A 115,343-nucleotide genomic window follows, 5' to 3' on the forward strand; every position below is an offset into this window, starting at 1 on the left:
CCCGCAACGCCTGGTCGGCCATCCTCAGCCGTCAGGGCACGCTGGCCGCAGCCGGAAAGGAGGGCGACCCCGCCGAGCCCGTCGCCACCCTCTCCCTCTCCGACGGCCACGCGCTCCAGTGGGCCGTGGCGCCCCTCGACCAGGACCGGAACGTCACCAACTGGAGCCATGAACTCCCGCTCGGCACCTGGTGGCACACCGCAGTCGTCAACGACGGCCGCCACACCACTCTGTACGTCGACGGCTGCCCGGTCGCCCGCAATCCCGCCACATCCGCGAACGGCCTGACCACGCTGGGACTTTCCTGGCTGCTCGGCGGATACGAGTACGACGGCGCCCTCGACCAGCTCTTTTGCGGCTGGATCGGAGACGTACGCATCGTCGGACGCGCCCTGCCCGTCGGCGCGTTCATGAACGCCCACTCCTGAGGAGACACCGTGCACCGCCCCCAACCCCTGCCGCGCTGGGCCGACCCCGACGTGCCCGCCGACGCCCTGGACGCGCAGAGCGTCAGCCGCCGCGGACTGCTGCGCCGCGCCGGTCTGTACGGGGCCGCGTTCGCGGGCGCCGCGTACACCGTGGGAGCCGCGTCCGCCCCCGCCGAAGCGCACGCGCACCCCCACGGCGGGAACGACCCGCACCTCGTCTACCTGGCCGGGGACCACCACATCCACTCGGTCTACAGCCACGACGCCAAGTACACGTTCTCCCAGCTCGCCACCGCCGCCGCGCGCTACGGCCTGGACTGGATGGTGCTGACCGAGCACAGCAACATCGGCCACCACAAGGCGGGCGGCGCCGAGGCCGAGCACCGGGAGATCCGCAGGGCCCGCGCGGAGAACCGCCGCATGCTGATCTTCCAGGGCCTGGAGTGGTACATCCCCGGCGCCGAACACGCCACCGTCTTCTCGGCCCCGGGCCGCCACGAGGTCGACCTGCTCACCCGCTTCGAGCAGGACTACGACGGAAAGCTCCTCGGCTACACCGACGGCGCCCCGGGCCACCCCGACACCCCGCGCAACGAGGCCCACGCCGTCAAGGCCCTGAAGTGGCTCGACCGGCAGCGGCGGCGCGGCTACGTCGACGACGTACTCGTCCTCGCCAACCACCCGCTGCGCCTCGGCATCAACTCCCCGCACGAGATGCGCGCCTGGCGGGACGCGGCCCCCGACATCATGATCGGCATGGAGGGCGCGCCGGGATCGCAGGGCGCGGCCCACCCCGGGCGCGGCGCGTCGAGCATCCGGGGCGAGTACGAGAACAGCCCCTCCGTGAACTCGTTCCCGGGCTATCCGCTCGACGCCTACGTCACGTACGGCGGCTTCGACTGGGCCACCGCGACCGTCGGCGGGCTCTGGGACGCCATGCTCGCCGAGGGCAAGCTCTTCTCGATCACGTCCAACTCGGACGTCCACCGGGTCGTGTTCGACACCTGGCGCAACGGGGACTGGCCGCCGGGCCGGAACTTCGACAACACCGGCCGCCTCCCCGACCCGGTCGACACCACCGAGCCGCAGCCCGGCAGCGACCTGTGGCCCGGCCAGTTCAGCCGCACCCACGTGGGCGTCACCCGCTACGGCTACCGGCACGTCATGGCCGGGCTGCGCGCGGGCCGCGTCTGGGTCGACCACGGGCAGCTCGTCGACGGCGTCGACGTACGCGTGAGCCGCGCGCACGGCGGGCACGGGCGCGGCGTCACACTCGGCGGGCGACTGCGCGTACGCCGCGGCGAGCAGGTGACGCTGACCGTCACCGTTACGACCGCGTCCCGCCCCAACCACCACGGCGAACTGCCGCGCCTCGCCCACCTCGACGTCATCCGCGGCGCGGTGAACGGCCCGGCGGCCGACCGCGACGCGTGGCGCGCGCCCGACACCCGGGTCGTGCACACCGCCGACGTATCCGGCCGCCGCGGCCGCTACACGCTGCGCGTCCCGCTCGGCAGGATCGAGGAGTCCTGCTACGTACGCCTGCGCGGCAGCGACGGCCGCCGCAACGGCCCCGGCCTCCTCGGCGCCACGATCGACCCGCACGGCCCGATCCGCCACGAGCCGGGGAACGGCGACCCGTGGGTGGACACGTGGCTCTACACGAACCCGGTGTTCGTGGACGTCGTGCCCCGGACCACGGACGAGTGACTCCCGCGACTCCAGGGGCTGCTTGCGGGGCTCCCGGGGCTACTTGCCGACCGGCGAGACCGCGATGCAGCCGGCCACGACGTTCTCGCCGGAGGCCTCCTTGATGACCTTGCCCTTGTAGATCACCTTGCAGGTGAGGTTCGAGCCGGTCGGGTCCGTCGAGATCGGGACGACGGTGGGCGGCATGATGCCCCGCAGCGTCACCGTCTTCTTCCACGGCAGCTTCGGCTTCGCCTCCTTCACGAGCTTCGGGTTCGCCGCGGAACCGCCGCCCGCGGCGAACTCGATCTCGTCGACGCTCTCGCCGGAGACCTCGTACGTCACCTGGTACTTCTCGTTGACGGCCTTGTCGACCGCGTCGACCGCCTCCTCGGCCTCGGAACAGGCGGAGAGGCTCAGCGCGAGACCGACGGCGGCGAGGGCGCACGCGGCGGTGCGGATGTGTCTGTGCATGTCGGCAGAGAACAGTAAAGGCATCGCAAAGTCAATTTGTTACCGCGCGATAACTCCAGCTCAGGGGCGGCCCGATACGGGTCGGCACAGTCGGCCTCCCGCCGCCGTGCCCGCCGGATCGGCGGCGGCATAGCCTGGCGGCATGGAAGCAGTCCTGGTCAGTGCGTGCCTGCGCGGAGTGCCCTGTCGGTACGACGGGCGTGACAAGGCGTCCTCCGAGGTCGACGAGGCGGTGGCCGGTCGTGCGGTCGTCTCCTTCTGCCCGGAGGTCGCGGGCGGGCTCGCGACGCCGCGTCGGCCCGCCGAGCTCGTCGGTGGCGACGGGCACGACGTGCTGGACGGGACGGCGCGGGTCGTCGAGGACACGGGGCGCGACGTGACGGCGGAGTTCGTGGCCGGGGCGCACCGCGCGCTCGCGGCCGCGCGGCACGGGGGCTGCGCGGAGGCGCTGTTGATGCCGCGCAGCCCTTCGTGCGGCCGGGGCGCGGTGTACGACGGTTCGTTCGCGGGGGAGACGGTGCCGGGGGACGGGGTGACGGCGGCGTTGCTGGAGCGGCACGGGATCACCGTGCGGGCCGCGCCCGGGGTCTGACGCCGCGCGGCTCCTCGACGGCCTTCGTGCGTACGGAAGTTGATGTGGAAAGCTGACCTCCACCGTCGGCGGGCGAGGGCGCCGTGGCGGTCGTGGAGAGGAGCGTGGTGTGAGGCAGGAGGGCGTCGGTGCCATGGAGATAGACACCACCAGACCGCACCCCGCGCGGATCTACGACTACCTGCTGGGCGGCAAGGACAACTACGAGGTGGACCGCCGGGCGGGCGAGGCGCTCGCCGCCGCGGCACCCGAGGCACGCATCGGCGTGCGGGCCAACCGCGCGTTCCTGCAGCGCGCCGTCCGCCACGTCGTCGGCAGCGGCGTCCGCCAGATCCTCGACATCGGTACGGGTCTTCCCACCTCGCCGAACGTGCACGAGACCGCGCAGGAGACGGCTCCGGACGTGCGCGTCGCGTACGTCGACAACGACCCGATCGTGCACGCGCACGCCAACGCCCTGCTCAGCAGCTCCGGCACCAGCAGCACCGTCCTTGCCGACCTGCGCGACCCGCAGGCCGTCGTGGACCACCCCGACGTACGCAAGGTCATCGACTTCGACGAGCCGGTCGCCCTGCTCCTCGTCGCCGTACTGCACTTCCTCACCGACGCCGAGCAGCCCCGGCGGATCGTCGCCGACCTGCGTGACGCGCTGCCCGCCGGCAGCTTCCTCGTGCTCTCGCACGCCACGGGCGACTTCGCGGACCGCAGCGCCGCCCAGGCCGTCTACAGCAAGGCGACCGCCACCCTGAACCTGCGCTCCCGCGCCGAGGTCGAGCCGTTCTTCGACGGCTTCGAACTGGTCGAACCCGGCTTGGCCCAGGTCCCGTTCTGGCGCCCGGACGCGCCGCCCCCGGCACGCTCCGGCGAGATCGGCTTCTACGGGGGCGTGGCGCGCAAGACGGGCTGAGGCCGTCGGCCTGTCGGGCGGGCCCGGTCAGCCCTTCGCCGCCGTCCGGTACGGACGGAAGAACGCCCGCAGCTCCTCCGCGTACAGCTCCGGCTCCTCGAACGGCGCGAAGTGCCCGCCCCGCGCGGGCTCGGTCACGCGAGCCACATTGGCCGTGCGCTCCAGCCACGCCCGTGGCGGGCGGACGACGTCGCCGGCGAAGAGGGAGAAGCCGGACGGCACTTCGACCCGGCGGGCGTACTGCGCGGGCGGGATCGCGGCGTTCGCGCGGTACATGCGCATCGACGAGCCGATGGTCCCCGTGAGCCAGTAGAGCGTCACGTTCGTGAGGATCTCGTCCTTCGTGTAGCTCCGCTCGATGTCGCCGTCGCAGTCGCTCCACGACCGGAGCTTCTCGACGATCCACGCGGCGAGCCCGGCCGGCGAGTCGGTGAGCCCGAACGCGGCGGTCTGGGGCTTCGTGCTGTGCATGGCGGCGTACGCGCCCTCGGCGCGGCCCCAGGCCGCGGCGCCCTCCATCCAGGCGCGCTCCTCCGGCGTCAGATCCGCGGGGTCGCCGCTGTAGCGGGGCAGCCCCGCGTCCGTGCGGTGCACCGCCACGACCCGGTCGGGGTGGTCGAGGGCGAGGAAGCGGCTCACGTGGCTGCCGAGGTCCCCGCCCGCCGCGCCGAACCGCTCGTATCCGAGTACGTCCATGAGTTCGGCCCACAGGCCCGCGACGGCGAGGGAGTCCAGCGGTGGTCCTGTCGGGCGGTCGGAGTACCCGAAGCCGGGGATGTCGGGCACGACCACGTCGAACGCGTCGGCGGGGTCGGCGCCGTGCGCGCCCGGATCGGTGAGGAGGGAGACGACCTTCGTGTACCGCCAGAACGAGTCCGGCCAGCCGTGGCTGAGGACCAGCGGAAGCACGGGCCCGGCCGGCGCGACGGCCCGCGCGTGCACGAAGTGGACCCCGAGGCCCCCGAAGCCCTCGAGGCCGACGCGGAAACGGGGGAGCCGGGCGAGCTCCGCCTCCTGCGCCGACCAGTCGAAGCCGTCCGCCCAGTAGGCGACGAGTTCGCGGAGGTAGGCGAGGTCGGTGCCGAGCGACCACCCGGCGTCCTCGGGCGAGTCCGGCCAGCGCGTCGCGCGCAGCCGCGCGCGAAGGTCCTCGATCGCCGCGGGGTCGGCCCGCGGGGTGAACGGCTCGGGGCGGGGCGATGCGTCGGGCATGGGACGCATGCTAGGCCACGTGCGCGGGGGCACGTGGTGGTGCGATTGAGGTGTGTGGTCAAGTAAGGGCGATCAGGGCCCTGGTGGGGCCGGTGGGGTGAGCGGGCGCGGGAGAGCATCGTGGGCAAGGACGGGTCCATACCGGACGAGGAGTGGGAGCGCTTCCTGCGAGAGTCCGAGGCCGGGACTCAGGGGGCACCGGAGGAACCGTCGGCGCGGGCCCGGATGGTGGCGCGCCGACTCCGGGACGAGCCCGCGGAACCGCAGGGCTGGCGTGCTCATCAGCCCGTGCGGGAGAGACGGGGCAGGAGGCTCTGGTACGCGGTCGGTCTGCTGGTCGCGGCGGGCCTGTTGGTGGTCGCGCTGGCGCCGGGACGGGTCGCGGGGTGGTTCGGGGGCGGAGACGGTGACGCAGACGGCGGGAGTGCGCCGCTCGCGGCCGAGTCGGAGCGTCCGACCGGGCCGCCGGCCTCCGCGGCTTCGCGTCAACTGCCCACGCTGAAGCAGCCGTTCAGAGGCTCACCCGCCGCCCGCTGGGGCGACGGGACGGCGGGCATCCACATGCCGTCGGCGCGGGCGACCGGCTGGATGAGCAAGGAGCAGGTGGCGCAGGCGCTCACCCGCAGCCGGGACTTCCTCGCCGCGTCCAGCCTCGACCCGGATGTGCTGCGCGGGGAGCGGCCGAGGAAGGCCATCGCGCTGATCAACCCGCGCCAACAGGACGTCAAGGACTACCTGGCGGTCACGTTCCGTGAGCCCAGCCGCGAGAACGATCCCCTGATGCTCTTCAGCCGCTTCGCGACGAAGGACGTGCGAGTGGTCGGCGACGTGGTCAAGACGCGAGGACGGGTCACGTTCCGGGAGGGGAAGCGGGGCGCGGTCGAGGTGACCACCGACGTCACGTACGTCTATCCGGTCGTACGCGCCGCCGGGGGCAGCGACGAGGTCGCGCGCACCATCGCGCGCCGCGAAGTGGTGATGAGCTGGGACAACCCGGCGAAGGTGGTCACTTCGCCGGGCACGTTCTCCCTGCTCTCCTACAAGACCGACACCACCAACGGCGGCTGTGACAACTTCAGCGGCTACTTCACCCCGGAGTTCCACGCCGAACGCGCCGCCACCGGCTCGGGCGACGGCCCCGAGGTCGACCCCTACGACCGGAGCACGTCCATCGACGCCCGCTTGCGGGACGCCGAGGGGACGGGGTGCGGGACCGCGACGCGCTGGTGAGGACGGGACACCGAGCCCGTTACTGACCGGCCCGTCGATGCAGGCCGATGTACTCGCCCATGGCGCCCGCGCCGTACTCGAAGACCGACACGGGATTCACCGCGACGGACGCGAGGTGGTTGTTGACCTCGAAGCCGACCATGCCGTGGAGCTGCGTCCACACCACGAACATGCGGGCGACCACGCCGCTGGGCAGCCCTTCCAGCGGGCCCGAGCTGAGCGCCGCGACGTTCTGGAGCATTCCGTCGCTCAACGGCGGCTCGTCGGGCCGGTCTTCGGTGAGCGCGCCCGCCTTCTGCGCGTCGCGCAGGACGGCCACCATCGTGCCCACGATGCGGCCGACCGCCTCGACGGTCTCCGGCGGGGCGGTGTACCCGGGAATCGGGCGGCCCCACAGCATGACGTACTCCTCCGGGTGGGCCACGGCCCACTCCCGTACGCCCTGCCAGATGGCGACCCAGCGTCGCAGCGGATCGGCTCCCGCCGCCACGGCCGCCGCGGCGGCGGCCTCCGCGCTGTCCGCCACGGCGTTGTACGCGCCCACGATCAGCGCGGACATCAGCGCCGTCTCGTCGGGGAAGTGCCGCGCCGCGTCCTGCGCGTCGATCCCGGCGTCCCGGGCCACCGCTGCGGGCGCCAGATCGACCGCGTGCCGCGCCTCGATCCGCTGTAACGCCGCCGCCTTCAACTGCCGTACCAGTGCGTCGCCTTCGTGGTGCTGTGCGTTCGTAGAAGTCATGATCTGGACCTTTCCAGACCCCGTTCACGGTGTCGATTACCTCGGAGGTAGGAACGGGGGCACGAACGGGGGTGACAGCCGGAATTCAGTGGTCCGAGGCCGGAATCGCGCGCCATACTCGGCCGGTGAGCGTGCTCCTTGGTGGGAACGGATCGGCTTTCGCGTACGGATCGGTCTTGCCGTCGTTGGCGGCCGAGGCGGCGACGCTGGAGGAGTTGGGCGCGGCCGTGTCGGCGGAGCTCGGCCGCCGCGTGCCGCACGACGGATATCACCTGATGGCCCTCGACCCGTTCAGCGGAGCGTGCTCGTTCCATGTGACGCGGCACGGATATGGGGCGGAGTCCCTGCGCGGCCTGGAGCGGGAGTTCGGGCGGCCCGAGGAGGCGTTCCCCTTCGCGTCGTTGTTCCAAGGGCCCACTCCTGTGGGCGTGTTGAGCAATGGCGTCCATGAACACCGGTACTGCGCGCGGCTGCACGACATCATGCGGGCCGAGGGGATGTGCAGCGAGATGCGTCTCGCGCTCAGCCTGGGCGGCCGGGCGTGGGGTGGGGTCGTACTGCTGCGGGAGAAGGGCAGCCGGCCGTTCTCCTTGGCCGAGATCGATCAGGCGGAGAAGCTGGCGGGGCCGCTCGCCGTGGCACTGCGGGCGTTCGTGGCGAGCAAGCCGCTGCGCATCGCCTCGCACGGCGGACCACCGGGCGTGATCATCGTGGATGGGCACGACGCGATTCGCGCGGTCACCCCGGGAGCACGCGAATGGCTGCGTGCGTACGTCCCCGACTCCTCCCAACCCGTCGACGACGACGCGCTGTTCACCGCCCTGTGCAACATCACGCACACCGCGCGCAGGTCACCGGACGGCTCGGCGGTGAGCCAGCTGTTCACCCCCTGCGGCTGGGCCACCGCACACGCGCAGCCGCTCGGCGTCGACGGGGAACAGGGCAACGTGATCACCATTCAGCCCGCGACGGCCGACGCGCTGCTGCCGGCCGTCGCGGAGTGGTACGGGATCACGCTCAGGGAGCGGGACGTGATCCGGCACGCGCTGCACGGGGTGCCGGTCAAGCACATCGCCCGCACGCTCGGCGTGTCGGTGCACACCGCCAACGACCATCTCAAGTCGGTCTACCGCAAGTTGGGCGTGGCGGGCCGGGACGAACTGTTCGCCGCGTGCCTGGTGCGGACGGGTGGCAGCTGACGCGGTCCCCGGCCCGCGAACAAGACAGCCCCGCGCGCCGTCCACGGCCACCCCCTGCCGGCCGTGGACAGCGCGTGGTGTCAGGGAGTCCGGCCCACGCACACGGCGTCGATCACGTCGTTGCGCGGGTCCCCGCCGCCGTTGACGGACCACTGTTCACCGATCTGGACGTCGGCCACCCACTTCCAGTAGGTGCCGGTCCAGTCGTACATGTGCACTTCGTGCCCGCCGCGGTTGAACACCGAGCTGATCCGGTCGTTGAACGGAGGGTTCCAGTGGCCCAGGTCGAAGCACCCGGGGTTCGGGGCCTTCCACAGGTCCCCGGTGCCGTTGGCGCCGGAGAAGTAGCAGGAGTAGCGGTCCGGGCAGCGTTCGTAGCCCGCGGCCGCGGCGGGCGCGGACGGGGCACCGGCGACGGACAGGCCGGCGGCGAGCGCCAGGGCGAGGAAAGCCCCGCCGGCTCTGTTTCTGAGGGCAGCGATCACTGAAGAGCCTCCGTTGAGCAGAAGGGTCGGGCATGGCGTGGCGCCCGGCGGGGATCGCGGAGTGCGAAGGTCGCCGGCGCCGCGCATTCAGCATGCGGCGCCCTCTGAAGAGCGGGTATCCCGAGAATTAGGGGTTGCCGCGGCGGCGTGCCTCGCGGCGGCCCGCGTAACGCTCCTTGCGATTGCTCGCCCTGACCATGTCCTGCCACTCCTTCACGCAGGAGCGCGCGTTGCACCCCGAGCAGCAGGTGCTGCCGAACAGCAGCATGCCGGGGTGTTCCCAGCGGCAGCGGGTGTCCGGCTCCTCGCGGGTCGGGCGCGGCGGCAGGTCACAGGGGCCGTGCCGGTGATCGTGGACCGGCCGGGGATCGTGCTCGGCGTGGCGCACCCACAGGGGCTTCGTCTTGTCCGTACGGGACATCTCGTTCCTTCCGGAACCGCCGCCCCTGCTCCCGGTACTTCCGGGCGGGCGGCCGGGTTCGCCACTTCACGGCGTCACGCTCCTTCCTTGGTCCGCGGACAGCCTTGCAGGCTATCGGCGGGCTTTCGCCGTACGCAAAGGGGTTTTCGGCCGCGCAGGAGAGGTGGATGGGGCCGGAGCGCGGGGTAGGACGCATGTGTCAGGGACATATCCGGGGGCGGCGCGACGCCATGACGCGAGGACGACCGTGAACACGACAGCCGAACTGGCGGAGAGATTCTGGGCCTGGCGGGACGAGACCCAGCCCGACTCGATGGACGATCTGCCGCGGGTGGAGCGCCCCTCGGGCTGGGTGGCCGACTGGTCCGCCGAGGCGGTACGGGAGCTGGGCCGCAGACTGGCGGAGTTCGAGGGGGAGTTGGGGAAGGGACGGCTCGGGGCGGGGGACGGCCTGGATGCTCCCAGTGCCCCTGCTGCCCCCGCCGACCCCGGTGCCGTGGACGCGCGGCTGCTCGGTTCGGCCCTTGCCCGCGTGCGCTGGGAGCTCGACCACCTGCGGGGCTGGCAGCGCAACCCCTGCTTCTACATCGACCAGGCGCTCGGCCCCCTCTACTGCGTCCTGCTCGACCGGCGGCCGTTCGCCGGGGAGCGGGCCGAGTCGGTGCTGCGCCACCTGCGCCGGGTGCCGGACACATTGCGGCACGCGCGCGAGAACCTCGCGGGGCACGCGGAGCGGCCGTTCGCGCGGTCGGCGGTCCGCAAGCTCGACGGGGTCGAGGAGCGGCTGACCGCGAGCATGCGGGCGCTCGCCCCGCACCTCCCCCCGGACGAGGCGCGTGCGCTGCCCGAAGCGACCGAGACCGCCACGCGCGCGTTGGCCGACTACCGGCACTGGCTCGCCGACCCCCGCACCGAGGCCGACTTCCAGGAGCGCGCGCCCGTCGGCGACCTGAGCCACTTCCTGCACCGGGTGGCGCTGCTCCCGCACCGTCCGGAACGCATCCGGGACATGGCGCGGCAGGAGTGGGACCGGGCCACGGCCCTGGAGCAGGTGCTCCGCGCCCGCCACCGCGCACTGCCCCCCGCCGTCCTGCCGGCCACCTCGGCCGAGCAGATCGCCCGGCAGGAGGCCGCCGAACGGGAGATACGCGCCTTCCGGACCGAACGCGGGCTGTTCCGCGACCCGCAGGACCTGCGCGGGTACAGGTTCGTCGACATGCCCGCCCACCTGGCGCCGTTGACGTGGCTCGGCGTGCCCGACGACCTCACGTCCGTCGATCGCGCCACCGAGGACGCGGTGCGCTACGTTCCGCAGCCGCACCCCGGCCTGCCCTTCTTCCCGTACGCCGACGCGCTCGACCCCCGGCTCGGCATCTGCCACGAGGGCGTGCACGCCCAGCAGCTCGCCTTCTCGTGGCAGCACCCGAACCCCGTACGCAGGCATTTCTACGACTCGACGCCCAACGAGGGCATCGCCTTCCACCAGGAGGAACTGCTGCTCTCGGCGGGGCTGTTCGACGACGCCCCGCACAGCGCGCTGACGATCGTCGGGTTCCTGAGGCTGCGGGCGCTGCGCGCGGAGGTCGACATCGGCCTGGCGAACGGCGACCTGACCATCGAGGAGGCCACGGACCGGCTCGACGTCGTGCTCGGCGACCGCGGGACCGCCTGGGAGGAGGCGGTGTTCTTCGCGGGCAACCCGGGGCAGGCGCTGAGCTACCAGGTCGGGAAGCTCCAGATCAACGAACTGATCGCGGAGCTGCCCGGTGACGTCGCCCTCGCCGACTTCCACCGCCGCCTGTGGCGGGAGGGCAACGTGCCGCTGGCGCTGCAGCGGTGGGAACTGCTCGGGCGCCGCGACCACCTCGACCGGGCGGACGCACTCGCCGGCGCCCGGCAGTCACCGACCGCCACTAAATAGAACGTTCATTCCATTGTGACTCGGTACTCCCGCATCCACCGGTCCACCTCGATCAGGGGCAGCAGCAGGTGCAGGGTGTCCGCGACGGCCATCATGGGGCCGCTGTGCGCGCCGAGCCGCCGGACGGCCTCCGCGTCGAGGAGACCGGCCAGGGGCGAGTCCGGGTCGGAAAGGAGTGCGTCGAGTTCGGCCCGGACCCGCGCGCCGTGCGCGGGCGCGAAGGTCGCCGGGTAGGCGCTCTTGCGGCGGTCGAGCACGGACGAGGGCAGCAGATCGGCGACGGCCGCGCGCAGCACGCTCTTCTCCCGGCCGTCGCCCGTCTTCATCTTCCACGGCACGTTCCACACGTACTCGAGAAGCCGGTGGTCGCAGAACGGAACCCGCACCTCCAGTCCCACGGCCATGCTCATCCGGTCCTTGCGGTCCAGGAGGTAGGCGAGGGGGCCCTGGAGACTCAGGTACAGCACCTCGCGCATCCGCGCCTCGAGGCCCGTCTCGCCGTCGAGGCGGGGGGTGCGGGCGAGGAGGGTGGCGTAGCGGTCGTGCTCGTCGTCGTCGGGCCGCACCCGGGCGCGGACGTCCGGGGCGAGACAGTCGGTGAGGCGGGGACCGTTGCCCAGCCAGGGGAAGGTGTCCCGGTCGACGGTGGCCCGGTCGAAGAACCACGGATAGCCGCCGAACACCTCGTCCGCCGCCTCCCCGGACAGCGCGACGGTGAAGCGCTCCCGGATCCGGGCGAAGAGGAGATACATGGAGGTGTCGAACTGGCCCAGGCTCGGCAGGTCGCGCGCGGCGAGCGCGGCCGGGACGGCGTCCGCGAGCCGGGACGGGTCGAGGAGCACCTCGATGTGCTCGGTGCCGATGTGGCGCGCGGCGGCATGCGCGTACGGCGCGTCGCGTTCCGGACGCAGGGGAGTGGGCCGGAAGTCGGTGTCGCCGTCCTCGAAGTCCATGGAGTACGAGGTGAGTTGGGGGTGTTCGGCGGCGGCGAGCGCGGTGACGGCGCTGGAGTCGAGGCCGCCGGACAGCAGGGTGCAGGTGGGCACGTCGGCGACCATCTGCTCCGAGACGATCCCGGAGAGCAGCTCACGGACGTGGGCCGCCGTCGTGGGCTCGTCGTCGGTGTGCTCACCGCTGACGAGCCGCCAGTACGGGGTGGTGTGGACGCCGGACCGGTCGACGCGCACGAGGTGGCCCGGCGGGACCTGGTGCAGATCGCTGAGCGGTGTCTCCCCCGGCATCAGCAGCCGGGGGTTGAACAGGACGGGCAGCGCGTCGAGTTGAATCCGCGGGCGGAACAGCGGATTGGCGAGGAGCGCCTTGGGCTCGGAGGCGAACAGCACGCCGCCGGGGCGCGGGTGGAAGTAGAGCGGCTTCACGCCGAGGCGGTCGCGGACGAGGAGCAGTTCCTCGCGCTCGGCGTCCCAGACGGCGAACGCGTACATGCCCGCCAGGTGGTCGACGAAGCCCGCGCCCCACTCCAGATAGGCGCGCAGCACCACCTCGGTGTCGGACTCGGTGGTGAACGTATGACCCCGTGAGGTCAACTGACCGCGCAGGGCGCGGTAGTTGTAGACCTCGCCGCTGTAGGTGAGGACGACGGGCGGCCGTCCGGGGGCGCGGGCCGCCTCCATCGGCTGCCTGCCGCCTTCGAGGTCGAGCACCGAGAGCCTGCGGTGACCGATCGCCGCGTGCGGGGACAGCCAGACGCCGGAGGCGTCCGGGCCGCGGCGGCTCAGGGTGGCCGTCATGGCCTCGACGGTCTGCCGCTCCGTCCTCAGGTCCCGGGTGAAGTCGATCCAGCCCGCGATTCCGCACATGGCAATCCTTTCAGGAACACATCGAGATCGACCTCGGTGGCGTCCACGACCCCGCCGGTCTCCCAGCGCAGGCCGGTCCGCGGCGGCCGGTAGGGGTCGTGGAAGTACGTCGCGAGCAGCCCGCCCCTCGTCTCGGCGAGTACGGGGTTGGCGACCAGGAAGTCCCGTACGGCAGGGGTGTCACGGCGCACGCACAGCCACAGCCGTTTGCCCGCGAAGTGCGTGGCGGGCGGCGCCACATGAGGGTGCAGCTTGCGCTTGAACTGGACGATGCCCTTGCTGAGGAACGGCTCGGCGCCCGACAGGTCGACGCGCGCGAGGCCTTCCCGCTCGGCCCACTCCAGGATGGACACGTACAGAGCCACGTACGTACCGGACCGGTAGCGGCTCTCCGCGCCGTCGAGGACCCCGGCGAGCCGCAGGACCAGCGCGTCGCGCTCAAGACGGCACAGCATCCCGGCGACCCGCTCGCCCCTCTCCCGCAGGAAGAACAGCACGCCGTGCCGGAACAGGCTGTGCCAGGCCGTCTTCTTGGGCACGGAACGGGTCGCCGCGCCGTGCCTGCGGTCCATGGTCGGGCGGTGCATCCGGTCGTAGAAGAAGGTGAAGTCCTCCTGGGTGGCGGCCACTTCGAGGGTGCGGTCGAGTGACCGCTGCTCGCGCTGGTACTGCTGCCGGGCCTTGCGGGACAGCCGGGCCGCGATGGCCGTGCCGTCGTGCTCCAGGGGCACCACCAGGCCGACGCGGAAGGGGGCGACGACCGTGGGCTGCCGGCCGGGCGGCCGGAAGGCGCGGCCCGGCGGGCAGCCCACGGCGAGCAGCTCCGCCTCCGGCACACCGCGGGCGGCGAGCCGCGCCCAGGTGGTGCGCCGGTGCTCGCGCCGCGCGGTGGGACCGCGCTGCTGTTCCAGGAACGGCAGCACATGGTCGAGCCCGGCGCCGAGACCGGCGTACGCGAGGGTGACCCCACCATCTTGCGGGTGGGAAACCGTCACCCCCGGGCGCAGCGCGGTGAGCCGGTCGACGGCGTGGTGCGCGCCCACGAGCCGCGGGTCGGCGCTGTTGTGCCAGCGGTAGCGCCACTCTTCGACGAGCGAGTCCAGCGAGTCCAGCGTCATGCACTGACCGCGGCGGAGAGGACCTTCGCCAACTCCGGTGCCGTGCGCACGGGTTCGGTGTGCTCGACGGGGAGCGGCGGGAGGGTCTCGTCGGTGTAGTAGCCGGAGGCGTGCGCGACGACCTCCGTGCCGGGGGCGATGAGACCGCGCTCACGGCCGACCAGGATGCCGGTGAGCATCTTGATCAGGGACCATTCGCGGATCCGCGAGGGATCGGCGTCGATGTCCACGCCCGCGCGGGCCGCGAGGTCCCGGACGCGGTCGAAGCGGTCGAGGCACTCGCGCCGGGACACCACGACGCCACCGCCGCCGTGCTTGCCGATCAGGGGGTCGATGGCGGCCGACGTGACCGGGTTCTTGGTGTAGAAGGTCGGGTCGAGGACCTCGGCCGGGTCGTCGGTGACGGCGGGGAACGCCGGGTCGCCACTCTGCCGCCACACCCCGGCCGCCGGGTCCTGGCTGTAGCGGGGGACGTCGCGGCCGAGGGCGCTGACGACCATGTCGGGCGTGGCGAGCTGCTGGACGAGGAAGAACCCGGGGTGCCGGGCGGGCGCGGCCAGCTTCGGGTACAGGCCGTCGGCGAGCACCTGGTGACCGAGGTGGTAGCCGAGCAGCCCGTACGCGCTGGACACGGCGTGCGCGTGCCATCGTGGCGGCGCGTCCGCGGTCAGCGGCAGGAGTTCGGCCTCGGCGAAGGCGCGTACGGAGTCGGCGACCCGGTAGTTGTCCAGGTCGAGGGTGTACCAGCAGCGGAACCCGGTGCCGGCCAGGGCCTCGTCGGCGTACGCGTCGACGACCTCTTTCGCGAGGTCCTTCACCCCGGCGGGGGTGTCGACGTCGGCCAGGGCCAGCGGGTTGGCGCCGCGCAGCGCGGAGTCATCCGACAGCGGGCCGCCGCGCAGCTTGGACGTCGACGCGGCGGGCGCGACCATCACCACGCGCAGCTCGTCGGGGCTCGCGAACCCGGTGGCGTAGGCGCGGGCGACGGCGTCGCGCAGGGCGCTGCCCTTGTTGCCGGAGGTCGGGGTGAGGAAGACGACGCGCTCGCCGGTGCGCCGGATGTGGTCCACGGCGCGCGCGACCATCGTCAGCGACGCGAACGCCTTGGTGGTCCGGGTGCCGGGGCTGCGCATCAGGTCGAGGAGGTACAACTCCTCGTCGAGCCGGGTGAGTACGAGATCGGTGACGTCCGTGAAGCGGGTGAACGCCTCGTCGGCCTCCGGCAGCGCAAGGGGCACCGGGAGCGGCCCCGCGGACCCTCGCCGGTCCATGAGGTACTTGGCGGCGGCCTGTACGCCCGAGTGGTAGTGGGCCAGCGCGTTGCGCACGGTGCCGATGTGCTCCGGGTGGGCATCCGATATGGCGGACATGGGACTTACCCTTCTGTTCGGTTCGCGCGCGCCTGCAGCGCGGGAAGCACGTCGGTGGCGATCCGTTCGAGGACGGCCGGGTCGGCCTGGTGCGGGGGTTCGGCTCGGGGGAAGGGAACGACGAGGTCCGTCACTCCCGACTCGGCGTAGCGGCCCGCCAGTTCGGCGAAGGCGTCGACGGACCGCAGCGCGGAGTGCGTGCGGTCGCCGTGGTAGACGAGCCGGGCGACCGCCGACGGGTCGCGGCCGGTCTCGGCGCACACCTCGTCGAACCGTTCCAACTGCTCGCGCACGATGTCCGTGTCCACGACGGCGGCGCGAAGGCCCGGCTTCGGCGAGGTGCCGTTGGTGATCCAGACGTCCGCGTGCCGGGCGGCGACGCGCATGGCGCGCGGCCCGGTGGCGGCGACGGCGAGCGGCAGCCGCGGGCGCTGCCGGCAGCCGGGGAACATCCGCGCCCCCTCGGCGACGTACCAGCTCCCGGCGAAGTCCGTGACGTCCTGGCGCAGCAGCCGGTCGGTGAGCTCGGTGAACTCGGCGAACCGGGCCATGCGCGCGCGGGTGTCCACGGCGGGCTCGCCGAGCACCCGGGCATCGGGACCGTCCACACCGGCGCCGATGCCGAGGATCATCCGCCCCTCGGAGATGTCGTCGAGGGCGACGGCCTCCTTGGCGAGCGTGACCGGGTGCCGGTAGTTCGGGGTGCACACCAGGGTGCCGAGCCGCACCCTCTCCGTCACCGCGGCGGCGGCGGTGAGGGTGGGCAGGGCCGCGAACCAGGGCTTGTCGAGCAGATCGCGCCAGGCGAGATGGTCGTGCGTCCAGGCGTGGTCGAAGCCCATCTCGTCGACGGCGCGCCAGTACGGGGCGGACTCACGCCAGGACTGGGCGGGGAGGATCACGACTCCTACGCGCATGGGGACCTCCGGTCGGTCGTGCGGTGTCGCGCGTGTCCCGGTTGCTCGTCCGCGCGGTGTCGCGCGTGCCGCTGCCGCCCCGTCATGCGTCGTTCTCCGGTGTCAGCAGCGCCTCGACCTCCGCCGCGCCGAGCCCCTCGATCTCCGCGAGGACGGCGTCCTCGACGGCCACGGCGAGCCCGCGCACGGTCGCCTCCCGGAAGACCAGGCTCACCGGCAGGCGGACGCCGAACTCGCCGAGGATGCGGGTGGCGACGCGGGCGGCGGACAGCGAGTTGCCGCCCAGCTCCATGAACTCGTCGTCGACACCGACCTGTTGTACGTCGAGGACCTCCGCGAACACGGCGCACAGGACGCGTTCCTGGTCGTTGCGGGGCGCGGTGTACGGCGTGTCGAGATGCCGGTCGCCGGGGGCGGGCAGGGCGGCCCGGTCGATCTTGCCGTTCGGGTTGAGCGGCAGCCGGTCGAGGGTCTGGACGGTCGCCGGGACCATGTGGTCGGGCAGCCGGTCCGCGAGGTACGCGCGCAGCGTCGCGGAGCTCGCGGGGCCGACCGCGTAGCCGTCGAGCCGCCACGCCCCCTCGGGGGTGCGGCGCGCCACCACGGCGGCCTCCTTCACCTCGGGGTGGGCGGCCAGGACCGCCTCGGCCTCGGCGGGCTCCACGCGGAATCCGCGCACCTTGATCTGGTCGTCGACCCGGCCGAGGAACGCCAGGCCGTCCGGAGTGCGGTGGGCGCGGTCGCCGGTGCGGTACATCAGCGCGCCGGGCACTGGGGCGAAGGGGTCGGGCACGAACCGCTCGGCGGTCAGGGCGGGTTGACCGACGTACCCACGGGCGACACCGCGCCCGCCGATGTACACCTCGCCCTCCGCCACGGGCCGCAGCCGGTCGTCGAGGAGGTGGATCGTCACGTCCGGGATCGGTGTGCCGAGGGCGGGATCGGTGGCCCAGTCCTGAGGCCCACCCGGCAGCGGGTTGGCCGTGGCCTGGTGGGTCTCCGAGGGCCCGTACTGGTTCTCGAGGGCCGCGCCCGCCTCGGTGAGGAAGCGCCGTACCTCGTCGGTGACCCGCAGCGGCTCGCCCGCAGCGATCACCTCGCGCAGGGCGAGCCGGGGGCGCTCCGGCCGGCTCAGGTGCGCGCCCGCGAGCTGGCGCAGGAAGCTCGGTGAGAGGTAGAGCCGTTCGACGTTCTCGCGTTCCAACAGGTCGAGGAGGAGGAAGGGGTCCTTGCGGGTCTCCTCCGGCACGGTGACGAGGCTGCCGCCCGCGAGCAGCGTGCCGAAGATCTCCTGGAGCGACATGTCGAAGCCCAGCGAACAGAACTGTGCGCAGACACGCGGGCCGGGCACGCGCATCGCCCAGTCGGCGACGTTCTCGATGGTGCGTGAGGGCAGGCCGATGCCTTTGGGGCGCCCGGTCGAGCCCGAGGTGAAGATGACGCAGAGGACGGCGTCGAGGGAGGAGAGGCGCTCGGGCGCCGCCACCTGCGCGGGCGCGGGGCCGGCGCCAGGCTCGCGTCCGGGTCCGGGCTCGGCGCTGGTGCCGGGCTCGGCTTCGGGCGGCAGCGCGGGCACGCCGAACCCGTCGGGGCCGAGCACGAGCCGCGCCCCCGAGACGGCCACCATGTGCGCGAGCCGGTCGTGCGGATACGACCCGTCGAGCGGCAGATAGACCCCGCCCGCCTTCATGATCGCCAGCAGCCCGGTGAGGGCCTGCCGGCCGCGCGGGAGCGCGGAGCCGACGACGTCCTCCGTGCCGATGCCGTGGTCCCGGAGCCGGTGGGCGAGCCGGTCCGCGTGGGCGTCCAGTTCGCGGTACGTGATCCGGTGGCCGTCGTCGACGAGGGCGACGGCGTCGGGGGTGCGGCCCACCTGCTGGTGGAACCGGTCAACGAGGTCCATCGGGGGCTCCCTGGGCCGGGGTGGTGTCGGGGCCGGCCTGCGCGGCCGTGTCGGGGCGGGCCTCCAAGGCCTCAGTGGCCTCCAAGGACGCCGAGGCCTCAGCGCGGGCCCGCGCCGCCTTCACCTCGTCCGCCAGCGCCCGCACCGTCTGGGACCGGAACAGGACACGCAGCGAAAGCGAGACGCCGAACTCGCGGTTGACCCGGAGCACGACCTGGGGCACGAGCAGCGAATGCCCGCCCAGGTCGAAGAAGTTGTCCCGGGTCCCGATGTCCGCGCGCCCCAGGACGTCCTGCCACACCGTGACGATCCGGCGGTCCGTCTCGTCCCGTGGCGGGGCGGGCCCGTCGGCCGTCTCGGCCTCGGGTTCCGGCAGGGCGTTGCGGTCGACCTTGCCGGTGGAGGTGGACGGCAGCCGGTCGAGGACGACGCAGGCGCGGGGCACCATGTGGGCGGGCAGCCGGGCGCGCAGGAAGTCCAGGAGGTCGGCGGAGTCCGGGGCGTCCTCGCCGGGCGGGGGCGCCGCGTAGGCGGTGAGCCGGACGCCGCTGTCCGAGGCGCGGGCCGTGACGGCGGCGCGGCCGACCGCGGGGTGGTCCCGCAGCGCACCCTCGATCTCGCCCGGTTCGACGCGGTAGCCATGAATCTTGATCTGGAAGTCGGCGCGGCCCAGGAACTCCAGCGTCCCGTCCGGCCGCCACCGCCCCCGGTCACCCGTCCGGTACATGCGCCCGCCCGGCCGGTCTGCGAACGGGTCCGGCAGGAACGAAGCGGCCGTCAGATCAGGGCGGCCGAGGTAGCCGCGCGCCAACTGCCCGCCGCCGACGTACAGATCACCCGGGACGTTGATCGGAACCCTGCGCAGCCGTTCGTCGAGTACGTGGATCTTCCCGCCGGAAACCGGGGAGCCGATGGACGGCGTGCCCGGCCAGTCGCCGGGCGGGCCGGACAGACGCAGCGCCGTCACCACGTTGACCTCGGTGGATCCCCACTGGTTGTCGAGGACGACGGCGGACGCGCCCGCCGCGTTCGTGGCCGGGGAGTCCTCCGGCTGCGCGCACACGGCCCGCAGGTGGTCGCTCACCGTAAGCCGGTCGCCGGTGGTGACGAACTGGCGGACGCTCGCGAGGTGTTGGGGCCTGCGCCGGGCGATCCGGGCCAGCTCCTCCAGGACGGCGCCGGGCAGCAGCAGGGTGTCCACGGCGTGCTGGCGGACGAGTTCGGCGAGGGCGGAGACGTCGAAGCGGTCGGACTCCTCGGCCATCACCGCGCAGCCGCCGGCCCACCAGGTGGACAGGAACTCGTAGCCGCACACGTCCGAAGTGATCGGGAAGTACTGGAGCACGAAGCCGTCGAGGCGGTAGCGGCGCTCCGTCCAGCGCATCAGCCGGGCGGTGGGGCCGTGGTCCATCACCACGGCCTTGGGGCGGCCGGTGGAGCCGGAGGTGTGGACCACGTAGAGGGCGTTGGCGGGTCCCGCGGCGAGGGGCGGATGGGAGCCGGTGTCAGGCCCGGCGCCGAGCGGCGGGTTCGTGTCCTCGCCCCCGGACAGTTCCTTGACGGTCAGGGCAGGCATCGCCCACCCCGTCGGCGCGCCCGGCTCCACGACGACGCACTCGGCCCCGGCGTCCTCGGCCAGGAGTGCCAGGCGACCGTGCGGCTGCTGCGGGTCCAACGCCACGTACGCCGCACCGGACTTGGCGATGCCGAGCAGCGCCACCGGCAGGTCCGCGGTGCGCTCCAGGCACAGGCCGACGCGGGACTCGGTGCGGACGCCGTGGGCCCGCAGGCCCGCGGCGACGCGGTCGGCGCGGGAGTCGAGCTCCGCGTACGTCAGCCGCTCGGCACCGCAGATCACGGCGGGCGCGTCGGGGTGCAGGCGGGCGCGGTCCTCGAACCGGGCGACGACGGTGGTCATGACGCCTCCCCGGGCGTGAAGGTGACCGGGATCGCCGCCGGCCCGCGCAGCATGGGCCCGAAGCTCCACACGATCTCCTCGACCGGCACGGCCGACCGCACGTCGCCGAGCGCCTCGAAGAGCGTGCGGAGCGCGATCTCCCCCTCGGCGCGGCCGAGATGAGCGCCCAGGCAGAAGTGGGTGCCGTGCCCGAAGGCGAGGTGGCCGTTCCTGGGCCGGTCCATGTCGAAGGCGTCCGGGTCGTCGAAGCGCGCCGGGTCGCGGTTGGCGGCGGCGAACGACATCAGGACCGTGCCGCCCTTGGGCACGGGCACGTCGCCGACGACGACGTCCTCCAGGGCGTAGCGGTTGGTGGACACCTGGATGACCGAGTCGTGGCGCAGCAACTCGTCGACCACGTCGGCCCAGCGTGCGGGCTCCGCCAGGGCCTTCGCCAACTGCTCGGGGTGCTCCAGCATCCGCACGACGCCTGCGGACACCAGCGGGACCGTGGTGATGTGCCCGGCGCCGAGCACGGCGGTGACCATGCCGCGCAGCTCGGACTCGTCGCGCAGCCCGCCTTCGTCGAGGGCGCGCAGGAGCGCGGTCGTGACGTCGTCGCCGGGGTGGGCGCGCTTGTAGTCGATGATGTGTGTCACGTACGCGTCGACGAACTCGACGGCCGCGGGCTCCGGTTCGCGGGCCGCGCCGGCCCACCAGAACCGGTCGAGGAACTCGGCCGCGTCGACGCGCTGCTCCGGGGGGACGCCGAGGATCTCGTGGATCACGGCGACGGGGACGACCAGGCCGTACTCGGCCATCAGGTCGGCGTGTCCGCGTCCGGCGAAGGCGGCGATCGCCTCCCGGCAGGCGCGGGCTATCCGGGGGCGCAGGGCGTCGACGGCGGAGAGGCTGAAGGCCGGGTTGACGATGCGTCGCATCCGGCCGTGGTCCGGCGGGTCGGTGTCGAGGACGCTGCGCTCGGCCTCCGCCGAGGGGTCCGCGCCCGCGGCGTTGCGCGGATCGGAGCTGAGCCGGGAGTCGAGCAGCCCCGTGCGCACCAGCTCGTAGGAGGTGACGAAGCAGGTGGAGTCCGCGTCCGTGTCGCCGCCCATCGGGCAGGCCGGGGCGTTCTCGCGCAGCCAGCGGTAGTTCGGGTACGGATCCGGGTCAGCGGGATAGCCCTTCAACGGACCCCTCCTCGTCGGTTCGGGTTCTGTGCGCATGCCGCGCCCTTTTTCGCGATTTCTGGGGCTGAACTGCCGCACCTTGCCCCACGCAAAAGCCGGGCCTTGTCAATAGGGCGGTGAAGCGGGATTCACCATTCCGGAACCGGTGGGCCGGATGTGTATGTTGATCACCGACCCACGGAAGCTTGGACCAGGCCGGGAAAGGCTGTCAAGCATGAGTCTTTCGGCATCCAGGACCCGCATCCCGCACTCGGCGCACGGGCGGACGACCATGCCATTCCTTCAATACGGAGGGACGGGCTCCGCTTTTGTTGAAGTGTTGACAGTGCCGATGGCAACTGCACAGAATGGCCGAGTCGTTACCCCCAGTCGTTAACTCACTGTTTCCTGTTCCAGCTGATTCCAGTACCCATCGATGACAGGTGCGTTCCGCCCCGATTCTGCCCCGGTCAAGGGGGCCGGGGCCTCCTTTGGCTGCCTTCCCGAGGGGTTCGTTTTCGTCTTCCTGGGAGTTTTCTACGTTGCGAAGGAAACAAAGCCCCGACCGAGAAGAACTGCTGCGCCGCCGCCTCGCCGGACGTGCGGGCAGAGCCGGTTCCCCGGCGAAAGTCCAACGGGCCGCGCACCCCGAACTCTCCTTCGGGCAGCGCCGTATCTGGTTCATCGACCGCCTTCAGCCCGGCAGCGCCGCGTACACGATCCCGCTGGCCCACCGCCTGCGCGGAGAAGTGGACCGTGCCGCCCTTGACGCCGCGCTCGCCGATGTCGTGCGCCGCCACGAGGCGCTGCGCACCCGCTACCCCGCGGACAAGGGGGAGCCGTACCAACTCGTCGAGGACACACCGCCGACCCTTCGGTTCGAAGACCTCAGTGCCCTGCCCGACCCCGAGGCGCGGGCCCAGGAGATCCTCGCCGCGGCCGCCGAGGGCACCTTCGACCTGGACGGGGGCCCGCTGCTGCGCGCGGAACTGCTGCGCCTGGCCCCGGCCGACCACGTCCTCGCCGTGACCGTCCATCACATCGCCTTCGACGGGTGGTCGCTCGGCGTGTTCACCCGCGAGCTGGCCGAGTGCTACGCGGCGCGGCGCGCGGGCCACAGCCCCGACCTGCCCGAACTGTCCCTGCAGTACGCCGACTTCGCCGCCTGGCAGCGCGCCCACCTCACCGCCGACCGGCTGAGCGGGCACCTCGACCACTGGCGCGCGGAGCTCGACGGCGCGCCGACCGTCCTCGAACTGCCCGGCGACCACCCGCGGCCCGAGGTGCCCTCGCACGCCGCGGGAGAAGTGCCGTTCGTGGTCCCCGCCGACACCGCGGACCGGCTGCGCGAGCTGGCCCGTGAGCAGTCGGCCAGCCTGTTCGTGGTGATGCTCGCCGCGTACCAGGCCGTACTCGCCCGGCACGCCGCGACGTCCGACCTGCTGGTCGGCGTGCCCGTGGCCGGGCGTGACCGCCGCGAACTGGAGCAGCTCATCGGCTTCTTCGCGCACACGCTGCCGCTGCGGGCCCGCCTCGACGACGACCCCGCCTTCACCGACCTGGTCGCCCGCGTCCGCGAGAGCGCCCTGGAGGGGATGACCCACCAGGAGCTGCCCTTCGAGCAGCTGGTCGAGCACCTCACGCCGGCCAGGGAACTGGGCCGCAACCCCCTGGTGCAGGTGCTGTTCAACCTGCTGACCCGGGAGACGGGGACCGAGCCCGGCGCGCTGCGGCTCGACGGCCTCGACGTCACCGAGTTCGCCGGTGAGACCGTCACCACCCGGTTCGACCTGGAGTGCCACGTCCACGACCACGGCTCGCGGCTCAGCGGCAGGATCGTCTACGCGACCGAATTGTTCGACCGCACGACCATGGTCTGGTTCGCGGAGCATCTCCTGCATTTCGTCACCGCGGTGGCAGCCGATCCGTCCGTCCCGATTTCGGACGTTTCCCTCGTCACGGACGACGAACTGGAACTGATCGCACGGTGGAACGCCGCGAGCGACATCATGTGAGGCGCCCACACACCACCGCGGAAGCCGGTGGGCCTTCCAAAATTGTCGCGGCCTGAGATTTCGCCGTGTTCCCCTTTTTCCGCGCGCCCACGCGGAAATTCGCCGCACAGGTGAATGGTTCTCTATTCGCGGAACTCTCTGTGCCTCGCGGATTTCACCGCGTGCGACGCCGGATCTGCCGGACCGCGGACCACGCCTTTCTCGTACGAAAAAGCATGGGAGAAGACATGAATCACCGTGTCGTCGTGAACCACGAGGAGCAGTATTCCCTCTGGCCCGTGGACCTGGAGGTTCCCCTCGGCTGGACCGAGACCGGATTCACGGGCTCCAGGGACGAATGCCTCGCGCACATCGGCGAGGTGTGGACCGACATCACCCCGCTCAGCGTGCGCCAGGCCCTCGGCCGCTGACCTGCCCCCCCCGCACCGCGCACACGAACGCCACGCACACGAACCTGGAGGCCGCATGACCGCCGAACGCCCCCGGCTCTCTCCGGGGCAGGCCGCGCTGCTCGCCCAGCGCCTGCGCGGCGGGCAGCGCGCCACCGCAGCCGGCGCCACCGGACCGGTCCTCGCGCCCCGCCCCCAAGGCGCGCCTGCCGAGCCGTCCTTCGCCCAGATGCGGCTCTGGTTCCTGGACCAGCTCCAGCCCGGCGCCATCGCCTACGTGATGCCCGACGCCACGTACCGGCTGCGCGGCCCCCTCGACGCCGACGCCCTCGCGACGGCCCTGCGTGCCGTCACCGCCCGGCACGCTGCGCTGCGCAGCCGCTTCGAGAACGCCGACGGGCAGCCGCGCATGGTGTTCGACGACGCCGACGAGACCCGGCTCGACGTCGTGGACGTCTCCGCCGCCCCCGATCCGTACGCGGCCGTGATGGCCTTCGTCCGCGAGGCCGCCCGCACGCCCATCGACCTCGACACCGGACCACTCCTGCGCACCACGCTGCTGCGGCTCGGCCCCGACGACCACGTGCTCCAGGTGACGGTGCACCACGTCGTCTTCGACGGCCTGTCCATCGGCGTGTTCGAGGCCGACCTCAGCACCGCCTACGACGCGGCCCGCACCGGCGCCACCCCGGCCTGGCCCGAACTGGCCGTGGACTACGCCGACTTCGCGGTGTGGCAGCGCGAGGCCCTCTCCGGCGAGGCGACCGCGGACGACGTCGCGTACTGGCGCGAGCGTCTCGCGGGCGCCCCGCCGGTGCTCGAACTGCCCGCCGACCGCCCCCGGCCGCCCGTGCCGTCCTACCGGGGCGGGACCGTGTCCTTCACCGTGCCGGCCGACGTCACCGACGCGCTGCGCGAGCTCTCCCGCAGCCGCCGCGCCACCCTGTTCATGACCACCCTCGCGGGCTACCAGGCGGTCCTCGGCCGCTACGCGCGCACCGACGACGTCGTGGTGGGCTGCCCCACCGCGGGCCGCAACAGGCCGGAGCTGGAGAACCTGATCGGGTTCTTCGTCAACTCGCTGCCGCTGCGCACCCGGATCGACCCGGACAAGTCCTTCGCCGACCTCGTCGACGCGGTGCGCGACACCACCCTGGACGCGTTCGCGCACGAGGAGCTGCCGTTCGACCGGATCGTGGAGGAGCTGGCCCCGCCGCGCGAGATCGGCCGCAACCCGATCGCCCAGACCTGGTTCGACCTGTTCACCCCGCGCGTCCGCCTCGAACTCGGCGGCACGACGGCCGAGAAGTTCACCGCGCGCTGGTACACCACCCGCTTCGACGTGGAACTGCACATGGTCGAGCACGCGGACGGCAGCCTGCGCGGCCATCTCGTGTACGCGGTCGACCTGTTCGACCGCGCCACCGCCGAGCGCCTCGCCGAGCACTACGTCACCTTCCTGACCGCCGTGGCACGCGAGCCGCGCCGCCCGCTCGGCGAAGCGGTCATGTCGCCGCCCGCCGAGCTGGACCTCCTCATCGACGGCTGGAACGACACCGCCGTCCCCGAGGCGGACCCCACGACCACGGTCGTCGACGTGTTCGAGAAGCAGGTCGCCCGCACCCCCGACGCGACGGCCCTGGTGTGGGGCGAGGAGGAACTCTCGTACTGGGAGCTCAACTCCCGTGCCAACCAGCTCGCCTGGCAGCTGAAGGACGCGGGCGTCGGCCCCGAGACGATGGTCGGCCTGCTGCTGCCCCGCGGCACGGAGCTCGTCGCCGCCCTGCTCGGCGTGCTCAAGGCCGGCGCGGCCTATCTGCCGCTCGACCCCCAGACCCCCCAGGAGCGCCTCGCGTTCATGCTCGGCGACGCCGGGGTCCGCCGGGCCGTCGTGGCCCCCGGCCTCGTCGACCGCCTCCCGGACGGCGTCACCGCGATCGAGCCGCCCGCACCGGACGGCCGCCCCCGCACCGATCCGCCGCGCGCGAACGCCGCCGACCACCTCGTGTACGTCATCTACACCTCGGGGTCCACGGGCCGCCCCAAGGGCGTGGCGATGACGCACCGCCCCCTGCTGAACATGGTGCGCTGGCAGCGCGACCGGGCCCGGGTCGCGGGCCCGACGCTGCAGTTCTCCGCCATCAACTTCGACATCTCGTTCCAGGAGCTGTTCTCCACCTGGATGGACGGCGCAACGGTCGTCCTGGTCACCGAGGAGGAGCGGCGCGACCCCGACCAACTGCTCGACACCATGCTGCGCACGGGCACCCGCCGCCTGTTCTGCCCGCCGATGGTCCTCGAACAGATCGCGCAGGCCGCGAGCGCGCGCGAGACCCTGCCGCCACTGGTCGACCTCCACGTGGCCGGCGAACAGCTCCACCTCACCCGCGAGCTCACCGACCTCCTCGACCGGCTGCCCGACGCCCGCCTCGACAACCAGTACGGCCCCACCGAGGCCCACGTCATCACCGCCCACCTCCTCACGGGCGACCCCCTGGACTGGCCCACGGACCCGCCGGTCGGCAGCCCCATCGCCAACACCCGCGTCTACCTCCTCGACGAGCGGATGCGTCCCGTACCCGCGGGCATCCCCGGCGAGCTGTACGTCGGCGGACACTGCCTGGCCCGCGGCTACCTCAACCGGCCCGACCTGACGGCCGACCGCTTCCTCCCCGACCCCTTCGCGACCACGCCGGGCGCGCGCCTCTACCGCACCGGCGACCTGGCCCGCCGCGACCACGACGGCGCGCTGCAGTTCCTCGGCCGTGCCGACGACCAGGTCAAGATCCGCGGCTACCGCATCGAACCGGGCGAGATCGCGGCACTCCTCGGGGAGCACCCCGATGTGGCGGAGGCGGCCGTCGTGCCGATCGAACTGGTCCGCGGCGACAAGCGCCTCGCCGCCTACGTGGCCCCGGTGGCAGGGGCCGAGGTGGACGCAGCCGCCCTGCGCTCCCACCTGGAGGGGCTGCTCCCCGAGTACATGGTGCCCAGCTATGTCGTCCCGCTGGCGAAACTGCCCCTGACCGGCCCCGGCAAGCTCGACCGCAAGGCCCTGCCGCTGCCGGACCGGGAGTCCGGCGTCGCGGAGAACTACGCCGCGCCCCGCGACGAGCGCGAGGCCGCCATGGCCCGGATCTGGGCCGAGGCGACGGGCCTGGAACGCGTCGGCGTGCACGACGACTTCTTCGACCTCGGCGGCCACTCGCTGCTCGCCACCCGCGTCACCGCCCGCGTGAGCAAGGTCTTCGGCGTCGACCTGCCACTGCGGGCGATCTTCAGCCACCGCACCGTCGCGCGGCTCACCGCCGCGCTCGGCGGCGCCGTCGCGTTCGCCCGCAGCGCCCCGACCCGCCGCCCCGCGGACGAGCGGCCCCAACTGTCCTTCGCGCAGAAGCGGTTGTGGTTCCTGGACCGGCTCCAGCCGCACTCGGTGGCGTACGTCATGCCGGACACCACGTACCGGATCCGCGGTCCGCTGGACATCCCGGCCCTGGAGCGGGCGCTGCGCGCGGTCGCCGAGCGGCACGCGGTGCTGCGCAGCCGCTACGAAAGCGATGATGCCGCCGACGGCACGCCCCGCATCGCCTTCATGGACAGCGCCGACCTCGTCGTGGAGCACCTCGACCTGAGCGGCACGGCCGAACCGCTGCGCGGCGCCCTGGAGTTCACGGAGCGCAGCGCCCACACCCCGTTCGACCTGGCCCGGGGGCCACTGATCCGGCCGACCGTGCTGCGGCTCGGCGAGGACGACCACGTCCTTCAGGTGACCGTGCACCACTCGGTCTTCGACGGCGTGTCCATCCAGCTCTTCGAGGAGGAACTCGCCCTGGCGTACCGGGCGGAGACGGCCGCGGACGCCCCGGCCCCCGCCCCGCTCCCCGTGGACTACGCCGACTTCGCGGCCTGGCAGCGGCGCACGCTCACCGACGAGGTGGCCGCCACGCACGCCGCGTACTGGCGGCAGAAGCTCGGCGGCGCACCGCCCACCCTGGAGCTGCCCACCGACCTGCCGCGCCCGCTGCAGCCGTCGTACCGCGCGGGCATCATCCGCTTCGACCTGCCCGAAGACGTCGTGGCCCGGCTGCGCGAGATCGCGGGCGCGCGCGAGGCCACGCTGTTCATGGTCACGGCCGCCGCGTACCAACTGCTGCTCGGCCGCTGGGCCGGAACCGACGACGTGGTGATCGGCTGCCCTGCCGCCGGACGCGACCGGCCCGAGCTGGAACGGCTGATCGGCCTCTTCGTCAACTCCCTTCCGCTGCGCACCGATCTGTCCGGCGCGCCCGCCTTCGGCGACCTGCTCGCGCGGGTCCGCGAGACGACGCTGGACGCGTTCGCCCACCAGGAGCTGCCGTTCGAGCGGCTCGTCGAGGAGCTGGCGCCGCCGCGCGACATCGGGCGCAACCCGATCGTGCAGGCCTGGTTCGACCTGTTCACACCGCACTGCCGGCTGAGCGTCGAGGGGACCGACACCCAGCGGATCGTCCCCGAGGGCGGCACCACCCGCTTCGACCTCGAACTGCGTCTGGCCGAGGAGGACGGCGGCGGCCTCACGGGTGAACTGGTCTACGCGACCGACCTGTTCGAGCGCTCCACCATGGAGGTGTTCGCCGAGCACTACGCCGCCCTCGTCGCCCGGGTCGCCGAGGCTCCCGACCGCCCGGCGGGCGAACTCGTCGCGGTCGCCCCCGCCGAGCGCCACCGCCTCCTGACCGACTTCAACGACAGCGCGCTGACCGACGTCGACCCGGCCGCCACCGTGGTCAGCCGGTTCGAGGACCAGGCCCGCCGCACACCCGACGCCCCCGCCCTGATCGCCGACGGCACCCGCTGGACGTACCGCGAACTCGACGAACGAGCCCAGCGGTTGGCCACCGCGCTCCGCGCGCGAGGCATCGGCGTGGAGTCCCGCGTCGCCGTGTGCCTGCCGCGCACGGCGGACCTGCCCCTCACCCTCCTCGCCGTCGCCAAGGCGGGCGCGGTCTGCGTCGCGCTCGACCCCGACCACCCGGCACAGCGGCTGCGGCTGCTCGCCGCGGACTCCGGGGCCGCGCTCGTCGTCTCCACCCGCGCGACGGATGTGCAGTGGCCGGTGCCCGTCTCGACGGTGGCCGACCTCGACGCGTCGGCGATCCCCGACACCCCGGTGGACGAAACCCACCACGCGGGCCCCGACAACGCCCTGTACGTCGTCTACACCTCCGGCTCGACCGGGCGCCCCAAGGGCGTCGTGATGGACCACGGGCCGACGGCGCGCCTCATGCACTGGGCCGCCGACCGCTACGCCCCCGCGCCCGTCGCGCTCCAGTACTTCCCGGTCACCTCGGACGTGTGCGCCTACGAGATGTGGTCGACCTGGTGGACCGGCGGCACGCTGGTGCTCGCCGACGAGCGCGACCGGTACGACGCCGCCCGGCTCGCCGCACTCGTCGAGACCCACAAGATCACCACCGTCCTGCTGCCCGGCACGGTCCTCGCCGAACTGGCCGCGCACCACCGCGAGCGCCTCGGCACCCTCACCGAGGCCGTCACCACCGGCGACCGCCTCGTCGTCACCGACGCCATCCGCGCCCTGGACGTCCGCCTCGACAACCAGTGGGGCTCCACCGAGGTCAACGTGGTCACCGCGGGCCGCCTCACCCCGCCGACGGACGACTGGCCCGCCCTTCCCGGCATCGGCGCGCCCGTCTCCGAGGCGCGGATCCACGTCCTCGACGACCGGCTGCGCCCCGTGCCCACGCGCGTTCCCGGTGATCTGTACGTCGCCGGGCCGCCGCTCGCCCGCGGCTACCTGGGACGCCCCGACCTCACCGCCGAGTTCTTCCTGCCCGACCCGTTCGCGGCCGAGCCGGGCGCCCGCATGTACCGGACGGGCGACCGGGGCCGGTGGCGCGCCGACGGCACCCTGGAGTTCCTCGGGCGCGCCGACTTCCAGCTGAAGGTGCACGGCTACCGGGTGGAACCCGGCGAGATCGAGACCGTCCTGGAGACCCACCCCGCGGTGTCCCGCGCCGCCGTCACCGCGCTCACCGACGGCCCCGAAACGCGACTCGTCGCCCACCTGGAGACCCCGGGCGTCGACACCGACGCGCTCCTGGACTGGCTGGGCGAGCGGCTGCCCGCGCACATGACACCGCAGGACTTCGTCGCCCTGCCGGTGCTCCCGACCACCGCCACCGGCAAGATCGACCGGGGCGCGCTGCCCCGGCCCGAGCCGGCCGCGACGGACGGCGCGCCGCGCCACGACGTCGACGAGCGGATCGCCGACGTGTGGGAAGAGGTCCTCGGCCACCGGGACTTCGGCATCCATGACGACTTCTTCGTCCTCGGCGGCCACTCGCTGCTCTGCGTCGACGTGCTGCACCGCGTCGGCCGGGTCTTCGGCGTCGAACTGCCGCTGCGCGTGATGTTCACGCACCGTACGGTGGCGCGGCTCGCCAACGCGGTGGCGGCTGAGCTTTCGGGGTCCGCCGAGGCTCCGGGGCCGGTCGACGGTTCGGACTCCGCCGGGCCCGCCGCGGATCGGGACGGCGGGCCGCGTGTGCCGTCGTTCGCCCAGCGCCGCCTGTGGTTCCTCGAACGGCTCCAACCGGGCCTGCCCGCCTACCTGGTGCCGTTCGCGTACCGGCTGCGCGGCCCCCTGGACGTCGACGCGCTGGGTCGCGCCTTCACCGGCGTACAGGACCGGCACGAGGCGCTGCGCGGCCGCTTCCACGAGGCGGACGGCGAACCGGTCGTCGTGCCGGGCCCCGCGACGCCCCTCGCCGTCGTCGGCCTCGACGACACCGCCGATCCGCTGCGGGCGGCCGAGGAGCACGTCGCCCGCGACGCGGTCACGCCGTTCGACATGACGGGTGGGGAGCTGATCCGCGGCACGCTGCTGCGCCTCGCGCCCGACGACCACGTCCTGACGGTGGTCGTGCACCACGCCGTGTTCGACGGCCTGTCCCGGAAGATCTTCGGCCGTGAGCTGACGGCCGCCTACCAGGGCCAGGACGTCCCCGAACCACCCCTCCAGTACGCCGACTTCGCCGCCCGCCAGCACGAGGAGCTCACCGACGCGGCGTACGCCGAGCACACCGCCCACTGGCGCAAGGCCCTGGCCGACGCTCCGGCGGCCCTGGAACTTCCCGTGGCCCGCCCGCGCCCGCCCGTGCCGTCCTACCGGGGCTCCGTGGTCGAGTTCGCCGTGGACGGCGACACCGCGCGCGGCCTGCGCGAGCTGGCCAAGTCGCGCGGGGCGACGCCGTTCATGACGGGCCTCGCCGCCTTCCAGGTCCTCCTCGGCCGCTCGGCCGGCGTCGACGACGTGGTGGTCGGCAGCCCCGTGGCCGGCCGGCACCGGCCCGGCCTCGACCGGCTCATCGGGTTCTTCGTGAACCTGCTGCCGCTGCGCGCCGACCTGTCGGACGACCCGCGCTTCGACCAGCTCCTGGACCGCGTACGCGAGGACACTCTGGAGGCGTTCGTCCACCAGGACCTGCCCTTCGAGCAGCTCGTGGAGGAACTCGCGCCGCCCCGCGACCTCGGCCGCAACCCGGTCGTCCAGGTGTGCTTCCAGCTCTTCGACGCGGACTCGCTCGACGAGTTCGCGCCCCCCGGCCTGGACGTGGCGCCGTTCGACAGCATCGGCGCCGTCACCCGGTTCGACCTCGAAATGCACCTGACGGCACGCGCGGACGGCACCTTCGCCGGTGAACTCGTCTACGCCACCGATCTGTTCGGCGAGGCGGACATGCGGCGCCTCGCCGCGCACTACACGACCCTGCTCGACGCGGTCGTGCGCACACCCGACGCGCCGGTCCGGTCGCTGCCGATGACGGGGGACGCCGAGCGTGAACTCGTCGTACACACACTGAATCGGCCGCGCACGCAGGACCGTACAGACGCCTTGGGCCCGACCGTCGCCGAGGCCTTCGCGCGGCAGGCCGCCCGCACCCCGGACGCCCCCGCCCTGGTGCACGGCGCCGAGCAGTTGACGTACACGCAGCTCGACGACCGCGCCGAGCGAGTCGCCCGACTGCTCATGCCGCACGGTCCGGAAGCCGTGGTGGCCGTGCTGCTGCCCCGGGGTGCGGAACTGGTCGGCGCGCTGCTCGGCGTACTCAAGGCCGGTGCCGCCTATCTGCCGGTGGACCCGAACCTGCCCGCCGAGCGCATCGCGTTCCTCCTCGCCGACGCCGGGGCGGTGACCGTGCTCACGGTGCCCGAGCTCGCGGACCTGGTGCCGGGGGAGTGGCGTACGACGCTGCTGCGGCCGGAGGGACCCGGGACGCTCCCGGAGCCCGACGGACCGGCGACGCCTCCTTCGTACGAAGCGACCTCTTCGTACGAGGCGACGTCGGCGTACGAGGCGCCCCCCGCCCACCGGACGACCGGAGCCAACGCGGCCTACGTCCTCTACACCTCCGGCTCCACCGGCCACCCCAAGGGCGTCACCGTCACCCACGCCTCGCTGCTCAACCTCGTCCGGTGGCACCTCGACACCTACGGCCTGGGGCCGGGCGACGTGGTCAGCCAGGTCGCGAGCCCGTCCTTCGACGCGGCGGGCTGGGAGATCTGGCCGACGCTGCTTTCCGGGGCGTGCCTGGACGTGCCGGACGACGAGACGGTGGGCTCGCCTGCGGCCCTCGTCGACCACTTCGCCCGCGCGGGCACGACGATCGCCTTCGCCCCGACACCGCTCGCCGAAGCCGTCCTCGACCTGCCGTCGGCGGGGAACACCGCCCTGCGCGCCCTGCTGACCGGCGGCGACGTGCTGCGCCCCCGCCCGTCCGCCGGAGCGGGACCCGCCGTGGTCAACCACTACGGGCCCACCGAGAACGCGGTCGTGGCGACGGCGACCGGGCCGCTCACCGCGCCCTGGGAGCTGCCGCCCATCGGCCCGCCCATCGCCGGGGTCACGGCGTACGTGCTGGACGAGGCGCTGCGCCCGGCGGGCGTCGGGGTGCCGGGCGAGCTGTATCTCGGGGGCGCCGGAGTGGCCCGGGGCTACGTCGGCAATCCGGCCCTCACCGCCGCGCGCTTCGTGCCGGACCCGTTCGGCGGGGAGCCGGGCGCCCGGATGTACCGCACCGGCGACCTGGCGCTGTGGCTGGAGGAGGGCGGCCTTCGCTTCCTGGGCCGCGCCGACGACCAGATCGCGATTCGCGGTTACCGCGTGGAGCCCGGCGAGATCGAGGCCGCGCTGCTCACCCACCCCCGGGTCGGCAGGGCCGCCGTGGCTGCCGCGCAGTCGCCGAACGGCCGCCAACTCGTGGGCTATGTCGTCACGTTGGGGGAGGCGCCCACGCCGGGCGAACTCCGTTCCCACCTGGCTGCCGTGCTGCCCCGGCACATGATCCCGTCGGCGTTCGTGTTCCTCGCGGCGCTTCCGCTCACGTCCAGCGACAAGGTCGACCGGCGGGCGCTGCCCGCGCCGGAGTGGACCGGCGGCGAGACGGTCTCGCCCCGCACCGCCACCGAGGAGGCGGTCGCCGAGATCTGGGACGAGGTTCTCGGAGCCGGAAACGGAGACGGCGCCGGAAACGGCGACGGCGGCAGTGATGGCAGCGGCGGCGTCGGCGTCCACGACGACTTCTTCGACCTGGGCGGCCACTCCCTGCTCGCCACCCAGGTCATCACCCGCATCGACGAGGCCTTCGCCGTACGACTGCCGCTGCGGGCCCTGTTCGAGCACCGTACCGTCGCCGAACTCGCCGCCGTGGTCGAGGAGGCCGTACGCGCGGAGATCGACGCCATGGCGGACGAGGAGGTCGCCGAGGAACTGCGGTGAGGCGAGGAGCCGCGGTCCCACCAGGCGCCGCGGCCAGGAGAGGCACTGCGGTCGGGGTCCGATCGGCCAGACCGTCCGCTGTCCGGAACCGGGGGAAATGATGGAGACGAAACTCGCGGCCGCGCGGCCGCGCTACACCGTGCCGTACGCACGCGTCGGCAGCGTGCTGGACGAGAGCGACGTCGAGGCCGTACGCGAACTGCTGCTCTCGGGGGCCACCCTGTCCGCGGGGCCGGTCCGGGAGCGGTTCGAGGAGGAGTTCGCCGCGCTCATAGGCGTACGGCACGCGCTGTCGGTGACCAGCGGGACGGTCGCCCTCGAACTGGCGATCCGCCTCCTCGACCTGGAGCCCGGCGACGAGGTGATCACCACCCCGCAGACGTACCAGGCCACCATCCAGCCGCTGCTCGACCACGACGTGCGGGTGCGGTTCGCCGACGTCGACCCGGCGACGGCGAACATCGACCCGCGGCGCGTCGCCGAACTGATCACTCCCCGCACCAGGGCGATCGTTCTGGTGCACTACGGCGGTCTGCCCGCCGACATGGACGCGCTGATGCGCCTCGCCCGCGCGCACGACCTGATCGTCGTGGAGGACGCCGCGCACGCCCTCGGCAGCGTCGTGAACGGCCGCCGACCCGGCGCCCTCGGCCACATCGGCTGCTTCAGCTTCCACACCAGCAAGAACATCACCACCCTCGGCGAGGGCGGGATGATCACCACGGACCGCGACGACTGGGCGGAGCGGCTGCGCAGGGTGCGCGGCAACGAGTCCGACATGGTCCTGACGGACCGGCACGGCGGCTTCGCCGGCGCGAGCGGCCCGCCCACCGGCGCGCTCTACCCCGGCGTGGCGTACACCCACGACTGCCACAGCTTCCGGCGCTCCGGCACCAACGCGGCCATGAGCGAGGCCGCCGCGGCCATGGGCCTGGTGCAGTTGGGGAAGCTGCCCGGCCTGGTCGCGCGCCGACAGGCCGTCGCGGCGCGGCTTACGGCGGAGCTGGCCGAGTTCGAGGCCGTGCGCCTCCCGGTCGTGCCGGCCGGAGTCGAGCACGCCCAGCACCTGTACACCTTCTCCGTCGACTCCGAGCGCGTCGACCGGGACGAACTGGTCCGCTGCCTCCACGCCGAGGGCGTCGAGACGTATCTGCGCTACTTCCCGCTGCACCTCCTGCCGGAGTGGCGGGCCCGCGGCCACGGCCTCGGCGACTGCCCGGCGGCCGAACGCGCCTGGTTCCAGGAGCACATGAACCTGCCCTGCGGCCCCTGGCTGACCGACGACCAGGTCGAACTCCTCGCCACCGCGGTGAACCGCGCCCTCGTCAAGGCCACCCGTGACTGACCCGGCGAAGCCGTAGGCGACGCACGAAAGCCGCCCCACCCCCGAAGGGACCGCCATGCCACCACGAGACACCCTCTCCCTGCTCCCACGACCACCCCGCTCCGGCGCCCGCCGCAAGCCCCTGCTCTGCCTGCCGTACGCGGGCGGCGGCAGCCGGTCGTACGACAGCTGGCAGCACCTGCTGCCGCAGGCCGTGGACGCGCAGACCCTGCGGCTTCCCGGCCGCGAGAGCCGCATCGCCGACCCGGTGCCGCACGACCCCCGGGTCCTCGCCACCGAGATCGCCGACGAACTCGGCCCCCATCTCGACGGCCCCTTCGCCCTGTTCGGGCACAGCCTGGGCGCCGTCATGTCGTACGAGATCGCCCTGCGGCTGCGCGACCGCTTCGGCCTCACGCCTGCCTGCGTGGTCGTCTCCGGCAGCCGGCCGCCGCACCTGCTCGTCACGGGCCGCCAGTACTCGGCGATGGACGACGCCACCCTGCGCTCGGCGCTCGACACCATGGGCGGCACCGACCCCGAGGTCCTCGCCGACCAGGAGCTGTGGCACCTCGTCGAGCCGACCATCCGCGCCGACCTGATCATGAGCGACAGCTACACCCACCGCCCGGCACCACCGCTGTCCTGCCCCCTGATCGCCTACGGGTCCAAGGAGGACATCGACCTGGACCGCGAGTCCCTGGACGCGTGGCGGGCGTACACCACCGGGCCGTTCGCCGCCCGGATCTTCCCCGGCGACCACTTCTACTTCCGCCGTTGGCCCGAGGGGTTCGTGATGGATCTGATCAACCGGCTGTACGAGCACCTCGTGGAGGTGGACCAGTGACGACCGCGCCCGTACGCACCCCGCTGGCCGAGCGCCTCGCGGCCGAACTCGGCACCGACTTCGGGCCGTTCTTCGGCACGCCCTGCGGCATCCTCGCCCCGCTCTACCGCTCGCTCGAGGAAGAGGCGGGACTCCTCACCGTCGCGCGCGAGGACAACGCCGTCGGCGTGGCGGCGGGCGCCGCGCTCGCCGGGCGCGCCCCGGTCGTGCTGATGCAGAACTCCGGCCTTGCGCAGTCGGTCAACGCCCTGGCCTCGCTCGTCGTGCCGTACGCGATCCCGATGCTGCTCGTCGTGAGCCTGCGCGGCGTCGATCCCGACCCGACCCCGGAGAACACCGTGATGGGCCGCCTCACCGAACCCCTCCTCGACTCGCTCGGCATCGAGTCCACGACGCTGACCGACCCGCTCGACCTGGACCGGGCACGGCACCTCGTCCACGGGGAACGCCGGGCCGCGGCCCTGCTGGTCCCGCCGACCGCGTTCGGGTGGAGCGCATGAACAAGACCCAAGCCGTTGCCGCGGTTCTCGCGGCCACCACCACCGAGCCGATCGTCTGCACCACCGGCTACGCCTGCCGCATCGCGCGACACCTGGACGACCGGCCGAGCCACTTCTACATGACCGGCTCGATGGGCCTCGCCTCCTCCATCGGCATCGGCGTCGCGCGCGAGACGGGCCGTACGACCGTCGTCGTCGACGGGGACGGCAGCCTCCTGATGAACCCCGTCGGCCTGATCACGGCGGGCGCACTGCCCACCCTGCCGCTGGCGCACATCGTCCTCGACGACGGCTGCTACGCCTCCACCGGCGGGCAGACCGTGCCCTCCCGCGGCGCCGACCTGTGCGCCCTCGCCCTGGCGTCGGGCTACGCGCGGGCCGAGGAGACCGACGACGCGGAGCGGTTCGCCGAACTCGTGCGCGCGGCGGTCGCCGACTGCACCGCGCCGGTGCTCGTCCTCGCCCGGCTCACCTCGGCCGATCCGCCCGTGCCGGGCCGGGTCGAGGGGGACCTGGCGGAGCACGCCCGCCGCTTCGGCCACAGCCTTGCGGGGAAGGGCTGAGTGATCGTCGTAACATCGCGTACGTTCCCGAGGCGGTGGTCCGACGGACCGTCACCCACCGCACCAGGGCAGCGAGTTGATGGCCACGCCCGTGCGAAAGGCAGGAGATCGGAATGAGTTGGGGCGTGGGACGGGTCCTGCGTGACCGGAACGCCGCGTTCTACATCGGCGGCGTGGTGGTCTCCGGCTTCGGCAGCTCGGCGATGGCCCTCGCGGGCGGCGTCTGGGCCAAGTCGCTGACGGGGTCGGACAGTCTGGCCGCGCTCACGACGTTCTGCGTGTGGGCGCCGATGCTGCTCGGCCCGCTCATCGGCACCATCGCCGACCGGGTCCGCAGCAAGCCACTGCTCATCTGGTCGAACCTGTCGATGGCCGCCCTGCTGCCCGCCCTCGTCCTCGTCGACTCCGAGGACCGGATCTGGCTGCTCTTCGCCGTCCTGATCGTGTACGGCATCACCATCGTGCTGATGGACGCGGCCGAGGCCGTGCTGGTCGCCGCCGCCGTGCCCGAGGAACTGCGCGGCGACTTCAACGGGCTGCGCCTGACCGCGAACGAGGGCATGAAACTCCTCGCCCCGCTGCTCGGGGCGGGCCTGTTCATCCAGTTCGGCGGGCAGAGCGTCGCGCTCCTCAACGCGGTCACGTTCGCCCTCGCCGCCGCCGCGTTCACGCTGCTGCGCGTGTCCGAGCCCCGTCCCGCGCGCGCCGACCGGCAGCCGTGGACCGCCCAGGTCTCCGAGGGTGTCCGCTTCCTGCGCACGCACCCCGTCCTGTGGCGCCTGGTCGTGGCGGGCGCCGTCACGATGGGGATGGCGGGCGTCAACGGCGCGGCTCTGTACGCCATCGTCGACTCCGGCCTGCACCGCGCGCCCGCCTTCGCCGGCATGCTCTACACCGTGCAGGGCGCGGGTTCCGTGCTGAGCGGGCTGTTCGCGGGCGCCCTGCTGCGCCGCATGCCGGAGCGCGTCTTCACCGCCGCCGGGATCCTGCTGTTCGCCGTCGGCGTCGCGCTGCGCGCCGTGCCCTCCACGCCGGTCGTCCTGGTCGCGAGCGCGATGATCGGCGCGGGCCTGCCGTGTGTGCTGATCGCCGCGATGACCGCCGTCCAGCGGGAGACCCCCGGCGAACTCATGGGCCGCGTCGCGGCCACCGCCAACACCCTGCTCCTCGCCCCCAACCCCGTCTTCCTCGCCCTCGGCGCGGGCCTGCTCCCGTTCGTCGACCACCGGGTGCTGATCGTCACGGCGGGGGTGGTGGCCGCCGGGTCGGGGGTCGTGCTGCTCGGGGGAGGGGCGCGGAAGCGGGGTGCGCCGACGGAGGGGGAGGCGGACGTGGAGGCCGGGGAGGCGGAGGCGGAGGCAGAGGCTGGAGAGACAGCGGAGGCAGACACAGAGGCCGGGGGGACAGGGACGGAACGTACGCCCGGCTCCCCGTCCACCACCGCCAAGTGATCCCTCTTTCGCCACCATGATCCCGAGTTGGCGGGTCTACGCCGTCCGCGTCGAACAGGCGGCGCTCGGCGGTCCACCGCCCTACGCTCGCTCGCATGCTGCCTCGCCGGATGTCGCGCATGCTCATGGTCCTCGCCCTGGCGCTCACCGCCGCCCTGCTCGGGACGGTCGAGGGTGGTGCGAGGACGGCGCGGGCCGAGAGCGGCGGGCCGCACCCCGGCAGGCAGCTGCTGTTCTTCAACCACGCCTACGGGGTGCTCGACCGCGAGACCGCCGACGCCGTCGAACACTCCACGTACCTGCGGAAGTTCGCCAACTTCCAGGTCCGCACCACGACCGGCTCCGACGGCCGCACCTGGACCGGCCGCTACCTGCTGGGCCGCGAGACCTACATCGAGCTGTTCGGGGTCGGCGACGTGCCCGACAGCCCGCTCGGCGACACCGGCATGGGCGTCTCGACCGAGCGCATCGGCGACCTGGCGACGGCACGCGAGCGGCTGCGGGACGAGGGCGTCACCGACCCGGTCGACTTCAGCCAGACCCGCGACTTCGGCGACGGCGTCCCGGTGCCGTGGTACGACGGCTTCCTCACCTTCGACGCGTACGACTCCTTCGGGGCCTGGTCGATGGAGTACCGGCAGGAGTACTTCGCCGACCCGCGCAGCAACACGGAGCCGGCCGCGTACCCCGGTGACGTCGGCCGCGAGCGCTACCTGCCCGACACCTACCGCGAGCGCCGGATGCGCGACGTGACCTCGATCCACCTCGCGACCTCCGCACGCGACGTGGGCAACACCGTGCCGCTGCTGCGGGCCGGCGGATTCCACGTCCGGTCCCTGGCGGACGGAGGCGCCGTCGCCAAGCGCGGCGGCACCACGATCCGGCTCGACGCCGTCGCGAGCGACGAGGCGGGCCTGCGGCAGGTCACGTTCTCGCTCAACCGGCCCGTGGCACACCGGCACGAGGAGAGGATCGGCCGCTCGACGCTCGTCGTGGGCCCGGGGGCCGGCGCCGTGTGGACCTTCGGCGAAGGAGCCGCGGATTGAGAAGCCGAAGCGTCGGTGGACGGCTCACGACGGGCGGTTGAAAGATCAAAGTCGAGTGGGGTTAGCATATGAGCGCCGCCTAGCTCGAAAGATACGCCTGTGACTGTCAACGACGACTCGTTCACCGACTGGAAGAACCGCGAGGAGATCGCGGAATCGATGATCCCGATCATCGGGAAGCTGCACCGCGAGCGGGACGTGACGATCCTGCTGCACAGCCGCTCCTTGGTGAACAAGTCGGTGGTCAGCATCCTCAAGACCCACCGATTCGCCCGCCAGATAGCCGGCGAGGAGCTCTCGGTCGCCGAGACCCTGCCGTTCCTGCGGGCGCTCACCGAGCTCGACCTCGGCCCCTCGCAGATCGACATCGGCATGCTCGCCGCGACGTACCGGGCCGACGGCCAGGGTCTGTCGGTGGCGGAGTTCACCGCCCGTGCCGTCGCAGGGGCCACCGGCGCCAACAAGATCGAGTGCCGCGAGGGCCGCGACGTCGTCCTCTACGGCTTCGGCCGCATCGGCCGCCTCGTCGCCCGCCTGCTCATCGAGAAGGCCGGTTCCGGCAACGGTCTGCGGCTGCGTGCCGTCGTCGTCCGCAGGGGTGGCGAGCAGGACATCGTGAAGCGGGCCTCGCTGCTGCGCCGCGACTCGATCCACGGCCAGTTCCAGGGCACGATCACCGTCGACGAGGCGAACAGCACGATCATCGCCAACGGCAACGAGATCAAGGTGATCTACGCGAGCGACCCGTCGGAGGTCGACTACACGGCGTACGGCATCAAGGACGCCATCCTCATCGACAACACCGGCAAGTGGCGCGACCGCGAGGGCCTGTCGCAGCACCTGCGCCCCGGCATCGACAAGGTCGTCCTGACCGCGCCGGGCAAGGGCGACGTCCCGAACATCGTGCACGGCGTCAACCACGACATGATCAAGCCGGACGAGCGGATCCTGTCCTGCGCCTCCTGCACCACCAACGCGATCGTCCCGCCGCTGAAGGCGATGGCGGACGAGTACGGCGTGCTGCGCGGGCACGTGGAGACCGTCCACTCGTTCACCAACGACCAGAACCTCCTGGACAACTACCACAAGGCCGACCGCCGCGGCCGGTCCGCGCCGCTCAACATGGTCATCACCGAGACCGGTGCCGCCTCCGCCGTCGCCAAGGCGCTGCCGGACCTCAAGGCGCCCATCACCGGCAGCTCCATCCGCGTCCCCGTCCCGGACGTCTCGATCGCGATCCTCAGCCTGCGGCTCGGCCGCGAGGCCACGCGCGACGAGGTCCTCGACCACCTCCGCGACGTCTCGCTGACCTCGCCGCTGCGCCGCCAGATCGACTTCACCAGCGCTCCCGACGCGGTCTCCAACGACTTCATCGGCTCGCGGCACGCCTCGATCATCGACGCGGGCGCCACCAAGGTCGACGGCGACAGCGCGATCCTCTACCTCTGGTACGACAACGAGTTCGGCTACTCGTGCCAGGTCATCCGGGTCGTGCAGCACGTCTCCGGGGTGGAGTACCCGACGTACCCCGCCGTGGGGGTCTGAGCCCGCGACATCGCCAGACCCGACTCACGTCGGACGACGGACCCCGACTGCCGACGGCAGCCGGGGTCCGGTTGCGTCCGGGGCCGGGCTCAGGCCTTGTGGATCTTCCAGTCGGCGACGTTCGAGCTGCGGTTGAAGTACGCGTTGGTGCACAGGTCGAGCTTGCCGCCCTGGACGGGGCTCTGGTTGTTGGTCTCCAGGAAGCCGCCGTTGTCGCCGTAGGTGTTCCACACGTGGACCACGTCACCGATCCTGACGTTCTGGTCGGCGGGCGCGGAGGTCTGGGCGAAGATCCGCCAGCGGCCGGTGCCCGTGGCACGGTCCTTGGCCTGGGACGTGGACACGTCGTACTTGGCGCCCGCGGTCTTCTGTACGTCGCTGGCGTGGCCGTTGGTGTCGAGGTAGCCGCCGTCGCCGCCGTAGAGGTTGCGCAGGTGGATCAGGTCGCCGCTCAAGACGGGCTGCCCGGAGGCCTTGCCGGAGGCGGAGAGGATCTCCCAGGTGCCGGTGCCCTTGCCGCGGGTGGGGGTGTCGGCGGTCGCCACGTTGTACTTGCCGCCGCTGGCGGAGCTGTGGCCGATGGTGTCGAGGTAGCCGCCCTGCCAGCCGTTGTAGCCGTTCTGCAGGTGGATCTGATCGCCGTACTTGAGCTCGTTCGCCATGGGACTTCCCCTCAGTGGACGACGCTGCACGCACCTCCCCGCCGGGCAGGCCGTCGGCCAGCTCCCGGTGAGGGCGACAGACATCCTGGCAATACGGGCCGCATCCGACAGTCACTTCACAAACATGGCCAAAACTCGCTCAGCTCACTTTGAGCCACGAAGCGGGTATTCCGTCTCGCGCCTTCAGGCCTCCAGTCTTAGGTCTCGGGCCTTCCAGCTTTCATTCTGATCCCATTTGCCTAAAGCATTTAGGTAGATGCATAATCACTTCTGTCGAAGAGGAGGAGCGTCATGGCGCGCGCAGGAGTGACCCCGGAACGTCTGACCCGGGCCGGGGCGGAGCTGGCCGACGAGGTCGGCTTCGAGCAGGTGACCGTCTCGGAGCTGGCCCGGCGGTTCGACGTGAAGGTCGCGAGCCTCTACTCGCACGTGAAGAGCTCCCACGACCTCAAGACCCGCATCGCCCTGCTCGCCCTGGAGGAACTCGCCGACCGGGGCGCCGCGGCCCTCGCAGGGCGGGCGGGCAAGGACGCCCTCGCCGCGTTCGCCGACGTCTACCGCGACTACGCCCTGGAACACCCCGGCCGCTACACCGCGGCCCGCTACCGCCTCGACCCGGAGGCGGCGGCCGCCAGCGCGGGCGCCAGGCACGCCCAGATGATGCGGGCGATCCTGCGGGGCTACGACCTGACGGAGCCCGACGACACGCACGCGGTCCGACTCCTCGGCAGCGTCTTCCACGGCTACGTCAGCCTGGAGGCGGCCGGATCCTTCAGCCACAGCGCGCCCGACCCGCGGGAATCCTGGACCCGGATCGTGGACGCCCTCGACGCCCTGCTGCGGAACTGGCCCGCGGCCTGAACCCGGCCCCGCCACCACACGCGGCGACGCGCGGGCGCAGCCACGTACGCCTCCGCACCACCCACACCCACACCTCGATCAACAGGCTGAGACACCATGCCCACGCACCCCTGGACCACCACGCCCATCACCGCGGAGCTGCTGCGCGGCGCCCTCGACCTGGAGCGCACCGCGCACGGCGTGCTGCCGCACCGGCTGCCCGCCCGCGCCCGCGCCCAGTGCGCCGACCCGCAGCTCGCCATGGTGGAGTCGCAGCCCGCCGGTGTCCGCCTCGTCTTCCGTACGCGGGCGACCGCCGTGGAACTGGACGCGCTGCCCACCAAGCGCGTCTACGTAGGCGCCCCGCCGCGCCCCGAGGGCGTGTACGACCTCGTCGTCGACGGCCGCCTGACCGAACAGGCAAGCCTGAGCGGCGGCAACACGCTGACCATCGACATGACCGCAGGGACCGCCGAGCACGAGCCCGGACCGGTCGGCACCCTGCGCTTCAGCGGTCTGCCGGACCGCGTGAAGGACGTCGAGATATGGCTGCCGTACAACGAGACCACCGAGATCGTCGCCCTGCGCACCGACGCCCCCGTCGAGCCGGTGCCCGACCGGGGCCGCAAGGTGTGGCTGCACCACGGCAGTTCGATCAGCCACGGCACCGACGCCGCGAGCCCCACCACGACCTGGCCGGTGCTCGCCGCGTCCCGCGGCGGCGTGGACCTGATCAACCTGGGGTTCGGCGGCAGCGCCCTGCTCGACCCGTTCACGGCCCGCGCCATGCGTGACACCCCCGCGGACCTGATCAGCGTCAAGTTGGGCATCAACCTCGTCAACACCGACCTGATGCGCCTGCGTGCCTTCACCCCGGCCGTCCACGGCTTCCTCGACACCATCCGCGACGGCCACCCGACCACCCCGCTCCTGGTCGTCTCGCCCATCCTGTGCCCGATCCACGAGGACACCCCCGGCCCCAGCGCCCCGGACCTCACGTCCCTCAGCGCCGGACGGCTCCGCTTCCGGGCCGCCGGCGACCCGGCGGAACGCGCGAGCGGAAAGCTGACCCTGACCGTGATCCGCGACGAACTCGCCCGCATCGTGCGGCAACGCGCGGCCGAGGACCCGAACCTGCACCACCTCGACGGCCGCGAGCTGTACGGCGAGTCCGACTCCGCCGAACTGCCCCTGCCCGACGAACTCCACCCGGACGCGGCCACCCACCGCCGCATGGGCGAACGCTTCGCGGAACGCGCCTTCGCGGCCGACGGGGTCTTTCGTTCCTGACCGATTCAGTGCCATGGCGGACCGCCCGCGTGAAGTGCCCCGGCAGCGCGTGGCACCGGCGCCAGCGTGAGTGGGTCGTACCAAGGCGATCCGCACGCAGTGCCAAGGCGCGCGGATCGCGGGTCGGTGGATTCAGGGGCGGGGTGGGGCGTGGAGTGGTCCGAGCCGTCGCGGACCGTACGGGTAGGCGTCGCCAGGATGGACGGCCACGTCACCATCCGCGTGGCCGGTGAGCTGGACATCGCCTCCGTGCCGGTCCTGGCCCACGAACTGCACCGCGCCGTGGCGCGCCCCGCGGGCCGCACACTGCTGGACCTGAGCCGGGTCACGTTCTGCGGGACCGTGGGCGTGGACCTGCTCCTTGACGCCCGTCTGCGGGCCGCTGCCGCGGGTGGCAGCCTGGCGGTGGAGCGGGCTCACAGCTCGGTGCTGCGCCCGCTGCGGAGTTGCGGCGACCTGGACGGCCTGCGCATCGCTCAGGAACTGTCGACGGTGCCGCTGTCGGCGAACGAGCGGCGCCTGCGGCTGTCCGTCCTTTCGGCGGCGCTGTCGGCGGCGGTCGAGATAGCCGGGGCGCCGATGGGCAACGCCCAGTGGTACGACCCGGCGGGCGGCGTGCTGCGGATCGTGTCCCAACGCGGCTTCCACCACCCGTTCCTGACCTTCTTCGGGACGGTGGCCGACCGGGACACCGCGTGCGGGGTGGCCGCGCAGGACCGCAAACCGATCCTCGTCGAGGAGGTGACCGCGAGCCCGGTCTTCCTCGGCACCCCGGCCCTTGACGTGCTGGGTGAGGCGGGCGTCGGCGCGTGCGCCTCGGTACCGGTCTCCGCCGGGGACGGCACGCTGATCGGCGTGGTGTCCACCCACCACGCGCAGGCGACGCAGTGGACGGACGAGCGGCAGCGAGCCCTGGAAGGACTCACCCACGCCGCCGATCACCTCTGCTGACAGCGGCGACCGGTGCCCCCACGGGCGCGCCCTGCCCGCAGTTCGCGTGCTGTCAATACCGACCACCCCACGATCCGGAAGCCGGACAGCCGCATGGTCCCGTGGCGCGGGCGCTCCTAGCGTCGTAGGCAACACACAGTCGCGTTCGACACGAGGAGCACCATGCGCGTCCCGTCCACGGTCACCGTCGGCCTCGGTCTGGCCGGACTACTCACCGCCGCAGTGCCTGCCGTCGCCACGCCTCAGCAGACGGGCGGCCGGGACGCGGCGGCGACTCAGCGGCAACGGCTCGTCTGGGGGCCATGTTCGGAGGCGCAGACCGAGCTGAGGGCCGCGGGCGCGGAGTGCGCCAAGGTGGCCGTCCCGCTGGACTACGCCGATCCCGGCGGGCGGACCATCCGGATCGCGGTGTCGAGGATCAAGGCGAAGGACCCGGCGGAGCGGCGCGGGATCCTGCTGTCCAACCCCGGAGGGCCCGGCGGCGCCGGCCTCGCCAACACCCTCGCCCTGCGACCGGCGTTGAAGGATGTCGCGAAGCACTACGACCTGATCGGGTTCGACCCGCGGTTCCTCGGCGAGAGCAGTCCGGTGCGCTGCGCCCCCGCCGGCGCCCCGCAGCAGCCCGGGGCCGTCACCACGCCGCGCAAGGACTTCGACGCGTCCGTCCGGTCGGCGCGCGACACGGCACGGCGCTGCCAGGAGCACGGGGACAACGCCGAGTTGCTGCCGCACGCCTCGACGCGGAACGTGGCCCGTGACATGGACGCCATCAGGGCCGCCCTCGGCGAGCGCCGGATCTCGTACTACGGCGTCTCCTACGGCGCCGACCTGGGCGCCGTCTACACCCAGTTGTTCCCGCGCCGCGCCGACCGCGTGGTCATCGACTCCTCCACCGACCCGGCCGCCACCCAGTACGAACTGTTCCAGCGGGCGGGCGGCCCGCTGGAGGAGGGCCTCGACGAGTGGGCCGGGTGGACCGCCCGGCACCACGACCGGTACCGGCTCGGCCGGACCGGCGGCCAAGTGCGGGCGCACGTACAGAAGTTGCTCGACGGCGCCGAACGGCGGCCGGTGGCGGTCGGCGGGCTGCGGCTCAACGCGCCCGTGCTGCGGCTGATTCTGCGTCAGCTCGTCCAGCACCAGGAGAGCGACGCCGGCCTCGCCGCCGTGGTGCGGGACCTGGTCGACGCCGCGGCCGGTGAACTCACCGAGCCAGGCCCAGAGTTGACCTCGTTCCTCCAACTCCTCAACTCGCCGGACCTGGCGGACAGCATGGTCGGCGGCGCGCTGTTCATGTGCGGCGACGGCGGCTGGCCCGCCGGAGGCTGGCCGAAGGACCCCGAGACGTACTGGCGCAACAGCGTCCACAGCCGCGCCACCCAGCCGGTCTTCGGCCCCTTCGTCAATGGCATGATCGCCCCCTGCGCGTTCTGGAAGACCGAGCCGCGCGAGCCGGGCGTCGACATCCGCAACGACGTACCCGTGCTGATGCTCCAGGCCCGCCGCGACAACAACGTCCCGTACGAAGGAGCCCTGGCCCTGCACCGCAGGCTCACCGGATCGCGCCTGGTGACGGCGGACATCCGCTCGCACGGCGTGTACGGGCGGGACCTCGACGGCCACCGGCCCGTCCCCTGCGCCGACGACGCCGTCAACGACTACCTCCGCGACGGCACGCTGCCGAAGCGCGATGTCACCTGCGCGGACGCGGGGACCGCCCGATGAGCGGGCGTGGGCCGGTGATCAGCCGGCGCGGAGGGATGACGGCCGTGGCGGCGGCGGTGCTGGGCGGTGCCGGAGTCGGAGTCGGTGCTGGATCCGGTGTCGCCTCCGCCGCGCCCGCCGACGCGCGGCTGCGTGGGCGGCCGCGTGGGCACGACGCCCTTCAGGCCGATGTGGACGCGATCCGGGCGACCGGGGCCACCGGCGTGCTGGCCGAGGTGTGCGACGCGCGGAGCCGGATCGCCGCACGGGCGGGCACGGCGGACCTGGCCACCGGGGAACCGGTGCCGTGGGGCGCGTACTACCGCGTCGGCAGCGACACCAAGCCCTTCACCGCCGCCGTCACCCTGCAACTGGCGGGCGAAGGACGGCTCGCCCTTGACGACACCGTGGAGCGGTGGCTGCCGGGCCTGGTCGACGGCAACGGCAACGACGGCCGCAGGATCACCCTCACCAACCTGCTCCGCCAGACCAGCGGCCTGAACGACTACGTCGCGGTTGGAGGCGGCGCGGACGACTTCACGCCCGAGGGCTATCTCAAGGGACGCTTCCGGGTGTCGTCCCCGCGGCAGCAGGTGAAGGCCGCGACGAGCCGACCTCCGCTGTGGCTGCCCGACGCCAACGACCCGGCGGGGGAGGGGCGTTGGGGCTACTCCAACACCAACTACGTCCTCCTGGGCCTCGTCATCGAGCGGGTCACCGGACACCCCTGGGCCCAGGAGATCCACGAACGCGTCATCGCGCCGCTCGGGCTCCGGCACACCTTCGTACCGGGTACGTCGGCGTACGTCCCGCAGCCGACCGCGACGGCCTACACCCAGTTCCCCGGCAGCCCGCGGCTGACCGACACCTCACTCGTCACCGGCGGCGGCGCGGACGGCGGCATCATCAGCACCACCCACGACCACGCCGTCTTCCTGCGCGCACTCCTGGGCGGCCGCCTGCTGCGCCCCGCCCAACTGGCCGCGATGAAACGGACCGTGGCGGCCGGCGACTGGATTCCCGCCGACGGCGTGCGCTACGGCATGGGCATCGCGTGGCGGCCCGGAGGCCGCGACGGCGCGGGCATCTGGTTCCACGGCGGGACCCATCTCGGCATCGTCTCGGAGTGCGGAGTCACGGCGGACGGCGGCCGGGCTGCGACCACCGCCATGTTCACGCTGCGCATGGGCGAGCGGGGGGATGCCCAGGCCAAGGCCGCCCTGCGGCTGGTGGATCGGGCGCTGGCGCGGTGAGGGGCGGGCTCTACGGGGGGCAGGGGCCTGTGATGTCGCGCGTTCGTCAGGCGGTGCGCGCGGCCTCCGCGTCGTGCGCGGCGAAGAAGTCGAGGAGCCCTCGCGGTGTGTCGGCCGTGAAGCAGAGGTCGAGGTTGGCGGCGGACTCGGCCGCCATCTCCTCGGCGCGCGGGAACATCCCGTCCTCGTAGACCCGCAGTGCCTTGCCGAAGTCGTCCGGGTGCGCCGCGAGCGCGGCGGCGAGGTCGGCGCCGTCGATCATGGCGAGGTTGGCGCCCTCGCCCGCGAACGGGGACATCAGGTGCGCGGCATCGCCGAGGAGCGTGACTCCCGGCGTGGGCTGCCAGCGGTGGCCGATGGGCAGGGCGTGGATCGGCCGCGCCACCAGCGGTCCCTCGGCGTCCGTGATCAGGGCGCGAAGGCTGTCGTCCCAGCCTTCGAAGTACGTGAGGAGCGCGGCCTTGGCCTGCTCGGTGCTGGTGCCGGTGCCGGTGCCGGTGCCGGTGCCGGTGAAGTCGATGGCGCCGGACGTCGCCCAGTCGGCGGGCGTCTTCAACGCCACGTAGATGTGCAGCAGCCCGCCGGCGTCGCGGTGGCCCATGAACCCCTTCTCGTCGCCCAGCGCGAAGAGCGAGCCGTCGCCCACGAGTTCGGCGGCCCTCGGGTGGCGGTTGTCGGCGTCGTACAGATGCAGTTCCACGAAGGAGAGGCCGGAGTAGACGGGGGTGGGTGCCCGCCGACACCAGCGGGCGGATCCGGGACCAGGCGCCGTCGGCGCCGACCAGCAGGTCGGTGGTGAACGTCGTGCCGTCGGCGAGCGTCACCTCATGGCGTCCTTCGCCCAGGGGGCGGGCCCCGGTGGCCTTGGCGCCCCAGCGGATCGTCCCTTCGGGCAGTGAGTCGAGCAGCAGGTCGCGCAGGGCCGCCCGATTGATCTCGGGGCGTCCGCCCGCGCCGTCGTCGACCTCCGCGCGCAGCACGGTCGCGTGCTTGTCGAGGACGCGCGTCGCCTGGCCGCCCTGGCGATGACGGTCCCAGAAGCCCTCGTAAAGACCGGCGGCACGCAGCGCGGCCTGCCCGGTCTCCTCGTGGATGTCCAGCATGCCGCCCTGGGCGCGGGCGGTCGGGGACGCGTCGAGGTCGAAGACGGCGGCCTCGATGCCGTGCAGGTGCAGGACGCGGGTGAGCGTGAGACCGCCGAGGCCCGCGCCGATTACTGAGATGGGGTGGTGGGTGGTCATGGTGCTGCTCCTTCGCTGTTGCGATGCCTGCTTGCTTCTTCAACGGTAACGAACATGTTCGTTACGAACAAGTTCGTCGAGCTCTGAGTGGGTGAAGACTGGAGCCGAATGACTCTGACCTGCGACTTATCGGATACGTGAAGAGGGGCGGCGCACGGGAAGGGCGCCCTCGCAACCCCACCACCACCTTGTTGCCGACGAACACGTTCGTTACCCTTACGGTCATGTCACCCGCGACCCCCACCCCCCGCAGCCGCCGCGAGCGGCCCGCCAAGCCCGCCCTGACGGGCCCCGGAATCGTCGCGACCGCCGTCGGGCTGATGCGGAGCGAGGGTCTTGAGCGCGTGACGATGCGGCGGCTGGCCCAGGAGCTCGACACCGGACCGGCCTCGCTGTACGTGTACTTCCGCAACACCGCGGAGCTGCACGCCGCGGTCCTGGACGAGCTGCTCGGCGAGGTGGACCTCGGGGTGACGGCGGCGGCAGCGGGCCCGCTGGGCTGGCGGGACCGGCTGGCGCGGATCCTGTCCTCGTACATCGAGGTGCTGTACGAGCACCCGAGCCTGGCCCGTTCGGCGCTGGTGACGCGCCCGCGGGGCGAGCGCTACCTGGACCTGGTCGAGGCACTCCTGACCGTCCTTGCCGAGGGCGGCATGGAGGGTGAGCGCGCGGGCTGGGCCGTCGACCTGCTCCTGCAGTACGCCACGGCGACCGCCGCGGAACACGGCACCCGCCGCCAGGCCGACGACACCCAGGAGGAATGGGACGCGCTCACCGAGACCCTGCGCGGCGCCCGCCAGGACCGCCACCCCCGCATCGCGGCGGCCGCCGACCAACTCGTCTCGGGCTCCCCCGAGGCACGCAGGACCTGGGCCCTGGACGTTCTCCTCAACGGCATCCTCACGGCACCGGCACCGGACGGTGCGCGCGGCTGAACTGGCGGTTCGCGCGGCAGCCCGGCAGCCCGGCAGCCCGGAGGCCTCAGGCGGCACGCCCCAAGCCGGACACCTCAGCCCCGCCCATCCCGTACGACCCCACCCACAACCGTCGCCACGACCCGCCCGACAACCGCAGACTCCGGCGACACACCCTTCCGGTCCGCGAAGAGCAAATGCGCCGCCCCGATCAGCGTAGGGGCGAGGATCTCGACGTCGGCGTCCGCCGCGATGCGGCCGCGGTCGCGCTCGGCGGCGAGGTACGAGGCGATCATGGCCGCCGCCTCCGCGAGGACGGGCACGCCCGTCGGCCGGGCCTCGCGCAGCCGGGCGCGCAGCCCGTCCCGAGAGGTGACCAGGCCGACGATGGCCACGGCGACCGACTCGAAGAGGTCCGTCAGTACGTCGGTGAGGTTGCCGACGACGGTGCCGGTCCCGGCGGCGGCGCGCAGGGCATCGGTGCGCGCCTCGACGCGGGCGACCCGGTCGAGGACGAGTTCGGCGAGGAAGGCGTCGAAGTCGGCGAAGTGCCGATGCAGTACGCCCTTGGCGCAGCCCGCCTCGGTGGTGACCGCCCGGCTGGTCAGGGCGCTCGGCCCGTCCTGGAGCAGGATGCGCTCGGCGGCGTCGAAAAGCTGCTCGCGCGCGTCGCGGATGGCCACTCCTGTCGGCACCGTGCACTGCTCCTTAGCTCGCCGGTTCGGCCCGGCTGCCGAGTCTTTCACGCACCGGACGGACGCCACTGACCCCACCGCCCGGACCGGTAGCCCCAGCCCACGACCGATTGACGAGTGGGCGACCGCCCACCCATAGTGGGCATATGCCCACTATGCCTCCGCCGCACGCGCATGAGCCCGGCGACGAGCCGCACCGAAACCGCCAACTGGCGGAATCCTTCGGCGCGGACGCCGAACGCTACGACCGGGCCCGCCCCCGCTACCCGCAAGCGCTCATCGACCGCATAGTCGCCGCAGCCCCGGGCCCCGACGTCCTGGACGTGGGCGTCGGCACCGGCATCGCCGCCCGTCAGTTCCAGGCGGCGGGCTGCCGCGTGCTGGGCGTGGACGTCGACGCGCGGATGGCCGACCTGGCGCGCCGCACCGGCGTCGAGGCCGAAGTCGCGGCCTTCGAGGAGTGGGACCCGGTCGGCCGGACCTTCGACGCGGTGGTGGCGGCACAGACCTGGCACTGGGTGGACGCGGCCGCGGGCGCGGCGAACGCGGCGCGGGCCCTGCGACCGGGCGGCCGACTGACCGTGTTCTGGAACGTGTTCGACCCCGCCCCCGGCATACGGGAAGCCTTCGCCGAGGTGCACCGGCGCGTGGTGCCCGACGCGCCTCGCAGCCCCTGGGCGAAGCCCCCGCTCGACGCGTACGAGGCGCTGTCCGCGCGCGCGACGGATGGCATCCGACAGACGGCCGCGTTCGACGCTCCGGAACGCTGGCGGCACAATTGGGAGCACACCTACACCCGGGACCAGTGGCTCGACCAACTGCCCACACACGGCGGCAACAGCCAACTCCCGAAGCCCGTCCTCAAGGACCTGCTCACCGGCATCGGTACCGTCATCGACGCACTCGGGGGCGCCTTCACGATGCGCTATGCGGCGGTGGCGGTGACGGCTGCGCGCACCGGCCGTGCCTGAATACGAGGTGGACCGTGGACCGGCGGCACGGGCATCGGGTGAGTCGGCAACTGGCTACCGCCGCCGAGCAGTCGGGCGGACATGGAGATCCAAACCGCTCACACCCGCCCCCTCCACCCCTTCCAACAACCGCATGTCATGGTCGTAATCACCGCCCACGAGCGTGCGGAACGGGACCGGGGCGTCCGTGAAGAGGCCGTCGAGGCGGTGGGCGTACTCCTGTCGTGCCGCCTCGAAGCGCTCTGCGGGCAGGTCGTTGGCGTGGTACACGGCGAAGGGCTCCAGGGGGGCCATGCCCGTGAACCAGAACAGGCCGTGCTGGAGCGGGTGGAGGACGTCCGTGAGGCGGCCGTGGATGCCGCGGTCCGAGAAGGATGTCTCTCGGGCGCCGGCTGTGACCGACAGCAAGGCGCGGCGGCCGGCCAAGGGGCCTTCGGAGTAGGGCGGAGGGACCTTCGGGCCGTAGCCGAAGCCGCTCGTGAAGACCCGGTCGATCCAGCCCTTCAGGATCGCCGGGGGCGCGAACCACCACATCGGGAACTGCAGGACGACCGCGTCCGCCCAGCGCACCTTCTCCTGCTCCGCCGCGACGTCCGCCGAGAGTCGCCCCGCCAGCGTCGCCCGCTCGGAGGCCGCCATCACGTGCAGCCGCTCGTCCGCGCTGTGGTCGGTGAAGTCGTCGGCGTCGATCGTCGCCTTCCACTTCATCGCGTACAGGTCGGAGAGCCGCACCTCGTGCCCCGCCGCGCGCAGGTGGTCGACCGCGAAGTCGGTGAGGGCGGTGTTGAGGGAGGCGGGGTCCGGGTGGGCGCTGACGACGAGGATCTTCTTCTTCGGCGGCTGGTGGGGATGCGGTTGTGCGAGGGGCTGGGGCTGCGGCTGTGCGACGGGCTGCGGCTGCTGTGTGGCTTCGGTCATGAGGCCACGTTCTCCCGTACGCGGCGCGGCAGCCAGAACCCTCTTCGACCAGCGGACCGGCTGTCCTGGTAATGCCAGGACCACCTTCACGCGCGACACGCATACTTGATCCCATGAACGGCGTGGAGGAGCGCATCGCGAGCGGTGCCGAGGTCGGCGGAGACAGTGCTGGGGTCGGAGCGGGCGGCGGCATCGACGGGGTCGGTGACTCCCGGCGGGCGCTCGGCGGTTTCCTGCGGGCCCGGCGCGGGCGCGTCGCGCCGGAGGAGGTCGGCATCGCGGGCGGCCGGCGCCGACGCGTGCGCGGGCTGCGGCGCGAGGAGTTGGCCCAGCTCGCGGGGATCAGCGTGGACTACTACGTACGTCTCGAACAGGGCCGCGCCACCCAGCCGTCCCCGGAGGTCCTCGACGCGCTCGCGGGCGCGCTCGGCCTCGACACGGCGGAGCGCAGGCACCTCGACACCCTGGCCGGCGCCAGGCGCGGCCCCGCGCCGAAGGCCCGGGTCAGCCCCCTGCTGCAGCGAGTCCTCGACTCCCTGTCCCAGTCCCACTTCCCGGTGTTCGCGACGAACCACCGCCTCGACGTGGTCGCCTGGAACGCCCTGGGCGCCGAACTGACCGGCGGCCTGGGCAACCCCGGCCGCCGGGACCGGAACAACGCCCGCTACCTCTTCCTCGACCCCGCCTCCCGGACCGTCTACCCCGAGTGGGAGGACCGGGCGGCCGAGGCAGTGGGCCAGCTCCGGGTCGCCGCCGGCCTCTACCCCGACGACGCGGAACTCGCCGCGCTCATCTCCGAACTCTCCGGGCACAGCCCCGACTTCCGCCGGATCTGGGGCACCGGCGAGGTCGTGATGTGCGCGGCGGGCCGCAAGCGCCTCCGGCACCCGGCGGCCGGGCTCCTCACCCTGGACTTCGAGACCCTGCACGTACCGGCCGAGCCGGGGGAGACGGGCCTCGTGGTGCATGTGTTCAGCGCGGAGGAGGGGACACCGGAGGCGGCGTCCCTGGCCCGCCTCGCCGTGGGCGCACACGACTGAAAGACGCAGGTGGGAGGGCGGGTAGGGTCGTGTCGGTGATTCGATCTTCCCGCACCGCCGCTCTTGCCCTCGCCGTATCGCTGGCCGTCGCTTCCTGCACGACGGGAAGCCACGACGACGATGCGAGTCGGCCGTCGTCGAGGTCGGGGCCCGTGCCCTTGGAGAAGCTCCGTGCGATCGTCCTGCAAGGCGATCCCCTCGAAGAGCTGGGGGGCGGTGTTCCTGCGGAGGGCACGCGTCCCGTCGCGGAGCTGCGCATCGGGGGCGATCGTCTCGTCACCTACCTCGACAGCAAGTCCTGCGGTCTGGCCGTGACCGGTCCCGGGGAGGGCAACTTCGGGCTGAAGGCCGCGTGGCCGGAGGACGGCAGCGACGCGCAGACCGATCTTCCCGGCGGGCCCTACGCCGAGGCCTCCATGTCCTCGTCCGAACGCCACTCGGCCTGGGCCCGGTTGTCGTGCGGCAAGCGCGCCATGGTCATCGAGTACGGCGCCCGGGACGCCCGTGCTGCCACGTCCGGAGCCCGGGGCGCGATGTCCGTGGTGCAGCCCCGCGACGGGAAGACGTGGTTCGTGGTGGTCGGGACCAAGGACGTGCGGGCCGGGATCGCGGCGAAGCTGTCGGCCTGGCGTCCAGCCGATCAACCTCGCTGACGGGCCCGGACCCGAACCCGACAGGTCCGGACCCGCAATGGGCCCGGACCCGCCCGACCCTCAGCTCAAGTAAGCCTCCACCTCACTGAACTGCGCCGCAGGCCACCCCGTGTTGGCGGTCACGTGGACGCGCAGGTGCCGGACGTTGGGCGTCGACGCCGGTACGTCGAGCGTCACCGTGTTGCCGGTCGCCGGGTCGAAGCGGTAGCCCTTGGAGGGGATCAGGGTGGTGTAGCCGGAGCCGTCGGTGCTGCCCTGGAGGGAGAGGGTCTGGGTGCGGGGCTCCCAGGCCGCGGGCGGTGGCAGCTTCAGGACGAGCTTGCGGACCGGCTCCGCCTTGCCGAGGTCGACCGTGATCGACTGCGGGAAGGCGTTGTTGGTGGATTCCCAGTACGTGGCCGCGTCGCCGTCGACCGCCTTGCCGGGCGTGTAGACGTCGGTGGAGCCGGTCGCGGTGGCGGGGCGGCCCTTGGCGAGGTTGCGCTTCGGGTCGGGGTCGGGGTTGCCGCCGCCGGGCTGCGGCCAGGTCGAGCAGTCGCCCCAGACGCTGTCCCAGCCGGAGTTGCCGCCGCCGTCGGTGAGGGAGAAGGTGCCCGAGCCGGACGGGTAGGGGCAGTTGTAGATGCCCGCGGCGCCCACAGAGGTGGCCTTGACGTCGGCCATCCGGACCGCGCCCGGAGTCTCCGCCTGCACGACGACCGTGCCCACCTTGTCCACCGTCGATCTGTCGACAGTTACGTTGCGCACGGCCTTGCCCGTCCCGCCGCCGGACACGAACTCGTACGCGCTCCACGGGCTGTCCGTGATCGTCGTGTCGGTGATGTCGACGGTCGCCTCGATCGCGCTGTCGTACGCGTCCACGCGCAACGCGCCCATCGGATGGTTCCAGTTGGGGTTCATCGCGCCGGAGCGCACGAGCGTGTTGCCGGACACCGTGATGGTGCCGGAGAGGGGGAAGAACGGGTCGAGGAACTTCTGGTTGGAGATGGCGATGCCGCTGCCGAGGGCGTTGGTGTCGAGGATCAGGTTGTCCTTGACGGTGATGTCCCGGCCGCCGTAGATCGCGATGCCGTTGGCCAGGTTGGGCTGCGAGACGGTGTTGCCGATGAACGCCGAGTCGCTGTTGGTGGTGTTGAGCGACCACATGGCGAGGGCGTCGTCACCGGTGTTGCGCAGGAAGTTGTCGCGCACCCGCACCCCGCGCGCGGTGCCGTTCAGGTTCAGGCCGTCGGCCGTCATGTCGAGGAACCGGTTGTTCTCGACGACCAGGTTGTCGTTGTTGCCCATCAGCCACATGCCGACCTTGAGATGCTGCAACCACATCCCGGACACGGCCGAGTTGGGGCCGAGGGAGCCGTTCACGAAGTTGTCCGGGTTGCTGTCGACGCGCTCGGTGACCTCACCGATCACCGCGAAGTCGTGCAGACCGACCTTGCCGGTGGGTGCGCTCGACTGGTCGATGAAGCGGGAGGACCGCACGACCGAGTACCAGTGGCCCGCGCCCTTGATCTGTACGTTGTCGACGTTGCTGAGGGACTGCGTCAGCTTGAACTCGCCCGGCGGAATCCAGACCGTGCCGCCCTTCGCCGCGGTGATGGCCTCGCGGAAGGCCTGCGTGGAGTCGCCCTGACCGGAGGGGTCGGCGCCCTTGTCGGTCACCGACACCGCCCCGGCGGGCTTTGCCCCCGCAGCGGCCACCTGCTCGAAGTCGGCGACGTCGACGGTCACTTGGCTGCCGGTGGCCTCGAGGCGGACCTTGTCCCCGGCCGCCGCGTTCCGGCCGAGCAGCAGCCGGGCGTCGTCGAGGAGGTGGTGCGTCTTGGAACCCTGGATCCAGGGCGTGTCGACATAGCTGTACTTCGACGTCACAGCCAGGGACTTGTCGAGCTTCACGCCGTTGACGTACACCGCGAGGGAGCCCGACTGGCCGTCCGGCACGCTGTACGCGACGTTCAGCGCGTTCGCCGCCTTGGGCAGGGTGAACTCCACGTGCTGGCCCGCGGCGAGGCGGACCGCCTGCCGGCCCGAGGACTCGGAGGCGACCGTGCCCTGCGTGTAGTCGGGCCCGATCCTGGTGCCGTTGGACGTGGCGCTCTCCGCCTCGACGGAGGTGAAGGGCACGGTGGCGCCCGCGGCGGCGCGGGCACGCGACGAGTCGTCGGCCGCCTGCGCGGCCGGGGCAAGCGCGGTCAGCAGGCCCGCCGCGAGACCGAGGGCCGCTGCGAGCGGTACCGCTCTTCGGCCGCGCCGTAACGCAGTATCCGTATATGAGGTGCGCATGACATACCTCTCTCCAGTGGGGTGGGGGGGGCGACGGCCCCGCCACGGGTCAGACCCGCAGCCAGACCGCCGTGTCCTGCGGCAGCCACCCCCCGTCGTCCAGGGGACCGCTGGCCAGCAGGAGGCTCTCGTGGGTGGGCGGTGCGCAGGGCGCGGCGGCCAGGTTGACCACGCACACCAGTCCGTCGGCGCGGGCGAACGAAAGGACTCCGTCCGGCGCGGGCAGCCAGGTCAGCGGGCCGTCCCCGAAGCCGGGCAGCGTACGCCGGATCCGCAGCGCCTCGCGGTACAGGGCGAGCGTCGACGAGGGGTCGCCGGACTGCCGGTCGGCCGCGTACGACGGCCAGTCGGCGGGCTGCGGAAGCCACGGCTCCACGGCCGAGCCGAAGCCCGCGTGCGGCGCGTCCGCCGACCACGGCAGCGGAACCCGGCACCCGTCACGCCCCGGATCCGTGCCGCCCGAGCGGAAGTGCATCGGGTCCTGGATCCGGCCCACCGGCACCTCGTACTCCGGAAGCCCCAGTTCCTCGCCCTGGTAGACGTACACCGAACCGGGCAGGGCGAGCGAGAGCAGTGCCGCGGCCCGCGCCCTGCGGGCGCCGAGCGCCAGGTCGGTGGGCGTGCCGAAGGCCTTCGTGGCGAAGTCGAAACCGGTGTCCGCGCGGCCGTAGCGGGTGACCGTGCGCGTCACGTCGTGGTTGCACAGCACCCAGGTCGCGGGCGCGCCGACCGGAGCGTGCTCGGCGAGGGTCTCCTCGATGGACGTCCGCAGCCGCGCCGCGTCCCAGGGGCAGCTCAGGAAGGACAGGTTGAACGCGGTGTGCAGCTCGTCGGGGCGCAGATAGCGGGCGAAGCGCTCGGAGTCGGGCAGCCACACCTCGCCCACGAAGACCGCCCCGTACTCGTCGGCGACGGCGCGCCAGGCACGGTAGATGTCGTGCAGCTCGTCGCGGTCCAGGAAGGGGTGCGGGTCGCGGCCCTCGACGAAGTCGGGCAGCGCGGGATCCTTCGCGGGCAGGGCGGCGGAGTCGATGCGTACGCCCGCGACCCCGCGCTCCAGCCAGAAGCGCAGCACGTCCTCGTGCTCCTGACGGACGGCCGGATGCGCCCAGTTGAGGTCGGGCTGCTCGGGCGCGAACAGGTGCAGATACCACTCGCCGTCCGGCACCCGCGTCCAGGTGGAGGCGGTCGCGGCGAACTGCGAGGGCCAGTCGTTGGGCGGCAGTTCGCCGTGCGCGCCGCGTCCGGGCCGGAAGTGGAACAGCTCGCGCTCGGGGCTCCCGGGGCCCGCGGCGAGCGCCGCCTGGAACCAGACGTGCTGGTCGGAGACGTGGTTCGGGACGATGTCGACGATGGTGCGGATGCCGAGCGCCCGCGCCTCGGCGATCAGCTTCTCGGCCTCGGCGACCGTGCCGAAGGCCGGGTCGATCACCCGGTAGTCGGCGACGTCGTAGCCGCCGTCCACCATCGGCGAGAGGTACCAGGGGCTGAACCACAGGGCGTCCACGCCGAGTTCGGCGAGGTAGGGCAGCTTGGCGCGCACGCCCGCCAGGTCTCCGGTGCCGTCGCCGTCGCCGTCCGCGAAGCTGCGTACGTACACCTGGTAGATGACGGCGGAGCGCCACCAGTCGGAGTCGGGGGTGGTCGGTCGCGTGGCTGCCACGGTGACGGTCCTTTCGGGCAGGGGGACCCCGCCGCCGGCCGGGGCGGGGTGGGGGCGCGCGGGCCGGCGGCCCACCGGATCAGCCCTTGAGGCTGCCGGCGGTCAGGCCGCTCATGATGTGGCGCTGGAACACCAGGAAGATCACAAGAGTCGGCAGGGAGGCGATGACGAGGGCCGCGAGCAGCCAGTTCTCGGTGACGCTCGCGGCGAGCGAGTAGATCCCGACGTTGATCGTCTGCTTGCCGGGATCGGGCAGCGTGAGCATGGGCCAGAGGAAGTCCTTCCACACCCCGACCACCGCGAAGATCGACACGACACCGAGGATCGGCCGGGAGATCGGCAGGACCACCGAGCGCAGGGTGCGCAGCGGCGAGGCCCCGTCGATGGCGGCGGCGTCGAGCAGCTCGCGCGGGATCGAGTCGAAGAACCGCTTGAGCAGGAAGATGTTGAAGGCGTTGGTGACCGAGGGCAGCCAGATCACCCAGGGCGAGTTGACGAGGTTGCGCTCGACGATCGGCACGTCGAGGACGGTCAGATACTGCGGTACGACGAGGACGGTCGCCGGGATCATCAGGGTCACCAGCATCGCCCCGAGGATCACGTTGCCGAGCACCGGCCGCAGCTTGGAGAGTGAGTAGGCGGCCGCCACGTCGAAGACGAGCTGGAAGGCGAGGGCGCCGAGCGCGTAGTACAGCGTGTTGCCGAGCAGCCTCGCCAGGTCCATCACCCCCCACGCGTCGGCGTAGTTGCCGGGGTGGGCGTCCTTGGGCACGAGCGTGGGCGGGGTCTGCGCGAACTCCTGTGGTGACTTGAGGCCGCTGGTGACCATCCAGTACAGCGGCCCGATGAAGACCAGCGTGAAGACCACCAGGACCAGGACGAAGGCCGTCCAGTAGAGGAACTTGCCGCGCGGGCGGGCTAGTTGGGCGGGGGAGATCAGGGTGCGTGTCGTCATGGGGGCTCCCTCACTCCTCGCTCACGCGGCTCAGCCGGACGTACGCCGCCGAGAACACGGCCAGCAGGACGAGCAGCACCAGGCCGAGCGCGGCGGCGCTGCCGTAGTTGTTGAAGGTGAAGGCGTACTGGTAGATGAGCTGGACGACGGTCAGGGTCGCGCCCTCCGGGCCCGCGCCGCCGGTCAGCAGGAACGGCTCCACGAAGACCTGCATCGTCGCGATGATCTGCATGAGCAGCATCAGCGAGAGGACGAGCCGGGTCTGCGGGATCGTGACGTGCCAGATCTTGCGGAGGATCCCTGCGCCGTCGAGCTCGGCGGCCTCGTACAGCTCTCCGGGGATGCCCTGGAGTGCGGCCAGATAGATCAGGGTCGCGCCGCCCATGTTCATCCAGGTCGCGGCGATCACCACGGACAGCATCGCGGTGTCGGTGGACTGCAGCCACTGCTGGTCCGGCAGGCCCACCGCGCCGAGCATGCGGTTGAACAGGCCGTAGCCGGGGTCGTAGAAGTACTTGAAGAGCAGGACGGAGGCGACCGGCGGCAGCATCACCGGCAGATAGACGAGCAGCCGCAAATAGCCCCGGCCGTGCCGGAATTCATTGAGCACGAGGGCGACGACGAACGGCACGACGAAGCCGAGGAGCAGCGCGAGCCCGGTGAACAGGAGGGTGTTGCGCCAGGCCTGCCAGAAGGCGGGGTCGTTGAAGATGTACGTGAAGTTGGACCAGCCCGCCCAGACGGTCGCGCCGTCCTCGCGCTTCTCGAACGCCAGGAAGAACTCCCTGACCATCGGGTACCAGGAGAAGAACGAGAAGCAGAGCACGGCGCCGACGAGGAAGCCGTGGGCGGTGAGATTGCGCTTCAGAGCCTGCCGGAACGCCGCGCGTTCCCGCCAGGGCCCCCGGCCGCGGGAGTCCGGGGCGGGCGGCGGCGCCTGCCGCTTCGACAGGGTGGGGGCCGACACGGTGTCCCCCTACTGGTTCGCCAGGATCTGATTGACCTGTTTCTCGGCGGTGTCGAGGAGCTTGCCGGTGTCGGCGTCCTCGTTGGTGAGGACGGCCGACATGGCCGTGTCGAGCACCTTGTAGATCTCCTGCGCCTTGGGCGGTTCGGGCCTCCCCTGGACGGGGTCGGCGGTGAAGGCCTTGAAGTTCGCGACGGGCATGGTGGAGCTGGTGGCGCGGGCCTTGTCGTCGGCCGTCTTCGTCCGCCCGGTCCAGAAGTTGGGCTGCGGCAGGCCGACGGGCAGGCCGTCAGCCTTGGTACGGGCCCAGTCGAACTGGCCCTTGCCGGGGGTGAGGAACTTGAAGTTGATCCAGGCGATGGCGGCCTTGACCTTGTCCGACGAGACGCCCTTCTTGATCATGTAGTCGTTGCCGCCGTAGAGCGTGGCCTTCTGCCCGGGGATCGGCGCCATCCCGTAGTCCCCGTACTTGGCGCCGAGGTTCTGCACCATGTACGTGATGTCGTCGGGCGCGGCGATGAACATGCCGAGCTTGCCGGACGCCATCTGCTTCTGCAGGTCGCCCCACTTCAGCAGTTGCGTCTTGCCCATGCTGTCGTCGTCCCAGCGCATGGCCTTGAGGTTGTCGAGGATCTGCTTGCCGGTGCCGTTGTTGAAGTCGGCCTTCGTGCCGTCCTCGCTGACGATGTCGCCGCCGAGGCCGTAGGTGGTGGCGGTGAAGTGCCAGCCGCCGTTGTTGCCCGCGCTGTACTCGCCGAACCCGGCGACGCCGTCGCCGAGCGCCGAGATCTTCTTGGCCGCCGCGCGCACCTGTGCCCAGGTGGTGGGCGGCTTGTCGGGGTCGAGTCCCGCCTTCTCGAAGAGCGGGCGGTTGATGAGCAGGCCCATCGTGTAGTTGCTGTAGGGCAGGCCGTAGAGCTTGCCGTCCTTCTTCATCACGTCGAGGACGTCGGGGTCCATGTCGCCGAGCGCGGGCACGGTCCTGTCGTTGACGTACGCGCTGATGTCGGCGGCGCCGTCGTTGTCGAGGACCTGCTGGAGATCGGTGAAGTACGTGTAGAACACGTCGGGTTGGGACTTGGCCTTGAGCATCGCCGTGAACCGGGGCGGCTCCAGGCAGGGGTCGGTCTGCTTGCCCTTGATCGTGACGTTCGGGTACTTCGCGTGGAACGCCTCGACGTCTTCCTTCCACTGCTTGAGCTCGGCCTTCTCGGTGGCCGGCGGCATGCAGTCGATGGTCAGCGTGACCTTGGTCCTCGGGTCCAGCGGGGAGCCCGCGTCGGCCGCGTCCGCGGCGTTGTCGTCGCCTCCGCCGTCGCTGCTGCTGGTGCCGCAGGCGGCGAGCGTGGTCAGGGCCAGTACGGAGGCGAGGGCGGCCGCGGTGGTGCGGCGGCGGGTGCGGGGACGGCGTGTCCCGGAGCTTCTCGGTGTCCCGGAGCTTCTCATCGGTGGACCCCTTTTGGGCAGTGCCACCGCCCGGGCGGGCAGGGCATGGCGGGAGCGGGGAGGCCCACAGCGCAGCGCTGTGTGGCGGCGCTTACTCAAGCACCGCCAGCACAGGTCCGCAATATGTCGAGCGGAACTCGCAAATATTTGACAGTCGAGAGACGGATGGGCGTGTGGTCAGCCGCGTGCCGCCTGTGCCGTCGACCCCCGTACCACCAACTCCGGCTCGAACAAAAGCTCTTCGGACGGGGCCGCGCTCCCGGCGATCTGCAGGGTGAGGATCTCGACGGCGGCCCGGCCCATCGCCTCGATCGGCTGGCGGACCGTGGTGAGGGGCGGCTCGGTGCAGTTCATGAACGCCGAGTCGTCGAAGCCGACCACCGAGACGTCCCGCGGCACGTCGAGTCCGCGTCTGCGCGCCGCGCGCACCGCGCCGAGCGCGAGCGGGTCGCTGGCGCAGACGATGCCGGTGACCCCGGACTCCAGGAGCCGGGTCGCGGCCGCCTGGCCGCCCTCCAGCGAGAACATCGCCCGCGCCACCCGCTCGTCGGTGAGCGGCGCGCCCGCCGCGTCGGCGAGGGCACGGGCCGCGGCCAGCTTGCGCTGCGAGGGCATGTGGTCGGCGGGGCCGAGCACCAGGCCGATGCGTTCGTGACCGAGCGAGACGAGGTGGCGCCAGGCCTGCTCGACGGCCACGGCGTCGTCGCACGACACCGCGGGGAAGCCGAGGCGCTCTATCGCCGCGTTCACCAGGACCACCGGGATGTTGCGCGCGGCGAGCAGCTTGTAGTGCTCGTGCGGCGCGTCCGCCTGCGCGTACAGACCGCCCGCGAAGACCACGCCCGACACCTGCTGCTGAAGCAGCAAGTCCACGTAGTCGGCTTCCGATACGCCGCCCTTGGTCTGCGTGCACAGCACGGGGGTGAGCCCCTGCTGGGCGAGCGAGCCACCGATGACCTCGGCGAACGCGGGGAAGATCGGGTTCTGCAGCTCCGGAAGCACAAGCCCGACGAGCCGCGCGCGCTCGCCGCGCAACTGCGTCGGACGCTCGTAGCCGAGCACGTCGAGGGCCGAGAGCACGGCCTGGCGGGTGGGCTCCGAGACGCCAGGCTTGTTGTTGAGCACCCGGCTGACCGTGGCCTCGCTGACCCCGACCTTCTTGGCCACTTGAGCAAGTCGTCGCGTCATGCACGCAAGATTAGCGCAAGCCTTGCTATCCGCTTGCGCGCCGCCATTTGCGCAGGCTCACCAGCTCGCGCGGCGGCGTGAGCCTGCTGCCGACCTCCGTGTACGACACCTCCGCGGCGTAGACGCTGCCTTCGGAGTCCACGGCGACGCTGTGCAGCCAGTTGAACTGCTCGGGCGCCTCGCCGGGGAGTTCGGCGCCGAAACGCGTGACCCGCCGCCCCTCCCGGTCGTAGATCTGGATCTTGTGTCCCAGGCCGGGAACGCCCCGCTGCACCGGCGCGGGACCCTGCTCGGCGACGTACACGTGGGTGTCCGCGCCCCGGCCCGCGCACACGGCGACCGCCTTGTGGGCGTGCCAGGACGTGCGGAACGCGCCGTCCAGGGAGAAGACCTGCACCCGGTGGTTCTCGCGGTCGCAGACGATCACCGCGTCGTCGCCGAACAGGGCGACGCCGTGCGGCAGGCTGAACCGGCCCTCGTCGGTGCCGGGTCCGCCCCAGGACATCAGGTGGGTGCCCCGGGCGTCGTAGCGGTGGATGCGGGAGTTGCCGTAGCCGTCGGACACGAAGACGTCGCCGGTGAGGGGCGATATCGCCACGTCGGTGGGGCGGTTGAAGGGCTCGCCGCTCTGGAAGCCGGACGGGCGCCCGGTGCCCAGGGTGAGCAGGGTGTTGCCCTTGCGGTCGGTCTTGGTGATCCGGTTGCCGATGTCGTCCACGAGCCAGAGGTGGTCCTCGTGGTCGACGGTGATGGCGTGCGCGCGCTGGAAGCGGCAGCCCTGCCAGCGCGGCATCGCGTTGCCGTAGGGGTCCTCGAACACCTCCGTCCCGGCGAACGGGGTGTCGTTGCCCCACATGTCGACGACGTGTCCGTCCCGGTCGAGGACAAGGACGGGCATGTTGCCGCGGTTGAAGACGTAGACGCGGTCCTCGGAGTCGACGGCGACGGAGGTCGCCTCCTTCAGCCACACACCGTGCGGGATCCTGGCCCAGAAGGGCACGGGTTCGTACACGGTCGCATCGGTCGCGGGTCCGACAGCCAACGGTCCTCCCAGGACGGGCCGGCCCGGATCATAGGACGGCCGCCCCGCCCGGCGACAGGGGGCGACGGCCGCTCACGGCGCCGCGTTCATCAGGTCCAGCGCGCTCTGCTGACGCGCCGCGTCCACCTTGTCCAGCGGGCCGTACCAGCGAAGCCCGTACTGGTGGAGCGCGTTGCGGTCGGCGGCGTACGCGGTGTCCGCCTGACGTTTGAGGTATGCGTCGTAGGGGCGGCCCGGCAGCGCGGCGTTCAGTTTGGCCAGGCCGCGCACATGGGCGCCCTTGAACGACGGCCCGTCGGCGCCGCAGTCACCCGACTCGCACGGATCGCGCAGGACGCCCGTGCCGGTGTGCAGCGAGGGGGCGGTGGTGGCGGCGTCGGCGATGCGGCGGGCCGCCGCCAGGGGCGCGGGGTCGCCGCTCGCGCGGTGCAGTTCGGTGAGGGCGCCGAGCAGCACGCCCTGGTTGTAGGACCAGACGGCCTGGCCGTTGTTGCGGCAGGTGCCGAGGTCGATGCCGTCGTTCACCAGGTCCGAGCCGTTGACCATGCCCGTGCCCTGGAACCAGGACCAGCCCGCCCGCGCCCGCGCCAGATACGTGGTGTCGCCCGCGAGCCGGTTGTGGAGCGCCGCGTTGAGCTGGATGTAGAGGGAGTTGGCGATCGCGTTCTTGTACGTCTTCGCGGTGGACCACCACACTCCGCCGCCGCAGGTGTTGTCCCAGTACGCGGCCATGTGGTCGGCGTCGGCCCGCGCGGTGTCGAGATAGCGCCGGTCCCCGGTCAGGTCGTACGCCGCCACCCAGGCAAGGCCCCACCAGCCGGTGTCGTCGATGTAGTCGTTGCGGAACTGGCCCAGGTGCGCGCCGAGTTGGCGGTCGTAGGTGTGCGCGATGGCGTACCGGTAACTGCCCATCCCCGTCACGCGGATGTTGTCGACGACCGCGTGCAGGGCGTTGGCGGAGTTCCACCAGCCGGTGGTGGCGAACAGGCCGGTGCCGTTGTCGTACGACATCATCTGCGCGGTCGCCGCGGCGGTGCGCCGATTGCCCGCGTTCCAGGTCGTCCGGGCCCAGGCCGTGCAGGCGATGTCGGGGCGGTCGCCCGCCTTGCCGCAGGCCCGCAGCGCGCCCACGCCCCGGTTGTTCCAGTCGTCGACGTTGTACATCTGCGTACGCCGGCCGCGCTGACCCGCGGGAACGGAGGTGAGGCCGAGCCTGCTGCCCGAACTCCAGGTCCGGCCGCCGTCGAAGGACCGGTCGAGCCACACCTGGTCCCCGGGGCTGCCGCTGCCGATCGAGGCCCAGCCCATGGCGTCCTCGTCGTCGAAGTGCAGGGTGATGTTCCGGGAGAAGAGGGTGGTGGAGACGGGGGTGCGGTCGCCGGGGGAGAGGGCGGGGTCGCGGGCGTCGCAGTGTTTGTTGCAGATGGGGGCTCGGGGCTGCTCGGGTTCCGGGGCGGGCGCTGTGGCCGCCGCCGGTGCCGCTGCCCTGGCCGCCGCGGGTGCCTCCGTCGTGGCCGCCGCCGGTGCCTCCGTCGTGGCCGCCGCGGGGGCGGACGCCGTGCCTGCGACCATCAGCGACAACCCGAGCAACCCGGCCACGACTCCCGATCCATGCCTCATGTGTTCAGTGTCCACTTCTGGTTGCCGCCGCCGGAGCAGCTCCAGATCTGTGTCGGTGTGCCGTCCGCCGGATTGTTGTCGAGCACGTCCAGGCATTTGTCGGCGGACAGGTTGACCACGTCGCGCGTCGCGGAGTTGTACGACCAGCGCTGGGCGCCGCTGCCGTCGCAGTCCCACAGTTGCACCCGCGTGCCGTCGCCGGTGCCGCCGCCGGCCGCGTGCAGGCACTTGCCGAGGGCGCGGACGGTGCCGTCGGTGCCCACGGTCCAGCGCTGGGCGCCGGACTGGTTGCAGGTGTACAGCTGCACGGGCGTGCCGTTGGCGGTGTTCGCGCCCGCCACGTCGAGGCACTTGCCCGCGAGTCCGGTGAGCGTGCCGGTGTTGCCACCTCCGCCCGAGCCGGTGAAACGTACGTAGTCGACGACGAGTTGCTGCGGGAAGACCGTCGAGCCGTCGGGGTCGCCGGGCCAGTAGCCGCCGACGGCCAGGTTGAGAATGAGGAAGAACGGCTTGTTGAACACCCACTGCCTGCCGCCGAGGTCGGCGGGCGTGCGGCGCTGGTAGACGTTGCCGTCGACGGACCACGTGATGGAGTCCGGCGACCAGTCCACGGCGAAGGTGTGGAAGGCGTCGGCGAACGCCTGCCCGCCCGGCAGGGAGTACGCGGCGCCGATGCCGCCGCTGCCCGAGTAGCCGGGCCCGTGGATCGTGCCGTGCACCGTCGAGGGCTCGAAGCCGACGTTCTCCATGACGTCGATCTCACCGCTGTTGGGCCAGCCGATCTGCCCGATGTCATGGCCGAGCATCCAGAACGCGGGCCACATGCCCTGGCCGCGCGGCACCTTCATGCGGGCCTCGACGTGCCCGTACGCCTGCGTGAACCTGCCCGCCGTGTTCAGCCGGGCCGAGGTGTACTCGCAACGGCCGTACCAGCACTGGTAGTTGCCCGGGTTCTCGCGCCGCGCCGTGATGACGAGCTGGCCCTGCCCGTTGAGCGCGGCGTTCGCGTTCCCCGCCGTGTAGTACTGCCGCTCGTGGTTGTTGACGTTGTCGCCGGTCTCGGTCTGCCACTTGCCGCCGTCGACGGCGGACCCGGCGGGACCGTCGAAGTTGTCCTCGAAGGTGGCGGCCGCTCCCATGTCCCGCGGCTTCGGCTCGGCGGCCGAGGCCGGGGCGAGCCCGGGAGCGGTGACCAGGGCCGAGACCGTGAGGAGAACGGCCAGGCCGCCCCGGAGGGCGCGTCCGGGAGTCCGTGAGGAGAAGCGTCCGGGAGTCCGTAAGGAGCGAGCTGTCCGCAACGAGAGCGCGGAGCACCGTGAGGGCATGAGACTCGCCTCGATCTCTGGGTCCGAGTGCTGGTCCGTACCTGTCTTCGTGTCTTCGTGGGCAGTGAAGCGGCTTGACGGGGTCGTGTCAACGAGTCGAGTTCACGCCTTGGCATAAGCCGTACGACCCGCGCGGCGCCCACCCCGTACGGTCCAGCACCACGTGCCGTCCCCCGTGCGGCCCGCTGCAATGGACAGGTGACCGCGCCTCCGGACGACTGCCTCGCGCGCAACGAGTGGATCTGCGGCGAGTATCTGAGCACCCGCCGCGAGATCCTCGTCGACGCCGTCCTGCAGCACCTGGAGCTGACCGCGCTCTCCGTCCTGATCGCGCTCGCCATCGCCCTGCCGCTGGCCGTCCTCGCCCGCCGCTGGGGCCTCGCCGCGGGACCGGTGCTCGCGGTCACCACGGTCCTCTACACGATCCCGTCGCTCGCGATGTTCTCGCTGCTGCTTCCGGTGTACGGCCTGTCGGAGACGCTGGTCATCGCGGGCCTCGTCCTGTACTCGCTGACACTGCTCGTCCGGAACATCCTCGCCGGCCTGCGCTCCGTGCCCGAGGACACCCGGCAGGCCGCGCGCGGCATGGGCTACGGCCCCATCCGGATGCTCCTGACCGTCGAGCTGCCGCTGGCCCTGCCCGCCGCCATGGCGGGCCTGCGCATCGCGACCGTCTCGGCGGTCTCGCTGGCCACCGTCGGCGCGATCGTCGGCTTCGGCGGCCTCGGCAACCTCATCTACTCCGGCATGAACACGTACTTCAAGGCCCAGGTCCTCACCGCCTCCGCGCTCTGTGTGGTCATCGCCGTCCTCGCCGACCTGCTGCTGCTCGGCGTACAGCGCCTCCTCACGCCCTGGACGAGGGCGGCCCGCGGATGAAGACCCTGACCGACGCCTGGGACTGGCTCACCGACTCCGCGCACTGGGCGGGCGACGACGGCATCTGGCACCGGCTCACCCAGCACCTCGTCCTCACCGTCGTGTGCCTGCTGATCAGCTGCCTCATCGCGCTGCCCGTCGCGCTCGTGCTCGGCCACCTCGGCAGGGGCGGCGCCCTCGCGGTGAACATCTCCAACGTCGGGCGCGCCGTGCCGACCTTCGCGGTGCTCGTCCTGCTGCTCCTCACCCCGATCGGGGACTGGGGCGAGGGCCCCACCGTGGTCGCCCTGGTGCTGTTCGCCGTGCCGCCGCTGCTCACCAACGCGTACGTCGGCATGCGCGGCGTCGACCGCGGCATCGTGCAGGCCGCGCGCGGGATGGGCATGACGGGGCGGCAGATGCTGTGGCGCGTCGAGGCGCCGCTCGCGCTGCCGCTGATCATGAGCGGGGTGCGGATCGCCGCCGTGCAGCTCGTCGCCACCGCCACCATCGCGGCCCTCGCGGGCGGCGGCGGACTCGGCCGCATCATCACGGCGGGCTTCAACCTGGCCAGCACACCGCAGGTGGTGGCGGGCGCGGTGCTCGTCGCCGTGTTCGCCCTCCTCGTGGAGGGCGTCTTCGAGGCCGCGGAGCGCCTTGCGCCCGGGTGGGCGCGGAAGTCGGGGAAGGGGTGAGCCGCGTGACTGAGGCGAACGCGGGGCGGGCCGCGCGCGGGCGGACCTGGCGCGCCCGGTGCGCCGTGCTGCTCGCGGCCGTCGCCCTTCTCGCCTCCGGCTGCGACTCGGGCCCATCGCTTGAGACCCAGAACGAGGTCACCGCGCCGCCCGGCGACAGCAAGCACCTCGTCGTCGGCTCCGCCGGTTTCACGGAGAGCGACCTGATCGCGCAGATGTACGCGCTGCTCCTGGACAAGGCCGGATACGACACGGAGATCCTGTCCGTCGCCAACCGCGAACTGTACGAACCCGCCCTGGAGTCGGGGCAGATCGACGTCGTGCCCGAGTACGCGGCCACGTTCGCGGACTGGCTCAACGCCAAGGTCAACGGAGCCGACGCGAAGCCCGTCGGATCGCCCGACCTCGACGCCACCATGAAGGCCCTGCGCAAGCTCTCCGTGCCGCGCGGCCTGACCGTCCTCGACCCGGGCAGGGCCGTCGACCAGAACGCGTTCGCGGTCGCCAAGTCCTACGCACGGCAGCACCGTCTGAAGACCCTCAGCGACCTCGGCAGGTCCGGCCTGAAGGTCCGGCTCGCCGCGGGTGACGAGTGCGTACAGCGTCCCTACTGCGAGCCGGGCCTGAAGAAGGTCTACGGCATCGACGTCACCGGCGTCGACCCCAAGGGCGTCGGCACCACGCAGGCCAAGAAGGCCGTCCAGAGCGGCCAGGACCAGATGGTCCTCACCACCACGACGGACGCCACGCTCGACGAGTTCGGCCTCGTCCTCCTGGCCGACGACAAGCACCTGCAGAACGCCGACTACATCGTCCCCGTCGTCAACCGCTCCCGCGCGGGCAGCAAGGGCGTCGCCCACGCCCTGGCCCGCCTCAACACGGTCCTCACGACGAAGGACCTCGCGGACCTCAACCGCCAGGTGGACAGCTGGCGCAGACTCCCGGAGGACGTGGCGAAGAAGTACCTGGAGGACAAGGGGCTGCTGTAGGCGTGGGGCGGGGCGATCGCCCGCTCTCGGCTGATTGGAGCAGCGCCGCGCGCAGGTTCCCGGCCGGCAGATGAAGCTGGACGTCCCCGCCCCGCACCTGCTTCAGGAGACCCCGTGCCAGCTCCCCGCTCCCCGAAGGCCCGCCTGCCCCTTGTCGCGCTGCTGGCCGCAGTCTGCACGGCCGGCCTGGTGCACGCCCCGGCCCGGGCCGAGCAGGTCCCCGCCGACGACCACCGCGCACTGCGACGGCAGTTGCAGGAACTGACCACCGCGCCCGGCGGACCGCCCGGAGCGATCGCCGTCCTCGAGCGCGGGCCCCACGCCGAGGTCTACCGGGCCGGCGTCGCCGAGACCGGCACCGACCGCCCGGTCGAGGCCACCGACCACATGCGCATCGCCAGTACCGCCAAGGCGTACAGCGGCGCGGTCTCCCTCCAGCTCGTCGACTACGGGAGGCTGCGTCTGAACGACACCATCGGCAAGGTGCTTCCCCGGCTGCCGCACGCATGGCACGGGGTCACGCTGCGTCAGCTCCTGAACCACACCAGCGGGCTGCCGGACTTCAGCGCGGACGCGGAGTTCCTGGACCTGGTGACCGAGAACCCGCGCCGCCGCTTCGATTCCCGCCGGCTCCTCGACTTCGTGGCCGACGAGCCGTTGGCGTTCCGCCAGGGGGCCCGGTACGCCTACTCCAACTCCGACAACATCGCCGTGGCGCTGATGGCGGAGGCGGTGACGGGCAGCCGCTACGAGGATCTGCTCGACCGGCTCGTCCAGCACCCGTTGGCTCTGCGCGACACCAGCCTGCCGCAGGGACACCGGATGCCCGAGCCGTACATGCACGGCTACGACGTCACCCCGCCGGACCCGCCCGCCGACGTCAGCGAGGTGCTGAGTGCGTCGGGCGTGTGGGCATCGGGCGGGATCATCTCGACGCCGAAGGACATGACGTCCTTCATCCGCGGCTACGCGGGCGGAGAGCTGATCTCCGATCGAACCCGCCACCAGCAGCTGAACTGGGTGAACGGCGCGTCCGAACCGGCGGGCCCCGGACAGAACAAGGCCGGTCTGGCCCTCTTCCGTTACACCACCCGCTGCGGCGTGGTGTACGGCCACACGGGCAACTTCCCGGGCTACACCCAGCTGATCGCGGCCACCCCGGACGGCGAGCGATCGCTGACCTTCTCCCTCACCACCCAGGTCAACAAGAAGAACAAGCCGCGCCTGCTGGAGCGGCTGCGGGCCGTGCAGGAGAACTTCGTCTGCGCGCTGCTGCGCAAGCGGTAGGACACCTGTCAGCCCCGTGTCAGGGGCGCTACCCCGCGTACTGGTGGTGAGCGCCGAAGACGCGCCCCGCGCTACGCGTCGGCCACCGAGTCGAACTCCACGTCCCCCCGCCCCACCCCGTGCGCGTCCGCGTCCACCGACCGCCGCAGCGCCTCGTGCAGCTTCGCCGGGGTGAGGACGCCGACGAAGCGGGCGCCGTCCACGACGGCGACCCAGCCCGCGTCGTGCTGGAGCATCATGCCGAAGGCCTGCTTCAGCGGGGTGCCGACGGGGACCCAGGCGTTCATGCGGTGCGCCAGGTCGCCGACCGTGGCCCCGTCGCCGGCGAGGGCGACCTCGTCGACGCCTACCCAGCCGTGCAGGTCCCCGTCGGCGTTCAGGACCATCGCCCAGCGGGAGTCGTCCGCGCGCAGCCGGGCCGCGGCCTGCGCGGCGGGCTCCTCGAAGCGGGCGACGGGCGGCTGCTCCAGGTCGTCGGCCTCGATCTCGGTGACGGAGAGCCGCTTCAGACCCCGGTCGGCGCCCACGAACTCGGCCACGTACGGCGTCGCGGGCGTGCCGAGGACCGTGCCCGGGGTGTCGAACTGCTCGATGCGCCCCTGCCCGTACACCGCGACGCGGTCCCCGAGCCGCACGGCCTCCTCGATGTCGTGGGTGACCATCAGGACGGTCTTGCGCACGGTCCGCTGGAGGTTCAGGAACTCGTTCTGCAGATGCTCGCGCACCACCGGGTCGACGGCGCCGAACGGCTCGTCCATCAGGAGCACCGGGGGATCGGCGGCGAGCGCGCGGGCCACGCCCACGCGCTGGCGCTGCCCGCCGGACAACTGCTCCGGGTAGCGCGCCCCGTACGTCTTGGGGTCGAGCCCCACCAGGTCGAGCAGCTCGGCGGCGCGCGCCCGTGCCTTGGCCCGCTTCCAGCCGACGAGGGCGGGCACGGTGGCCGTGTTGTCGAGGACGGTGCGGTGCGGGAAGAGGCCGACCTGCTGGATGACGTAGCCGATGCGGCGGCGAAGGCGCACCGGGTCGACGCCCGCGATGTCCTCGCCGTTGACGTAGATCCGGCCCGCGGTCGGCTCGATCAGCCGGTTCACCATCATCATCGTGGTCGTCTTGCCGCAGCCGGACGGACCGACGAGCGTGACCAGCTCTCCCTCGGCGACCTCGAAGGAGAGGTCGTCCACGGCCGTCGTGCCGTCCGGGTAGCGCTTGGTCACCTGCTCGAACCGGATCATTCCCTCACGCTAACCGCGCGTGATCGTCCCCGCACACGCTCAGTCGGCGCCGGTCACCAGGACCACCTCCAGGGTGCGCGGCCCGTGCACGCCCTCGACGCGGTCGAGTTCGATGTCGCTGGTCGCGGAAGGCCCGGAGATCCAGGTGAGCGGACGCGCGGGGTCGAGCCGTTCGAGGGCCTGTGGCACGGACGAGACGACCTGGTCGGGTACGCGTACGACGCAGATGTGGTGGTCGGGGATCAGGGTGATGCGGCGGCGGCCCTGGTCCGGGGAGCCGTCGAGGACGAGGGTGCCGGTCTCGGCGATCGCGACCGCGCAGCCGGTGACGACGGCGTCGGCCTTGTCGAGCTGGGCGGGGGTGCTCGCGGCCCGGTCGTGGATGCGGACGGGGTCGGCGGCGGCCAGCCACCACGGCGGCAGGGCGGGCGGCACGAGGATGTTCTGGGCGCCGCTCTCGGCAAGGAGTCGCATCAGCAGCAGCGGCAGTTCCTCGCCGTCCGTGCGGTGGACGATCGCCCGGTAGTCGGCGAGGTTCTCGGCGAGCAGGTCGACGGTCTGCTCGGTGGTGCGCGCGCCGTGCTCGCGCAGATAGCCGCGGTCGACGGCCGCCTCATATTCTTCGTACGGCTCCGGGGTGCGGCCCGCCGCGTCGCCGAGGGCGCGGCGTACGCGTCCGAGGATGATGTCCCGACTGCTCACGCGCCGCTCCCCGTTTTCTTTCCGTGCTGCTGCCCCTGCCCGCCGTCGTCCCGTCCGCCGCGGGTGCGCTGCCACCAGTCCCGGAACGATTCGCCCGGCACCTTCGGCAGGTCCCGCGTCGCGCTCCACGCCCGGCCGGGCCCCGGCAGCGTACGCGGATGCACCCGGCGGGTGCGGGCCGCGAGCCGCTGACCGGCGCGCAGCAGTCCGGGCCTGGCGAACACCATGCCCGCCGCGCGCATCGCGGCGCGCTCGGCCGCGTGTCCCTGGGCGGGCTTGAGGGTCACCTTCGCGCCGTGGCGGGTGAACTCGCCGCCCTGGACGACGCGTTCGCGCAGATGGACGAGGACCTCGGGGATGTCGATGGCGACCGGGCACACCTCGTAGCAGGCGCCGCAGAGGCTGGAGGCGTAGGGCAGCGAGGCGTCGATCTCGCTGGCGGTGCCGCGCAGTTGAGGGCTGAGGATGGCGCCGATCGGCCCGGGGTAGACCGAGCCGTAGGCGTGGCCGCCCGCCCGCTCGTAGACGGGGCACACGTTCAGGCAGGCGGAGCAGCGGATGCAGCGCAGGGCCTGGCGGCCGACGTCGTCGGCGAGGGTGTCGGTGCGGCCGTTGTCGAGCAGGACGAGGTGGAAGGTCTGCGGGCCGTCGCCGTCCGTCGTGCCGGTCCACGTCGACGTGTACGGGTTCATGCGCTCGGCGGTCGAGGAGCGCGGCAGGGTCTGGAGGAAGACCTCCAGGTCGCGCCAGGTCGGCACGATCTTCTCGATGCCGACGACGGAGATCAGCGTCTCGGGCAGCGTCAGGCACATGCGGCCGTTGCCCTCGGACTCCACGACCACCAGGGTGCCGGTCTCGGCGACCATGAAGTTCGCCCCGGAGACGCCGACCTTGGCGCGCAGGAACTTCTCCCGCAGATGAAGCCGGGCCGCCTCGGCGAGCTCGGCGGGCGCGTCCGTGAGGTGCTCGGGGGCGGGGCGGCCCCAACTCCCCATCTCCCGCGCGAAGATGTCGCGGATCTCGCCGCGGTTGCGGTGGATGGCGGGGACGAGGATGTGCGAGGGGCGGTCCTTGCCGAGCTGCACGATGAGTTCGGCGAGGTCGGTCTCGTAGGCGCGGATGCCTGCGGCTTCCAGGGCTTCGTTGAGGCCGATCTCCTGCGTGGCCATCGACTTGACCTTGACGACTTCGGCCTCGCCGGTGTCCTTGACCAGGCCGGTGACGATCCGGTTGGCCTCGTCGGCGTCGGCGGCCCAGTGGACGGTGCCGCCCGCCGCGGTGACCGTCTCCTCAAGGCGCACCAGGTAGTGGTCGAGGTGGCGCAGCGTGTGGTCCTTGATCTGCTTGCCCGCCTCGCGCAGCCGCGCCCAGTCGTCGAGTTCGGCGACCGCCTTCGCGCGCTTGTCGCGGATGGTGTGGGTGGCGTGGCGGAGGTTCGCGCGCAGCGTTGCGTTGCCGACGGCTTGGTGCGCGGCTTTCGGGAACGCCGGCATTCCCACGAACGTGCCGCTCATGACCAGGGCTCCTCTTCCGTGCTCGCCAGGATCTCCGCGATGTGCACCGGCCGCATCGCCGTCCGCAGCCGCGCCATCGTGCCGCCGAGGTGCATCAGGCAGGAGTTGTCCGCCGCGCACAGCACCTCCGCGCCCGTCGACTCGGCGTTGCGCACCTTGTCCGCGCCCATGGCCGCCGATACATCGGAGTTCTTCACCGCGAACGTGCCGCCGAAGCCGCAGCACTCCGCCGCCCCCGGCAGCTCCGTCAGTTCAAGTCCCTTGACCGCCGAGAGCAGCCGCTCCGGCCGGTCGCCGAGGCCGAGGGAGCGCAGTCCGTGGCAGGTCGGGTGGTACGTCACGGTGTGCGGGTAGTACGCGCCCACGTCCGTCACGCCCAGCACGTCCACCAGGAACTCCGTCAGTTCGTACGTCCTCGGTACCACCGGCGCGAGGGTGCGGGCGAGGCCGTCGCCGCGGCCCTCCGCGCGGGCGCGCTCACCCATCCGCGGATACAGCTCCCGCACCATCGCCCCGCACGATCCGGACGGCGTCACGATGGCCTCGTACTCCCCGAAGACATCGGAGAAATGCCGGGCAAGAGGCTCCGCCTGGTGGCGGTAGCCGGTGTTGTAGTGGGCCTGCCCGCAACACGTCTGCGCCGCTGGGAAGTCCACGTCGACACCCAGTCTGGTCAGGAGTTTCACCACGGCTCGGCCCGTGTCGGGATAGAGCGTGTCGTTGACACACGTCAGGAACAGAGCGACGCGCAACGCTGGTTCCTCCTCGTCGGTCATCGGATGCCTGCCCAAGCGTAATCTGGCGAGGGCGCTCTGGGCAGGGGGTGCCGGAACGTTTACCTGGAGGAGTCGCGTTGAGCCAGTCGTACCGTCAGCCGGGAGTCGTGCTCACTGATCGGCGGTTCAGTGTGCCGTTGGATCACGACGCGCCGGGCGGTGAGCGGATCGAGGTGTTCGCGCGGGAGTGCGTCGCGGCGGGGCGCGAGGACGCCGAGCTGCCGTGGCTGGTGTATCTCCAGGGCGGGCCCGGCTTCGGCGCCAACCGGTTCAGCGGCAAGCAGGCGTGGCTCGGCCGCGCGCTGCGCGACTACCGGGTGCTGCTCCTCGACCAGCGCGGCACCGGCAGCTCCACCCCCGCCAACCGGCAGACGCTGCCGCTGCGCGGCGGACCCCGCGAACAGGCCGACTACCTGGCGCACTTCCGCGCCGACGCGATCGTGCGCGACTGCGAGGCGATCCGTACGGAGGTGACCGGCGGCGCGCCGTGGACGGTCCTCGGCCAGAGCTTCGGCGGCTTCTGCGCCACGCACTACCTGTCGTCCGCGCCCGAGGGCCTGCGGGCGGCGCTGCTCACCGGCGGCCTGCCGACGCTCGACGGACACGCGGACGACGTCTACCGCACCGCGTACCCCCGTATGGAGCGCAAGTCCCTCGCGCACTACGCGCGTTACCCCATGGACGCCGAGCGGGCCCGCCGCATCGCCGAGCACGTCGCCGAGCACGAGCCCGTCCTGCCCGGCGGCTACCGGCTCACCGTCGAGGCCTTCCAGTCCCTCGGCATCCTGCTCGGCACCGGTGACGGCAGCCACCGTCTGCACTACCTCCTGGAGGACGCCTTCGTGCGCACCCCGGCGGGCCACACCCTGTCGGACGCCTTCCAGGAATCCGTGCTCGGGCTCCTCTCGTACGCCGCCGCGCCGCTGTACGCCCTGCTGCACGAGGCGTGCTACGGGCAGGGCGGCCGGCCCACCGCCTGGTCCGCCGAGCGGGTGCGCGCCGACTTCCACCGCTTCGACGCGGGCAAGAGCCTCGCGGACGGCTCCCCGCTGCTGTTCACCGGCGAGGCCGTGCAGCGCTGGATGTTCGACTCCGACCCCGCCCTGCGCCCGCTGCGCGAGACCGCCGACCTCCTCGCCGAACGCACCGACTGGGCGCCGCTGTACGACACCGCGCGCCTCGCCGCGAACGACGTCCCCGTCGCGGCCGCCGTCTACCACGACGACATGTTCGTCGACACCGAGCACTCCCTGGAGACCGCCCGCACCATCCGGGGCGTGCGCACGTGGGTCACGGACGAGTACGAGCACGACGGGCTGCGGGTGAGCGGGCCGCGGGTGCTCGACAGGCTGCTCGGCCTGGTGCGCGGCGAGATCTGAGCCTTTCCGGAAGTCCGAGCCTTCGCGGGAGGAGCGCCGGCCCCGTTCCTCCCTCCCTGCCTCCCGTACGAACTCCCGTACGTGGGCGAGCTGCTCGCGGATAGGCTGCCGCCATGACCGAAGACGCAGCCGACCAGCAGCGACACAGTGCCGCCGAGCCCGAGCAGCTCGCCCCCATGCCCGAGGACTGGCAGCGGGCCCTCGCCGTGGTCGCCCACCCGGACGATCTGGAGTACGGCTGCTCGGGCGCGATCGCCTCGTGGACGGACGCCGGGCGCGAGGTGGTGTACCTGCTCGCGACGCGCGGCGAGGCGGGCATCGACACCATCGCGCCCGCCGACGCGGCGCCGCTGCGCGAGCGGGAGCAGCGGGCGAGCGCCGCCGTCGTCGGCGTGGAGACCGTCGAATTCCTCGACCACTCCGACGGCGTCATCGAGTACGGCACGGCGCTGCGCCGCGACATCGCCGCCGCCATCCGCAGACACCGGCCCGAGTTGGTGATCACCCTCAACCACCGCGACACCTGGGGCGGAGTCGCCTGGAACACCCCGGACCATGTCGCCGTCGGCCGCGCCACGCTGGACGCGGCGTCCGACGCGGGCAACCGCTGGATCTTTTCCCGAGCTGAAGGAGCAGGGCCTCGAACCGTGGGACGGGGTGCGCTGGGTCGCCGTCGCGGGCACGGACCGGCCGACCCACGCGGTGGACGCGAGGCCGGGCATGGAGCGCGCCATACGGTCCCTGCTCGAACACCGCGCGTACATCGAAGTCCTCACCGAAGAGGACCCCGAGAAGTACTGCCGCACCTTCCTCAGCGGCTTCGCCGAGCAACTGGCCCCCCGCTTCGGCGGAAAGCCGGCGGTGGCGTTCGAGGTCTTCAACCGCTGAGCCCCCGCCCATAAACTGACGGTACGTCAGATGCGCTCCATGCGTACCGTCAGCGGGGGAAGTGGGGGTCGAACCGGGTGATCGACACCATCAGCACGGACATCCCGGAGGGTGCGGAGCGCCGCCTGCGCCTCGATGTCGAGGACGGCATAGGCGTCCTCACCCTCTGCCGGCCGGCCAGGCTCAACGCCTGGAGCTGGGAGTCCACCCGTCAACTCGGCCTGTACGCCGACCGGATCCGCTTCGACGACTCCATCCGCGCGGTCCTGCTGCGCGCGGAGGGCCGGGCCTTCTGCGCGGGCATCGACATCTCCGCGCCGGGCGGCGGCATCACAGGCCGCTCGGGCGCGGAGCGAACCCACCGCTACTACGAGGGCATCCGCTGGGCCCACGAGCGCTTCCGCGCCTTCGCGGGCCTGCCGCAGCCGATCGTCGCCGCCGTCCAGGGCTACTGCCTGGGCTTCGGCTTCGAACTCGCCCTCATGGCGGACATCCGCATCGCCGCGGACGACGCCGTGTTCGCGCTCCCCGAGGCCCAACTCGGCGTCTCCGTCGACGCGGGCGGCGACCTGCGCGTGGCCCGCGAGGCAGGCGCCGGCTGGGCCAAGTTCCTGGCCCTCACAGGCCGCCGCATCGACGCCCCCACAGCGGAACGCCTCCACCTAGCCCAACTGGTCGTCCCCCGCCCCGACTTGGACACCACGGCCCGAACGGCAGCCACCGAAATCGCCACCAACGCCCCCCTCGCCGTACGCGCCATCAAACGCAACATCGACACCTACGCCGACGCGAGCCTCGACCGAGCACTCGACCGCGCCGCGATGTCGGCGGCGATCACACTGACTTCGGAGGACGTGGGGGAGAGGGTCGGGGCCAAGGGGGCGGGGCGGGTGGGTGAGTTCGAGGGAAAGTGAGGGTCGCCGCCCTCCATCAGCCTTCGCGATGATCGGTGTGGCTACCCCGGCCCAACTGCTCCCTCACCGGCACCACCGGCGGGTTCACCAACGAGCGGCGCTGCCAGTTCGCGCCGTCGACCACCAGGGTGTGGCCCGTGATGAAGCGGGCGTAGGGGGAGGCCAGGAAGGTTGCCGCCCAGCCGAGTTCGCGTGGGGCTCCTACGCGTAGGGCGGGTTGGCGGGTGGCCAGGGGTGGGGAGGTGGCAGGGGTTTCTGCGTTGGCCGTGTTCGTGTCGGTCAAGGTGGTGCGGATGTCTCGGGTCATGTCCTCGTGGGGCATCAGGCCCGGGACCAGGCCGTTGACCTGGATTCCGTACGGGCCCCACTCCACCGCCAGCGTTTCGACGAGGCTCTTCACGCCCGCCTTCGCCGCCGCGCTGTGGGCGAAGCCCGGGCCGCCCGTCCAGGCGTACGACGCGCCGATGTTGATGACCGAGGCGGGGGTGCCCGCCGTGAGGTGGCGGCGGGCGAACTCGCGGGTCATGAAGAACGTGCCCGTGAGTGTCGCGTCGACGACCGCGCGCCAGGCGTTGGGGGACATCTCCTCGGCGGGCACGGGGAAGTTCGCCGCCGCGTTGTTCACCAGGACGGCGGGCAGTCCGTACGCGGACTCCGCGGCGTCGAACGCGGCGGACACGCGGTCCGGGTCGCGGATGTCGCACACCGCCGTCGCCACCCGGCCGCCCAGCGCCGACAGCTCCGCGCGCGCCGCCTTCAGCCGTTGTTCGTTCCGGCTCGCGATCACCAAATCCGCGCCCAGGCGGGCGAATTCGGCCGCCGTCGCCAGGCCCAGGCCGCTGCCGCCGCCCGTGACCAGGACGACGGTGCCGTCGTACGTGCCGGGTGGCAGGGCCGTCGCGCCGAGCGGGGGAGGGGCTGGCAGGCCTGGGGGTGGATTGGTGGTGGTGCCGTCGGTTGGTGGGTTGGAGGTTGTGCCGTCGGTCGTCATGGGGCCTCGATAGTCCGCCGGTGCGCAATGTTCCAGAGGTGGTGCGGGTCGGCGCGGTTCGGGACCGGGAGGGGCGCTTTCGTCGATCGTGCCGGATTGACATATCGGCTTGCTGATTCTGCAATGGGGGCATGGGAAGCGCAGAGAGTGGATCGGCGAGGCGGGGCGGACGTGGGGGACATGAGGGGCATGGGGGACATGGGCATGGTGGGAGTGAGGGCGGGCACGAGCCCGACGGTCCCGACGACGTCGAGACCGGCAAGGTGCTCACGGCCGTCGGCCCCCGCCTCCGCAAGATCCGCAAGGAGCGCGGCGCCACCCTCGCCGGGCTGTCCGCCGCCACCGGCATCTCCGTGAGCACGCTGTCCCGGCTGGAGTCGGGCGGCCGCAAGCCCAGCCTCGAACTGCTCCTGCCCATCGCCCGCGCCCACCAGGTCCCCCTGGATGAGCTCGTCGGCGCCCCGCCGGTCGGCGATCCGCGCGTGCGGGCCAAGCCGATCGTCCGGTACGGGCGCACGATGGTGCCGCTGACCCGGCAGCCGGGCGGACTCCAGGCGTACAAGGTCATCGAGCCCACCCGCTCCATCGAGCCCGACCCCCGCACCCACGAGGGGTACGAGTGGCTGTACGTCCTGTCGGGGCGGCTGCGTCTGGTCCTCGCCGAGCACGACGTGGTGCTCGGGGCGGGCGAGGCCGCCGAGTTCGACACCCGGGTGCCGCACTGGTTCGGGTCGACGGGCGAGGGCCCGGTGGAGTTCCTGAGCCTCTTCGGGCCGCAGGGGGAGCGGATGCACGTACGCGCGCGGCCCGCCGCGAAGCGCGACCCGGAGGACTAGGGCGGCCCCGCCCCTGTTCCCATCCGAGCAAGCGACCGCTTAGTATGTCCCTGGAGCACGGTCGACTACAGCGTGGAGGCCCCGCATGCGCGCATGGCACGTACACCGCAACGGCGAGCCCGGCGAGGTGATGCGGCTCGAAGAGGCGGAGCGGCCGGTGCCCGGCGACGGCCAGGTGCTCCTGAAGGTCCGCGCCGCGAACATCAACTTCCCGGACGCGCTGCTGTGCCGCGGCCAGTACCAGATCACCCCGCCCCTGCCGTTCACGCCCGGCCTGGAGATCTGCGGCGAGACCGAGGACGGCCGCCGCGTCATCGCCAACCCGGCGCTGCCGTACGGCGGCTTCGCCGAGTACGCCGTCGCGGACGCCGCCGCCCTGCTGCCCGCCCCCGACGCCCTCGACGACGCCGAGGCCGCCGCCCTGCACATCGGCTACCAGACCGGCTGGTTCGGGCTGCACCGGCGCGCGCACCTGAAGGCGGGCGAGACGCTCCTGGTGCACGCGGCTGCGGGCGGCGTCGGCAGCGCGGCCGTGCAGCTCGGCAAGGCCGCGGGCGCCCAGGTCATCGGCGTCGTCGGCGGCGCCGACAAGGCGAGGACCGCGCGCGAGCTCGGCTGCGACCTGGTCCTCGACCGGCGCGCGGACGACATCGTGGGCGCCGTGAAGGAGGCCACCGGCGGCCGCGGCGCCGACGTGATCTACGACCCGGTGGGCGGCGACGCGTACGCCAAGTCCGCCAAGTGCGTGGCCTTCGAGGGCCGCATCCTCGTCGTCGGCTTCGCGAGCGGCGCCGTCCCGACGCCCGCCCTCAACCACGCCCTGGTGAAGAACTACTCGATCGTCGGCCTGCACTGGGGCCTGTACAACACCAAGGACCCGCGCGCGGTCCTGGAGTGCCACGAGCAGCTGACCGAGCTCGCCGCGAAGGGCGCCGTCAAGCCGCTCGTCAGCGAGCGCGTGCCGCTCGGCCAGGCCGCCGCGGGCGTCCAGCGCGTCGCCGACGGCGTCACCACCGGCCGCGTCGCCGTCCTGCCCGCGCTCGCAGAGGAGGCCACCGCATGACCGGCCGCACGATAGACGCGGGCGAACTCCGCCGTCGTACACAGCAATTGCTGGCGGAACATCCTCCGGCGACGACGGAACGTACCGCGTTCCTGACGGCCCGTTTCGACGCCGGGCTCGCCTGGGTGCACTACCCCGAGGGCCTCGGCGGGCTCGGCGCGCCGCGCTCGCTGCAGGCCGTCGTGGACACCGAGCTGGAGGAAGCGGGCGCACCCGACAACGACCCGCGGCGCATCGGCATCGGCCTGGGCATGGCCGCGCCCACGATCCTCGGATTCGGCACGGACGAGCAGAAGCGCCGCTTCCTGCGGCCCCTTTGGGTCGGCGAGGAGGTGTGGTGCCAGCTGTTCAGCGAGCCCGGCGCGGGCTCCGACCTCGCGGCGCTCGGCACGCGTGCCGTCCGCGACGGCGACAGCTGGGTGGTGGACGGGCAGAAGGTGTGGACGTCCAGCGCACACACCGCCCGCTGGGGCATCCTCATCGCCCGCACCGACCCCGACCTGCCCAAGCACCGCGGCATCACGTACTTCATCTGCGACATGACCGACCCGGGCGTCGAGGTGCGGCCGCTGCGCCAGCTCACCGGCGAGGCCGAGTTCAACGAGGTGTTCCTCACCGGCGTACGCGTCCCCGACAGCCGCCGCCTCGGCGAGGTCGGCGACGGCTGGAAGGTCGCGCAGACCACCCTCATGAACGAGCGCGTGTCCATCGGCGGCATGCGCATCCCGCGCGAGGGCGGCATGATCGGCCCGGTCGCCAAGGCCTGGCGCGAGCGCCCTGAACTGCGCACCCACGACCTGCACCAGCGGCTGCTGTCCCTGTGGGTGGAGGCGGAGGTCGCCCGGCTCACCGGCGAACGCCTGCGCCAGCAGCTCGTCGCGGGCCAGCCGGGCCCCGAGGGCTCCGGCATGAAGCTCGGCTTCGCCCGCCTCAACCAGGAGATCAGCGGCCTGGAGGTGGAACTCCTCGGCGAGGAGGGCCTGTTGTACGACGACTGGACGATGCGCCGCCCCGACCTCGTCGACTTCACCGGGCGCGAGGCGGGCTACCGCTACCTGCGCGCCAAGGGCAACAGCATCGAGGGCGGGACCAGCGAGGTCCTGCTGAACATCGTCGCCGAACGCGTCCTCGGCCTGCCGCCGGAACCGCGCACGGACAAGGACGTCGCCTGGAAGGACCTGAACCGATGACCTCACAGGGTGATCTGCTGTACACCGAGGAAGAGGAGGCGGTGCGCTCCGCCGTACGTTCCCTCCTCGCCGACCACTGCGACCCGGCCGCCGTCCTCGCCCGCACCGAGTCGGAGCAGCCGCACGACCGCGAGCTGTGGAAGGCCCTCGCCGACGGCATGGGCCTCGCCGGGCTCCTGGTGCCCGAGGACCGGGGCGGGCAGGGCGCCTCGCACCGCGAAGCGGCCGTGGTCCTGGAGGAGTTGGGGCGCGCGGTGGCGCCGGTGCCGTATCTGACCAGTGCTGTCATCGCCACCGAGACGCTCCTTGCCTGCGCGGGCGACGCGGCGGCGGAACTGCTCGCCGCGCTGGCGTCGGGCCGTACCGTCGGCGCGCTCGCCGTGCCGTTCGCCACCGCCCCGGAGGCCGCCCACCCGCGGGTGCGGTTCGACCGCGGCGCCCTGCACGGCGAGGTGAGGGGCGTCGCGGACGCGGCCGCCGCCGACGTCCTGCTCGTCCCGGCCGACGGCGGCCTGTTCGCCGTCGACACCGGACGGGACGGCGTCACCGTCACCCCGCAGACCTCCCTCGACCGCACCCGCCCGCTCGCCGTCGTCACCCTCGACGCAGCCCCCGCGCGCCTGCTCGCCGAGGGCGCGGAAGCCGACGCGGCGATACGGCTCGGCCTGCGCTCCGGCGCCGGACTGCTCGCCTCCGAGCAACTCGGCCTCGCCGAATGGTGCTTGACGGAGACCGTCCGGTACACGAAGGAGCGCCACCAGTTCAACAGGCCCGTCGGCTCCTTCCAGGCGCTCAAGCACCGCCTCGCCCGGCTCTGGCTCGACGTGGTCAACACTCGTGCCGTGGCCCGGCACGCCGCCGACGCCCTCGCGACCGGCAGCGACGAGCCGAACCTCGCGACGGCCCTCGCGCAGGCCCACGCCGCCCCAGTGGCGGTGCGCGCCGCCGAGGAGGCGGTCCAACTGCACGGCGGCATCGGCATGACCTGGGAGCACCCCGTCCATCTGTACCTGAAGCGGGCCAAGGCCGACTCGATCGCCCTCGGCACCGCGGGCCGGCACCGGGAGAATCTGGCCGACCTCGTCGACCTCCCCGCACCCGCAACTCCCTGACCTGCGCGGAGGCTCGTGGCCGTATAGGACCCGGCCCTTACCCACCTATTACATGAGGCATAATTGCGAGCTGTTCGCAATAACTCTTGATCTTGTGTAGGGGTGTGGAGCATGAGGGCCGGATCGATACGTGGCACCGGTGCCATCGCGGCGGCCGCCGCACTGGCGGTCGCCGCCACGGCCTGCTCGGCGCCGGACGACGGCAAGGGCAGCGACGGCGCCAAGGACTCGGCGGTCGTCGGCATCGCCTACGAACCGGAGACCCTCAGCCCGCTCCTCGGCTACGGCAAGGACGGCAACTCCAAGATCTTCGACGGGCTGCTCACGCACGACGCGGACATGAAGCTGAAGCCCGCGCTCGCGGCGAAGCTGCCGAAGGTCGGCGACGACGGCAAGACGTACACGTACGAACTGCGCGAGGGCGTCAAGTTCAGCGACGGCAAGCCGTTCACGGCCAAGGACGTCGTCTTCACGTACGAGACGATCCTCGACAAGAAGACGAACAACGCCTCCAAGACCGAGCTGGACGCCCTCAAGAGCGTCGAGGCCAAGGGCGACGGCACGGTCGTCTTCCACCTCAAGTACCCCTACGCGCCGTTCGCCGAGCGCACCGTCCTGCCCATCGCGCCCCAGCACGTCGCGGGCAAGCAGGACGTGAACACCGGCGCCTTCACCACCGAGCCGATCGGCACCGGGCCCTACAAGCTCGAGAAGTGGTCCAAGGGCGAGAAGCTCGTCTTCAAGGCCAACCCCGGGTACTGGGGCGGCGCGCCGAAGATCAAGAACTTCACGATGGCGATCATCAAGGACGACGACATCCGCGCCACGCGGCTGCGCACCGGCGACCTCGACGGCGCCATCCTGCCGCCCAACCTCGCCAAGACCTTCGAGTCCGACGGCGACAAGAAGACGTACGCCGCCAAGACCTTCGACTACCGCGTCGTGACCCTGCCGACCGGCAACAAGGTCGCGGGCGACACCGACGTGCGGCGCGCGCTCGACATCGGCGTGGACCGCAAGGCGATGGTCGACTCCATCCTGGAGGGCGCGGGCAAGGAGGCCTACGGTCCCGTCCCGACCGACAGCCCCTGGTTCACCAAGGGCACCGAGCGCAAGCAGGACGTCGAGGCGGCCAAGAAGATCCTCGACAAGGCCGGCTGGAAGCCCGGCGACGGCGGCATCCGCGAGAAGGACGGCGTCCAGGCGAAGTTCCCGCTCTGGTACCTGACCGGCGACAAGCTCCGCCAGGACCACGCGCTCGCCTACGCCTCCGACGCCAAGAAGCTCGGCATCAAGGTCGAGGTGCAGTCCGGCACGTGGGAGGTCATCGAGCCCCGCATGCCCAAGGACGCGGTCCTCGCGGGCGGCGGCTCCCCGGCCGACCCCGACTTCGACCAGTACACCCTCCTGAAGTCCTCCCTCGCCGGTGACGGCTTCAACAACATGGCGCACTACGACAACCCCAAGGTCGACAAGGCCCTGGAGGACGCCCGCAAGAGCGGTGACCACGCGAAGCGCCAGGCCGCCTACGACACCGTCCAGCGCGAGCTGGTGAAGAACCCGGGCTACACCTTCCTCACGCACATCGACCACCTGTACGTGGTGAACAAGTCCTACGGCGACCTCTCCACCCAGGTCGAACCGCACGACCACGGCCTGGCCTCCGGCCCCTGGTGGAACGTCGAGGACTGGCAGCCGAACAAGTGACCCGGCGGCTGCCCTGGGGTCCGATGGCGCGGCTCGTGGGACGGCGGGCGGTGTTCGCCGTCCCCGTCCTGCTCCTCGTCACCTTCGGCGTCTTCGCCGTCGCCGAGGCCTCGCCCTTCGACCCCGTCAAGGCGTACGCGGGCACGGCGGGGCTCACCGCCTCGCAGGAGAACCTCGACCAGCTCCGCGCCAACCTCGGCGTCGACAGGCCGCTGGTCTCCCGCTGGTGGGACTGGCTGACCTCCGCGCTCCAGGGCGACCTCGGGGACTCCAGCACGCTGCGCCAGCCCGTCGCCGACGCCATCGGTGAGCGCGTCGGCTGGTCGGTGCTGCTCGCCGCGACCGCGTTCGTCCTCGCGATCCTCGTCGGCTCGGCGCTCGGCGTGCTCGCCGCGCGCCGCCCCGGCGGCTGGCTCGACCGGGCCGTGACCTCGCTCGCCTACACCCTGGAGGCCGCGCCGCCGTTCTGGCTCGGCCTGCTCGCCGTGTGGCTGTTCGCCCTCAAGCTGGGCGTGCTGCCCGCGGGCGGGCTCACCGACACCTCCAGCGCGGCCGTCACGGCCGCGCAGGTGACGAACCACCTCGTGCTGCCCGCGGCCGTCCTCGCCGTCTCGCAGCTTCCCTGGTTCGTGCTGTACGTACGCCAGGGCGTCGGCGACGCGCTCGGCGACGACCCCGTCCGGGGTGCCCGCGCGCGCGGCCTCGCCGAGCGGACCGTGCTCCTCAAGCACGCCTTCCGCTCCGGCATGCTGCCCGTGCTCACGCTCATCGGCTCCCGCGTGCCCGAACTGATCACCGGCGCGCTGCTCGTGGAGACCGTCTTCTCCTGGCCCGGCATCGCCGCCGCGACCGTGCAGGCCGCGACGAGCGTGGACTTCCCGCTGCTGGCCGCGCTCACCGCGCTCGCCACCGTGGCGGTCCTGCTCGGCAATCTCCTCGCGGACCTGCTGTACGGGCTCGCCGACCCGAGGGTGGGGTTCGATGGCTGACAAGCCCGCTGCGACGGGGGTGCTCGCGCCCGCCGACACCGAGGTGACCTGGCGGTCCGCCCCGGGCCGGTCCGGCCGGTCCGCGGGCGCCCGCAAGGCGTCCCGCTCCACCCGCGCCTGGCGGGTGTGGAGCTCCGCCGCGATCGTCACGGCCGTCGTGCTCGCCGTGCTGATCGTGCCGCCGCTCGCCGACCTCGACGAACAGGCCGTCCACCTCGCCGACAAGCTGCTCCCGCCGTCCCTGGAGCACCCGTTCGGCACCGACGACGTGGGTCGCGACCTGCTTCTTCGCTGCGTGTACGGGCTCCGCGTCTCACTCCTCGTCGGCGTGGTCGCCGCCGTGGTGGCCACCGTCATCGGCACCGCCGTGGGCGCGCTCGCCGCCTCTGCCGGTGGCTGGGTGGACCGGATCGTCATGCGACTCGTGGACGTCTTCTCGTCCGTCCCGCACCTGCTCCTCGGCATCTTCATCGTGGCGATGTTCCGGCCGGGCGTGTGGCCGGTGGTGATCTCCGTGGCGCTGACGCACTGGCTGTCGACGGCCCGCATCGTGCGCGCCGAGGTCCTGTCGCTGCGCTCGCGGCCGTACGTGGACGCCGCCATCTCCGGCGGCGCGTCCCGCCGGCGCGTGACCGTACGGCACCTGCTGCCCGGGGTCCTGCCACAGGCCGGGCTCGCCGCCGTCCTCATGGTCCCGCACGCCATCTGGCACGAGTCCGCGCTGTCCTTCCTCGGCCTCGGCCTGCCCACCCACCAGGCGAGCCTCGGCACCCTCGTCCAGAGCGCCCGCAGCTCCCTCCTCGCCGGCGACTGGTGGCCGACCCTCTTCCCCGGCCTGTTCATCATCGTCCCGACCCTGGCCATCGCGGGCCTCGCGGGCGCCTGGCGCGACCGGATCAACCCGCGCCGCCGATCGGAGCTGATGCTGTGACTGGGCCGACCACCGGGGCTGACGCCGCCCGCGCGACGGACGCCGCAGCCGAGGCTGCGGCTGAAGCCGCGCCCACGCCCGCAGCCGAAGGCACGACCGAAGCCGAAGCTGAGGCCGCGTCCGCGGCGCCGCGCGTGTCCGTGACCGAAGCCCTGCCCGCGGCGGACACCGCCTCCGCCCCGCCCGTGCTCTCCGTACGCGGTCTCTCCGTGCGCTTCCGTATGCGCGGCGGTGCCCACGTGGCCGCTGTCACCGACGCGCGCTTCGACCTTGCCGCCGGTGAGTGTCTCGCGCTCGTCGGCGAGAGCGGGTGCGGCAAGTCCGTGCTGGCGTCCGCGCTGCTCGGACTGTTGCCCGAGAACGCCGAGACCGCCGGGTCCGCGGTGCTCGGTGACGGGATCGATCTGCTCACCGCCGACGAGCGCACGCTCGCGCGCACCGTGCGGGGGCGGCGCGTCGGACTCGTACCGCAGAGTCCCGCCGCGCATCTGACCCCGGTCCGTACTGTGCGCTCCCAACTGGAAGAGACCCTGCGGGAGTTGACGGGCGTGCGCAGGCCCGAGCTGCGGAAGGCGGGTGAGGCCGCTGCCCAGCGGGCCGCGTTCCCGCCGGGGCACCTCGACCGCTACCCGCACGAGCTGTCCGGCGGGCTCGCGCAGCGTGCCGCCACCGCACTCGCGCTCATCGGCGACGCCCCGCTGCTGCTCGCGGACGAGCCCACCACCGGCCTCGACCGCGAACTGGTCGACCGCACCGTCGACGAACTGCGGCGGCACGTCGGGGACGACCGCGCGCTGCTGATGATCACCCACGACCTGGCGGCGGCCGAGCGCATCGCCGACCGCGTCGCCGTGATGTACGCGAGCCGCATCGTCGAGATCGCCGACGCCGCCGACTTCTTCGGCGAGCCGGGGCCACGCCACCCGTACGCCCGAGGGCTGCTCGACGCCCTGCCGGACCGGGAGTTCACGCCCATCCCCGGCATGCCGCCCGAGCTGTCCGCGCTGCCCGGCGGGTGCGCGTTCGCCGCGCGCTGCGAGCGGGCCGACGAGGCGTGCGGGGCCGTGCCCGCGCTGCCCACGTCCGGTGCCGCCTGCCACCACCCGGTCGCCGCCGCCCTGGAGGCGCCCCGTGCTTGAACTGCGTTCCCTGACCGCCGGATACGACCGCCGCGACCCCGTCGTCCGCGACGTGAGCCTGAGCGTCGAGCCGGGCGAGTCCGTCGGCCTGCTCGGCCCCAGCGGCTGCGGCAAGTCGACGCTCGCGCGGGTCGCGGCACTCCTTCACCGGCCCGACCGGGGCCAGGTCGTCATCGACGGCGAGCCCGCGCGCGGCTGGCGCCATCGCGCACCGCGCGCCCAGCGCACCGCGTTCGGCGTCGTCTTCCAGCAGCCCCGACTGTCCGCCGACCCGCGCCTCACCCTCACTCAGCTGATTGCCGAGCCGCTGCGGGCCACCGGCCGTGCAGCCGAAGTCACGGACCGTGTACGGGAGTTGGCACGCACCGTCGGCATCGGCGAGGATCTCCTGGGTCGCCGCCCGCACGAGGTCAGCGACGGCCAGCTCCAACGCGCCTGCCTTGCCCGCGCGTTGATCCTGCGCCCGCGCTGGCTCATCTGCGACGAGATGACGGCGATGCTGGACGCCTCCACGACGGCCGCGCTGGTGACCGCCGTGGAGAACTACCGCGCCGACAGCGGCGCCGGACTCCTCGCCGTCGGCCACGACAAGGTGCTCCTTGAGCGGTGGTGCGACCGGACGGTGCACTGGGACGAGCTGACGCGTTCCTAGGCAGCCTCAGCCATTGGCGAGGGCGCCGTCGAGGAGAGGGAGCAGGCGGTCCCAGTGACGCTGCAGCCCGGCCGGGCTGAACGCGTCGGTGTCGGCCATCGTGAAGCCGTGGACGGTGTCGGGGTAGATCTCGGTCGTGTAGCCGACACCCGCGGCGTCCAGGGCCTGGTTGAGCTCGCCGATGCCTTCGGGCGACAAGTCGCCTTCGGCGAGGCCGACATGGACGTGGGCGGTGAGCTTGGGGATGTCGCGGTGCGGACTGTCGGGCGCGTCGGTGACCAGGAAGCCGGGGTGGAACCCGGCGACGGCGGCGACCTGACCGGGGTGGGCCGTCGCGGTGCGCATCGCCAGGGCGGCGCCCATGCAGTAGCCGATCACGCCGACCGGTCCGGCACCGACCTCGGGCTGTGTGGTGAGGAACCCGAGATAGGCCTCGGCGTCGCGCAGGACACGCTCGGCGGTGTGCGCCTCGACCAGGGGCATCAACTGGGCGATGACCGCGGGGCGTTCGGCCTCACCGATGTGCTCGGGAAGGTCGACGGCCGGCGCCGGGCCGTGCCGGTAGTAGATGTGGGGGACGAGTACGTAGTACCCGTGCCCGGCCAGCTCGCCGGCCATCTCCTCGATCACGGGCCGCATGCCGAACGCGTCCGTGTACAGCAGCACTCCGGGGTGCCGCCCGCCGCCGTCGGGGAAGGCGGCGAAGGCGTCGGCGGTGCCGTCCGGGGTGGGTATGTGCAGGTTCTTGGTGGGCATGGCGGGAACGGTAACAGCGAAGATCACCCGGGTCCGCCCCGCTGCCCCGCCTTCTGCCAGAGGAAAAACCCGGTGCAGGGTCGGGTCCGTGCTCGCTACGGTGGAGACGTCCAGGTGCGAAGGAGCGGGCTACTTCGTTTTGGGAACGGGCGGTCGCGGGTTCGAATCCCGCCGTCGACTTCGGTCGGCGTAGCTCAGCGGTAGAGCACCTTGTCGCCTGCACCGGCTTCGACCTCTGGACATGTGACGCGAGCCGTCTGCCCACGGGGGACATCGGGCAGGCGGTTTCGTCATGCCCTGCCGAGGGAGAAGAGAACCGGCGGCACTTAAGAGGGAGAGGGGCCTCGGAACCGCCGAGGGCGAGTGGGCCTCAGCCCCGCTCCACCACCAGCACCTCCACCCCCCGCTCCCGCATCCCCCGCAGCTCCTCCCGCGCCACACCGTCGTCGACGACCACCACGTCGAAGTCCGTGAGCGGCGCAAGGGCGTACAGGCCGTCGCGGGTGAACTTCGTGTGGTCGGCGAGGAGTACGCGGCGCGTGGCCGCCGCCATCATCGCTCGCTTGACCTGCACCGTCTCCGGTGACGTGTGATAGCAGCGGCCCCGGGTCACAGCCGTCGTCGACATGAAGAGGACGTCCGCGCGGAACGCGGCCACGCTGTCGGCCGTGTGCAGGCCCATGAAGGCGTCGTACGCGGGGAAGTAGGCGCCGCCCAGGGCGATGAGGGAGACGCCGGGCTCCTTGGCGAGGGCGGTGATCGCGGGCAGCGAGTTGGTGAGGACCGTCAGCGGGGTGTGCTCGGCGAGTTCGCGGGTCAGGTGCAGACACGTCGTGCTGTCGTCGAGCAGGACCGTCTGGCCGGGCACGAGGAGGCGGGCCGCGGCGCGGGCGAGCTGCTGCTTCGTCTGCGCCATGGTCGTCATGCGCTCGGCGACGCTGCCGTGGAACTGCGCCGACGGCAGGGCGGTCGCCCCGCCCCGCACCTTGCGCAGCCACCCCTGCGACTGGAGGAAGTCCAGGTCGCGGTGGACGGTCATCAGGCTCACGTCGAACGCGTCGGCGAGGTCGGCGGCCCGCACGAAGCCGCCCGCGACCACCTGCTCCCGGATGCGGCGGCGTCGCTCCTCGCGTACGTCCACGCGGTCGGGCTGCCCCATGACCCTCCTCGGCTCTCCGTGAGTGTGATGTGTCCGAGTGATGATCCCACGTACATCACTCGGCGTGCATCCTTCAGCCCCAGTTCGGCAGCCCGGTCCCCGGGGTCTTCTCACGTGCGGGGGCGAGGGCCCGCGGGAGGTTCCACCAGGTGTTTGACGAGGGTTTTCGTCGGGTTGTTAGCTCAGGCCGTCCCGCTACCCCCGCCGCCCCACTGTCCCCAGGGGAGCTTCAATGACGAACCCTCCCGTGCCGCCCGCCCCGGGCGACACCGCCCCACCGCGTTCGCTCTTCACACGCGCAGGCATCCCGCAGCCTCTGTCCTGGGGCTACCTCGGACTCCTCGTCTTCATGACGGGCGTCGGCGTCGAGGCCGGTTTCCTCTCGCCGTACCTGGAAGACCTCGGCATCCCGTCATCGCAGGTCGCGATGGTGTTCACCGTGTACGGCATCACGGGTGCCGTCGCGGGATGGCTGTCCGCCGCGCTCTCCGACCTGTGGGGCCCGCGCAAGGTCATGTGGCTCGGCCTCGCCGCCTTCGTCGCCACGCACGTGTTCTTCCTCGCGGTCGCCATACCCAGCGAGTCGTATCCGCTGCTGCTCCTCGGCTACGGCCTGCGCGGCCTCGCGTATCCGCTGTTCGCGTACGCCTTCCTGGTGTGGATCGCCGCCGTCGCGCCGCCGAAGCAGATGGGCAGCGCGATGGGCTGGTTCTGGTCGGCGTTCTCGGCGGGCCTGCCCACGCTCGGCTCGCTCACGGCGAGCCTGCTCATCCCGTGGGTGGGGGAGCGCGGCACGCTGTGGGCCGCCCTGGGCGTGGTCGTCGTCGGCGGGCTCCTCGCGCTGCTCATGGTCCGGGAGCCCACCGGTTCGACGCGGCTTGCCCCGGCGGGCGAGAGCCCTCTGGCCGGGCTCACCGGCAGCCTCACCATCCTCGTCCGGGAGCCGCGCGTGGGCGCCGGGGCGGTGGTGCGGATGCTCAACACCGCTTCGCAGTTCGGCTTTCTGGTGATGCTTCCGGCGTGGTTCATGCACGAGGTCGGGCTTTCCAACGCCCAGTGGCTCAGACTGCTCGCCATCATGTTCGCCACGAACATCGTCACGAACCTGCTGTTCGGCGTCGTCGGGGACAGGGTCGGCTGGCGCGCGACGGTCGCGTGGTGCGGCGGCGTCGGCTGCACGGTCTCCACGCTGCTCCTCTATTACGTCCCGTCGGCGGCCGGAGCGCAGTACGCGCTGTGCGTCCTGGTCGCCGTGCTCTACGGCGCCACCCTGTCCGGATACGTCCCGCTGTCCGCCCTCATGACCGCCATCGCGCCCGCCCACAAGGGCCAGGCCATGGCCGCCCTGAACCTCGGGGCCGGGGCCTCCACCTTCGTCGGGCCGCTCGTCGTCAGCCTCTTCCGGGGGCCGCTCGGCGTGGGCGGCGTCGTCTGGATCTTCGCCGGGTTCCACGCGGTGAGCGCGGGCCTCACCCTCGTACTGAGAACCACGGCCGCCGCGGACAGCGGCCCCGCACCGAGGACCAGTGCGCACGCCGTCGCCACCTCCGCCACGAAGGGTCTGTGAACCAGCATGTCGGTACTCGCGATTGACGTCGGCACCACCATGATCAAGTCGGTCGTCTTCGACGACCAGGGCGGCGAACTCGCCGTGTCGCGGCTCGCGACGGAGGTGGAGCGCCGCCACCCCGGCTGGGCCGAGCAGGACATGGACACCGTGTGGAACGCGGTCGTCTACACCGTCCGCACCGCCCTGTCCGCCCTCGCCGAGCGCCCCGAAGGCGCCGACCCCGTCTGGCTGGTGACGTTCACCGCGCAGGGCGACGGCGCCTGGCTGGTAGACGCGGCGGGGCGGCCCACCGGGCCCGCGATCCTGTGGTCCGACGGACGTGCCGGCGACCTCCTCACGCGCTGGGAGCGCGAGGGCGTCCTGGAGGAGGCGTTCCGCCGCAACGGCTCGCTGACGTGCGGCGGCATGCCGAACGCCGTGTTCAGCTGGCTCGACGCCCACGACCCGGACCGCCTCGCCCGCTCCAGCGCCTCCCTGACCGCGGCGGGTTGGCTCTTCTACAACCTCACCGGCGTGACCGCGATCGACGAGTCGGACGCCTCCGCGCCGTTCCTCGACCACGCCACCGGCGACTACGACCCCGGGATCGTGGACCTGTTCGGGCTCGCCGCGCACGCGCGGCTGCTGCCCAAGGTCCTCGGCGAGGACGAGCGGATCGCCGAGATCACCGCCGACGCGGCCGCCCAACTCGGCGTGCAGCCGGGCCTTCCGGTGGTGATGGCGCCGTACGACATCGCCTCCACCGCCCGCGGCGTCGGCGTCGTCAACCCCGGTCAGGCCTGCGGCATCCTCGGCACCACGCTCTGTACGGAGATCGTCCGCAAGGACGTCGACACGACGGGCGAGCCCTCCGGCATCAACATCGCCTACCGGGGCCGCGAACGCGTCCTGCGCGCCTTCCCGACCCTCAACGGCGTCGAGGTGCTCACCTGGGGCGCGCGCACCCTCCAGCTCGACGGGCCACCGGAGTTGGGCGAGCTTGCGTTCTCCGCGCCGCCCGGGGCGAACGGCCTGATGTTCCTGCCGTATCTGTCCCCGGCCGGCGAGCGCGCCCCCTTCCTCGACCCGCGCGCCCGCGGCGCCTTCTGGGGCCTTTCGCTCGACCACACCCCCGCCGACCTCGCCCGCGCCGTCTTCGACGGACTCTCCCTCGTCGTCCGCGACTCGCTCGCCGCGTCCCGTACGACCGTGACGGAGCTGAGGCTGTGCGGCGGCGGCGCCAACAACGACGACTGGTGCCGTCTCATCGCGGACGCCACCGGCGTGCCCACGGCCCGCTCCGCCGACACCGAACTCGGCGCCAAGGGTGCCTTCCTCACCGGCCTCGTCCTCACCGGAGCCGAGTCCAGCATGCACAGCGCCGCCGCCAAGTACGTACGGATGCGCACCAGTTGGGAGCCCGACCCGGAGCGTGCGCAGTATTACGCGGCTCTGTACGAGGAGTTCCTGCGGTGGCGGTCGCTGGCGCGGGACGCCGGGTGGACGGCGGCTCCCGGACCCCGCAGCACACCACAAGGAGCACCCCGTGCCTGACCCCGCACCCCGTCCGCCCCGCGGCCCCGCCGGGCTCGGCCCCGCCGGGCTCCCGCCCGAAGCCGTCTGGCTCGGCCTCGACCTCGGCACCCAGAGCGCCCGCTGCGTCGCCGTCGACTCCGCGGGCACCGTCCTCGCCGCCGCGTCCCGGCCGCTGGCCAGCCACCGCGACGGCAACCGGCACGAGCAGGACCCCGAGCAGTGGTGGACCGCGCTCACCTCCGCCTGCCGCGAGGCGACCGCCGCGCTCGACGACCCGTCCCGCGTCCGGGGCCTCGCCCTCGACGCCACCTCCGGCACCATCCTGCTCGCCGACACCACCGGCACCCCGCTCACGCCGGGCCTGATGTACGACGACGGGCGCGCCGCCGACCAGGCCGCACGCGCCAACGCGGCGGGCGCGGACGTGTGGAGCGAGCTGGGCTACCGCTCCATGCAGCCGTCGTGGGCGCTGCCCAAGCTGCTGTGGCTCCTGGAGCGCACGGAGGAGGCCTCGCGTCCGGACATCCGACTGCTGCACCAGCCCGACCTCATCACCTGGCGGCTTGCCGGGCATCAGGTCGCGAGCGACTCCAGCCACGCCCTGAAGACCGGCTACCACCTCGTCGAGGAGCGCTGGCCCGAGAAGGAGTTCGCCGAACTCGGCGTGCCCGCGCGGCTGTTGCCCGAGGTGGTCCGGCCCGGCACCGTCCTCGGCGCGGTGTGCGCCGAGGCCGCCGCCGTCACCGGCATCCCCGAAGGGACCCCGATCGTCGCCGGGATGACGGACGGCTGCGCCGCGCAGATCGGCGCGGGCGCGCTCGCCCCCGGCGCGTGGAACTCGGTCCTCGGCACGACGCTCGTCTTCAAGGGCGTGAGCCCGCACCTCGTACGCGACCCGGGCGGCGTCGTCTACTGCCACCGCGGCCCCGACGGGACCTGGCTGCCGGGCGGCGCGTCCAGCAGCGGGGCGGGCGTGCTCGCGCGGGAGTTCCCGGGGGCGGACCTCGCGGGGCTCACGGCGGCCGGCGCGGCCCTCGACGGTGACGCGGTCGCGTATCCGCTGGTGTCGAGCGGCGGTGAACGCTTCCCGTTCCGGGCGGCGGACGCCGAGCCGTTCGTGCTCGGGGAGCCGCGCGGCGAGGCCGGACGCTTCCACGCGTACCTGCTGGGCGTGGCCTGCGTGGAGCGGCTGTGCTTCGACTACCTGGACCACATCGGCGCGCCCGTCGAAGGGCCGCTGACGTTCACCGGGGGCGGTGCGAAGAACCCGTACTGGAACCGGTTGCGAGCCGACGTGCTCGGCCGTCCGGTGCGGCTGCCCGAGCAGGCCGAAGGGGCCGTCGGGATGGCGGTGCTCGCGGCGACGTCGAGCGGGGCGTCCGTGCGGGAGGCGGCGGACGCGATGGTGCGCGGCCTCGCGGAGATCCGCCCGGATCCGGTGCGTACGGCCCGCTGGACGCCCGTCTACCTCCGGTTCGTCGACGCGCTCGCCGACCGCGGCTGGCTCGCCCCGGAGGCCGCCGCGCACGCGCACACCAGAGCACACGCATAGGCAACGAGGACAGACAGGCCCAGAGCACACGCCTGGGCAATGAGAACAGACAGCCAACAGACAGCCCATGAGGACAGACAGGCGATGAGGACAGCGCAGTGACCCATGTAATTCTCGTACGCCACGGCGAGACCGTCTGGCACGACGGCAACCGCTACGCGGGCCGCACCGACGTCGCGCTCACCCCGCGCGGCCGCCTCCAGGCCGCCGAACTCGCCGCCTGGGCCGCCGGACAGAGCATCGACGCCGTGTTCAGCTCACCGCTGTCGCGGGCCCGGCTGACGGCGGCGCCCGCGGGGGAGGCGCTCGGCCTGACGCCGCGCGTCGACGAGCGGCTGAGCGAGGTCGACTTCGGCCGCGGCGAAGGCCTCACCCGGGAGGAGATGCGCGCCCGCTTCCCCGGCGAGCTCGACGCGTTCCTCGACGACCCCGTCGCGCACCACCTGCCCGACGGCGAGGACCCGCGCAAGGCCGCCACGCGCGCGAGCGCCTGCCTCGCGGACGTCGCGGCCGAGTTCCCCGACGGCCGCGTGCTCGTCGTCGCGCACTCGACGCTGCTGCGCCTGACCCTCTGCGACCAGCTCGGCATCCCGCTCAGCGAGTACCGCAGGGTGTTCCCGCACATGGACAACGGCACCCTCACCGAACTGCGGCTGCGCGAGGGCCAGTCGTCGCTGCTGCGCTTCAACGCGCCGGCGCATCCCACGCGCTGACCCGCCCGCGCCCGTGCCCGCGCCCGCCCAGGGGCACAGCTCCCGCACCTCACGTACAGAAAGAAGCCCCCCATGAGCACCACCGGCCCCACGGGCACCACCGGCCCTACAGTTCTGGCGGCAGGCGACCACTTCGTCCTGCCGCGCCTGCTCAGCGAAGAGGTCCGCAGGGCGACCGGAGGCGCCGTACACGTCCGCGAACTCACCCTGCCCTGGCCGCACACGCCGTTCGGCCCCGTCGGCGAGGTCATCGAGGCGTCCGGCACCGAGGACGAGCTGATCGAGGCACTGCGGGGCGCCGAGGTGTGCGTGACCCAGATGGCGCCGCTGACCGAACGCGTCCTCGCGGCCTGCCCCGACCTCAAGCTGATGTGCGTCAGCCGCGGCGGCCCCGTCAACGCCAACCTGGAGGCGGCGACCCGGCACGGCGTCGCCGTCTGCTACGCGCCGGGACGCAACGCCGTCGCCACCGCCGAACACACCCTCACGCTGCTCCTGGCCGCCGCGCGCGGCGTCGGCGACACGCACACCGACCTGCGCAAGGGCGTCTGGCGCGGCGACTACTACGACTACGACAACTGCGGCATCGAGATCGAGGGCGCGACCGTCGGCCTCATCGGGTACGGCGCGATCGGCAGCCGGGTCGCGCGGATCCTGGTGGCCATGGGCGCCGAGGTCCTCGTCCACGACCCGTACGTGTCCCCGGAGGCGCTCGCCGGAATCGGCGAACAGGTCCCGCTGGAGGAGCTGTTGACCCGCTCGCGCATCGTGTCGCTGCACGCCCGCGTGACCGAGGAGACCAAGGGCATGATCGGCGCCGAGCAGCTCGCGCTGATGCCGCGCGGCTCGGTCCTGGTGAACTGCGCGCGCGGTGCGCTTCTCGACTACGACGCGGTGTGTGACGCCCTGGACAGCGGGCAGTTGTCAGGCGCGGGCTTTGATGTCTACCCGCACGAGCCGGTGCCGGCCGACTCCCGGCTCCTGGCCACCCCCGGCATCGTCATGACCCCGCACATCGCGGGCGCCAGCCAGGAAGTCGCCCACAAGGCGGCCCGCATCGTCGCCGCGGAAGTCGGCCGCTTCCTGCGCGGCGAGCCGCTCGCCCACTGCGCCAACCCGGAGGTCTACGCGGGCCGAACGCGGTGAACTCACGGAGTCGATAGCGCCAACTCCCAGGCCATGGGGGTTTCCTGAAGCGGCCGGAGCCTCATACTCACTGAGGCTCCGGCCGTCGTCGTCCCCGTCCCCAGCGGCACGACTCGTCCCCCTTCGTCCTCCTGGGAGGTACCCCATGGCCCCGTTCACCCGTCGCAGAGCCCTGAGCACGCTCGGCGCGGCCTTCGCGACCGCCGTCGCCGCGCCCGGCATCGCGCACGCCGCCGACCAGTCCCCGGCCGCGCGGCCGCTGAGCGCCGACAAGGCCCTGAGCGGCCGCCACCCGCGCCCCCGCCCCCTCGCCCAGGCCCACGCGCACAACGACTACGAACACGCCCGCCCTCTCCTCGACGCCCTCGACCACCGCTTCACCAGCGTCGAGGCCGACATCTTCCTCGTCGACGGCAAGCTCCTGGTCGCCCACGACCCGGCGGACCTCGACCCCACCCGCACCCTCGAATCGCTGTACCTCGACCCGCTCGCGGCCCGCGTCCGCGCGAACCACGGCTCGGTGTACCGGCGCTGGCACGGCCAGTTCCAGCTCCTCATCGACATCAAGACCGAGGGCGCCTCGACGTACCGCGAACTGGACCTGCACCTGCGCCGCTACCGGCACCTGTTCACGACGTACGTCCACGGCAAGGTGTACCGCTCCGCCGTGACCGCGGTGATCTCAGGAGACCGTGCGGCCCGCGCCCCGATGGAGGCCCAGCGGGTGCGCCGCGCCTTCTACGACGGCCGCCTCGCCGACCTCGGCACCGCGGCCCCCGCCTCCTTCATCCCGCTCATCAGCGACAACTGGTCGCTGAACTTCACCTGGCAGGGCCTCGGCCCGATCCCGCCCGCCGAGCGCGAGAAGCTGCGCGGCATCGTCTCCGCCGCCCACAAGCGGCGGCAGCGCGTCCGCTTCTGGGCCACCCCCGACCTGCCCGGACCCGCGCGCGACGCCGTGTGGGGCGAACTGCTCGCCGCCGGTGTGGACCACCTCAACACCGACGACCTCGCGGGGCTCCAGGCGTTCCTGGACGCCCGCGGAAGGTAACGGCCCTCGCTGCCGCTTCCCCCTAGCCGCCCGGGGAAACCACTCGTCCGGCGCACACGCTTCTCACTCGGACAAACCCTCCGCTACGCCACACTTGCCGCCGAAAGCCGTGAGTCCGGCGTGGCGGAGGAGGTCCGTGATGGCCGTTTCGATTTCCGTGGGGCTGCTGCTCCTGATCCTGGCGGTGGTGCTTCTGCGCAACGGCGGCATGAAGGTGTCGCACGCCGTGGTGTGCGGTCTGCTCGGCTTCTATCTCGCGAGCACGAGCGTGGCGCCCACCATTCACAACGGCCTGACGGCGACGGCCGACATCGTCAGCGGCATCCGTCCCTGAGAGCCTGTCCGAGGCGTCTCCGCGGGCTGTCTGGCCACCAGGACACCTCAACTGGCCACTGTGGCTTGAAAGATGAGGCTCATTGCGTGGGCCGTGCTCGCGTGGCGCGGACGCCGTCCGGCACCCCTCGCCCGACCGATCCGCGCCGCCTCCACACTTCCGACACGTCTTGGCTCGCTCAGCCTGGACACCGGGCGCTTCCGGTCCGTTGAATTCCTCGCAGGGCCGCCGCTCAACGACCTCGCGGTCCACTTCACTTCACCGGGGGATGGTCTCATTGCGCTCGTCAAGCGTTCGGGTCGGCAACGGCAGCACCCCCATCGGCACCCCGCTGCCCCACATGCGCGCCTACGTCCTCAACGCCTGGCTGAGCCCCGTTCCCACGGGTGTCATCGGTGAGTTGTACGTCGCGGGGCCGGTGGCCCGCGGCTACTACGAGCGCCCGGGGATGACCGGCGCCCGCTTCGTGGCCGACCCCTACGGCCCGCCCGGCGCGCGCATGTACCGCACCGGCGACCTCGCCCGCTGGAACCACGGCGGACACCTGGAGTGCGTGGGCCGCACCGACACCCAGGTCAAGATCCGCGGCATCCGCGTCGAACCCGGCGAGGTCGAAGCCGTCATCGCCACGCACCCCGACGTCGGCCGGGCGGCCGTCGTCGCCCGGGACCTGCCCACCGGGAAGCACCTGGTCGCCTACGCGGCAGGGGACGGCGTCGACGCCAAGGCCCTGCGCGCGTTCATGTCCGGCAAGCTGCCCGACGCCATGGTCCCGTCGGCCTTCGTGGTCCTGGACCGGCTCCCGCTGACCCCGAACGGCAAGCTGGACCGCGCCGCGCTGCCCGCACCGGAACTCGGCGCCGGCGCGGGCGAGTACCGGGCGCCGAGCACCCCGCGCGAAGAGGCGGTGTGCGCACTGTTCGCGGAGGTCCTGGGGGTGGAGCGGGTCGGCGTCGACGACGACTTCTTCGCGCTGGGCGGTCATTCGCTGCTCGTCGTGCGCCTGCTGGCCCGGGTGGACGCCGAATTCGGGGTACGCGTGGAGGTGCGGGACTTCTTCGGCGCCCCGAACTCCGCCGACCTCGCCGGGCTCGTCGAGAACGCGGCCGCGGGCCATGCGCCCGACGCCTCCGCCCTGGTGCCGCGCTCGGAGGCACGGCTCGCGCCCGACCTCCGCTTCCCCGACACCGGAGGCTTCGGCGCGCCGCCCCGGCACGTCCTGCTCACCGGCGCCACCGGATTCGTCGGCGCCTTCGTGCTGCGCGAGCTCCTCGCGCGGACCGACGCCGAGGTGCACTGCCTGGTACGCGCCCCGTCGGAGCAGGAAGGACGCGCACGCCTGCACGCCGTGCTCGACTCCTACGGCATCGACCCGGACATCGGCTCCGAGCGCGTGCACATCGTTCCCGGCGACCTCGGGCAGGACGGCCTCGGCATCGACCCGGCGCGCTGGGCCCGGCTGCGGGACGAGGCCGACACGATCGTCCACTCGGGCGCGTACGTACACCACTTGAGGTCGTACGAGGGGCTGAAGGCGGCCAACGTGGAGGGCACCCGGACCCTGCTGCGGCTCGCGGCCACGGGCAGGCCGAAGCGCTTCCACCACGTCTCCACGCTGGGCGTCTTCGGCCAGTCCGGCACACCGCGGCTGCTCACCGAGGACTCCCCGGCCGAGCAGGCGCGGCACACCTCCACCGACGGCTACACGGCGAGCAAGTGGGTCGCCGACCTGATGGTGCAGGAGGCCATCGCCCGCGGCGCGACCGCCCGCGTGTACCGGCTCGGCCGGATCTGGGCGGAGTCGCAGCACGGCGCCATCAACCCGGACGACATGCTGTGCCGCCTGCTGGCAAGCTGCGCCGCCCTCGGCTGCCACCCGGAGGGCGCTTCGCTGCGCGCCGAACTGCTGCCCGCCGACGTCGCGGCCCGCGCCCTGGTGGCCCTCGCCCTCGACGACGGCCCGGACACCGCCGCCGTACACCATCTGCACCACCCCCGGCCGACCAGCGGGAGCGCGTTCCTGCGGGTCCTCGACGAGCGGCGCGGCACCCGGTCGGAGCCGATGGGGCTCGGCGCGTGGTTGCGCCGCCTCAGGCAGGCGGGCGAGGCCGGGCGCGACCTCCCGTTCCTGCCGTACCTGGACGTGTTCCGGCAGATCGAGGACGGCCCAGGCGACACGGCCGACGGACCCTCCGACACGTACCGCAACGAGCGGACCCTGCGCTCCCTGGAGCGGCTCGGCGTGACCGTCCCCGAGGTCGACACCCGGATGATCCAGGACTTCTGGAAGCACCTGGAGACCATCGGCGAGATCGACTGACGGGCCGCACGGGGGCGGCCCGGTCGTGATCGTTTCGGGCTCGTGAACAACTCCCGTACATACATGGACAGTTCACGGAGTCCGCTCTAGCTTCGCCCCCATGCCACGCCTTACCCGAAGTAACCGCGGCCGAGCCCTCGGACTCTGCCTCGCCCTGACGGTCGCCGTGCTGCCGGCCCTCGCCGCCCCGGCGCACGCCGACGAGATCCCCAAGGCCCCGGGCCACCGCCTCGTCGAGCAGTACGCGGGCGCCCCCGCCCCCGCCCGCCCCGTCCCCGGCGACCCGCCGCCCCAGCACCCCCACCTCGCCGCGAACGGCCGCAGCGGCATGCACGCCGACGCGGCGGGCAGCGGAACGTACCCCTGGAACGGCCCGCTCGGGAACAAGCCGCAGGTGACCAGCGAGAAGATGGCCGCGCTCGGCGGCGAGTGCGCGACCGTCACCTTCGACCGGGACGGCCGCATCGTCACCGTCTGCGGCACCTTCACGGGCTTCCTGGTGAAGCTGCTCGACCCGCGGACCCTGCGCACCCTGGCGGAGTACAAGCTTCCGCAGCGCCCGTCCACCGTCGAGGCCATCACCCGGCTCGACTTCTCGAAGATCTTCAAGGACACGTCGGGCGGCGCCTATTCGTACCTGGACGACAAGGACCGGCTCGTGCTCGCCGACTCGCGCCAGCACGTGGTGCGGCTCGCGCACGAGCAGGCGGCCGACGGCACCTGGCGGTTCGTCGTCGAGGACGACTGGGACCTGACCGGGCAGGTCCCGCACGACTGCGTGTCGTGGACGAACCTCTACCCGAGCGGGGAGTGCGACCCGGTCACGTCCGTCATGCCCGACTGGGACGGGCGGATCTGGTGGGTGACCCGGCAGGGCCGCGTCGGCACCGTCGACCCGGAGTCGGGGGACATCCGCTCGACAAGGCTCGCCGGTGAGGAGATCCAGAACTCGTTCTCGGTCGCCGAGGACGGCGTCTCCATCGTCTCCGACCACGCCCTGTACAGCTTCGAGGCCGCCGCCGACGGCACCCCCGAGGTCGTCTGGCGCCAGACCTACGACCGCGGCACCGGCACCAAACCCGGCTCCGTGAACCAGGGTTCGGGCACCACCCCCGACCTGTTCGGCGCCGAGGAGAACTACGTCGCCATCACCGACAACGCCGACGACCGCATGAACGTCCTCGTCTACCGCCGCGACCCCGGCGTACCCGAGAGCCGTCGCCTGGTCTGCAAGGTCCCCGTGTTCGGCTCCGGCGCGTCCACCACCGACAACTCCCTGATCAGCCACGGCAACAGCCTCGTCGTGGAGAACAACTACGGCTACGAGAACATCACTTCGCTCACCTTCGGCCGCAGTGTCGTCGGCGGGGTCAGCCGGATCGACGTACGCGAGGACGGCAGCGGCTGCGACACCGTGTGGCAGAGCGCCGTACGCTCCCCGTCGACCGTCCCCAAGCTGTCGACCGCCAACGGGCTGCTGTACTTCTACACCAAGGAACCCAACCGCCTCGGCATCGACGCCTGGTACCTGACCGCGGTCGACTTCCGCACCGGCGAGCCCCGCTGGAAGCGGCTCACCGGCACGGGCGTCGCGTACGACAACAACTGGGCGCCCGTCACGCTCGGCCCGGACGGCACGGCGTACGTCGGGGTCTTCAACGGCCTCGTGGCGGTGCGGGACGAGGGCGACTGACCGCGGGCCGGGCTACGTGCGGGAGAACACCGCGATGCCGTTGGGGACCGGGCGTTCCGCGCCGCCGCTCGGGTGGTTGCGCACCGAGACCGCGGGCGCGCCCGGTTCCCTCGCGGCCAGCGTGCTGGAGCCGCCGCCGTCCAGGCTGAAGCCGTCGTCGGCGCCGAGCGCGCGCAGCGACGCGGCGACCTCGGCGATGGTCAGGCCGGTGCGGTACTCGGGGGCGCCGTCCAGGGCGAGCAGGTAGAGGCGCTTGCCGTCGGCGGAGATCCCGGCGGCGGTGCGCACCGCGGCGACCCTGTCGTCGAGGCCGGGCAGCGGCGCGCCGTCGCGCAGCAGCGGATAGCCGCCGAGCGCGAAGAGGTACGGCACGCCGGACGAGGACGCCACGAGCCGGTGTCGGACGCCCACCCGATCGCCGGCCGACAGCTTGCGCAGCGCCTGCGCGCCCGCCTCGCGGCCGACGAGGACCGTGGTGCCCTCGGCGATGGGGCCGCGGCCAGGCGTGTCGGCCTGCCCGACGACCCGGCCGTGACGCACCGTCACCTCGTAGGTGTCGGTGCTGCACGGCGCGCCGCGGTCGGTGTCCGTGCCGCAGGTGGCGCGCACCCGTGAGGTGGTGCCCCAGGTGCTTGTGAACGCGCCGATCGAGCCCTCGGCGAGCGCGTACTGGTTGAGGCCGCGCAGCGGCAGCCGGCCCTCGCGGGTGCGCACCTGGCCGTCGAGGGTCATGCGGTCGAGGCGGGCCCTGCGGTCGATGCCCACGCCCAGGACGTCCTCGGTGGTGGTGCCGGGCGGCAGCGCGGGCCCGAAGCGCTGGCCGTTGGGGACGGCGGCCTTCAGGTCGCGGCCGGCGGCGACGGCCGGGCCGACGGGCGCGCCGGTCGCCTCGACGCCGGGGTGCTGGGTCTCCGTGATGTTGAAGAAGTCGCCGTTGACGCCGCCGACCGCGCCCGCTCCGTCGGCCATCGCGGACACGGTCTGCCGGGCCCCGACCGCGCCCGGGTGGAGCAGGCCGAGGCGGACCCGCGGGTCGCGCAGGTTCACGTCCAGGACGTGCGCGTGGGCGGTGCCGTTCGCCGACGGGACGTCGAAGTCCCGGTACGTGACGCCGGGCGCGATCAGGGTGCCCGGATCGGGGGCGCCCGACGTGCCGCTGGCCGGTGCCGCTCCCGTGAGGGCGGCACCGGCCAGCGTGGTCAGTACGGTGAGGACGGCGAGCGCGCCTCTTCGGCCCGCGTCGCGTCGTCTTGTGGCTCTGGGCCGTCCGCTCATGGCCCCGAGCCGTCCGTCTGCGGCTTTGAGCCGTCCGCCGTACCGTCCAACACGCTGCGTACGTCGCGTCACAGGTCCCCCTCGGGTCGGCGCCGGGCTTTCCAACTGTCCCAAGACCATGAGGAGTTGAACAGACGGCGGTGGCTAGGTCCCGACGAGCCGGGAACGGATGAGGAAACGCACCCCTTCGGGTGCCTCCAGGGAGAAGCCGCTGCCGCGGCCCGCCACCACATCGACGATGAGCCGCGTGTGGCTCCACACCTCGAACTGGCTCTTGGACATCCAGAACCGTACTGGCTCCGCCACCCCCGCCACGTCGAGCGACGCGAGCAGCACGTCGGAGTCACCCGTGCGGAACTCCCCGTCGGGGTAGCACATGGGCGCGCTGCCGTCGCAGCAGCCGCCGGACTGATGGAACATCAGCGGACCGTGGGCCTCCCGCAGTCGCCGCAGCAGCTCGGCGGCGGCGGGCGTCAGCTCCACGCGTGGCGTATCGGCCATGAGTCCTCGAATCTCCCGTCCGTACGCGAGTCGTGCCTGCGCCGTCCAGTGAAGTGCCCACGACGTTGCGAAGGGGTTGCAGCACCGGTCGGAGGCCGTCGGCCGCACGTCACTTCGGCTTGCGGGGCGGTGCGAGCTGGTCCTTGACGTGGGGCGGGACGACGTCGGCGGGGACGAGGGCAGGGCCAGGCCCCGCCCCGACCTCAGCCGATGGGTTCGCGCATCTCCTCGCGCACCTTCAGCGTCGTCCGCGCGACCTCCTCCAGGTCGACGTCGTCGGGGTCCTGCTTCACGGTCTCGGCGGTGACCACGCCGACAGCCGCGCCGGTGTTGTCGTCGGCCCAGGCGCACAGCGGGACGTTGCTCGTGGTGCCGCCCTGGCTGGAGGTCAGGACCTGGCAGCGCAGGGTGAGGCCGGAGCCCTTCGGGGTGATGTCGCGCGCGGGGACGGCGACGGTGGCGCCGTCCCCCTCGGCGGCGCCGTCCATCAGGTCGGCGCGTGCCTTGGCGGGGTCCTTGAAGCGCCCGTACATGCCGGACACGACCAGCGCGCTGGTCGCGTCCTCGCCCTGCCCCGCGTACTGGGCCACGACGGCCTTGGGGTCACGGATGTTGGCCCGGCTCTTGTTCTCCTCGACGATCTTCTTGCCGGAGGTCTCGGACAGGTCCTGCGTCAGCTTGTACGTCCCGTCGACCAGTTTGTCCTGCACGGTCATCCGGTACTTCGCCTCGGGGAACCCGCTGTCCGAGCTCGCGCCGAGCGCGGCGAGCCCGGCGACGACGAGGACGCCCGCGCCCACGACGGCGCCGACGATGCCGATGATCTTGCCGGTGTTGCGCCGGGGCGGAGGCGGGGCCCCGTAGGGGGCACCCCAGGGCGCGGGGCCGCCCGGACCCTGGGGGTAGGGCGGTTGCTGCCCGTACGGAGCTCCCTGCTGCTGCGGAAACTGCGGGTACTGCGGCTGGGCGTACGGCGGTTGCGGAGGCTGCTGCCCGTAGGGCGCAGGACCGAACCCTCCCGGGGGCGACGGCGGCGGCGTGGACATGCCGACACGCTACGTCACACTTGCGACGCGCGATCACCCGGCCCGGGATCGGCCCCGGCCTGCGCCGGGTCGGCGGGCGTCGGGCCGCGGTCCTCGCGGTCCTCGACGTGGGCGCCGTCGGCCGCGAGGCTGCCGAGCAGCGTGAGCGCCTGCTCGGAGGCGCTGCCCGGGGCGGCCTGGTAGACGACCAGCTGCTGGCCCGGGGCGCTGTTGACGGTCAGCGACTCGTAGTCCAGGGTCAGCTCCCCGACGAGGGGGTGCCGGAAGCGTTTGCTGTCGTGCGTCTTGCGGCGCACGTCGTGGCGCGCCCACAGGCGGCGGAACTCCGGGCTCCGTAGCGACAGTTCACCGACCGTCCGCACCAGCGCCGGGTCGTCGTGCCCGCCGCCGTCCGCCGGACGCAGCCCGGCCACGGTGTTCGCCGCCACCTGCTCCCAGTCCGGGTAGAAGTCGCGTGCGTCCGGGTCGAGGAACACCATGCGCAGCAGATCGCCGCTGTAGGCGTGGCCCGCGAACAGGGCCTGCCCCAGCGTGTTGTGTGCCAGCACCCTCAGGCCGCTCCCCAGGACCACGGCCGGGGTGCGGTGCCAGTCCGTCACCATGCGCAGCAGCGTCGGACTGACCTGCTCGTGCGCGGCCGGCGACCGGGACGGTGCCGGGTGCGGGCGGGCAAGGCGCCAGAGATGCTCCGCGGCGTCCGGCTCCAGTTCCAGGGCCCGCGCGAGCGCCTCGACGACCTGCGCCGACGGGTGCCGCTCCCGGCCCTGCTCCATACGTACGTAATAGTCGTGGCTGACGTCGGCAAGGGCCGCGACCTCCTCCCGGCGCAGCCCCGGCACCCGCCGCCGGCCCGACACCACGAGGCCGATGTCCTCGGGCCGCAGCAGGGTCCGGCGGGCGCGCAGAAACTCCCCGAGCGGGTTCTCGCTGTCCATGACCACCACGGTAGGCACGGGGGAGGGCGGCGGGAAAGGCGGGAAGGTGGCCGCGGTACTCCTACCCTCGCGGTCACGGACCGCGATCAGGTGATCAGGTCCGGTCGCGGGTGACCCCGTTCCCGCCGTGGGGCGACCCGCGGAACGACAAGCGACGACAAGCGACGACAAGGTGCGGGTTGTTGTTGTCATATGCCGGGCGGTGCTCGCGCCGGACGGCATCCTGCCCGGGTGGGCGTACAGGATGTGCACACCGCCTTCACGGCGCTGGGTGCGGTGTTCTCAGGGGTGGCGGCACTCGCCGCGGTCATGGTGGCGCGCTGGCAGACCACGTTCGGCCGCCTCGTCGCGCAGGAGTCGGTGCGCGCGCAGGCCGCCGTGGAGCGGGAACTGCGCATCGAGGCGCAGCGCTGCGAGGCGTGGACGGCGTTCCTGCGGGCCTCGGACGCGTTCGCCGACGCGGTGTGGCGGCTCGGCGAGATGGAACCGCGGTCCCGCGCCGAGACGCTGCGGGCCAGGAGCGAGGCGTTGACGGAGTCGTGCTCCGGGCTGCGGGTACTGGGACCGGACGAGGTCGTCCAGCACGCGGACGCCGTTCGTGAGCGGTGCGCGCGCATGGAGCGGTACGCGATCCGGCGGGCCGAGGTGCGGCACGCGCTGCTCGCCCTGAGGCGGGGCTGGTGCCCGGGGAACGCCGAGCACTGCGAGGACGACGCCCACAACCGGGCCTGGGTGGCGCACGAGATGCTCGAAGGCTGGGGCGAGAGGGACGAGGACGACAGGCCGGACGACCTGGACTTCCTGGAGTACCTGATCCGGGGCAGCGGCGTGTTGACGGGCAACGGCGCGCCGACGGCGAGCGACACACTGACCGAGGACGACCTCCACCGCCTCCTCGCCGTCGCCCGCACCCCGGTGTCCTGGGACCTCCTGGCCGCCGAGGACCGCTGGCTGCGGCCGCGCACCGGCTTCTACGAGGAACGCGGCGCCTTCATCAGCTCGATACGTGACTTCCTGGCCGACAGCGGCAGGGCGGGCGCGGGGGGTGTCGGGCGCGGGTGAGCGTGGGGGACTCCGGCCGGGCGGCACCCGCGCGCCCTAGGCTTCCCTCCGGCACCCGCCCCATCCTCCGGACCTCAGGAGCGCACCCCGTGTTCGACGCCGTACCCGAGAACCCGTACCCCGACGGTTCGCGAGCCGACGAGGCGCCCGTTCCGCACGCCCTCCTCGCGCCCGTGCTCGGGCTCCTGGGCACCTGGCGGGGCCGGGGGCGCGGCGAATACCCCACGCTGGCCGAGGACTTCACGTACGCCCAAGAGGTCACCTTCAGTCACGACGGGCGGCCCTTCCTGCGCTACGAGGCGCGGGCCTGGCTGCTCGGGGCCGACGACGCGCCGCTGCGGCCGTCGGCGCGGGAGAGCGGCTGGTGGCGGCTGCAGCCCGACGGCCGGGTGGAGGCGCTGATCACCCAGCCGACGGGCATCGCGGAGGTCCTGGTGGGCCGCGCGGACGGCGGCACCGTCGACCTCGCCACCCACGAAGTGGCCCGCACCCCCACCGCCAAGGAGGTCGACGCCACCCGCCGCCGCTACACCCTGGCCGACGACACGCTCACGTACGTCCACGACCTCGCGGCCGTCGGCCAGGTGTTGCAGCACCACCTCCGGGCGGAGCTGCGGCGCGACAAGGAGTAGGACCTCAGCTGCCGTAGCGCAGAGCGATCGTGTCGCCGAGGTTGATCACCTTGTTGCGCGCGGCGGCACCGGCCGAACCGCCGTCGACGGCCGCCTTCCAGGTCGAACCGCCGCTGTTGGCCTTGCCGTTGAGGGACGTGATGGTGCCCGTGCCACTGCCCGGCGTGACGGAGGTGACGCAGCCCGCGGGGGCGGCCGAGGTGCCCGCCGCGTCCAGGACCGCGCCGAGCGTGGTGGTCGCGGCGGTCGGCGTGAACGTCACGGAGCAGACCTTCAGCGAAGTGCCGTCGTCGACCGTCAGGGCCAGGCCGGCCTGAGTGCCCGGAGTGAAGCCGGAGGTCGCCACCCAGCGCGGCGCGCCCGCGGTGACCGGGGTCGGCGGCGCCGCGGCGAAGCCGCCCCCGGCCACGGCGCGCAGGCCGTCGATGGAGGCGTACGCGGACGGAGTGGTGTCGGTGGGCAGGTACTTGAAGCCGCCGCCCGGCTTGAACTGCTGGGCGATCAGGAAGTCCACCGGCGTCTTGCCCGCGCGGGTCAGGAAGTCGCCCGTCTGCGGGTTGATGCCGCAGGCGTTCAGGCCGGAGACCGCCCAGCCGTTGGAGTCGGTGTTGGGGCCGAACATGGCGTTGAAGGCACCCGTGTTGTTGATGAGCTTCGACTTGAGGAAGGCCTTGGCCTTGGTGATGGCGGGGTCGGTCGCGGGCACCCCGGACACGCACAGGGAGGCCATCGCGGCGCCCGTCATGTCGATGTCGCCGGGCTTGGCGAGCTGCGCGGGATCGCCCTCGGCCTTGGCGAAGTCCCAGCCGCCGTCGGTGTGCTGGTTGGCGCGGACCGTGGCGACCGACTTGTCGAGGAGCGCCTGCGGCACCCGCTGCGCCCCTGCCTGCGTCTTGGCGCCGCCCAGCGAGAGCAGCGCGAACACCGTGCCGTTGAAGTTGGACGGCGAACCCCAGTAGCCCGGCGCGGAGTTCTGCCAGTGCGCGTACGTGTCCGCGATCAGGTTGCGGCCGGCCGAGACGCGGGCCGGGTCGATGCCCGCGGAGTACGCGTTGATGATGCCGCGCTCGTAGTCCGTGACCACCGGCGAGGTGCCCGGCCAGCCCGGCGCCGCCAGGTGGTTGCGGTACACGGTGCGGGCGTTCTTGGAGGTGTCGCCGCCCGGCGTGACGTCGACGGCAGCGGTGCCCGCGGCGGCGAACGCGGAGAACGCCCACTCGTTGGACAGGCCCGCGCCCGCGTACGAGCCGTCGGCGCCCTGCAGGGATCTGAGGTAACTCGCGCCGTTCGTCTTGGACGTGGCTATCTGGCCGGGCGTCGCGGTGGCCGAGGCGGGCAGCGCCGTGAGGACGAGGGCGCCGAGCGCGACGGGCGCCACGACAAGGGCGCGGCGGGTGCGGCGGGCGGCGCGGGCGCTGCGGGCCGCGAGGGCGGAGTTCGCGACGGGGCTTGAGGTCGCGGCGGGGCTGGGTGTCATGGCGGGGGCTCCCGGGGAAAGGGGGCGGCGGCCTCACGTCCCCCCGCGGCCGGTCCCCAACTGTGCGAACCCGAGCCGGACGACACGCGGCCGTCGCCCGAGCGCGTGGGTTCGACGTCCGTTGCTGCGTGCCGCCTGGGCATTCGGGCTCGGCCCGGCTCCCCGCCGGTCCACACCGCTGCGCGTCAGCTCTGGATTCGCACCAGATTCCCCCACTCGGCAGCACAGGACGGTACTCGAAGCACACAGAACCCGCACACCCTTGCCCTTTCATTCGCAACTGTGCTCTAATTCGGCCGATTCCAAGCTCAGTTACCAGGGGAAGCCGGTCGAAGTCCGGCGCTGACCCGCAACCGTAGGCTCGCCGAGCAGCACCAACGCCCGGCGGGCGAGCCGGATTACCTGGCCTGAGACAAGCACTGACGCCGTCGCGGACTACGGCGTGGTTCGGACGGTCACCCGACGCGGGCTCTCGCCCCGGGGCCTTCGATCACGTGGACTCCGCCGCGGATGAGGCCCAGGGGGCAGTGGTGGGGCACGGAACAGAACCGGGCCGGGGCAAGGGAAGAAGCCTCGGACGGGGCATACGCGCGCGCTGCGTCGCGCTGCTGTGCGCGGCCGCGACGACCGTGGGCGGCGGCGTGCTGCTCCTCGGCCAGGCCACCCCCGCCGCGGCCGACCCCATCGGCTCCTGCACCGCCACCAAGGGCGCGATCGTCGCGGTGGACTTCGGCGACTGGGGCGGCGGCGTGGTCCGCGGCTGCGACGCCACCCCGACCACCGGCTACGACCTGCTGCACGAGGCCGGCTTCAGCACCAAGGGCACCGAGCACGACGGCGACGCCTTCATCTGCCGCCTCGGGCACGCCGAGTTCGACTCCGGCAAGCAGTACCCGACGCCGGACAAGGAGGCGTGCAAGCTCACGCCGCCCGCCACGGCCTACTGGTCGTACTGGATCGCCCCGCGCGGCCAGGACCACTGGACGTACAGCCCGCTCGGCGCCATGAGCCAGAAGCCGACGAAGGGCTCCGTCGAGGCCTGGGTGTTCGGCGGCACCGACGTGGGCGGCACCACCGGCAAGCCCACCTTCACGCCCGCCGAGGTCCGCGCGGGCGGCGGCACCGACCCCGGCGAGCAGCCGCCCGTCGTCAAGCCCGGCAAGGTCGACCTGGCCGCCACGCACAAATGGCTCAAGGGCAGGCTCACCGGCGGCGACCACATCGCCCGCGAGGAGCAGCCCGACCACCAGGCGACGGCCCAGACCGCCCTGGCGCTCGCGGCCGCCGGAGGCAGAAGCGCCACGCTCGACAAGGTGAAGACCTATCTGGCCCACCACGTCGAAGAGGCCGCCTACCCGCAGGGCACCGACAAGGCCCCGAGCCCGGCGGGCGCGGCCCTCGTGTCCCTGGTCGCCGCGAGCACCGAGGGCGACCCGCGCTCCTTCGGCGGCCACGACGTCGCCGGAGACCTCGCCAAGAGCGTCTGTACGCAAGGGGGTACGCCCGACTGCGGAGTCAAGGGCGACTTCCCCGGCGTGGGCGACGTGGAGACCCAGGCCCTGGCCGTGCTCGCCCTGCGCCGCGCGGGCGTACGCGTCCCCGCCGACGCCGTCGCGCGCCTCGCCGCCCACCAGTGCGAGGACGGCGGCTTCAGCCCGACCCTCATCGGTGACGGCACGACCTGCGTGCACAGCGACCGTGCCACCACGCCCTACGCGACCATGGCCCTGAAGCTGGCGGGCGGTCACAAGGACGCCGTGGCGCGGGCCCGCAAGACCCTCCGCAAGTCCCAGCTCCCGACCGGCGGCTTCGGCGCGTACCCGGGCATGACCACCGGCGACATCATCGTCACCGGCCGCTCCGCCCAGGCGCTGCGGCTGCTCGGCGACGCGGCGTACGCGGACGCGGCGGCCTCCTGGCTGTCGCGGCAGCAGACGAAGGCGGGCGGCTTCGGCTTCGACGAGGGCGCCACCGACCCGGAGATCTACCCGACCTGGTCCGCCGCCGTCGCCGGAGCGCGCACCAGCCTGGGCAAGCTCACCACGAAGCCGTCCCGGCCCGAGCCGCCGGTCGACCCGACCGATCCCCCCGGCCCCGATCCCACGGACCCGCCGGAACCCACCAACCCGCCGACCACAGCACCGAAGCCCCCGTGGGCCGCGGGCGAGGGCCCGAACCTGAAGAAGGGCACCGCCTATCTCACAGCCCGCTCCCGGCTGAAGCGCGGCGACTACTACGAGAACGTCTCCGGCACGGGCTTCGCCGACTACGGCCTGACCATCGACGGCGCGTACGCGCTCGCGGCCACCGGCACCGACAACGACGCCCTGCGCGGCATCGTCGACTTCCTCGACGGCAAGGGCAAGGACGGCTCCACCCCGGGCCGTACGGTCAACGACTGGACGGGCGTGGGCACTTCGCACGCCGCGGGCGGATCGATCGGCAAGGTCGCGGTGCTCGCCCAGGCCGTCGGCCGCGACCCGCGCGACTTCGCGGGCCACGACCTGATCGCGGCGCTGAAGAAGTCCGTGTGCAAGGTCAAGAGCCAGGGAGCCGACCGCAGCTGCGCCGCCAAGGGCGCCTACCGGTACGCCCCTTCGGTGTTCTCGCAGTCCCTCGCGGTCATCGCGCAACTGCGGGCGGGCCAGAAGACGGCGGCCGCGGCCCCGGTCACGTACCTGCGGAGCCTGCAGAAGTCCACGGGCGCCTGGCCGAGCCTCATCCCGCCGACCGGCGACTCCGAGGTGGACTCCACCGCGATGGCCGCCATGGCCCTGAAGCTGGACAAGAGCCCCAAGTCCGAGAAGGCCGTCGCCAAGGCCCTCAAGTGGATCGCCTCCAAGCAGCTCCGCGGCGGCGGGTTCCCCGGCGCGTCCGGCAACTCCGTCAACTCCGCGGCCCTCGCCGTCCAGGGCCTGTCCCTGGACGCCCCGAAGTACCGGACGCAGATCAAGAAGGCCCGCAAGTTCCTGGCCGGCCAGCAGAACTCCGACGGCGGCTTCAACGTGGCGGCCAGTGGCCAGCGCGGCTCCGACGTGCGCGCCTCGACGCAGGCGCTCGGCGGCGCGATCGGCACGTCGTTCGGCACCCTCGTACGGGACTTGGACGGGACGAAGCCGCAGCCGCCGACCAACCCGGCGGGCGGGCCCGGTGGGTCCGGCGGGTCCGGGGGCTCGCCGAACGGCGGCGGCGCTCCCGACATCGTCACGCCCGGCGACGGCGGCTCCGCCGCCGGTGACACGCCGACCGGGCCGCTCGCCTCAACAGGTGTCCAGGTGGGCGGACTTGCCCTGGCCGCCGTCGCGCTGTGCTTCGCGGGCTGGCGCACCCTCGCCGTCGCCCGCCGCCGTACCGCCGTGGGAGGCCGCCCGTGATCGCCCGCATCCTGCGCGGCTCCGCGGGCGCGGCCGGGGCCCTCGCCCTGGCCGTGGGCACCCTGGGCGTCGCCACCGGTCCGGCCGCCGCCGCGCCGCAGCCCATGGGGCAGTGCACCACCCGCTCCGGCGCGGTGCTCGCGGTCGACTTCAGCGACTGGGGCGGGCCGATCATGCGGTCCTGCGGCACCACGCCCACCACCGGCTACGAACTCCTCAACCAGGGCGGCTGGCGCACCACGGGCACCGGCCACGACGGCCCGGCGTTCATCTGCCGGATCGGCTACAGCGGCTACAAGGGCGGCAAGCAGTTCCCGACGGCCGGGCAGGACGACTGCGTCCTCACCCCGCCCGCCACCGCCTACTGGTCGTACTGGCACGCCGACCCCGGCGCGAACACCTGGCAGTACAGCCAGCTCGGCGCGATGCTCTACAAGCCCAAGCCGGGCAGCGTCGACCTGTGGATCTTCGGCGGCACGAACATCGAGGGCACCAAGGGCCGCCCCACCATCAGCCCCAACCAGTTGCGGGCCCACAACTCCCGTCCCACCGGCGGCAGCAGGCCCCGTACACCGGACGGCACGAAGACCGCGAAGCCGCTGCCGCCCGGCACCGACACCGGTCCCGCCCCCGAGCGGCCCGTCACGGAACGCCCGGCCCCCAAGCCGAAGCGCGACAAGGACAAGCCCAAGCGCAAGCCCAAGGCCAAGTCCTCGCCTTCGCCCAGCAAGAAGCCGTCGGCCTCGCCAAGCACCAGCCCCGGTACGGGTGCGAAGGCCGCGCCCCGGCCGTCCACCAAGGTCGTGGACGCGGCCCCGGCCGCGGACGCCGCCCACGACCCCGGGTCGTGGGCACCGGCGGTGCTCACCGGCGCCCTCGTCCTGTTCGTCGGGGGCGCGGGCGTGTACGCGGCCAGGCGCCGCCGCCGCGCGGAGTAGGGGTGCCGCCGAGAACCGCCGCCGCGCGCACGTCCGTCGGCGGTCCCCTGCCGAGTGGCGCCCTCACGGGCGCGGACGAGCGCCGCCTGCCGCGCACCCTGCACCCGCTGGCCTGGTGGATCTGGGCGCTCGCGCTCGCCACCGCCGTCAGCCGCACCAACAACCCGCTGCTGCTCTTCCTCGTCCTCGCCGTCCTCGGCTACGTGATCGGCATGCGCCGCACGGAGGCGCCCTGGGCACGCGGCTTCAAGTACTACCTGTACCTGGCGCTCTCCGTGGTCGCGATCCGCGTCGTCTTCCGGGCGATCTTCGCCTCCGGAGTCACACCCCACGACCACTTCCTCTTCTCCCTGCCGCACATCCCCACCCCTGACTGGTACGCGGGCATCCAACTCGGCGGCCCGGTCTCCCTCGAGGCCCTGCTCTCGGCCGCCGTCGACGGCCTGCGGCTCGCCTGCATGCTGTGCTGCGTCGGCGCGGCCAACACCCTCGCCAACCCCAAGCGGGCACTGCGCATCCTGCCGGGAGCGCTGTACGAGCTCGGCGTCGCCGTCACCGTGTCGATCAGCGTCGCCCCGCAACTCGTGCAGAGCGTCCAGCGCGTGCACCGCGCCCGGCGGCTGCGCGCGGGCCGCACCAAGGGGCTGCGGGCGCTGCGCGGCATCGTCGTACCCGTCCTGGAGGACGCCCTGGAACGCTCGCTGCGGCTGGCCGCCGCCATGGACTCGCGCGGCTACGGCAGGGCCGGACGCGCGACGAAGACCTCACGGCGGCTGACCGGCGCGCTGATGCTGCTCGGCATGTGCGGGCTGTGCGCCGGGGCGTACGGACTGCTCGACGCCAGTACGCCCAAGTTCCTCGGGCTGCCCGCGCTCGCCGTCGGCGCGCTGCTGTGCGTGGCCGGGCTCCGGCTCGGCGGGCGGCGGATCACCCGGACCGCGTACCGGCCCGACCCCTGGCGGTTCGAGGAGTGGGCGGTGGCGGCCTGCGGCGTGCTCTCGGCCACGCTCCTGTTCACCAACGTGGGCTTCGACGCCGCCGAACTCAACCCGTCCATCTACCCGTTGAGCTGGCCCACGCTGCCGCTGGTCCCCACCGCGGCGATCCTGCTCGCGGGCGCCGCCGGGTTCCTGGCGCCGCCGCCCCTGCCCGTCAAGCGCCCCGAGAAAGCCGCCAAGTGATCACCTTCGACCACGTCACCGTCCAGTACGACGACACCGTCGAACCCGTCCTGACCGACGTCGACCTCACGGTGGAGGAGGGCGAACTCTGCCTCGTCGTCGGCCACACCGGCGTCGGCAAGTCCACACTCCTCGGCGCCGTCAACGGCCTCGTCCCGCACTTCACCGGCGGCACCCTCTACGGCACCGTGACCGTCGACGGCCGCGACACCGCGGGGCACCCGCCGCGCGAACTCGCCGACGTCGTGGGCGTCGTCGGCCAGGACCCCCTCGACGGCTTCGTCACCGACACCGTCGAAGAGGAACTCGCGTACGCCATGGAGCAGTTGGCGGTCCCGCCCGCCACCATGCGCAAGCGCGTCGAGGAGACCCTCGACCTGCTCGGCCTCGCCGACCTGCGCCACCGGTCGCTGCACGAGCTGTCCGGCGGCCAGCAGCAGCGCGTCGCGATCGGCTCCGTCCTCACCGCCCACCCCCGCGTCCTGGTCCTCGACGAGCCCACCTCCGCGCTCGACCCCACCGCCGCCGAGGAGGTCCTCGCCGCCATCACCCGGCTCGTGCACGATCTCGGCGTCACCGTGCTGCTCGCCGAACACCGCCTGGAGCGCGTCGTGCAGTACGCCGACCGGGTGCTGCACCTGCCGGGCGACGGCCACGTCGTCTCCGGACCGCCCGCCGAGATCTTCCGTACGACGACCA

At 72.6% G+C, this 115,343-nt stretch carries 92 protein-coding genes, 2 pseudogenes and 2 riboswitches (2 of these 96 only partly in view); of the genes and pseudogenes, 57 read left to right on the forward strand and 37 right to left on the reverse strand.

Annotated elements, in window-relative coordinates; all coding sequences use genetic code 11:
• Together IEY91_RS20710 and IEY91_RS20715 are read left to right on the forward strand one after the other, a co-directional pair.
• Positions 1-428, forward strand: the 3' end of a protein-coding gene (locus tag IEY91_RS20710) for a LamG-like jellyroll fold domain-containing protein (RefSeq protein WP_189175165.1). 1,498 nt of this gene lie to the left of the window's left edge; 428 of the gene's 1,926 nt are visible here — the last part of the coding sequence; the start codon falls outside the window, past its left edge; it ends in the stop codon at positions 426-428.
• 9 nt (positions 429-437) lie between these two features.
• Positions 438-2,138 (forward strand): PHP domain-containing protein, encoded by a 1,701-nt coding sequence (locus IEY91_RS20715; protein WP_189175166.1) that lies wholly within the window; start codon positions 438-440, stop codon positions 2,136-2,138.
• A gap of 39 nt (positions 2,139-2,177) precedes the next feature.
• On the opposite strand, the gene IEY91_RS20720 is transcribed toward IEY91_RS20715, so the two are convergent.
• A complete protein-coding gene (locus IEY91_RS20720) occupies positions 2,178-2,591 on the reverse strand; it encodes an MmpS family transport accessory protein (RefSeq protein ID WP_164317830.1) in 414 nt (137 codons plus the stop codon).
• Positions 2,592-2,733: 142 nt separating this feature from the next.
• On the opposite strand from IEY91_RS20720, the gene IEY91_RS20725 reads away from it, so the two are divergent.
• Positions 2,734-3,183: a 2-thiouracil desulfurase family protein gene (locus tag IEY91_RS20725; RefSeq protein ID WP_189175167.1), complete on the forward strand. Its 450-nt coding sequence runs from the start codon at positions 2,734-2,736 to the stop codon at positions 3,181-3,183.
• 133 nt (positions 3,184-3,316) lie between these two features.
• Positions 3,317-4,090 carry an SAM-dependent methyltransferase gene (locus tag IEY91_RS20730; RefSeq protein WP_189175168.1) on the forward strand — a complete coding sequence of 258 codons (774 nt, stop codon included), beginning with the start codon at positions 3,317-3,319 and terminating at the stop codon, positions 4,088-4,090.
• Positions 4,091-4,117: 27 nt separating this feature from the next.
• Here IEY91_RS20730 and IEY91_RS20735 read toward each other — a convergent pair whose 3' ends face one another.
• Positions 4,118-5,302 carry an epoxide hydrolase family protein gene (locus IEY91_RS20735; protein WP_189175169.1) on the reverse strand — a complete coding sequence of 395 codons (1,185 nt, stop codon included), beginning with the start codon at positions 5,300-5,302 and terminating at the stop codon, positions 4,118-4,120.
• A gap of 120 nt (positions 5,303-5,422) precedes the next feature.
• Here IEY91_RS20735 and IEY91_RS20740 point away from each other — a divergent pair, with 120 nt between their 5' ends.
• Complete coding sequence (locus IEY91_RS20740) at positions 5,423-6,532, forward strand: hypothetical protein (RefSeq protein WP_189175170.1); 1,110 nt, start codon at positions 5,423-5,425, stop codon at positions 6,530-6,532.
• Positions 6,533-6,551: 19 nt separating this feature from the next.
• Here IEY91_RS20740 and IEY91_RS20745 read toward each other — a convergent pair whose 3' ends face one another.
• Complete coding sequence (locus tag IEY91_RS20745) at positions 6,552-7,271, reverse strand: TetR-like C-terminal domain-containing protein (protein WP_229697117.1); 720 nt, start codon at positions 7,269-7,271, stop codon at positions 6,552-6,554.
• Positions 7,272-7,447: 176 nt separating this feature from the next.
• On the opposite strand from IEY91_RS20745, the gene IEY91_RS20750 reads away from it, so the two are divergent.
• Positions 7,448-8,470, forward strand: a complete 1,023-nt coding sequence (locus tag IEY91_RS20750) for a helix-turn-helix transcriptional regulator (RefSeq protein WP_189175171.1) — start codon at positions 7,448-7,450, stop codon at positions 8,468-8,470.
• An 80-nt stretch (positions 8,471-8,550) separates the two neighbouring features.
• Here the strand turns inward: IEY91_RS20750 and IEY91_RS20755 are convergent, their stop codons facing one another.
• Positions 8,551-8,955 (reverse strand): peptidase inhibitor family I36 protein, encoded by a 405-nt coding sequence (locus tag IEY91_RS20755; RefSeq protein WP_164317822.1) that lies wholly within the window; start codon positions 8,953-8,955, stop codon positions 8,551-8,553.
• Positions 8,956-9,082: 127 nt separating this feature from the next.
• On the reverse strand, positions 9,083-9,376 hold the full coding sequence (locus tag IEY91_RS20760) for a hypothetical protein (RefSeq protein ID WP_164317821.1): 294 nt from the start codon (positions 9,374-9,376) through the stop codon (positions 9,083-9,085).
• A 247-nt stretch (positions 9,377-9,623) separates the two neighbouring features.
• Here IEY91_RS20760 and IEY91_RS20765 point away from each other — a divergent pair, with 247 nt between their 5' ends.
• On the forward strand, positions 9,624-11,297 hold the full coding sequence (locus IEY91_RS20765) for a DUF885 family protein (protein ID WP_189175172.1): 1,674 nt from the start codon (positions 9,624-9,626) through the stop codon (positions 11,295-11,297).
• Positions 11,298-11,302: 5 nt separating this feature from the next.
• On the opposite strand, the gene asnB is transcribed toward IEY91_RS20765, so the two are convergent.
• The 7 genes from asnB to IEY91_RS20800 form a co-directional block, all read right to left on the reverse strand.
• On the reverse strand, positions 11,303-13,117 hold the full coding sequence (asnB, locus tag IEY91_RS20770) for an asparagine synthase (glutamine-hydrolyzing) (RefSeq protein ID WP_189175173.1): 1,815 nt from the start codon (positions 13,115-13,117) through the stop codon (positions 11,303-11,305).
• Positions 13,075-14,235, reverse strand: coding sequence for a GNAT family N-acetyltransferase (locus IEY91_RS20775; RefSeq protein ID WP_189175174.1), 1,161 nt, complete (start codon positions 14,233-14,235; stop codon positions 13,075-13,077). The genes asnB and IEY91_RS20775 overlap by 43 nt, the downstream gene beginning before the upstream one ends.
• Positions 14,232-15,605, reverse strand: a complete 1,374-nt coding sequence (locus IEY91_RS20780; RefSeq protein WP_189175175.1) for a DUF6002 family protein — start codon at positions 15,603-15,605, stop codon at positions 14,232-14,234. Before IEY91_RS20780 ends, IEY91_RS20775 begins: the two co-directional genes overlap by 4 nt.
• 5 nt (positions 15,606-15,610) lie before the next feature.
• Positions 15,611-16,522 (reverse strand): LLM class flavin-dependent oxidoreductase, encoded by a 912-nt coding sequence (locus IEY91_RS20785; protein WP_189175176.1) that lies wholly within the window; start codon positions 16,520-16,522, stop codon positions 15,611-15,613.
• Between the two features lie 82 nt (positions 16,523-16,604).
• Positions 16,605-18,425 (reverse strand): non-ribosomal peptide synthetase, encoded by a 1,821-nt coding sequence (locus IEY91_RS20790; RefSeq protein ID WP_189175177.1) that lies wholly within the window; start codon positions 18,423-18,425, stop codon positions 16,605-16,607.
• A complete protein-coding gene (locus IEY91_RS20795) occupies positions 18,412-20,343 on the reverse strand; it encodes a non-ribosomal peptide synthetase (protein WP_189175178.1) in 1,932 nt (643 codons plus the stop codon). Before IEY91_RS20795 ends, IEY91_RS20790 begins: the two co-directional genes overlap by 14 nt.
• A complete protein-coding gene (locus tag IEY91_RS20800) occupies positions 20,340-21,512 on the reverse strand; it encodes a cytochrome P450 (RefSeq protein WP_189175179.1) in 1,173 nt (390 codons plus the stop codon). Before IEY91_RS20800 ends, IEY91_RS20795 begins: the two co-directional genes overlap by 4 nt.
• 521 nt (positions 21,513-22,033) lie before the next feature.
• Here IEY91_RS20800 and IEY91_RS20805 point away from each other — a divergent pair.
• The 10 genes from IEY91_RS20805 to IEY91_RS20850 all read left to right on the forward strand — a co-directional run bounded on the left by IEY91_RS20805 (position 22,034) and on the right by IEY91_RS20850 (position 40,949).
• On the forward strand, positions 22,034-23,506 hold the full coding sequence (locus IEY91_RS20805) for a condensation domain-containing protein (RefSeq protein WP_189175180.1): 1,473 nt from the start codon (positions 22,034-22,036) through the stop codon (positions 23,504-23,506).
• 227 nt (positions 23,507-23,733) lie between these two features.
• Complete coding sequence (locus tag IEY91_RS20810; RefSeq protein ID WP_229697118.1) at positions 23,734-23,916, forward strand: MbtH family protein; 183 nt, start codon at positions 23,734-23,736, stop codon at positions 23,914-23,916.
• A 55-nt stretch (positions 23,917-23,971) separates the two neighbouring features.
• Positions 23,972-33,673, forward strand: coding sequence for a non-ribosomal peptide synthetase (locus IEY91_RS20815; RefSeq protein ID WP_189175182.1), 9,702 nt, complete (start codon positions 23,972-23,974; stop codon positions 33,671-33,673).
• 97 nt (positions 33,674-33,770) lie between these two features.
• A complete protein-coding gene (locus tag IEY91_RS20820) occupies positions 33,771-35,018 on the forward strand; it encodes a DegT/DnrJ/EryC1/StrS family aminotransferase (RefSeq protein WP_229697119.1) in 1,248 nt (415 codons plus the stop codon).
• Between the two features lie 55 nt (positions 35,019-35,073).
• Positions 35,074-35,844, forward strand: a complete 771-nt coding sequence (locus IEY91_RS20825; RefSeq protein ID WP_189175183.1) for a thioesterase II family protein — start codon at positions 35,074-35,076, stop codon at positions 35,842-35,844.
• Positions 35,841-36,344 (forward strand): thiamine pyrophosphate-binding protein, encoded by a 504-nt coding sequence (locus IEY91_RS20830; RefSeq protein ID WP_164317798.1) that lies wholly within the window; start codon positions 35,841-35,843, stop codon positions 36,342-36,344. Before IEY91_RS20825 ends, IEY91_RS20830 begins: the two co-directional genes overlap by 4 nt.
• Positions 36,341-36,907, forward strand: a complete 567-nt coding sequence (locus tag IEY91_RS20835) for a thiamine pyrophosphate-dependent enzyme (protein WP_164317796.1) — start codon at positions 36,341-36,343, stop codon at positions 36,905-36,907. Before IEY91_RS20830 ends, IEY91_RS20835 begins: the two co-directional genes overlap by 4 nt.
• A 113-nt stretch (positions 36,908-37,020) precedes the next feature.
• The gene (locus IEY91_RS20840; RefSeq protein WP_189175184.1) at positions 37,021-38,358 is read left to right on the forward strand and encodes an MFS transporter; all 1,338 of its coding nucleotides are present in this window, start codon (positions 37,021-37,023) and stop codon (positions 38,356-38,358) included.
• A 119-nt stretch (positions 38,359-38,477) separates the two neighbouring features.
• Complete coding sequence (locus IEY91_RS20845; RefSeq protein ID WP_189175318.1) at positions 38,478-39,404, forward strand: DUF5829 family protein; 927 nt, start codon at positions 38,478-38,480, stop codon at positions 39,402-39,404.
• A 99-nt stretch (positions 39,405-39,503) separates the two neighbouring features.
• A complete protein-coding gene (locus tag IEY91_RS20850; protein WP_189175185.1) occupies positions 39,504-40,949 on the forward strand; it encodes a glyceraldehyde-3-phosphate dehydrogenase in 1,446 nt (481 codons plus the stop codon).
• Between the two features lie 89 nt (positions 40,950-41,038).
• Here the strand turns inward: IEY91_RS20850 and IEY91_RS20855 are convergent, their stop codons facing one another.
• Positions 41,039-41,611, reverse strand: a complete 573-nt coding sequence (locus tag IEY91_RS20855; protein WP_164317790.1) for a hypothetical protein — start codon at positions 41,609-41,611, stop codon at positions 41,039-41,041.
• Between the two features lie 291 nt (positions 41,612-41,902).
• On the opposite strand from IEY91_RS20855, the gene IEY91_RS20860 reads away from it, so the two are divergent.
• The 5 genes from IEY91_RS20860 to IEY91_RS20880 all read left to right on the forward strand — a co-directional run bounded on the left by IEY91_RS20860 (position 41,903) and on the right by IEY91_RS20880 (position 47,649).
• A complete protein-coding gene (locus IEY91_RS20860) occupies positions 41,903-42,472 on the forward strand; it encodes a TetR/AcrR family transcriptional regulator (protein WP_189175186.1) in 570 nt (189 codons plus the stop codon).
• 96 nt (positions 42,473-42,568) lie between these two features.
• Positions 42,569-43,741, forward strand: coding sequence for a GDSL-type esterase/lipase family protein (locus IEY91_RS20865; RefSeq protein WP_189175187.1), 1,173 nt, complete (start codon positions 42,569-42,571; stop codon positions 43,739-43,741).
• Between the two features lie 198 nt (positions 43,742-43,939).
• Positions 43,940-44,692 (forward strand): STAS domain-containing protein, encoded by a 753-nt coding sequence (locus IEY91_RS20870; protein WP_189175188.1) that lies wholly within the window; start codon positions 43,940-43,942, stop codon positions 44,690-44,692.
• A gap of 162 nt (positions 44,693-44,854) precedes the next feature.
• Complete coding sequence (locus IEY91_RS20875) at positions 44,855-46,417, forward strand: alpha/beta hydrolase (protein WP_189175189.1); 1,563 nt, start codon at positions 44,855-44,857, stop codon at positions 46,415-46,417.
• A 35-nt stretch (positions 46,418-46,452) separates the two neighbouring features.
• Positions 46,453-47,649 carry a serine hydrolase domain-containing protein gene (locus IEY91_RS20880; RefSeq protein WP_229697120.1) on the forward strand — a complete coding sequence of 399 codons (1,197 nt, stop codon included), beginning with the start codon at positions 46,453-46,455 and terminating at the stop codon, positions 47,647-47,649.
• A 46-nt stretch (positions 47,650-47,695) separates the two neighbouring features.
• Here IEY91_RS20880 and IEY91_RS20885 read toward each other — a convergent pair.
• A pseudogene (locus tag IEY91_RS20885) lies at positions 47,696-48,890 on the reverse strand (FAD-dependent oxidoreductase).
• Positions 48,891-49,114: 224 nt separating this feature from the next.
• Between IEY91_RS20885 and IEY91_RS20890 the strand changes: the two are divergent.
• Positions 49,115-49,825: a TetR/AcrR family transcriptional regulator gene (locus IEY91_RS20890; protein WP_189175191.1), complete on the forward strand. Its 711-nt coding sequence runs from the start codon at positions 49,115-49,117 to the stop codon at positions 49,823-49,825.
• Positions 49,826-49,899: 74 nt separating this feature from the next.
• Here IEY91_RS20890 and IEY91_RS20895 read toward each other — a convergent pair whose 3' ends face one another.
• On the reverse strand, positions 49,900-50,499 hold the full coding sequence (locus tag IEY91_RS20895) for a TetR/AcrR family transcriptional regulator (protein ID WP_189175192.1): 600 nt from the start codon (positions 50,497-50,499) through the stop codon (positions 49,900-49,902).
• A gap of 146 nt (positions 50,500-50,645) precedes the next feature.
• On the opposite strand from IEY91_RS20895, the gene IEY91_RS20900 reads away from it, so the two are divergent.
• Positions 50,646-51,470: a class I SAM-dependent methyltransferase gene (locus IEY91_RS20900; protein WP_189175193.1), complete on the forward strand. Its 825-nt coding sequence runs from the start codon at positions 50,646-50,648 to the stop codon at positions 51,468-51,470.
• A gap of 54 nt (positions 51,471-51,524) precedes the next feature.
• Here IEY91_RS20900 and IEY91_RS20905 read toward each other — a convergent pair whose 3' ends face one another.
• Positions 51,525-52,388: an NAD(P)H-dependent oxidoreductase gene (locus IEY91_RS20905; RefSeq protein ID WP_189175194.1), complete on the reverse strand. Its 864-nt coding sequence runs from the start codon at positions 52,386-52,388 to the stop codon at positions 51,525-51,527.
• A gap of 113 nt (positions 52,389-52,501) precedes the next feature.
• Between IEY91_RS20905 and IEY91_RS20910 the strand changes: the two genes are divergently transcribed.
• Entirely contained in the window at positions 52,502-53,428 is a 927-nt protein-coding gene (locus IEY91_RS20910; RefSeq protein ID WP_189175195.1) for a helix-turn-helix domain-containing protein, read from the forward strand.
• A gap of 152 nt (positions 53,429-53,580) precedes the next feature.
• On the forward strand, positions 53,581-54,081 hold the full coding sequence (locus IEY91_RS20915) for a hypothetical protein (protein WP_189175196.1): 501 nt from the start codon (positions 53,581-53,583) through the stop codon (positions 54,079-54,081).
• A gap of 60 nt (positions 54,082-54,141) precedes the next feature.
• On the opposite strand, the gene IEY91_RS20920 is transcribed toward IEY91_RS20915, so the two are convergent.
• The 9 genes from IEY91_RS20920 to IEY91_RS20960 all read right to left on the reverse strand — a co-directional run bounded on the left by IEY91_RS20920 (position 54,142) and on the right by IEY91_RS20960 (position 66,567).
• Positions 54,142-56,361, reverse strand: a complete 2,220-nt coding sequence (locus IEY91_RS20920) for a discoidin domain-containing protein (RefSeq protein ID WP_189175197.1) — start codon at positions 56,359-56,361, stop codon at positions 54,142-54,144.
• Positions 56,362-56,410: 49 nt separating this feature from the next.
• Positions 56,411-58,024 carry a glycoside hydrolase family 13 protein gene (locus tag IEY91_RS20925; protein ID WP_189175198.1) on the reverse strand — a complete coding sequence of 538 codons (1,614 nt, stop codon included), beginning with the start codon at positions 58,022-58,024 and terminating at the stop codon, positions 56,411-56,413.
• Between the two features lie 79 nt (positions 58,025-58,103).
• Entirely contained in the window at positions 58,104-58,979 is an 876-nt protein-coding gene (locus IEY91_RS20930) for a carbohydrate ABC transporter permease (RefSeq protein WP_189175199.1), read from the reverse strand.
• 10 nt (positions 58,980-58,989) lie between these two features.
• A complete protein-coding gene (locus IEY91_RS20935) occupies positions 58,990-59,946 on the reverse strand; it encodes a carbohydrate ABC transporter permease (RefSeq protein ID WP_189175200.1) in 957 nt (318 codons plus the stop codon).
• Positions 59,947-59,955: 9 nt separating this feature from the next.
• A complete protein-coding gene (locus IEY91_RS20940) occupies positions 59,956-61,392 on the reverse strand; it encodes an extracellular solute-binding protein (protein ID WP_189175201.1) in 1,437 nt (478 codons plus the stop codon).
• A 177-nt stretch (positions 61,393-61,569) separates the two neighbouring features.
• Positions 61,570-62,580 (reverse strand): LacI family DNA-binding transcriptional regulator, encoded by a 1,011-nt coding sequence (locus IEY91_RS20945; RefSeq protein ID WP_189175202.1) that lies wholly within the window; start codon positions 62,578-62,580, stop codon positions 61,570-61,572.
• 25 nt (positions 62,581-62,605) lie between these two features.
• Positions 62,606-63,622: a peptidyl-alpha-hydroxyglycine alpha-amidating lyase family protein gene (locus IEY91_RS20950; protein WP_189175203.1), complete on the reverse strand. Its 1,017-nt coding sequence runs from the start codon at positions 63,620-63,622 to the stop codon at positions 62,606-62,608.
• 72 nt (positions 63,623-63,694) lie between these two features.
• Positions 63,695-65,242, reverse strand: a complete 1,548-nt coding sequence (locus tag IEY91_RS20955; RefSeq protein ID WP_229697121.1) for a glycoside hydrolase family 76 protein — start codon at positions 65,240-65,242, stop codon at positions 63,695-63,697.
• Positions 65,239-66,567: a ricin-type beta-trefoil lectin domain protein gene (locus IEY91_RS20960; RefSeq protein ID WP_189175204.1), complete on the reverse strand. Its 1,329-nt coding sequence runs from the start codon at positions 66,565-66,567 to the stop codon at positions 65,239-65,241. The genes IEY91_RS20955 and IEY91_RS20960 overlap by 4 nt, the downstream gene beginning before the upstream one ends.
• Positions 66,568-66,765: 198 nt before the next feature.
• On the opposite strand from IEY91_RS20960, the gene IEY91_RS20965 reads away from it, so the two are divergent.
• From IEY91_RS20965 to IEY91_RS20980, 4 genes are all read left to right on the forward strand, one after another.
• Positions 66,766-67,446 (forward strand): ABC transporter permease, encoded by a 681-nt coding sequence (locus IEY91_RS20965; RefSeq protein ID WP_164317752.1) that lies wholly within the window; start codon positions 66,766-66,768, stop codon positions 67,444-67,446.
• Positions 67,443-68,120 (forward strand): ABC transporter permease, encoded by a 678-nt coding sequence (locus IEY91_RS20970; protein WP_189175205.1) that lies wholly within the window; start codon positions 67,443-67,445, stop codon positions 68,118-68,120. Before IEY91_RS20965 ends, IEY91_RS20970 begins: the two co-directional genes overlap by 4 nt.
• Positions 68,121-68,185: 65 nt before the next feature.
• On the forward strand, positions 68,186-69,109 hold the full coding sequence (locus IEY91_RS20975; RefSeq protein WP_189175320.1) for an ABC transporter substrate-binding protein: 924 nt from the start codon (positions 68,186-68,188) through the stop codon (positions 69,107-69,109).
• A 114-nt stretch (positions 69,110-69,223) separates the two neighbouring features.
• The gene (locus tag IEY91_RS20980) at positions 69,224-70,396 is read left to right on the forward strand and encodes a serine hydrolase domain-containing protein (RefSeq protein WP_189175206.1); all 1,173 of its coding nucleotides are present in this window, start codon (positions 69,224-69,226) and stop codon (positions 70,394-70,396) included.
• A gap of 71 nt (positions 70,397-70,467) precedes the next feature.
• On the opposite strand, the gene IEY91_RS20985 is transcribed toward IEY91_RS20980, so the two are convergent.
• From IEY91_RS20985 to IEY91_RS21000, 4 genes are read right to left on the reverse strand one after another with little or no spacing between them, the layout of a single operon-like run.
• Positions 70,468-71,631: an ABC transporter ATP-binding protein gene (locus IEY91_RS20985; protein ID WP_164317746.1), complete on the reverse strand. Its 1,164-nt coding sequence runs from the start codon at positions 71,629-71,631 to the stop codon at positions 70,468-70,470.
• 39 nt (positions 71,632-71,670) lie between these two features.
• The gene (locus tag IEY91_RS20990) at positions 71,671-72,333 is read right to left on the reverse strand and encodes a LutC/YkgG family protein (RefSeq protein WP_189175207.1); all 663 of its coding nucleotides are present in this window, start codon (positions 72,331-72,333) and stop codon (positions 71,671-71,673) included.
• Entirely contained in the window at positions 72,330-73,847 is a 1,518-nt protein-coding gene (locus IEY91_RS20995; protein WP_189175208.1) for a LutB/LldF family L-lactate oxidation iron-sulfur protein, read from the reverse strand. Before IEY91_RS20995 ends, IEY91_RS20990 begins: the two co-directional genes overlap by 4 nt.
• Complete coding sequence (locus IEY91_RS21000; protein WP_189175209.1) at positions 73,844-74,599, reverse strand: (Fe-S)-binding protein; 756 nt, start codon at positions 74,597-74,599, stop codon at positions 73,844-73,846. Before IEY91_RS21000 ends, IEY91_RS20995 begins: the two co-directional genes overlap by 4 nt.
• A gap of 101 nt (positions 74,600-74,700) precedes the next feature.
• Here IEY91_RS21000 and IEY91_RS21005 point away from each other — a divergent pair, with 101 nt between their 5' ends.
• The 3 genes and pseudogenes from IEY91_RS21005 (at position 74,701) to IEY91_RS21015 (ending at position 77,804) form a co-directional block, all read left to right on the forward strand.
• Entirely contained in the window at positions 74,701-76,002 is a 1,302-nt protein-coding gene (locus tag IEY91_RS21005; RefSeq protein ID WP_189175210.1) for an alpha/beta fold hydrolase, read from the forward strand.
• A gap of 113 nt (positions 76,003-76,115) precedes the next feature.
• A pseudogene (locus tag IEY91_RS21010) lies at positions 76,116-76,890 on the forward strand (PIG-L deacetylase family protein).
• 77 nt (positions 76,891-76,967) lie between these two features.
• Positions 76,968-77,804 carry an enoyl-CoA hydratase/isomerase family protein gene (locus tag IEY91_RS21015; RefSeq protein ID WP_189175211.1) on the forward strand — a complete coding sequence of 279 codons (837 nt, stop codon included), beginning with the start codon at positions 76,968-76,970 and terminating at the stop codon, positions 77,802-77,804.
• Positions 77,805-77,820: 16 nt separating this feature from the next.
• Here the strand turns inward: IEY91_RS21015 and IEY91_RS21020 are convergent, their stop codons facing one another.
• Entirely contained in the window at positions 77,821-78,795 is a 975-nt protein-coding gene (locus IEY91_RS21020; RefSeq protein WP_229697122.1) for an SDR family oxidoreductase, read from the reverse strand.
• A gap of 131 nt (positions 78,796-78,926) precedes the next feature.
• On the opposite strand from IEY91_RS21020, the gene IEY91_RS21025 reads away from it, so the two are divergent.
• The 9 genes from IEY91_RS21025 to IEY91_RS21065 all read left to right on the forward strand — a co-directional run bounded on the left by IEY91_RS21025 (position 78,927) and on the right by IEY91_RS21065 (position 88,414).
• On the forward strand, positions 78,927-79,631 hold the full coding sequence (locus IEY91_RS21025) for a helix-turn-helix domain-containing protein (RefSeq protein ID WP_229697123.1): 705 nt from the start codon (positions 78,927-78,929) through the stop codon (positions 79,629-79,631).
• 85 nt (positions 79,632-79,716) lie between these two features.
• The gene (locus tag IEY91_RS21030) at positions 79,717-80,694 is read left to right on the forward strand and encodes an NADPH:quinone oxidoreductase family protein (protein WP_189175212.1); all 978 of its coding nucleotides are present in this window, start codon (positions 79,717-79,719) and stop codon (positions 80,692-80,694) included.
• Positions 80,691-81,884, forward strand: a complete 1,194-nt coding sequence (locus tag IEY91_RS21035) for an acyl-CoA dehydrogenase family protein (protein ID WP_189175213.1) — start codon at positions 80,691-80,693, stop codon at positions 81,882-81,884. Before IEY91_RS21030 ends, IEY91_RS21035 begins: the two co-directional genes overlap by 4 nt.
• On the forward strand, positions 81,881-82,996 hold the full coding sequence (locus tag IEY91_RS21040) for an acyl-CoA dehydrogenase family protein (RefSeq protein WP_189175214.1): 1,116 nt from the start codon (positions 81,881-81,883) through the stop codon (positions 82,994-82,996). Before IEY91_RS21035 ends, IEY91_RS21040 begins: the two co-directional genes overlap by 4 nt.
• A 111-nt stretch (positions 82,997-83,107) precedes the next feature.
• On the forward strand, positions 83,108-84,703 hold the full coding sequence (locus tag IEY91_RS21045; RefSeq protein ID WP_189175215.1) for an ABC transporter substrate-binding protein: 1,596 nt from the start codon (positions 83,108-83,110) through the stop codon (positions 84,701-84,703).
• Positions 84,700-85,692, forward strand: coding sequence for an ABC transporter permease (locus IEY91_RS21050; RefSeq protein ID WP_189175216.1), 993 nt, complete (start codon positions 84,700-84,702; stop codon positions 85,690-85,692). Before IEY91_RS21045 ends, IEY91_RS21050 begins: the two co-directional genes overlap by 4 nt.
• Positions 85,685-86,623, forward strand: a complete 939-nt coding sequence (locus IEY91_RS21055; RefSeq protein WP_229697124.1) for an ABC transporter permease — start codon at positions 85,685-85,687, stop codon at positions 86,621-86,623. The genes IEY91_RS21050 and IEY91_RS21055 overlap by 8 nt, the downstream gene beginning before the upstream one ends.
• Positions 86,624-86,844: 221 nt before the next feature.
• Positions 86,845-87,762 carry an ABC transporter ATP-binding protein gene (locus IEY91_RS21060; protein WP_229697137.1) on the forward strand — a complete coding sequence of 306 codons (918 nt, stop codon included), beginning with the start codon at positions 86,845-86,847 and terminating at the stop codon, positions 87,760-87,762.
• Complete coding sequence (locus IEY91_RS21065; protein WP_189175217.1) at positions 87,755-88,414, forward strand: ABC transporter ATP-binding protein; 660 nt, start codon at positions 87,755-87,757, stop codon at positions 88,412-88,414. Before IEY91_RS21060 ends, IEY91_RS21065 begins: the two co-directional genes overlap by 8 nt.
• 6 nt (positions 88,415-88,420) lie before the next feature.
• On the opposite strand, the gene IEY91_RS21070 is transcribed toward IEY91_RS21065, so the two are convergent.
• Complete coding sequence (locus IEY91_RS21070; RefSeq protein WP_189175218.1) at positions 88,421-89,170, reverse strand: dienelactone hydrolase family protein; 750 nt, start codon at positions 89,168-89,170, stop codon at positions 88,421-88,423.
• Between the two features lie 370 nt (positions 89,171-89,540).
• Positions 89,541-90,329 carry a DeoR/GlpR family DNA-binding transcription regulator gene (locus IEY91_RS21075; RefSeq protein WP_164317719.1) on the reverse strand — a complete coding sequence of 263 codons (789 nt, stop codon included), beginning with the start codon at positions 90,327-90,329 and terminating at the stop codon, positions 89,541-89,543.
• A gap of 232 nt (positions 90,330-90,561) precedes the next feature.
• On the opposite strand from IEY91_RS21075, the gene IEY91_RS21080 reads away from it, so the two are divergent.
• The 9 genes from IEY91_RS21080 (at position 90,562) to IEY91_RS21120 (ending at position 102,223) form a co-directional block, all read left to right on the forward strand.
• Entirely contained in the window at positions 90,562-91,896 is a 1,335-nt protein-coding gene (locus IEY91_RS21080; protein ID WP_189175219.1) for an MFS transporter, read from the forward strand.
• Between the two features lie 6 nt (positions 91,897-91,902).
• A complete protein-coding gene (locus tag IEY91_RS21085; protein WP_189175220.1) occupies positions 91,903-93,432 on the forward strand; it encodes an FGGY-family carbohydrate kinase in 1,530 nt (509 codons plus the stop codon).
• Complete coding sequence (locus tag IEY91_RS21090) at positions 93,425-94,966, forward strand: FGGY-family carbohydrate kinase (protein ID WP_189175221.1); 1,542 nt, start codon at positions 93,425-93,427, stop codon at positions 94,964-94,966. Before IEY91_RS21085 ends, IEY91_RS21090 begins: the two co-directional genes overlap by 8 nt.
• Before the next feature lie 98 nt (positions 94,967-95,064).
• Complete coding sequence (locus IEY91_RS21095; protein ID WP_164317713.1) at positions 95,065-95,679, forward strand: histidine phosphatase family protein; 615 nt, start codon at positions 95,065-95,067, stop codon at positions 95,677-95,679.
• Positions 95,680-95,751: 72 nt separating this feature from the next.
• Entirely contained in the window at positions 95,752-96,825 is a 1,074-nt protein-coding gene (locus IEY91_RS21100; RefSeq protein ID WP_189175222.1) for a 2-hydroxyacid dehydrogenase, read from the forward strand.
• A gap of 145 nt (positions 96,826-96,970) precedes the next feature.
• Positions 96,971-97,876, forward strand: a complete 906-nt coding sequence (locus tag IEY91_RS21105; protein ID WP_189175223.1) for a phosphatidylinositol-specific phospholipase C/glycerophosphodiester phosphodiesterase family protein — start codon at positions 96,971-96,973, stop codon at positions 97,874-97,876.
• 139 nt (positions 97,877-98,015) lie between these two features.
• On the forward strand, positions 98,016-98,210 hold the full coding sequence (locus IEY91_RS21110) for a hypothetical protein (protein ID WP_164317707.1): 195 nt from the start codon (positions 98,016-98,018) through the stop codon (positions 98,208-98,210).
• A 277-nt stretch (positions 98,211-98,487) separates the two neighbouring features.
• Positions 98,488-100,530 (forward strand): thioester reductase domain-containing protein, encoded by a 2,043-nt coding sequence (locus tag IEY91_RS42510; protein ID WP_306309906.1) that lies wholly within the window; start codon positions 98,488-98,490, stop codon positions 100,528-100,530.
• Between the two features lie 100 nt (positions 100,531-100,630).
• Entirely contained in the window at positions 100,631-102,223 is a 1,593-nt protein-coding gene (locus IEY91_RS21120) for a hypothetical protein (protein WP_189175225.1), read from the forward strand.
• A gap of 12 nt (positions 102,224-102,235) precedes the next feature.
• Here the strand turns inward: IEY91_RS21120 and IEY91_RS21125 are convergent, their stop codons facing one another.
• The 4 genes from IEY91_RS21125 to IEY91_RS21140 all read right to left on the reverse strand — a co-directional run bounded on the left by IEY91_RS21125 (position 102,236) and on the right by IEY91_RS21140 (position 105,980).
• Positions 102,236-103,498 (reverse strand): phosphodiester glycosidase family protein, encoded by a 1,263-nt coding sequence (locus IEY91_RS21125; protein WP_189175226.1) that lies wholly within the window; start codon positions 103,496-103,498, stop codon positions 102,236-102,238.
• Positions 103,499-103,642: 144 nt separating this feature from the next.
• On the reverse strand, positions 103,643-103,999 hold the full coding sequence (locus IEY91_RS21130; protein ID WP_164317702.1) for a DUF779 domain-containing protein: 357 nt from the start codon (positions 103,997-103,999) through the stop codon (positions 103,643-103,645).
• A gap of 203 nt (positions 104,000-104,202) precedes the next feature.
• On the reverse strand, positions 104,203-105,045 hold the full coding sequence (locus IEY91_RS21135; protein WP_189175227.1) for a hypothetical protein: 843 nt from the start codon (positions 105,043-105,045) through the stop codon (positions 104,203-104,205).
• Between the two features lie 14 nt (positions 105,046-105,059).
• The gene (locus IEY91_RS21140; protein WP_189175228.1) at positions 105,060-105,980 is read right to left on the reverse strand and encodes a helix-turn-helix domain-containing protein; all 921 of its coding nucleotides are present in this window, start codon (positions 105,978-105,980) and stop codon (positions 105,060-105,062) included.
• Between the two features lie 231 nt (positions 105,981-106,211).
• Between IEY91_RS21140 and IEY91_RS21145 the strand changes: the two genes are divergently transcribed.
• Entirely contained in the window at positions 106,212-107,042 is an 831-nt protein-coding gene (locus IEY91_RS21145) for a hypothetical protein (RefSeq protein WP_164317696.1), read from the forward strand.
• An 89-nt stretch (positions 107,043-107,131) separates the two neighbouring features.
• Positions 107,132-107,674 carry a heme-binding beta-barrel domain-containing protein gene (locus IEY91_RS21150; protein ID WP_164317694.1) on the forward strand — a complete coding sequence of 181 codons (543 nt, stop codon included), beginning with the start codon at positions 107,132-107,134 and terminating at the stop codon, positions 107,672-107,674.
• A 4-nt stretch (positions 107,675-107,678) separates the two neighbouring features.
• Here the strand turns inward: IEY91_RS21150 and IEY91_RS21155 are convergent, their stop codons facing one another.
• Positions 107,679-109,151, reverse strand: coding sequence for a prenyltransferase/squalene oxidase repeat-containing protein (locus IEY91_RS21155; RefSeq protein ID WP_229697125.1), 1,473 nt, complete (start codon positions 109,149-109,151; stop codon positions 107,679-107,681).
• Between the two features lie 137 nt (positions 109,152-109,288).
• Positions 109,289-109,364, reverse strand: a riboswitch (cobalamin riboswitch).
• 75 nt (positions 109,365-109,439) lie between these two features.
• Positions 109,440-109,575, forward strand: a riboswitch (cobalamin riboswitch).
• 106 nt (positions 109,576-109,681) lie between these two features.
• Here IEY91_RS21155 and IEY91_RS21160 point away from each other — a divergent pair.
• The 4 genes in view from IEY91_RS21160 to IEY91_RS21175 are tightly spaced (at most 47 nt apart) and all read left to right on the forward strand, a layout consistent with a single transcriptional unit that may run on beyond the window.
• Complete coding sequence (locus IEY91_RS21160) at positions 109,682-112,525, forward strand: prenyltransferase/squalene oxidase repeat-containing protein (RefSeq protein ID WP_373287988.1); 2,844 nt, start codon at positions 109,682-109,684, stop codon at positions 112,523-112,525.
• The gene (locus IEY91_RS21165) at positions 112,522-113,463 is read left to right on the forward strand and encodes a hypothetical protein (RefSeq protein WP_189175229.1); all 942 of its coding nucleotides are present in this window, start codon (positions 112,522-112,524) and stop codon (positions 113,461-113,463) included. Before IEY91_RS21160 ends, IEY91_RS21165 begins: the two co-directional genes overlap by 4 nt.
• A gap of 47 nt (positions 113,464-113,510) precedes the next feature.
• Positions 113,511-114,644: an energy-coupling factor transporter transmembrane component T gene (locus IEY91_RS21170; RefSeq protein WP_164327963.1), complete on the forward strand. Its 1,134-nt coding sequence runs from the start codon at positions 113,511-113,513 to the stop codon at positions 114,642-114,644.
• A protein-coding gene (locus tag IEY91_RS21175; protein WP_189175230.1) for an ABC transporter ATP-binding protein crosses the window boundary here: on the forward strand, positions 114,641-115,343 show its start. The gene runs 1,001 nt beyond the window's last position; 703 of the gene's 1,704 nt are visible here — the first part of the coding sequence; it begins with the start codon at positions 114,641-114,643; its stop codon lies off the right edge, out of view. The genes IEY91_RS21170 and IEY91_RS21175 overlap by 4 nt, the downstream gene beginning before the upstream one ends.

Source organism: Streptomyces lasiicapitis (assembly GCF_014646335.1).
In the GTDB taxonomy this organism is placed as follows: Bacteria; Actinomycetota; Actinomycetes; order Streptomycetales; family Streptomycetaceae; genus Streptomyces; species Streptomyces lasiicapitis.

What these genes read in the sequence shown, in the direction of transcription:
- IEY91_RS20720 (WP_164317830.1), bottom strand. Translation starts at nt 2,591, where the DNA reads ATGCACAGACACATCCGCACCGCCGCGTGCGCCCTCGCCGCCGTCGGT.
- IEY91_RS20725 (WP_189175167.1), top strand. Translation starts at nt 2,734, where the DNA reads ATGGAAGCAGTCCTGGTCAGTGCGTGCCTGCGCGGAGTGCCCTGTCGG.
- IEY91_RS20730 (WP_189175168.1), top strand. Translation starts at nt 3,317, where the DNA reads ATGGAGATAGACACCACCAGACCGCACCCCGCGCGGATCTACGACTAC.
- IEY91_RS20735 (WP_189175169.1), bottom strand. Translation starts at nt 5,302, where the DNA reads ATGCCCGACGCATCGCCCCGCCCCGAGCCGTTCACCCCGCGGGCCGAC.
- IEY91_RS20745 (WP_229697117.1), bottom strand. Translation starts at nt 7,271, where the DNA reads ATGACTTCTACGAACGCACAGCACCACGAAGGCGACGCACTGGTACGG.
- IEY91_RS20760 (WP_164317821.1), bottom strand. Translation starts at nt 9,376, where the DNA reads ATGTCCCGTACGGACAAGACGAAGCCCCTGTGGGTGCGCCACGCCGAG.
- asnB (WP_189175173.1), bottom strand. Translation starts at nt 13,117, where the DNA reads ATGTGCGGAATCGCGGGCTGGATCGACTTCACCCGGGACCTGAGGACG.
- IEY91_RS20775 (WP_189175174.1), bottom strand. Translation starts at nt 14,235, where the DNA reads ATGACGCTGGACTCGCTGGACTCGCTCGTCGAAGAGTGGCGCTACCGC.
- IEY91_RS20780 (WP_189175175.1), bottom strand. Translation starts at nt 15,605, where the DNA reads ATGTCCGCCATATCGGATGCCCACCCGGAGCACATCGGCACCGTGCGC.
- IEY91_RS20785 (WP_189175176.1), bottom strand. Translation starts at nt 16,522, where the DNA reads ATGCGCGTAGGAGTCGTGATCCTCCCCGCCCAGTCCTGGCGTGAGTCC.
- IEY91_RS20790 (WP_189175177.1), bottom strand. Translation starts at nt 18,425, where the DNA reads ATGGACCTCGTTGACCGGTTCCACCAGCAGGTGGGCCGCACCCCCGAC.
- IEY91_RS20795 (WP_189175178.1), bottom strand. Translation starts at nt 20,343, where the DNA reads ATGACCACCGTCGTCGCCCGGTTCGAGGACCGCGCCCGCCTGCACCCC.
- IEY91_RS20810 (WP_229697118.1), top strand. Translation starts at nt 23,734, where the DNA reads ATGAATCACCGTGTCGTCGTGAACCACGAGGAGCAGTATTCCCTCTGG.
- IEY91_RS20815 (WP_189175182.1), top strand. Translation starts at nt 23,972, where the DNA reads ATGACCGCCGAACGCCCCCGGCTCTCTCCGGGGCAGGCCGCGCTGCTC.
- IEY91_RS20820 (WP_229697119.1), top strand. Translation starts at nt 33,771, where the DNA reads ATGATGGAGACGAAACTCGCGGCCGCGCGGCCGCGCTACACCGTGCCG.
- IEY91_RS20825 (WP_189175183.1), top strand. Translation starts at nt 35,074, where the DNA reads ATGCCACCACGAGACACCCTCTCCCTGCTCCCACGACCACCCCGCTCC.
- IEY91_RS20835 (WP_164317796.1), top strand. Translation starts at nt 36,341, where the DNA reads ATGAACAAGACCCAAGCCGTTGCCGCGGTTCTCGCGGCCACCACCACC.
- IEY91_RS20840 (WP_189175184.1), top strand. Translation starts at nt 37,021, where the DNA reads ATGAGTTGGGGCGTGGGACGGGTCCTGCGTGACCGGAACGCCGCGTTC.
- IEY91_RS20845 (WP_189175318.1), top strand. Translation starts at nt 38,478, where the DNA reads ATGCTCATGGTCCTCGCCCTGGCGCTCACCGCCGCCCTGCTCGGGACG.
- IEY91_RS20855 (WP_164317790.1), bottom strand. Translation starts at nt 41,611, where the DNA reads ATGGCGAACGAGCTCAAGTACGGCGATCAGATCCACCTGCAGAACGGC.
- IEY91_RS20860 (WP_189175186.1), top strand. Translation starts at nt 41,903, where the DNA reads ATGGCGCGCGCAGGAGTGACCCCGGAACGTCTGACCCGGGCCGGGGCG.
- IEY91_RS20865 (WP_189175187.1), top strand. Translation starts at nt 42,569, where the DNA reads ATGCCCACGCACCCCTGGACCACCACGCCCATCACCGCGGAGCTGCTG.
- IEY91_RS20870 (WP_189175188.1), top strand. Translation starts at nt 43,940, where the DNA reads ATGGACGGCCACGTCACCATCCGCGTGGCCGGTGAGCTGGACATCGCC.
- IEY91_RS20875 (WP_189175189.1), top strand. Translation starts at nt 44,855, where the DNA reads ATGCGCGTCCCGTCCACGGTCACCGTCGGCCTCGGTCTGGCCGGACTA.
- IEY91_RS20880 (WP_229697120.1), top strand. Translation starts at nt 46,453, where the DNA reads ATGACGGCCGTGGCGGCGGCGGTGCTGGGCGGTGCCGGAGTCGGAGTC.
- IEY91_RS20890 (WP_189175191.1), top strand. Translation starts at nt 49,115, where the DNA reads ATGTCACCCGCGACCCCCACCCCCCGCAGCCGCCGCGAGCGGCCCGCC.
- IEY91_RS20900 (WP_189175193.1), top strand. Translation starts at nt 50,646, where the DNA reads ATGCCCACTATGCCTCCGCCGCACGCGCATGAGCCCGGCGACGAGCCG.
- IEY91_RS20905 (WP_189175194.1), bottom strand. Translation starts at nt 52,388, where the DNA reads ATGACCGAAGCCACACAGCAGCCGCAGCCCGTCGCACAGCCGCAGCCC.
- IEY91_RS20910 (WP_189175195.1), top strand. Translation starts at nt 52,502, where the DNA reads ATGAACGGCGTGGAGGAGCGCATCGCGAGCGGTGCCGAGGTCGGCGGA.
- IEY91_RS20920 (WP_189175197.1), bottom strand. Translation starts at nt 56,361, where the DNA reads ATGCGCACCTCATATACGGATACTGCGTTACGGCGCGGCCGAAGAGCG.
- IEY91_RS20930 (WP_189175199.1), bottom strand. Translation starts at nt 58,979, where the DNA reads ATGACGACACGCACCCTGATCTCCCCCGCCCAACTAGCCCGCCCGCGC.
- IEY91_RS20940 (WP_189175201.1), bottom strand. Translation starts at nt 61,392, where the DNA reads ATGAGAAGCTCCGGGACACCGAGAAGCTCCGGGACACGCCGTCCCCGC.
- IEY91_RS20945 (WP_189175202.1), bottom strand. Translation starts at nt 62,580, where the DNA reads ATGACGCGACGACTTGCTCAAGTGGCCAAGAAGGTCGGGGTCAGCGAG.
- IEY91_RS20955 (WP_229697121.1), bottom strand. Translation starts at nt 65,242, where the DNA reads ATGAGGCATGGATCGGGAGTCGTGGCCGGGTTGCTCGGGTTGTCGCTG.
- IEY91_RS20960 (WP_189175204.1), bottom strand. Translation starts at nt 66,567, where the DNA reads ATGCCCTCACGGTGCTCCGCGCTCTCGTTGCGGACAGCTCGCTCCTTA.
- IEY91_RS20970 (WP_189175205.1), top strand. Translation starts at nt 67,443, where the DNA reads ATGAAGACCCTGACCGACGCCTGGGACTGGCTCACCGACTCCGCGCAC.
- IEY91_RS20985 (WP_164317746.1), bottom strand. Translation starts at nt 71,631, where the DNA reads ATGATCCGGTTCGAGCAGGTGACCAAGCGCTACCCGGACGGCACGACG.
- IEY91_RS20995 (WP_189175208.1), bottom strand. Translation starts at nt 73,847, where the DNA reads ATGAGCGGCACGTTCGTGGGAATGCCGGCGTTCCCGAAAGCCGCGCAC.
- IEY91_RS21020 (WP_229697122.1), bottom strand. Translation starts at nt 78,795, where the DNA reads ATGACGACCGACGGCACAACCTCCAACCCACCAACCGACGGCACCACC.
- IEY91_RS21025 (WP_229697123.1), top strand. Translation starts at nt 78,927, where the DNA reads ATGGGAAGCGCAGAGAGTGGATCGGCGAGGCGGGGCGGACGTGGGGGA.
- IEY91_RS21030 (WP_189175212.1), top strand. Translation starts at nt 79,717, where the DNA reads ATGCGCGCATGGCACGTACACCGCAACGGCGAGCCCGGCGAGGTGATG.
- IEY91_RS21035 (WP_189175213.1), top strand. Translation starts at nt 80,691, where the DNA reads ATGACCGGCCGCACGATAGACGCGGGCGAACTCCGCCGTCGTACACAG.
- IEY91_RS21040 (WP_189175214.1), top strand. Translation starts at nt 81,881, where the DNA reads ATGACCTCACAGGGTGATCTGCTGTACACCGAGGAAGAGGAGGCGGTG.
- IEY91_RS21045 (WP_189175215.1), top strand. Translation starts at nt 83,108, where the DNA reads ATGAGGGCCGGATCGATACGTGGCACCGGTGCCATCGCGGCGGCCGCC.
- IEY91_RS21055 (WP_229697124.1), top strand. Translation starts at nt 85,685, where the DNA reads ATGGCTGACAAGCCCGCTGCGACGGGGGTGCTCGCGCCCGCCGACACC.
- IEY91_RS21060 (WP_229697137.1), top strand. Translation starts at nt 86,845, where the DNA reads ATGCGCGGCGGTGCCCACGTGGCCGCTGTCACCGACGCGCGCTTCGAC.
- IEY91_RS21070 (WP_189175218.1), bottom strand. Translation starts at nt 89,170, where the DNA reads ATGCCCACCAAGAACCTGCACATACCCACCCCGGACGGCACCGCCGAC.
- IEY91_RS21075 (WP_164317719.1), bottom strand. Translation starts at nt 90,329, where the DNA reads ATGGGGCAGCCCGACCGCGTGGACGTACGCGAGGAGCGACGCCGCCGC.
- IEY91_RS21080 (WP_189175219.1), top strand. Translation starts at nt 90,562, where the DNA reads ATGACGAACCCTCCCGTGCCGCCCGCCCCGGGCGACACCGCCCCACCG.
- IEY91_RS21085 (WP_189175220.1), top strand. Translation starts at nt 91,903, where the DNA reads ATGTCGGTACTCGCGATTGACGTCGGCACCACCATGATCAAGTCGGTC.
- IEY91_RS21100 (WP_189175222.1), top strand. Translation starts at nt 95,752, where the DNA reads ATGAGCACCACCGGCCCCACGGGCACCACCGGCCCTACAGTTCTGGCG.
- IEY91_RS21105 (WP_189175223.1), top strand. Translation starts at nt 96,971, where the DNA reads ATGGCCCCGTTCACCCGTCGCAGAGCCCTGAGCACGCTCGGCGCGGCC.
- IEY91_RS21110 (WP_164317707.1), top strand. Translation starts at nt 98,016, where the DNA reads ATGGCCGTTTCGATTTCCGTGGGGCTGCTGCTCCTGATCCTGGCGGTG.
- IEY91_RS21120 (WP_189175225.1), top strand. Translation starts at nt 100,631, where the DNA reads ATGCCACGCCTTACCCGAAGTAACCGCGGCCGAGCCCTCGGACTCTGC.
- IEY91_RS21125 (WP_189175226.1), bottom strand. Translation starts at nt 103,498, where the DNA reads ATGAGCGGACGGCCCAGAGCCACAAGACGACGCGACGCGGGCCGAAGA.
- IEY91_RS21130 (WP_164317702.1), bottom strand. Translation starts at nt 103,999, where the DNA reads ATGGCCGATACGCCACGCGTGGAGCTGACGCCCGCCGCCGCCGAGCTG.
- IEY91_RS21135 (WP_189175227.1), bottom strand. Translation starts at nt 105,045, where the DNA reads ATGTCCACGCCGCCGCCGTCGCCCCCGGGAGGGTTCGGTCCTGCGCCC.
- IEY91_RS21140 (WP_189175228.1), bottom strand. Translation starts at nt 105,980, where the DNA reads ATGGACAGCGAGAACCCGCTCGGGGAGTTTCTGCGCGCCCGCCGGACC.
- IEY91_RS21155 (WP_229697125.1), bottom strand. Translation starts at nt 109,151, where the DNA reads ATGACACCCAGCCCCGCCGCGACCTCAAGCCCCGTCGCGAACTCCGCC.